We start from the raw sequence: 115,343 nt of genomic DNA on the forward strand, positions 1-115,343 counted from the left end.
ATTTTTTTGGGTTCTCTGCTTATTTCTCGGAGTTGGACACTTCTGTCACAACCTCTACAAAGCCACTTGACGGGCTTGAACCGTCGACCTCTTCCTTACCATGGAAGCGCTCTACCAGCTGAGCTAAAGCGGCATTTTTACTACGTAAATAGGATAACTAATTTATAGTCATTTGTCAATAACTTTTCTCTATGAACAGACGACCTTTAAAAGAAATTGAGTTGTTTTTCACAAATATAAAATAACGATGGTTAATTAGTGATTATTTGAAAAATTGAAAAAAAGTATTGCGTTATATGTTGAAAATTGATATTATATTTATGTAATTTGATTCCGGCATAGCTCAGTTGGTAGTAGCGCATGACTGTTAATCATGATGTCGTAGGTTCGAGTCCTACTGCCGGAGTAATACAAAAAGTCTAGGAGAGTTCTCCTAGACTTTTTTTGTTTTTCAATGGAAATACGCAGATTGAATCGCATGATTGTTCTGAATTTTCAGAATAGCACGTTGTAATTCAAAGGGTTAAAGAGTAAAATGGAGATATATTTTCAATCGGGAAGGATGATTAAATGAACGCAATTACACCAGATATGACAAAAAAATTTGCCGATCAATTTCAAACGAATAAAAAGCAACAAGCCTTACAAAATGCTGTTGTAAAGAATGGGATCACAGCTTCAGCAGAAAATATTGCTTCACATACAAAAAACACCCCGGTATTTTCTGTAGATCTAGCGACTGGAAAAGTCTCAAACCAAAAACAATCTGGCCGTTGCTGGATGTTTGCGGCGTTGAATACATTCCGTCACAAATTGTTGAATCAATTCCACTTAAAGGAATTTGAATTATCACAAAATTATACTTTCTTTTGGGATAAATACGAGAAAGCAAACTATTTTTATGAAAATATTCTTGCAACTGGTAATGAAGCATTAGACAGTCGTAAAGTCGCTTTTTTACTGGCTGTTCCCCAACAAGATGGTGGACAATGGGATATGATCGTATCATTATTCCAAAAATATGGTGTCGTACCAAAATCAGTGATGCCAGAAAGCGCGAATAGCTCAAATTCTCGTGATTTGAATAACTACTTAAATAAATTATTGCGTAAAGACGCCGTTAAACTACGTCAATTAGTGGCAGAAGGAAAAACAAATGAAGAGATCCAAGTAGAAAAAGAAAAGATGTTAGCTGGGATCTATCAATTTCTAACAACTTCTTTAGGTACGCCACCAACTGAATTTGATTTTGAGTATCGAGATGAAGAAAAAAATTACCATATCGATCAACAATTGACTCCACAAATGTTTTACGATAAATATATAGGTGTAAATTTGGATGATTATGTAAGTATCATCAATGCACCGACCGCAGACAAACCGTATGATCGCTCTTATACGGTTGAAATGTTAGGGAATGTTGTGGGAGGAAAAGAAGTCAAATATCTTAATGTCGATATGACAACGTTCAAAAATTTAGCGATTGCTCAATTGGAACAAGGAGAATCTGTGTGGTTTGGGTGTGATGTTGGTCAATCTTCTACAAGAGATAGCGGCATCATGGCAACAGACGTTTATGAGATGGATGAATTATTTGATTTAGATTTTTCTATGACGAAAGCGGAGCGTTTGGATCATGGCGAAAGTTTGATGACTCACGCGATGGTCTTGACTGGTGTCGATTTAGTTGATGGAAAATCAACGAAATGGAAAGTCGAAAATAGCTGGGGAGAAAAAGTCGGAGATAAAGGATTCTTTGTGATGAGTGACGAGTGGATGGATGAATATACGTATCAAATCGTTGTCCGCAAAGATTTATTGACGGAAGAACAGCTAGCCGCATTTAATGCTGAACCAATTTTATTAGCTCCTTGGGACCCAATGGGGGCATTAGCTTAATTTCAATATCAATCAAAACAGATACAGAGACTTGATAGTTTTCTGTATCTGTTTTTTGTTGATTTCTTGATTTCAGGATTTTATAAATACCTGTGTTATACTTTAAAATGATATAGGAGTTGTTGCGGGCGTACTTGATCGATTAATCATCGATCTTGTGAAATAGCAAGGAGGAGTGAAAATGGATATCCAAGAAGTGTTAACAGAGATTCGTTTGAGTGGTAAAGTGATACCGATTACTGGGGGAGATGTGAATCAAAACTATCGAATTGATGAACAGCAAAAATCCTATTTTCTAAAAATCCATCCTCATGTGACCAAACGCTTTTTTGAAGCAGAAGTGGATGGTCTGAAAGAGCTTGCACCACATGTACGAGTACCTGAAACTTATATGTTAGGCGAAACAAATGAAGGTGCCTATCTATTGATGGAATGGATCGAACCAGGGAAAGGTGATCCTCGAGAACTGGCAAAAGACTTAGTAAAAATCCATCGTTCAACTGCACCACAGTTTGGTTTTCGCAAGGACAATTATCTAGGGAGTTTATCACAGCTCAATACATTTGAAGAAGATTGGTGGACCTTCTTTTTCAAAAATCGCTTGGAGGCTCAAATCGACATAGCGGAGAAAAACAATCGATGGAATGAAACACGTGAAAAAGAGTATCAACGGTTAAAAAAAGAACTACTAAATCGTGACGATCATCGGAAGATTACGCCTAGCCTCTTGCATGGAGATTTATGGAGTGGTAATGTTTTCTATGATAAGCAAGGAAGACCAGTGTTTATCGATCCAGCAGTTTCTTATGGGAATCGCGAGCAAGATATTGCGATGAGTCAGTTGTTCGGTGGCTTTCGTCCTGAATTCCTGGAAGCTTACCAAGAAAGCTGGCCATTGGAAGAGGGCTGGGAGAGTCGTTTGCCACTCTATCAACTCTATTACTTGTTGGCGCATCTCAATATGTTTGGAGAGAGTTATGGGACACAGGTCGATCATATATTAATGAAGAAGTAATTGGAGGTTTTCTTTTGGCACAAAAATATACAAAAAAACATGAAGTATCTTATTATGAATGTGATATCAACAAAACAATGACTTTTCCGTCCATGCTGGGTGTGGTCATCAAGACTTCGGAAGAACAAAGTGATCATTTAGGCCGAGGAACCGACTTTGTCAGTAGCTTTGGCTTGACTTGGGTAATCACGAACTATTCGATGAACATCAATCGCTTGCCTCATGTCGGTGAAAAAATCGATGTTACCACACAAGCGATGCAGTATAATAAATTCTTTTGTTATCGTAATTTTTGGATTCATGATGAGGAAGGAAATGAATTAGTTGAAATCGAATCAGTATTTGTTTTGATGGATCTAGTGAACCGTAAGATGAGTAGTGTGAATGAAGAAATCATTGCACCTTTTGAAAGTGAAAAAATCAAGAAAATCAAACGACAAGAAAAAATCGAGCCAATCGAATCAGGCTTGATGTTGCCATATCGTGTGCGATTTTATGATATTGACAGCAATCAACATGTGAACAATGCGATGTACTTCAACTGGATCATTGATGTTTTAGGTTACGATTTTTTGACAACACATACACCTAAACATGTGTTGATCCGTTTTGATAAAGAAGTTGAATATGGCAATGAGATCGAGAGTCATTATGAACAAACGGTGTCTGGAACAGAGGTAAAAACGAGACATGAGATCAGAATGCAAGAGCAACTTTATTGTGCAGCGAATATCTTATGGGAGAAAAATGAAGAAACAAAATAAATCGAGTGAGATAAGATTGTGAGATATTTTGCTTCGATAAATAAGCGCGAAAAACCGAAAATTGTTCTTCCAATTTTTGGTTTTTTCGCGCTTATTTCCAAAGGAGTTTCATTTGGAACTCCGTTTAACAATGATGTGATTGTAGCGTCTATTGAGTTTTCCATATGAAGAGGCGAGCAAGCCCTGTATTACTCAATTTGATTTCTATTGTGTCATAAATTTGATCAACTGTTCTTCTGACAAGCCACCGTTAATGGCAATCAAAAGTTTTATTCTAGCTTTTTGGCTATTGATACTATTACAAAAAATAACGCCCATACTTGCGAGTTCTTTTCCGCCACCTTCGTAATCATAGACGGGTTCAGCGATTCCGTTGAAACAACGAGAAACCAAGACTACTGGTATTTTTTGTATCAAGAGTTTCTTTAATGCTGTTAATGCCTGCGGAGGCAGGTTCCCAGCGCCTAAAGCTTCAATGACCAGACCGTCGACTTTCGAATGGGCAAGTGCTTCTAATAAATCACCTTGCATACCCGCATAGGCTTTGACGATTGGGATCGTTCCTTTGACTGATGCGATATCTAGTCTTTGCGCTTCAAGTAATTCTTGCATAAACAATATACGATTTTTAGTGATCAAACCGATTGGTCCTAACGTAGGAGTACGAAAAGTAGCAACATTAGTCGTGTGGGTTTTAGTGACATAGCGTGCTGAGTGGATCTCATCGTTCATCACGACCAAAACACCTTTGTCTTTTGCTTCATCACAACTTGCTACCCGAATCGCACTTTCAAAATTATATAGACCATCGCTACCTAACTCATTACTTGAACGCATCGCTCCTGTTAAGACGATCGGTAATTTATCACCAATCGTTGAGTCTAGAAAAAATGCTGTTTCTTCCAACGTATCTGTCCCATGCGTGATCACGACACCTTGGATGTCAGAAAGAACGGCTTGATTGATTCTTTCTTTAAGTTGTAACATATGTTTAGGCATGATGTGCGGGGAAGGAAGATTAAAGATATCTTCCATGATCAAATCAACATTTTCTGGAATCGTTACTTCTGCATCTAATAGTGGGTTAGCCACATCTGGACTCACACCACCTGTTAAAGAATTTTCTTTCATGGCGATTGTGCCGCCTGTGTGTAAGATAAGAATTTTTTTCATTTTCAGAACTTCCTCACGAATAATTTTGCATAGGGTTTCTAGCTTATTGTATACTATATAAAAGAGTTTTGCTATGAATGAATCAAACAGAACAATTTGGGAACAAAGATAAAATGAATTTAAACGAATGGAAGTGATTCGTCGTGATCAAAATTGGCTTGACTTCATTTAAAGAACATGAAAAATTAACAGGAAAAAAGAATAATACTCTTTACGATTATGCGAGTGTCCTTTCATTAGTCGAATTAGATACCGCCTATTATGGTATACCAAGAAAGTCATCTGTGGAGAAGTGGGTGAATGAAGTACCAGCATCTTTTCGCTTCGTGATGAAAGCTTACCAAGGAATCAGTGGTCAAGGCGACTGGCAGAAGTATTATCAATCCGAAGAAGAGATGATTGAACGCTTTTTAGATGTGATGGCACCGATGAGCGAGTCAGGTAAACTCTTTTGTTTTTTAGTTCAATTCCCTGCTTCATTTAAATGCACCAAAGAAAATGTTGCCTATTTAAGAAAACTAAGAAAATGGTTCAATGGCTATCCGGTAGCTATTGAGTTACGTGACTATTCTTGGTACAGCGACCAATTTCTGTCACGCACGAGACAGTTTATGACTCGTGCAATGTTTTCCTTAGCAATCATTGATGAACCACAATTATTGAATACGACGATTCCTTTCGATCCTTATGTGACAAATACGGATTTTACCCTTTTCCGTTTTCATGGAAGAAATGAGCAAGGTTGGCAAGCAAATGATCAGGATTGGCGTAAAAAAAGAACGTTGTATCGCTATTCTGAAGAAGAATTACAGGAATTAGCAGCAGCCATCAAAAAAGTAGACGGTGCAACAAAACATGTTGGGGTGATCTTCAATAATAACTCTGGTGGAGATGCGGCTGAAAATGCTTTGGCATTACAAAAAATCTTAGGGATCGAACCAGATGAGCTTAACCCAAAACAAATCGATTTGTTTTGAAGACCTGGCTTTTGTAACCACTCTATATAAAAAGTAGCAAGCACGCCTTACCAATAAGAAATGAAACTGTTCAACTAGAAATTTTTACTAAATAATAATCGGAAGAGGTGATGGAACGACATGATCAAAGCAGTTTTTTTTGATATCGATGGCACATTAGTCAACAACCAAGCAAAAGCGTTGGCTTCAACTAAATATGCGATTGATCAACTACAAAAAAAGGGCATATTATGCGGTGTTGCCACTGGGCGCAGCCCTGTAAGAATCAAAGAAGTGATCGATGAACTTGAACTAGACATGTTCGTCGTCTATAATGGTCAATTAGTCTTTGACCGTGATCAAACGATCGTCGACCATCCTTTTGATAAAACAGTATTAGCGGATATCGTCCACTTTTCGGATGCCCATCACCGACAAATCATTTTTGGTGGGCGAGATCAACTAGATGGTTCAACGACAATGATGCTAGGACAATCGATCATCATCAAAAAAATCGTCAATCACTTACCCAAAAAATTCCCTGTACGTCTATTGAAAAAAATCTTGCAAGTGTTCAGTCCCCATCGGCAACGAAAACGATATGAAACATTAGCAATCTTAAACGAGCCGATTTATCAATGTATTTTATTGAGCCAAACATCTGAGCAAGAAAAGCTTGACCAACGATTCCCAGAGTGTTCGTTCCAACGTTCCAATCCTTATACGGTCGATATTATTCCTAAAGGAGGGTCCAAATTGTTAGGAATCCAACAATTTGCGACAAATAAAGGAATTGCATTGTCCGAAATCATGGCGTTTGGCGATCATTACAATGATGTTGAAATGCTAAAAGGAGTTGGAATTGGTGTTGCAATGGGCAATGCGCCAACTGGTGTGAAGCAGCAAGCTGATTTTGTCACGGCTTCGAATGAAGCGGATGGTATTTATATAGGTTTGAAGCATTTTGGGATAGTTGATTGAATGTGTGTCAGTTAGGAGGACTAAAATCGTTATGGAGCCAGAAACACCTTATCAAAAAGTAGAACGATTCCATCGGACGTTCGATCCAAGAATACCAGAGCGACCCACTGCATTTACAAAAAAACATGCCGATGACCGAGCGGGTTTTAAAATCGAAGAGTTAGTTGAATTTGTGGCAGCAGCCAGTGACGGTGATGCAAAAAAATTGCATGATTCCGTCCAATATTTGCATGATGCACTTGATCAAGCAGAAAAAAAGATTCTCACAAAACAAAATTGGGGAGAGGAAAGTCTCGTTGAGCAAGTAGATGCGCTGACTGATTTGCTTTATTTTACGTATGGCTCTTTTTCTTTGCTGGGCGTTGATCCTACGAGGATTTTTGATATTGTCCATCAAGCGAATATGGGAAAACTGTTTCCAGATGGAAAACCTCACTACGATCCTGTTACAAACAAAGTATTGAAGCCAAACAATTGGCAAAAGGATTATGCACCTGAAGAAAGGATCGCAAAGGAAATCAATGAACAAATGAAGAAGGCAGAGCGAGTAAAGTTTGCCGAAGAAAATTCTTCAACGAGTCTTTGATAAGGTCTTCTCATTTTAGTTGGTAGAAAGATAGCAAAAAAGATTTTTTATGTAGGTAGTGTATGACTGAACATAGTATGTTATAATATAAAATAGATGTCTTTTTGCACGAAAGACGTATTTACAATGTTATGCAAATCAGATTCGTCTGATCACAAACAAATAGAGACAGTAGATGCATATTGAAAACGGAGGAACCTTAAATGGGAAATAATGTTATCATCGGGATCGTCATTGCAATCATTATAGTCGCCATTCTGGCTTTTTTGGTTAGTTACGTAATGAAGAAAAAAAACCAAGATCGATTGGACGTCTTAGAAAAACGCAAGGAAGAATTATTCGACTTGCCTGTGATTGAAGAAGTTGACGATGTCAAAAAAATGCATCTAGTGGGGCAAAGCCAAAATACCTTTCGTGAATGGAGTCAAAAATGGAATGACATCTCTACCTCATCATTTGCCGAGTTAGAAAGTCAGATCTTTGAAGTTGAAAATCTCAACGAGAGCTTTAGATTCTTAAAAGGGAAAAAAGCAGTAGAAGAAGCCGAAGCAACCATGAACCAAATGGAAAAAGAAGTTGCGGAGATTCGTGACGGCTTAAAAGAATTGCGTGAAACAGAAGAACGTAATTCCTTAGCTGTTCAACAAGCTTTAGACGTTTATGAGGAACTAAAAGCAACGATCCGAGAAGAAGAACAGCAATACGGTCCAGCTTTACCTGAGTTACAAAAGCAAGTGAAAACGATTGAAAATGAGTTTACACAATTTGTTACGTTAAATACTTCAGGTGATCCAGTTGAAGCCCGTGAAGTGCTGGATAAAGCGGAAAAACACACGTATGAAGTGGATGCGTTAATGAAAAAAATCCCGCCATTATTTGAAGATTTGAATACGACTTTCCCGGCGCAAGTGGAAGAGATTCAAGAGACCTATGACCGCTTAATCAAAGAGGAGTATGTTTTTCCAGAAGAAAGCCTGTCTGGCGATATCGAAACGATCAATCGTCGAATCGAACGTTCGTTGATCAATATTGAGAAAACGGAAGTTGAAACTGTTGAATTTGAAAATCGTGAAACGGCTAATCTGATCGATGCATTATACGATATTTTAGAACGTGAGATGGAAGCACAAGTATTTGTGACTAAAAATCAAGCAACGATCGAACAATATATCAAACATGCGACGAAAAACAATCGTCAATTATTGATCGAATTAGATCATACCGCTCAAAGTTATACATTGAACCATAACGAAATCGGGCGTGTACGTGGTTTCCAAACAGAAGTGGAAGAAATCGAACGTCAAAACGAACAAATCAAACCACAGTTACAACAACATGAAGTGCCTTACTCAGAAGTAAGAACGTTCTATAAGAAAGTCTTCAAAGTATTAGAAGATATTGAAAACCAACAGGTTGAAATCAGCGATTCTTTACACGAACTAAGAAAAGGTGAAAAAGAAGCGCAAGAAAAAATCGACACATTCGAATTTAAATTGCGCAGTCTTAAACGGTTTGTTGAAAAACAACGTTTACCAGGTTTGCCAAATGATTATCTAGAGTTTTTCTTTGTGGCAACAGAACGTATCGAAGAATTGAGTACTGTGTTGAATAAAATCAGAGTCAACATGGATGAGGTCGAACGTCTTGTAGCATTATGTGAAGAAGATCTAGAGTTACTCGATAAGAAAACCCACGATCTAGTCGATGCAGCAGCATTAACCGAACAAATGTTGCAATATGCGAACCGTTACCGTCACACACATGAAGAAGTGAAAGAAGCCATTGAAAAGAGTTATTACTTATTCAATAAAGAATATCACTATCAAGAGGCTTTGGATGAGATCGGCACAGCATTAGAGCGCACAGAACCAGGTGCATTCAAACGAATCGAAGATTTTTACTTCAATCATCCTGATTTAGTATAATCCTGCGATCAAAAAAGACAACACAGGCAAGTGCCGAGTGTTGTCTTTTTTTGGAAGTCATTGATGAGTAACTGTTGGGCAGGGAATACATTGATTCGAGCGATTTTTTATAGAGTCCAACTCGGAGAAAACGCCACTTGAAAGCACAAGGGACAACCGTTATAATAGGTAAGAATTTCAAAAAAAGAAGGTTTAAATATGATATATTTCGATAATAGTGCGACAACACCGATCTATCCGCAAAGTTTGGATACGTATGTCAAAACAAGTCAACGGATCATCGGGAATCCATCAAGTCTACACGATTTAGGCAATCAGGCGAACCGTCTGCTACAACAAGCGAGAAAACAAATCGCTGAACTGATTGCTGTGTCTCCGGAAGAAGTGTATTTCACGTCAGGTGGAACAGAAGGAAATAACTGGGTGCTTAAAGGAACGATGCTTGAAAAACTAGGCTACGGTAACCACATGATCATATCAGGCGTTGAACATCCTGCTGTCAGTGAAACAGCTGAGCAGTTAAAAAAACTCGGTATCGAAGTGAGTATTGCTCCTGTCGATAAAAGAGGGATCGTCCGCGTAGATGAGTTGAAAAAATTAGTACGTAAAGAAACGATTTTGGTTTCCGTTATGGCAGTGAATAATGAAGTAGGTGCGATTCAACCAATCAAAGAAATCAGTAGTTTTTTAAATGATTTTCCTAAAATCCATTTCCATGTGGATGCGGTACAAGCGATTGGTAAAGTTCCTTTAGAGGAATGGTTGACAGAACGTGTGGATTTTGCCACTTTTTCTGCCCATAAATTCCATGGGCCTCGTGGTGTTGGTTTTGTTTATTGGAAAAAAGGCCGACGTTTAGCACCGCTGTTCACTGGAGGCGGACAAGAGAAAAATCAACGGAGTGGAACAGAGAATGTGCCGGGGATCGTCGCGATGGCAAAAGCGCTGCGTTTATCTCTAGATATTAAAGCACAAAAACCAAACCAAACTGCCTATCTTAAACAAGCATTGATTGAAGCTTTACATACGTATGATAAAGTAACGATTTTTTCTGAAGGTGAAGATTACGCACCCCATATTTTGTGCTTTTCATTAAAAGGTATTCGTGGTGAGGTATTGGTCCATGCATTAGAAGAAAAACAAATATTTGTCTCTACGACAAGCGCTTGTTCTTCTAGAAAGCACATGGCAAGTAGTACGCTGCATGCGATGCAAGTACCCAATGATTTAGCTACTTCAGCGATTCGCGTCAGCTTAGATGAAAGCAATACGATGGCAGAAGTCGAACAATTCATGATCATCTTTAAACAGTTGTACAAGAAATTTTCAGTCATCAATTAAGAAACAGAGGAGTGTTTTTGTGAAGTACAGTGAAATCATGGTTCGCTATGGTGAACTTTCAACAAAAGGAAAAAATCGTCGAAGTTTTATTATGCAGTTGGCACAAAATGTCAGACAGGCATTGAGCGATTTTCCTGAAATCAAGATCCACGCAGAGCGTGATCGGATGCATCTACTGTTGAATGGTGTAGACGGAGACATAGTTATCCCTAAGTTAGCGAAGATATTTGGGATCCAAAACTTTTCACCTAGCGTACGAGTAGAAAAAGAAGTACAAAGTTTAAAACAAGCGGTTCAGGAAATCATGCAAGAAATCTATACAGGAAAAGAAACATTCAAGATCATTGCAAAACGTAGTGATCATAGCTTTGAATTGGACAGCAATGAACTAAACCAAGCATTAGGAAATGCAGTCATCGATGTTTTTCCGGATATCCAAGTACAAATGAGAAAGCCAGATATTGCGTTGCGTGTGGAAATCCGCCGCGATGGGGCTTATCTTTCCTATGAAACGATCAAAGGAGCTGGCGGTCTGCCTGTCGGTACAAGCGGAAAAGGTATGTTGATGCTTTCTGGAGGGATCGATTCTCCAGTTGCCGGTTATTATGCCATGAAACGTGGGGTAGAAATTGAAGCTGTCCACTTTGCTAGTCCACCTTACACGAGTGAACAAGCCTTGCAAAAAGCGAAAGACTTAACAGTGAAGCTGACACCCTATGTTGGTAAAATCGAATTTATCGAAGTACCGTTTACAGAAGTGCAAGAAGAGATCAAACGAGTGGTGCCCCAAGGCTACTGGATGACGATCACACGTCGGATGATGCTTCGTTTGACAGATGAGATCCGCCGTATTCGTCATGGACTAGTGATTTTAAATGGTGAATCATTAGGACAGGTGGCTTCCCAAACACTCCAAAGTATGGTGGCAATCAATGAGGTCACGAATACACCGATCATTCGTCCTGTAGCGACGATGGATAAATTAGAGATCATCGAAGTGGCTGAACAAATCGATACGTTTGATTTGTCCATTCAACCATTTGAAGACTGCTGCACGATTTTTGCACCGCCACAGCCTAAGACTCGTCCACGACTAGAAAAAGTGCATCAATACGAAGAACGTTTGGATATCGATGGGATGATCGAACGTGCTTTGGCAGGCTTAAAGATCGAAACGATCCACACAGAAACAGCAAAAGAACAAGTAGAAGAATTTTCTGATTTACTTTAAACGAAGGAACTTGTACTTCTTGTACGAGTCGATCATTCGTAATAAAAGATCCAGACTCAAGAAGTAGACACGTGAAAGAGGACGAGACAATTGTTTAGCCTCGAGAAATAAGGCGCCATCCACGAAAATTGTATGTTAAATTTTGTGGATGGTACCTTATTTTTCTTGTTTTTCATGGAGTTAAGTTTCCTCCTATTGCGAGGTTCCTTGTTCCATGCTAAACTAAAATTATGTGAAATGATTAACAAGGAGAAACGATATGCGAGAAAAATCAGAAACGTTACCCAAAGCAACAGCGAAACGGTTGCCTTTATATTTGCGCTATTTAAATATGTTGAATGATTCTGGTGTTCAACGAATCAAATCAAATGAATTTAGTGAGATCACACAAGTACCTTCTGCCACGATCCGCAGAGATTTTTCTCATTTAGGAGAATTAGGACGAAGCGGTTATGGGTACGATGTTCCCTATTTGATTGAAGTATTTGATCGAATTTTGAACACAGAGGAAGAAAAAAGAATCGCTTTAGTTGGTTTTGGGAATTTAGGAAAAGCATTGAAACACAACAATTTCAGAAGAAATGCAAATTTGAATATTGTTTGTGTATTTGACAATGATCCAGCCATCGTCGGAAAAGAAATCGAAGGTGTGATGGTTTATCCTATGGATCGCTTTAGTGAAATCGTTGAAAAAGAAGGAATCAAAGTGGCGATATCAACTGTGCCAAGTAAGTATTCACAAGCAGCCATCGACGAAATCGTCAAAGGAGGCATTACTGCGATCTTGAACTTTGCACCAGATCGTGTCAACGTTCCGCCACATGTCCATATGCAATACATCGATCTGACAACTGAACTACAGACGTTGATCTATTTTGATGAAAATTATTCGCAAGTCTTTCCTTCCAAGTAAAAACTAAGTGGGAAGATCGTGCAAAAGTGGCGTTTTTATGTGAATCGAACAGCGATTCATCAAGAGCTTTTATTGACTTTGGCTACTAACCATTGTAAAATGAGTCAAGATGTTGATCAAGAGGAGTAACTAGTCCGACGTTTAGAGAGAGAGAACGAATGGTGGAACGTTCTTAACGAAAGCTAGTGAAGGTAGCTTGGGAGTTTTTGTCTTGAATCGAGTAGAGATGAACGAGTAGTGATCGTTAACTCACTTTGAGAGGTAATAGGCAACTATTACAAATTAGGTGGTACCGCGTAATTTATACGTCCTAAATACGAAAGTATTTAGGGCGTTTTTTTTATTTCAAAGGAGGAAGACAGTATGACGGAAGAAAAGAATCTATCGACAAAGTATAATCCGCAAGAAGTTGAAGCGGGGCGTTATCAAAACTGGTTAGACGAAGATTTGTTCAAACCTAGTGGCGACAAAAAAGCAAAACCTTATTCAATCGTTATCCCACCTCCCAATGTGACTGGTAAACTCCATTTAGGTCATGCTTGGGATACAACATTGCAAGATATGTTGATTCGTCAAAAAAGAATGCAAGGCTATGATACGTTATGGTTACCAGGGATGGATCATGCAGGGATCGCAACACAAGCAAAAGTAGAAGAAAAATTACGTGAGCAAGGTGTTTCTCGTTATGATCTAGGTCGCGAAAAATTTATTGATCAAGTATGGGAATGGAAAGAAGAATATGCCGGTCATATCCGTGAACAATGGGCAAAAATGGGTTTATCTTTGGATTATAGCCGTGAACGCTTCACCTTAGATGATGGCTTGTCTGAAGCTGTTCGTAAAGTATTCGTTAGCCTATACGAAAAAGAGTTGATCTATCGTGGCGAATACATCATCAATTGGGACCCACAAGCACGCACAGCTCTTTCTGATATCGAAGTGATCCACAAAGAAATCGAAGGTGCCTTTTATCATATGAGCTATGAATTGGCTGATGGTTCAGGTGTGGTGGAAATCGCAACGACCCGTCCAGAAACGATGCTTGGTGATACGGCAATCGCTGTTCACCCAGAAGATGAGCGTTACCAAGCATTGATTGGTAAGAAAGTCATTTTACCACTAGTGAATAAAGAAATACCGATCATAGCAGATGAATATGTCGACATGGAATTTGGAACAGGGGTTGTAAAAATCACGCCCGCACATGACCCAAATGACTTTGAAGTCGGTAACCGTCATGACCTCCCACGAGTGAATGTCATGAATGAAGATGGCACGATGAATGAATTAGCAGGTAAGTATCAAGGAATGGACCGTTTTGCAGCACGTAAAGCGATCGTTGCGGATCTAAAAGAACTTGGTCGTCTGATCAAGATCGAAACGATGATCCACAATGTAGGCCATTCTGAGCGTACAGGGGTAGTTGTTGAACCTCGTTTATCAACACAATGGTTTGTAAAAATGGCACCTTTAGCTGAAAAGGCGATCCAAAATCAAGAAACTGATGATGCAGTTGAGTTTTTCCCACCACGTTTCAACCAAACCTTCTTACGCTGGATGGAAAATGTTCATGACTGGGTAATCTCACGTCAACTATGGTGGGGACATCAGATCCCTGCGTGGTATCATAAGGAAACTGGTGAAATGTACGTGGGCATGGAAGCACCAGCAGACAGTGAAAACTGGTTACAAGATCCCGATGTGTTGGATACTTGGTTCAGTTCAGCGCTATGGCCTTTTTCAACAATGGGCTGGCCTGACGAAGACAATGAAGATTACCAACGTTACTTCCCAACAAGTACATTAGTAACAGGCTATGATATCATCTTTTTCTGGGTAAGCCGAATGATTTTCCAAAGCTTGGAATTTACAGAACGTCGTCCATTTGAGAATGTACTGATCCATGGATTGATTCGTGATGAACAAGGACGCAAGATGAGTAAATCTCTTGGAAATGGGATCGACCCAATGGAAGTCATTGAAAAATATGGTGCTGATGCGTTACGCTGGTTCTTATCTAATGGTTCAGCACCAGGACAAGACGTACGTTTTAGTTACGAAAAAATGGATGCTTCTTGGAACTTCATCAATAAAATCTGGAACGCATCTCGTTTCGTTATCATGAATGTTGAAGGGATGACCGTAGAAGATATTGATCTTTCAGGTGAGAAGACTGTAGCCGATCGTTGGATTTTGACACGTTTGAATGAAACAATCGCTAAAGTGACTGACTTATTTGAACAATTTGAATTTGGTGAGGCTGGTCGCCAATTGTATAACTTTATCTGGGATGATTTCTGTGACTGGTACATCGAGATGAGTAAAGAAACACTTTACGGTGAGGACGAAGTAGCGAAACAAACGAACCGTAGTATTCTTGTCCATACGTTGGATCAGATCTTACGCTTATTGCATCCGATCATGCCATTTGTTACAGAAGAAATCTGGCAACACATCCCTCATAAAGGAACATCTTTAGTAGTGGCTGATTATCCAGTCGTGCAACCGGAATACGATGATGAAGCTGCTTCAAAAGGGATGGAAGTACTGAAAGAATTGATTCGTTCTGTACGTAATATCCGTTCTGAAGTGAATACACCATTATCAAAACCAATCACGTTACTGATCAAAACAAATGATCCGAAGATCGATCAATTCTTAAATGAAAACACTAGCTATATCGAGCGCTTCTGTAATCCAGAAGAGTTGACGATCTCAAGTGACGTAACTGCACCGGATCTAGCAATGTCAGCGGTCTTGACTGGCGCGGAAATCTTCTTACCTTTAGAAGGGCTGATCAACATTGAAGAAGAAATCCAACGTTTAGAAAAAGAACTAGCAAAATGGACAGGCGAAGTGAAACGTGTACAAGGAAAATTAAGTAATGAGCGTTTTGTATCGAATGCACCGGATGATGTAGTTGAAGCAGAGCGTGCAAAAGAAAAAGATTATTCAGAAAAACAAGCAGCTGTCAATGAACGTATTGCGCAATTAAAATCAATCAAATAAAACGAAAGGGAGAGGTGACGGAAGTTGCCTCTCTTTTTTAAGTAAAAAGAGCTCTTCTGGATTTCATTGTTTCCTACGTAAGCTTTTTTGTTATAATGAAGAGGAATGGGGGGATAGTAACGTGAAAATCGAAGAAGCAATCAATTGGATCCATAGCCGATTACCATTTGGCTCACGTCCTGGATTAGACAGAGTAGAGGCCTTATTAGAGGTAGTCGGACACCCAGAAGAAAAAGTCAAAACGATCCATATTGCAGGGACGAATGGCAAAGGTTCAACAGTGACTTATTTAAGATATTTATTAGAAGAAGCCGGCTTGACAGTCGGAACATTTACTTCCCCATATATCGAATCCTTCAATGAGCGCATTTCGATCAATGGACAAGGCATTCCTGATGAATCATTGATTCGACTAGTAAAGAAATATCAACCGCTAGTTGAGCAGATGGATCAATTTGAAGCAGTAGCTGGTATTACCGAATTTGAAACGTTGACTGCTATGGCATTTGATTATTTCTTGGAAGAACAAGTGGACGTCGCGATCATTGAAGTGGGATTAGGTGGTTTACTCGACTCAACAAACGTAGCGAAACCTTTGTTGACGGGTATCACAACGATTGGTATGGATCATACAGATATTTTGGGCGACACGATCGAAGAAATCGCTGCTCAAAAAGCAGGGATCATCAAGCAAAATGTGCCACTGGTCACTGGAAATATCGTACCTGAAGCCTTGGCAGTGATCGAAAAACAAGCAAAATTAAAAAATGCTACACAACACGCATGGGGAGAGGCTTACACAGTCAGTTACAAACATCCGGCAGAAGAGTGGGGCGAAATTTTTTCATTCCAAAATGAATTTGGCAAAATCCCTAAGTTGACGATCCATATGATCGGGAAACATCAAGTTGAAAATGCTGGTATGGCGATTGAAATGTATCAAATCTATTGTGGAATGATGAATCTTCCATTCCGTGAAAAAGACGTGATCAATGGCTTGAAAAAGGCGCAATGGCCAGGACGTATGGAACGATTAAGTGAAGAACCCTTAGTGATTTTAGATGGGGCGCATAATACCCATGCGATGGCACGTTTAGTCCAAAATCTTAAACAAGAATTCAAAGGCTATCATATCCATCTTTTGTTCTCTGCTTTACGAACAAAAGAGGTTGATAAAATGTTACACCAATTACAAGAAGTACCAGATGCAACAATCTACGTCACTACTTTTGATTATCCTAAAGCCATTGAGCTGTCGGATATCCAAGCAACGAGTGATGAGAAAGTTACGATTGTTTCAATGTGGCAATTTGGGCTTGCAGAGATCTTGGAGAAGATGACGGCTGAGGATGTTCTTGTAGTGACAGGTTCACTCTATTTTATTTCGGAAGTGCGACGTTTGCTTGTACAGTTGGGAGGAAAAAATGAAAGTTAATGCAGTGATTTTTGATATGGATGGCTTATTATTTGATACAGAGATCGTTTATTATGAGGCATCCCAAACAGTAGCCGATCGGATGGGGTTTCCCTATGACAAAGATCTTTACTTGCGATTTTTAGGCGTTTCTGATGAAGAAGTTTGGGCGAACTACCATACTATTTTTGCAAACTTTGGTCGAGAAACTGTCCAAAAATTTATCGACGATTCCTATCAAGAAACGCTTGATCGTTTTGCTTTAGGTCAAGTTAAATTAAAATCAGGTGTTTTAGAATTCTTGAACTTTTTGGAAGAAAAAGATATCCCAAAAGTAGTCGCATCAAGTAATCAGCGACATGTCATTGAACTGTTGCTAGAAAAAAATAATCTACGTCATCGTTTTGATATGATCGTCTCAGCTGAAAATGTCAAACGTGCAAAACCAGATCCAGAAATCTTTTTACATGCCCAGGCGTTATTAGGTACTGAAAAAGCGGAGACATTGATATTAGAAGATTCACAAAATGGGGTACTAGCGGCGTATGGTGCAGGAATCCCAGTAATCATGGTGCCAGATTTACTAGCGCCTTCTGATGAATTAGCCGCTAAGACAACAGCGATTGTTTCTTCACTTCATGAAGTTCCGGCATTGATCAAATAAAAATAAAATAAATATCCTCCTTTTTCGTATCTTATTTTGAGCGCACGGGAAAGGAGGTTTTTTATGGAAAAAAATTTGCTTCAAACAGTACCCGCCACGTCTCTACCAAGGGAGAGGATGGAGACTTATGGAGAGGATGCGTTATCAGATCAAGAGCTTTTAGCCATTTTGCTTCGGACTGGTCAGCATCCATATAACGTATTAGAAGTTGCGGGTACGTTATTGAAGAAATTTGGTGGTTTAGCGCTCTTGAGACAAGCAACACTAGCAGAATTAGAAGCGGTTCGTGGGATTGGTCGGGTCAAAGCCTTAGAGATCAAAGCATTGATCGAGCTGGGGCGACGGATACAAGTCGATCAGTTGCGTCAAACAACGACTGTCCATGCGAGTTATGAATTGGCAAAATAATTGATCCTAGAACTAAAAGATCAAAAACAAGAACATTTAGTTTGCATCTATCTCGATACCAAAAATCAAATCTTACTAAAGAAAACCTTATTCATCGGGTCATTGGATCAGACAGTAAGTAATAGCAAATACTAAAAAATAAAATTGATAATTACGTCTTCATTTTTAAGCGTAACATCATTAATAAGTCTACGGATAAGATCTATTTTTAATTCGGTACCTGTGTTTTCCCAGTCGAAGTTTTTAGCTTCTTCTAAAAGCAAGATTTTCTCATTTTTATCATCTTTGATTTTTAGAGAGTTTAGATCATTCTTCAATTCATCTAAAACAATATTTATAGAATCAATTCGATTATTTAAAGTTTCAACTTCAATGTTTCCAAATTGATAAAGATCAATTAGTTTACTTTTTTCTACTTGCTTTTTTTTGATTGCTTTTTTTAGTTCGTTTATTTGATCAACAGTATCTACCTTCTTATTTTCAATATCCATTTTGATTTTTTTAAAATCTAAATTCTTAACTGCAGCGATTACCTTGTTTTCGACATCCTTACAGCGAAGTCGTTTTTGATTACAGTCCCAGTCTTTAACAAGGGACGGCATCATTTTCTTTACTGATCGGCACGTATAATAAGCATAGTTATATCTCTTACCTTTGTAACTACCGCCGCCACCAACTTCTCGAAATACTTTTGCCCCACATTTTCCACAATGAATAAATCCTGCTAAAAGAGATTTTTGATTATGATTTGTACTACCTAATTTTGCTTTTTCTTTGAATATTAATTGCGCTTGATTGAACAAGTCTTGGGAGATAAGCGGGGTGTGATTTCCTTGGTAGACATTACCATCCCAACTAATTTTTCCGATATAAAGCGGGTTTCGAAGTGCATACTTGATGATCGTTAGTGTTTTTACCTTATCTGGATATTTCTTAACCATCTTTTTGGTAATGTATTGTTGACCTTTTCCGTGGTTTACATAAAGATCAAATATTTCGCGAACAATAGTTGCCTCGTACTCGTTGATTATTAGCTCACCATTTATATAGTCATAGCCTAAGGGTACAACTCCTGATCCGTGGTAATAGCCTTGCTTTGCCCTTTCAGTACGACCCATGTGCATTCTTTCAGTGATTGTATCTCTTTCTAACTGTGCAAAAACTGATAGCATACCAATCGTTGCACGACCGAATGGGGTAGAGGTGTCAAAACTTTCTAACATAGAAATAAAATCGACACTATGCTTTTGAAAGACATCTTCAATTAAATACAGGGTATTTTTTTGAGATCGAGAAAGCCGATCCAGTTTATAAACGATGACAATATCAATTTTTTTAGCCTTGACATCAGAAATTAATTGATTAAGTCCGGGACGATCAAGTTTTGCACCAGAATAGCCTGGATCAGTATATGTGTTTACAACATAGTAGTCTTTTGCTTCCGCATAAGCTTTAAGCTTGCTTGTCTGCGCAGGGATTGAGTATCCTTCTTTTGCTTGTTCCATAGTAGAAACTCTTATATAGAGTGCCGCTCTTTTCATATAGTAATCGCTCCCAATTTTTGATACAATAGGCATAGCAAATAAGCCTTTTGTTTTATTTGTATTGCACGCTCTTACTTTAGTCGGTTGGGCGTGCTTTTTTAATGCTAATAGATGGCAGATGAATATTCAATAAACAGTGGGTATTCTGCGCTACCTGGTTTTGTTGATTCTTTGATGTTGAGATCACTCACAGAACTGAGGATGTAGTTACTAATCAGATAAGCGTCCGAGCTGTTAAACACGTCTTCGGAGTCTTCTATCGTAAGATTCTTGAAGGTTGACGATTTATACAGGGTAATCACTCCTGGAAATAACGTATCGCCAGAATTTTCAGTTCGTCTCTGAATCAAAATTTCCGAAAAAACTATCTCTGACAAAGCTTCTTGTATAGATTGTACACTCTTCGCATAATCCTTGATCAAGGAGTTTTCACTCAAGGGGGCGTCGGTTTTCAATTGGATGATGATGTTGTCGTTCACCACATCTAATTTCTTATAGCTGATCTTATTGTCTTTAAGAATGCCTGACACCTCTTGACGTTTATACCAATCGTTTTTCATGGGTTCACCTCTCAAAAGCATGTAGTCGAGATTCGCCTTATACTTCTCATCAACAATTATAGGACTAAGATCGTTAATTATCGCCACTGATTGTGCCATGCTGTTGTATTTTTTAGAAATTTCTTCTTTATACCTATCGGATTTTAAATACGGATTCATTTGACTTTTGACATCATACTCCATCGCTTTCAACCACATGTGGTAAGTTCCGAAGGAAGCTTGAAGCGCATGGCTTTCAAACTTTCCACTTCCGTCAGGACCCCATAGGTGCTCGTAATCACTTAAAAAGTCTAACTCCGCTTCTATACTTTGGTGGAGAAGCTCCCAGTCCTCCTGATCCTCTATCCCGTAAGACCATCTGGTTTCGAGTGATTGCTTCATAATAGATGAGACTTCTTCGGCAGATGTCTTTGAACAGCCCCCTAATAAAAATGCCATCGTTATTAATCCAAAAAACATGAATTTCTTCATTCCATTCCCTCTTTCTGGTAAAATTATAGTTGTAAGCGTATAACAGTGCCCCAACCAAAGCCGCAAACTTTGAAGGGGTGTTTTTTTTGTCAAAATCCATTTTGTATTGTTCCGTAATCTACGTTTTGCTATACTAGAAAAGGCAACTTGCCCCGAAAGCGGGGTGATTCCATTGTCAGAATTCGTATCATTAGTTATCGCACCACTTTTAGTGGGACTAGTATTGTTGCTGGTTGATCGTTGGTTAGATGATTAGACGATAGCTGCGCAAGTTGTCGCTAACCCACACGCTTGTTGTCGCATCAAGCGCAAAAAGAAACCCCAACCTGTGGAGTAGGTTGGGGTTTTGTGATTCCATAAAAGAATCCGTATCATATCGCACCCCAATTGTAGCATGACGCTATTCTTATGTCAAAACTTGACCAATCATATGAATATTGTCTTTCTCATCAGCATAAAAATCAGGATAAAGCCGATTGCCATTTTTATCTTTTTCACAATTGAGAGAGACTAGCCTAATTCTGTTTTCCTCTATATATAGCTTCTTTATAAAAGCTTCATCGTTGATTTCTACTGCCGCCAACATTCCGTTATGAATGTTTTTTGTTTCCTTAACAAAAATCACTTCGCCATCTTGAAATGTCGGGTGCATACTATCACCTGATACCTCGAAAGCTATGTCATAACTTGGTGGTGCATAATCTAGAGTAATTGTTTTAATTGGATGCTCTTTGTCGAAATTAATTGATCCGTAACCAGCCGTCATTTTACCATATATATTCACGTTATAATTAGTGGGATAGTCGACTATTTTGTTTTGTTCTTTCAATTGCTGTTCAGCAAAACTATATACTTTTTGTTGCCGTTTTTGATCTAACTGATTGTAAATTGTTTCTATAGAAGATGATAGTCTATTTTCCTTAAACGTAGTATCAATATCACTTTTCATGACGCCGAAATAATCGGCTATTTTTTGGATTACTCCGTGTGACGGGTTTGATCTTAAATTCATATAGTCACTCATTGTTGAAGGGGAGATTCCTATTGATTCAGCCAACTTTTTTTGAGTGATTTTTTTTTCGGTGATGTATTTTTTTATATTTGCAGCGATTAAAGCATTTCTTTTCCTTTCGTCCAACTCTACACCTCCCAACATATTCACATTATACGAAAGTTTATTGAAAATGTAAACAAATAAATACGAAATTTTCGCATTTTATTGTTGACAGTACGAAAATTTCGTATTATTATTGTTTTATCGAAAGGCGGTGATATAATGCAGACCTTGAAAGAATTGAGAATTTCTAGCGGTTTAACTCAGGGGGAGCTAGCAAAATTATTTGGGGTAACTCCTAGAACGATTCAGAACATGGAGAAAGATTCTTCTAACATAAAAGACAGCCTCTTAAAGAAATATATTGACGCTTTTGGCATCAGTTACGATAATATTTTTTTAGGTAACGAATACGAAAATTTCGTACATCTGGAAAATAAGAAAAAATCAGTCATTTTAACTTTTGAGAGTAAACAACATAAACAGCTGACAAGCTAATAACATAAAACCACTTGATTTGAGACTTATTATAGAAAAACGAGTCAGTGGAATTTAAGGAGGTGAAAAGGATGGAGAAAGAAGCAAATGAAGTAAAAGTAAAACTGCTAGGGATGGATGAAGCAATAGAAAAAGTAGAGAGATATTTCGAGATACTCAAAGAAGCCAAGAAATTGGCGAATGAATTGGCTTCAATGGAGTTTGATATCGTTTTTAACGAAGATAAAAAGAAGGAGATTTGAAAATGGAAAAGAAATTGTTTTGCTTTGGGGATTCCAAGGAAAATGTAAAAAAAATGCCAAGCCACGTTGTAGTTGAAACGCAAGACGGGCTCATAATCGATGGTTTTGAACTCGACTATGTCCTAGCTGGTGGAGTAACAGCGCAACAACTCAGCGAGGATGTAGTAAAGATTAATGTGTCTTTCCTCGCTAAGTCGTACGATTACAAATTTAAAGAACAACATGACGTTACCAAAATTTTAGATTCGGTGGATGTAAACTTCGCCCAAAAGATGGACTAATTGTTATCTTCAAGAGCTTTGATTGCGGTTAATGATGCAATTTTTGCTGTCGCGATGATTAAGTTTCGAATATCATCTTTTTGGGTGTCTGATAACTCCGTCCTAACTGCCGCATCTATGATTGTATCCCAGTTGATTTCAGAATTATTTAGTATTTTGTCGATGCTTTTAGAATATTTATCCATCTAAGTTCTCCTTTCAATGTATTTCGGTATTCCAGTACCGATATCTAATTATAGCAAAAGAGAAACTATATGGTCACAACAATAAATAACTACCTGCATAGGATTTGCATTAATAGTTGAGGAGGAAAGAACAAAATGACTGTGATCTATTTATTGATTTTAATCCTTCAAGTGATCAATTTATCCATGCTGATAAAAATGTACAGAGACTAATTTGTACCAATACAAAGTCAAAGGTGAGAAAGAAAAACGAGGTGAAATAAATGCCAAGAAAACAAAAAGAACTAAACCTTATTTGCTACTCGGCAGATGGCACACGGTTAAAAATGAATCCTGAAACAGGTAAATTTGATCCACCTTTTGGTCCGCCTGAGGAGTTACAGATAGAGCTGTTACAAATAATTAACTGGCACCAATATGGTGTACGAGTAGTAAAAAAAGAAACTAAAGCATAAATGATTAGTATTGATTGTTTGAATGTTTAATAGTAACTAATCAACTTGTTCAATATTTTTTAGAATAAGGAGGGCTGAATAATGCCAATACGAAAGTCATTTACAAAACGATCCAATGACAAAATACTCTTAGCCGCACTAACTGAAAAAAAGCATCCAGTCCATCGAGTACGTCAATTACAAGCACTTTGCTATATCAGTTTATTTTTAAATGTCATTTTGTTGTCAGTTGTTTTTGCCATTTTATAGAAGAGAGGAAGAGATTCATGAGCGAGTTAGTAATTAAAAAAAATAAAGAAGCTGTTACTACGAGTTTGCAAGTTGCAGAAAGCTTCGAGAAAAAACACAGACATGTTTTAACAGCAATTGATGAACTAAAAGAGGGGGTTGCCGAAAATTGGGCAGACCTATTTTGGGAAGATACTTATGTTCATCCTCAAAACAAACAATCATATCGAATCATTTATATGAATAGAGACGGTTTTTCATTGTTGGCGATGGGGTTCACCGGTAAGAAGGCTTTAAATTTCAAACTTCAATATATTGAGGCCTTCAATAAGATGGAAAAAGAAATAAAAGATCCCTTAACATTACTCCCAAAAACTAAACGAGAAATGGCTCTGCTTGCTTTAGCTGCAAATGAAGAAACGAACGAAAGAGTGGATGCTATTGAGTCCGATTTAAATGACTTGAAGAACAATCAACTTCTAGCTGAACCAGACTATCGAACAATTTCTAATATGGTCCGTAATAAGATCAGAATTCTCTGCGATCAGCAGCATTTAAATAGCGAAGCAAGAACTGAGTTGTTCAAAGATCTGAATGGTGGAATTAAACGCATCACTGGAGCAGTTGCTAGAAATCGCATCAAAGCAAAGCAGTTTGATGATGTAATCGAGTTCATTAATAACTGGATGCCTTCTACAGCGACGATGACCATTATTAAACAAACGGAGTTGTTAGAGGATGAATCGCAGAGAAGATTTGAAAAAAGGGAAAGTGATTGCTGATCAATGGTGGCATGACAATAAGTCAACTATCTTAAGTCAACAGGTAATCAATAAACAAAAGAAATGGCAGGAAATTAAATGGAACTAAGACAAAAAATAAAAGAGTATCTATTTTACAGACATGTTTTTTATTGTCCGGATTGTCGCTATACATTACGCCTTAGTAATAAGTTGCTACAACAGTGTCATCCATGGGATGGACCGTATTGTCCAAAGTGTGGAGAAAAAATACAAAAAAAGTGACTCCGCCTGCAAGCATAGAGTCACTAAAGAAAACGCATCTAAGGAGATGTTAACACATGGAAAAAGAACTTTCCACTCTAGATCAATATTTGACTGACCCTGATTGGGGAAAAATGAATATTAAAGGAACAAATAACCGAAAAATTAGACGAAATCTTTTGACGGATGAAGAACTAGCATGTGATCAAGATGATCTGGGGAATTTTGTGAGTATCTATGACCATGTCTATCTTATCCATCTATCAAAACATTCAAATAAACCAGAATATATCTACGTCATCGAAGATGGCTTGATTGATGCGCTTGAAGAGTACGAGAGGGGAAATTTGATCGATATCTCATACTACGGACAAGGGAAAAAATACATTGCTGAAATGGAGGCGGTATTCGATGAGCGAAACGAATGAAACTACAAATTTTGAAAAGCTATTTAGTAGAAAACTTAGTAAGTCTCTAAAGAAGAAGGGTAAGTTCGATTATCTGTCATGGGCACGAGCGTGGGAGATGATGAAAAAGGACGATCCAGAGGCAAGAGTATCCATAAATGAGTATAAACATTATAGAGTAATTTCAGGAACGCACCAAGACTTTCTGGTTGAAGAGTACAAACCTTATTTGACAGATGAAACAGGAACTTATGTATCTGTGTCTGTCACGCTAAGAGGTAGGACTGAGACAGAACTTTTCCCGGTGACAGATTACAACAATAAGCCAATTGCTAAACCGGATGCAAGTCAGATTAATAACTCGGTTAAGCGTTGTTTTGTTAAAGCTTTAGCTCTCCATGGGTTAGGATTACACGTTTATCAAGGGGAAGATATTCCAGCTCCACCAAAAATTGATACAAAAAAATTGAATATGCTTGAAGAAATAATTAATAACTTCAATGGAGAAATGGGCGAAGATATGGTGCCTACATTAATCGAATTTGTTAACGAACAGACTGTTAAACGGAATCTAATTGCTGAGAAAGTAAATGCTCTTGAAGATTTAACTTATGAACAATGCGGATTGATGGAAAGAGCAATTGCTAAAAAACGAAATGAATTAAACAAGAAGAAGTGATGTAAGTGTTTAATTCATTAATTGATTCCTATTCAGCAGTTCTTAGAAAGTTCAAAGGAAAAGACATTGTCGCAACAATCAACGAAGAAGTAAACATCGAACGACTTAAAACGATGTACGAAGGCTATGAAGGTGATCGGATCATTGAAATTCGCTTTATTGATCCACGTCGCTTCACAGCCCAACAAAGAAATTTCATCTATGCGCTCATAGGGGATATATTCATCGATACAGGTACACCAACGGACTTCTGGAAAGAATTCTTCTACGTTCGTTTTGAAGGTGTCACAGGGCGAAAAATAAGCCTCAAGGACGAATCGGATACAACTGTAAGTGACGTAAACATCCTAGCAAATATCATCTTAGATTTCATCTTTGAACATCATATTCCATTCAAAGAAGGCTATGAAATCTTACCAGCGAATCAAGAATACTATTTCTACAAGTGTATTACGAAAAGAGTCTGTTGTATCTGTGGAAGAACAGGAGCTGACATTGATCATTTCGATAAAGCGTTGGGTAGACGGAAACGTAAGAAAATTGATCATTCAGAATACACTTACGCAGGACTTTGTAGAATACACCACACAGAAAAACATCAATTAGGTGTAACTAATTTTAAGAACAAGTATCAAATAAAAGGGATTAAGTTAAATCAAGAGACAATCAAAAAACTTAATATAGGTGGTTAAAGTGAGCAGACGTTACGATATTGAATCTCATTTGGAAGAATTAAACAAAACCGAAAGACGGTTGCATGAAGAGATAAATACGCTAGAGAGTGAAATAGATTCTCTAGAAGAAGAATTAGAAGATTTAGAGTCAGATTATTGGGATATCCAAAAAGAAATCGATGTTCTTAAATTTGAATTAAATAACTTATCAGATGAAGAAGATGATGAAGAATATATAGCTGAAAAGTGGTTAAACCAGGAAGAAAGTTTGTTTGATAATTTTGAATTAATTAAGGAGGAATAGTCTTGGCAGAAAGAAGAATGTTCGCAAAGACGATTATTGATTCTGATGCGTTCCTAGATATGCCTTTATCAACACAGGCATTATATTTTCATCTATCAATGCGCGCAGATGACGACGGATTTATCAATAATCCTAAAAAAATACAACGTATGGTTGGTTGTGGCGATGATGATTTAAAACTGCTTATGGCAAAAAGATTTATCTTAGTTTTCGAGAGTGGTGTGATTGTAATTAAGCATTGGAAAATACACAACTATATTCGTAATGATCGCTATAAACCTACGTTATATCAGGATGAGAAAGCTTTACTAGCGGATAAAGATAACAAAGCATACACCTTTGCAGAAGAGCTTCCTAATCGAGATGAAAATCTTGGTATACCAGATGACAACCAAACGGTATACCAAATGGATACACAGGTTAGGTTAGGTAAGGATAGGTTAGGTAAGGATAGTAAAGAGATAAGAGATGTAACGCCTCCGAAAAAATCGAAGGCTAAGCCCATCCGTCATAAATACGGAGAGTATAAAAATGTTCTCTTGTCAGATGACCAAATGGAGAAACTCAAAACAGAATTCCCAAATGATTATCAAGAACGGATTGAACGGTTATCCGAGTATTGTGAATCAGCTGGTAAAACTTATAAAAACTACTTGGCCACTATTCGAAGCTGGGCAAGGAAAGAAAAAAGTGAGCCTAAGAAGATGAATAGTATCTACAATCGCACAGGAAGACGAGAGGCACTTCCTGAATGGGCAATCGACCAAGAAGCCTATCAAAAGAAAAAAGCCCTTGAAAGAGCTAATAGGCAATCTAAAGCACCATTTTAAGAGGTGAAAAATTGAAAATTGATTATTTAGAACTAATTAATGAAATCGCAAAGTATAAAGCTGGGGAGGAAATTGAAATTCTGAGAGACGTGTATGAACAACTTGAAGAAGCTGGAATCGATGGAATTAAGAAAGATCGTTCAAATTGGAGTAAACTCAGATACTATTTCGCACTCTATATCGATGGATCGCAATTAAGAAATTCAGCATATACCAAATTACTATTTATTGATTGTGTTAAAGGATTGCAAAAACATCTTGATGAACTAGAGAAGGTGTAATCAGATGGACCTAAAGACATTTACAGCACAAATTGAATTAATGCATCAAGAAGCATTGAGAAAAAGCTCTGAGTATGAAGATAAGTGGCTCAACACGTTCCATGGGGGACGTGAGAGTGCACTTGCTAGTGTACTAAAAATAATAAAGGAGGCGCAGGATGAATGTTAGATATGCGAATAGAGGACTATCGGATCGCAACTACAAGTGATTGCAAAAATATCGTTCTCTCACGTGCCGTACGTGATGAGTATGGAAAGATCCAATATACCGAAAATGCTAAAGGCGAGCAGGAAGAATCGACTTCCTTTATTGGTTACTATCAAACTCTGACTATGTGTTTAAGAGCCATACAGCGTGACTACGCGCTGAGAGAAGGTCACGTGATAAAAAGTATTATCGAGTATAAAAAGGTGCTTGAGCGTATCACTAGACACTTTGAGAGTGAATGTGAGATTGAAGGTGTAAAAAATGAATAAGAAAGCAAAAATCAAACGAATTGCTGCGCTGACGTGTTCGGAGAAGTGGCAAGAAAATGAGAAGACAGTCGCAGAAGTTCAGAGAATCGCTAAAACGATTTGGCCCAAGGAAAAGTCTGGACGAAAACGACCAGGTCGAAAAATAGCGATTTGGCATGACGACAGAATTCTAGTTACAGGCACAGCTGAACAGTTAACAGAAATTACTGGGCTGTCAAAAAATATCATATGGAGCAGAGCGAAGCATATGGATATTGATTCTAAAGGTCGTCAATTTAAATACATGGAGGAAGAAAAATGAACGAACTGACAATGAATATTGAGAAATGGGCTAAAAATAAAGGATTGGATCAGGCTCAACCAGAGAAGCAGATGTTGAAGGTAATTGAGGAACTTGGAGAGGTCGGCGCTGGCATGGCTCGTGGCAATTTAGAAGCGGTAAAAGACGGTATCGGAGATACGATTGTTACCCTCATCATTTTAGCTATGCAACATGGGTTGACTGCTGATGAGTGCTTAGAACAGGCTTGGAACGAAATCAAAGGCCGCACAGGCAAAATGGTAGATGGTGTATTCGTGAAGTCTAGTGACATGGAGGACAGCAAATGATACCAAAAAATTATAGAGCTTGGGACAATAAAACAAAATCAATAAGAGGCGTCTTGGTAATTGATTGGCTGAACGGGTTAATTGATTTAGAGGGCGGGATTATTGAGCGAGATTTTAAAGAAATACAACTCATGCAATCCACAGGACTGAAAGATAAGAATGATGTAGTGATTTTTGAAGGAGATATTGTAAAAAACTCAAATGGATCAACCGGCTATGTAATTTATCTACAACAAGAAGCTGGGTTTGTAGTTGTATTAAAGAAAAGTGATTACAGATTAGGTCATAGAAATACTGGGGAATCATATGCAGAAGCAACTAACCACGAAGTTATCGGAAATGTATACGAGAATCCAGAGTTATTAGATAGCGATTTAGTGGAGGTAGAGCGATGAAAGCAAAAGAATTAATACCAATCTTACAATTTAATCCAGAAGCGGAAGTCTTAATCTCAACCGTGGATTATTACGAAAAGAGTTATCAAGATGCTGGCTACGAAAGAGGTTCTAATCAAGAAATCAGATGCGTAAGCCTTAATAAGAAATCTGGGATCATTTATTTAGAAGGCGGAGAAGAGAGAAGCATTTAAAAGGAAGTGGAATGAATGCCGAAAATATTAGATGCATGCTGTGGTAGTCGTTTGTTCTGGTTCGATAAAGATTGTAGTTTTGCAACGTATATGGATATACGAGAAGAAGAGTACGAGATCCACGGAAAGAAAATAAATGTGAAACCAGATGTTGTAGCTGATTTTAGGGACATGCCTTTTGAAAATAATGTTTACGATTTAGTTGTATTTGATCCGCCCCATTTAAAATGGGCTGGCCAGAATTCGATTATGAAAGGTCAATACGGACAGTTAGATAAAGAGAACTGGCCAGAAGATATAAAACAAGGTATGTCAGAGTGTATGCGAGTCTTGAAACCTAGTGGAACATTGATTTTCAAATGGAATGAGAACCAAATAAAACTCAAAGACGTGTTGAAAGCAGTTGAACCATATAGCCCTTTGTTTGGAAATAAAAGGAGTCAAACTCACTGGTTAGTTTTTATGAAGGAGGAACAGCGATGAATTTAAAAATACTACAGAAGAAAAGTCTCGGCTGCGAGACTGAGGCAATGTTGTTATCTGTCGAAGATGGCGAAGCCTATCAAGTGAGCATTTGTATTACTAGACTTGAAAAGCCATACTACGCAAATCAGCTATATCGAATATTCGCTAAGCTAGATGAAGCGCAAGAGTTTTACGAAGAGTTATGCGAAATGAGGGAGCAAGATGAGTAAACAAGAAGTATTGCAAAAGATTGAAAAGTTGAGGACAGAACTTTTCAATCTAGCAACTGATCCGAAACAGACAATAGATGTCAGAAATATGGGGTATTGGATTTCCATAGGAGCGGCAGGTGCTATATCAATTGTCGAAGAACTAGATGAACCGCCGATTACAGATGAACAAGCTTGGAATAAGATCGCAGAGGCTTATCCGGATTTGCCTCAGAGTTTGAGAAATACTCTAGATAATGCTGTGTTTGGCAAAGCTGATAAAACACATAAGCCAGTTGTTCCACAGTTTGTAGCAGATTGGTTTGAAGAGAACTTTATTGCACTAGACTGGGGAAACGGCGGCGCCCTAGTAGGGGCATACAGAAATAAAAGAGAATATAGAGATGACTTTCAAGATTGGATTGCTGATACCACGAATTATCCAATTGAAACTATTATCCGCATGATAGACGGCTACGAGGTCGAGAAAGAGCCGTTGTATTATGTGAAGTTTCCAGTTGTGGATTTTAATCAGTGGGATTTAGAGGCGTATCTAATGAAAGATGATCACGGAAATATATTGATTGCAGACAACAATGACTTCGATGATATGAAGTTCACGGAACAAGAAATCAAAACAATCGACGAAAGATACTGGGCGTTTGCTGTGCCAGTGGAAGAGGTGATGGAAGGATGAATATAGAAAATACAGCGTTACCTGAAAGTGGGTATTTGGAAAAAATGATTAATGTCGAGAGATTGCAAAATGGTAATTTTCAAGTGATGGTAAGAGCATTTCCAACTAGAAAAAGAAAAGTCCAAACTATTAAAATGGAATTTTCTCAAAACGGATTTAATGCATTAGTAGGATCACTAATGGCGATGGCGCAAGCGGAAGAGGTGGCAGAAGGATGAGTAAGCTTAAAGTTGGAGATAATGTTTTTTACAAAGGCGACGAAGGCTTCATCCGAGAAGTTATGATAGATGGAAAAGAAGATTTTTATAGGGTAGATGTTAGCAAAAAATCTATACACTACCTATATGAAGACGAATTAGATTTAATTACTCAAAAACTCAACGACAACCAGAAAGTCGTGTTGGAATGGTTGAAACTAACTGCACCAACAGGCAAGCCAATGCAAGTTGTATTTTGGATGATGAACAATGTAGCATGGGGTCATCTTGATGAATTACGGGATCCTTTGCTGGAGTTAACAGACGATCAGCAATTCGAAGTCCTAGCAGCATTCGCAGCATGGGGATTAGAACAGGAGGAAACGGAATGAATAAAAAAGCAGATTATGTGATTTGCTCAATTCCTGACCATGTTAACGTAACTTGCCCTTATTGCGAGTGGGAAGATGATTACGATTGGGATGAGATCTACTCAAAAATGGGGAGCGGATTATATTATGGAAATTGCGGAAGTGTTGAGTGTGAATATTGTAAACAAGAGATTCAGCTAGGCGAATGTGAATACGATTAATTCTCCAATCGACAGATTTAGCAAATTAAAGCGAGGTGATAAGGTTTGATCGTTTCAGTTGTTTTAAGAGACATGGGCGCTTATTCAGATAGAGAGGTTTCTATCGAAAAAGTATTTAAAACGAAGGCTCAAGCAGTTGAATATATCGCAAACAAGGGATTTACAACAGAAAAATATGGGGGATATGTGAGACCGTTTGCAAAACAGCGAGGATATAGCGAAGCAGATATCTATCTAGTCGAAGAATGGGAAGTCAGTAATCCACCAAAACGACAAACTGAAAGGAATGATATCGATGGAATATCACAAAGATACAATTGAAAAACTAAAAGAGAAAGTTTTGATGAAAAGAATCAATGAATTATCCAACAATAGTCTAGTTTTAGTTGATGGTACAACAATCAATTTTGAATGTACTGATGCAGATTGTTGCGCTTCTGCAGATGGTACTTGGGAATCAGCTACAGCAGATGGTCTTATAACAGATGTGCAGTTGGTTGACGTGAAAGAAGATGAAGAAGCGTGGGGAGGAACTCAAATGATCGCTAAATTAGTAGTAATGCATGATCAAAATCCTATCGCTCAAGCGCGACTGAGAGCTGATAACGGAAATGGAGATTATTATTTTAGCGTTTTAAGTGTTTTTGTTAATGGAGAAGAGGTAGGGAAGATTTTGGAGAGCTATTACGACTAGTCAGCTATCCGACGAGATAGCAGAATATAAAAAAGAGGTGAATAGAAATGATTATTTTAAAATTGCTCCAGGCTATTTTCATTAACCCGAAGCAACATTGTGTTTTGTGTGATTCAATTGCGGATCTTGAATTAGAAGATGGTAGGTATATTTGCGACAACTGTGCTCAAATACAAGGTGAGTTGTCTCAGAATGAATCTTAAATGCGTTCCCAAGTGTTTATGAAATTTTGCGCATCTACTTCTAATTCAAGAACATCCTCACTTTTTAGTGGTCCTGCTTCAATGATTTTTCCGTTTTGTAAATTTAATACCGCAAAATTTGAGTCAGGTTCCATTTGAAAGTCACGATCGGCTAGTTGCATAAGTGTTAGAGTTGATTGGATATTTCTTTTTGTAACTTTGGCATCAGTAGATTTTTTCTTGTAGTAATTCTTCACATAAAGTTTCTTATCATTAACGATAAGACCCAACTCTGGTGAGCTACCTACAAACAGCTCATCAGATAATTTCCAAAAAGATTTACCTACTTGGAAATAAGAAACATCATTCTTGTTTACAAACCGAATATACGTGTTAATGGCATTCGTATAGTTTTTCGTTTTCTTCTCGTCGATGGTTAGCAAAAGATTTGAAAGATTCTCAATCGGCAAATTGTTCTCATGTAATCTTTTGATTTCATCACGAAGAGGTTTCCAGTAATCAAGTGCAGGGTGATAGTCAGCTGAATGTTTCATATCTCGCACGGCTTTAATTTTTGCACTAGTACTAACTTTTGATGAGTAAGTTAAAAACTGTGTTAAAGAAATATTGATAGTCATAGTGAATCTCCTTTTCTAATTATTTCAATGAAGTAAATACATTGATACCAAAATTATATCAAATAAAACAATAAAAATTTTTATATCTGAATAATTTTAGCAGTTAGATTGGAGGGTACACTGATAGACAATGTTCAATATCGTCAGTGATAGCAAACTAAAGGAGTAAACAAAATGGAAAAAGATAAAAGTTTAATCATATGGAATAAAGACGGATCAACAATGAAATTTGAGAAAGTAACAAATTTTAGAGATGAATGGCAAAAAGAACAAATTTCGTTTGAATATTTTGGGGTTAGCACCAAAGTCCGTCGGAAGGCAGTATTCTACACTAATAATATTGCTGGCTATGCGTTAGAACAGGAGGAAGCGTGATGATCAAAGGAAAAAGTAAATTTGATTCAGAAATGTTTTACGGAGATTACGATAATTGGATGGGATTTAATAAGCAAAAATACACAAAAGAACAAGCGATTGAAGCTTGGAAAGAAGAAATGTCTGAACTTGATGAAGTTATCCCGTTCGTTGTCGAAGATGCTTTTGTCCGCTATCGTGTAGGACAAAATGAAGATCACGAGCCTTGCGCTGGGTGGTGGTTAGAGTGGAAAGATTATGGAAACAAATCTGTGCCTGCATGGTCAATTAGACAAGCTTAACCTTAGGAGGAATCGGAATGATACTAAAAGACGAATTTTATACTGATGCTTATGGAATTGGTGGTTTGATGATGGATCTACCAACCAAAAATCCTATTAAGCAAGTGGAATCAGAAATTAAAGTCGGTGATATGGTTCGTTGCACAGCGGAAGAGTTCATTCATCCAATCAGAGGGTATGTAGAACGTGTGTACAATCATTCAGCAGTTATTCGTATTGAGAATACGATGGACTGTGACAAGGAACTAGCGAAGAGCAAAGCGAATATTGCAGTTGCTCGATTAGTGGATATGGAAATTCTATGATAAATACAATATATAGTATGCGAAAATATGTTCCTACAATATATTGTGGATAAACCTGTGGATACTGTGGATAACAAAAAAAGCCAACACTTTCGGTTGGCAAATTACTTTCTTCTATAAATGATTAAAAGAACAATTATGTAGAAGATAGATGTGATTATTAAACCTATTAAATAGAAATTGAACAAGTAAATAGGATCTGATAATGAATGATATACAATTTTTAAGATAAAGAAAATCGAAGGTAAAGAAGATAGAAGAAGTATGATGTCATATTTTTTCCAATTATGGAAGAATAGGAAAACAACAATAAAAATAAAAAAAGGAATCAAAAACAAAAACATACTCAAATTTATCAAACAACTCACTCCTGTTCCCCCACGATAACGATAATAGCATTTTCTTTTTTTAGAAGAATGAAATTATAAGGATAAAACAGGAAAATATTTCAAATAAAACTTTGAGAAGAGTTGCAAGCAAAAAAAGCCGGATCGCTCCGACTGATTTAATAAATTCGCCAAGTTTATTATATCACAAAAAGGAGCGGTTTGACTTAATGCAATTACTAAGAGATGTAGACTTTAAGCAGACAAGATGTAATGCGAGAGATGTGTTGAAAAACTTCCGACGGTTGGAACGAATGGCAGGTCGTTCATTGATAGACATTAAGTCGCCGATTATAACCGACATGCCTAGATCACCAAAACACGGTAACAAAACAGAAGATGTGCTTATTCAAATGATGGACCTAGAAGCAGAAAGAGATGCGATTTTAGTAGCATTGATGAGCTTGAGTCTTATCAGTCGTCAAATACTCTATTATAGTTTTTGCGATGTTAACAAGCACTCTAATTATGAAATAGGACAACTAATTCAGGGGTATGGAGAGAAAAACGTAGAAAAGCTAAAATCCAATGCATTGATCGAATTTGCCGAAGCATATAAAAAAGGTTCATTAATCAAGTATCGGTAATTTTTGTAGGGTTTTTGTAGGGATATTGTAGGGTTCTTGGACGAAAAAGCGTGTTAATATGATATTGTCGATAGATTAGGAAACAGGACTTCGACAAAATAAAAAAATAGAAACATCGTTTGTTATTGTTCCACAATTAAGCTTCGATAGACAGCAGCAAATAAACTAAAGGATGTGGGGTTCAGCTCCTGCAGTTAGTTCATATGTTGCTGTCTATTCTTATTATGTCGTTGTGGCGGAATGGGTAATCCCAAGCTACCAGTTAGCAAAACCCTAAAGAGTTATAACTACATCTCATTATTGAGATGTAGTTTTTACATAGGAGATCACTCGTTGAGTGGTCTTTTTGTTTGGAGAGAAGGTGATTAACATGAAATTAACTGAGAAGCAGAAGAGATTTTGTGATTACTATGTTGAGTTAGGAAATGCAACACAGGCAGCAATCAAGGCAGGATACAGCAAAAAGACAGCCAATAAAATAGGTTCTGAAAACCTCGCAAAACCAGACTTAAGAACTTATATAGATAAAAGGCTTGAAGAAATGGAAAACAAACGAACTGCGGATGCTCAAGAGGTTTTAGAGTATTTAACAGCGGTAATGCGGGGCGAAGAAACAGAAGAGATACTCATTGGAATTGGAGAAGGAGCACAGGCTAAGATAGATATTTATGTTGGTGCTAAAGACCGCTTGAAAGCTGCTGAATTACTTGGTAAACGGCATGCGCTGTTTACCGATAAAGTTGATTTACAGACAGGTGATATTGTGATCAATGTCGGAGCGTGGGATGACAATGAGGCAGACTAAGAAAACAAACATCATTTTACGTTTTGATAAGCCTGCAAAAATTTTTAATAAGCATATTTATGCCACTTTATTCGATTATTCTAAATTCACCGAGATTCATTATGGCGGGGCTAGTAGCGGAAAATCACACGGTGTTGTGCAAAAAGTTGTTGCAAAAGCTTGTCAGAAATGGGCGAAACCAAGAAAAGTGCTGTTTCTTCGTAAAGTTAGCCGATCCATTAAAGATTCCATTTTTGCAGATGTGCTAGCTTGTTTGGCAGACTGGAAGCTGTTAGATTACTGTAAAGTCAACATGACAGACTTTCGAATCACACTACCGAACGGAGCAGAATTTCTGTTTAAAGGTATGGATGATCCAGAAAAGATCAAGTCAATCAAAGGCATTTCAGACGTTGTCATGGAGGAAGCTACCGAGTTCACGCTTGATGATTATACCCAGCTGACGTTGCGCTTGAGAGATAGAAAGCACAAGCAGCGGCAAATATTCTTGATGTTTAACCCAGTTAGCAAGCTTAATTGGGTTTTTAAGCATTTCTTTGGAGAAGAGGCAGAAGTTGACCCAAAACGTGTGGGAATTCATCACACGACCTATCAAAACAATAAGTTTTTGGATGATGAGAATAGGCAGACAATTGAGGAATTAGAACAAAGGAATCCTGCTTACTATCGAATATATGCACTGGGCGAGTTTGCCACATTGGACAAGCTGATTTTTCCGAAATACGAAAAGCAACTAGTGGACAAAGAAGCGCTTAAGACATTACCTAGCTTTTTTGGCTTGGATTTTGGGTTTACGAATGATCCATCCGCATTTGTACACGTAAAAATCGATGAGAAAAACAAAACTTTATATGTTGTCGAGGAGTACGTGAAAAAACATATGCTGAATAACGAGATTGCTGAAGTAGTTAAAAGTCTCGGTTATGCAAAAGAACGGATATACGCAGATTCAGCAGAGATGAAGTCAATAGCGGAAATTGCAAACAAAGGAATCTCTCGTATTCAAGCAGTGAAAAAAGGCAAAGGATCTATCATGCAAGGGATTCAATTCATCCAGCAATATCGGATAGTGATTGATGAGCGCTGCTTTAAAACCATCGAGGAATTTGAAAATTATACGTGGAAGAAAGATAAAAAAACAAGCGAATACAAAAACGAACCTGTCGACACTTATAATCATTGCATCGATGCCATTCGGTATGCGTTGAACGATGCAATTTTCAGGCTTAAGAAGAAACCAAATACAGATAAAAAAATACAAATAGCCAAGAGATTTTTTGGATAGGAGTTGATACAGTTGGAAGAAGAAATCGAAAACGATATTAATCAGATCAATAAAGTAAATGAATTCGAATACGGTATAGGGACTAGAACAGCCGTAGGAGTTACTACAAATTACGTAGATTTTAGCGTTGATTCAAACGTACACTATCGCTATAAAAGTGCAGACGATTTACTTAGTAATCTCGATGTTTTAGCTGCTATGATTAGACATCACCAAGAACATCAAGTACCTCGCTTAGAAACACTGGATGCCTATTACAAAGCAAAGAACAGTAATATCTTGCGAAATAGACGACGAAAAGAAAAAGATAAGGCTGATCATCGAAGTTCTCACAATTTTGGGAAAGTACTTGCCACTTTTGATGTTGGGTATAACACAGGTAATCCGATTAAGATACAAGTAAACGAAGGAAAACCACAGGATGCTGTTGATGAGTTTAATTTAAATAACGATATTGATGGTCATAACACTGAGATATGGCTCGATATGGTTAAATACGGGAGAGCCTATGAAATTATTCATCGAGGAAAAGATGATGAAGATCACATAGATCTTTCGAATGTTTTTGAGACGTTCGTTGTATATGACACAAATGTCAGACGCGAGCCAATTGCCGCAGTAAGATATCCAAAGACTCGTTTTGGAGATCATGGTGATCAGATGTTTTTCCAGCCAATCGTATATACAGCGGATAAGGTTGTGACTTTTGATGAGACGAATTTAGCAACATTAGAATTAAAAAATCCAGATGAACAGCCCCACGAGTACAAGGAAGTACAAATCACTGAGTTTGCACCGAATCGTTTTAGAATGGGGATCTATGAAGATGTGTTATCACTAATTGATTTATACGATGCTGGGCAATCTGATACTGCCAACTATATGACAGATCTTAACGACGCACTTTTAGTAATAAACGGGGATCTTGACTCAGATAAGTACTCGACGGAAGACGTACTAAAGCAAAGAGATGCCAATATACTTATGCTGGAATCCGGCACCGACATTAACGGAAATAAGACGAGTGTAACAGCTGGTTATATTTACAAGCAGTATGACGTTGCAGGTGTGGAAGCATATAAAGACCGTATTAGGGCAGATATACACGAGATGTCAATGGTCCCAGATCTAACAGATCAGAACTTTTCGAGTAACCAGTCAGGAGAAGCGATGAAGCATAAGCTTTTCGGATTCGAACAGATGACCTCAGTGAAGCAACGATTATTTAAAAAAGGGCTTATTCGTCGTTATCGTCTATTGTTTAATTTGCGTGCAGGAATCAATGAGTTGTCTAATACGGAACTTAATGACATCAAAGTGACGTTCGTACCTAACATGCCAAAAGCAATCTTAGAAGAGCTTAAAGCGTTAGTTGAAGCAGGAGCTGAAATTAGCCAAGAAACAATGTTAGGACTCGCATCTTTCATCGACAGCGTCAAAGACGAGATGGAAAGGGTGGCAGAAGAGCGCCCAAGCACTCCGAAGGCTCCAGACTATCCTGAGCAGTTCGGAGGTGGGGACGATGACATATTGGAAGAAGAGGGAACAGGAGTGGATCCAGCAACAGATCAAGAGTGAAGGAGCAATAAATCGTCAGATTGCTACAAAGTATCAGGAAGCACTCGATCAGATTGAAAAAGAGATCAAGGCAAACTGGGGCAATTTTGCTGGTAAGAACGGAATAACAATCGCTGAAGCTAAAAAGGCTACGTCTGAGATGGATGTAAAAGCATACCAGCGTAAAGCAAAGCGGTACGTTCGAGAAAAGAATTTCTCCAACACTGCTAACACAGAGATGAAGCTACACAATCTGACAATGCGGGTCAATCGCTTAGAGCTTCTTAAGTCTCAAATAGGACTTGAGTTGATTGCCTTATCTGACGATATGCAAAAATTTACTGCAGACATTCTGACTAAAGCTGGGCTTGCAGAGGCTCGCCGCCGAGCTGGTATTATGAATGAAAATATCTTTTCCGGTTACACAAAGTTTGTGAGACAGCTAGCTAGAGCCTCGTTTCACGGTGCGACTTTCTCACAACGTATTTGGTCGAACATGACCGTGCTGAAAGCTGAACTAGATCGCCTGTTAACTATGTCAATCATCCAAGGGAAACATCCTAACATGATGGCTAGACAGCTTCGGGATTTATTCAACGTTAAAAGGTACGAAGCAGAAAGGCTTATGCGCACCGAAACAGCGAGGATACAGTTAGGTGTGCAGCTAGAAAGCTACAAGCAATACGGCGTAAAACATTATATCTACATCGCCGAACCATCTGCATGCAGTGTTTGTGCAGAGCTTGCTGACAAAGTCTTTGCTGTTGCGGACTTTGAGATTGGCACGAATGCGCCGCCAATTCATCCAAACTGCCAATGCAGCACAGCACCATATGTCAAAAAAGACGGAGGTTAATATGCGAAATAAAGTCACATGTCCCGCTTGCCAAGGCTTTACATCTGTAAATTACCAAACAGAACGGGTAAGCGGCGACATTAAACACACCTATGCGCAATGCGAGAATTGCGACCATAAAGTGACAGTGCACTACACGAATTCTCAGATCAGAAAACTTTTGAAACGTCAGCAAAGTACTGTTGGTATGGAGAAAAAGCGAAAGCTCGCTGATAAGATTCAACAGTTGATCTCAAAATTAAATGAAGAGATAAGGTCTAGTTGATGCTGGACTTTTTATTTTGCCTTTTCACTTTTAGGCGTAAAAGAAAAAGCAGTCTCGATTGATTGGCGTAACTGATCACTTTATTTCGGCCAGTGGGCGTAACTCACTAAAATTATCGGGTAGCGGACGTAACCGTGGGAGGACAAACATGAAGAGTAAGAAATTTTTATTGCCGATGAAACTGCAGTTTTTCTCAGAGGATCCAGAAGGCGGCACACCTCCAGAGGGTGGACAAGGTGAAACACCACCTGATCCAGAAAAGCCAGAGGGTGGAAAAACCTTTTCTCGCGATGAAGTATCCAAAATGCTGAATGCCGAACGTGACAAAATCAAAAAAGAGCTTGAAGACAAACAGGCCGAAGCAGAAAAACTCGCTAAAATGAACGCCGAAGAAAAAGCGAAGCATGAGAAGCAACAGCTCGAAGAGAAAGTCGCTAAGCTTGAGCGAGAAGCAGCTTTGAAAGAAATGGCGTCAGAAGCATCTAAAATGCTGTCAGAAGCTGAGTTGCCGCACGATGAGGATTTGATCGAATTGGTTACTAGAGAAGATGCAGAAGAAACAAAACAGGCGATAGAAGTGATTACCTCGTTTGTCTCTAAGATCAAGAAAGAAAATGCACGCCAAACACCACCTGCTGCAGGAGGACAGTTTTCTAGCAGCGACAAAAACAGGAACACCACCAAAGCTGAAATGGCTAAGGAAGTAAGAATTATCAAATAGGAGGATTTGCACATGAAAAACAAACGCTTAATGAACATGAATCTCCAGTATTTCGCACAAACTTGGAACCCGGATCACGTCTTAGTCCACGAAATGAAGGACGGGACAATCCCAGATGAATACAACACATTAATCTTAAAAGAAACGATGGAAAACTCGAAGGTGATGCAGCTAGCACGATTTGAGGAAATGCAGGGCCGAGAAAAGAAATTTGAATTCTTTGCCGAAGGACCAGGCGCATACTGGGTCGGCGAGGGTGAAAAAATCAAAACCAGCACAGCTAAATGGCTACAAGTCACAATGGAGACACGGAAACTCGGGGTCATCCTACCCGTATCCCGAGAATATTTGAACTACAAGATGTCGGACTTTTTTGCACAGATGCATCCGCGGATTGCCGAAGCATTTTATAAAAAGTTTGACGAAGCGGTGTTGTTAGACATTAATAACCCGTTCAATCAATCCATGCAAGAATCGGTGTCAGAAGCAGGAAATATTGTCACTGGACCTTTAGACTTTGATACGATTTTAGATTTAGAAGACACGCTAGAAGAGCACGAAATCGAAGCGAACGCCTATATCTCTAACCGTAAAAATCGACGCGAATTGCGAGAAGCGTCTAAGGTAATCGGCGGCAATACAGAATTAGCATATGATCGAAGCAACAATACGATCAACGGTTTGCCCGTTGTTGATTTTGCTTCGCTACCAAAAGGTGAGCTATTTGCAGGCGATTTTGATTACATGCGCTACGGTATTCCGTATAACATCAATTTTAAAATCTCAGAGGAAGCTCAGCTATCTACCATCAAGAATGAAGATGGATCTCCTGTTAACTTGTTTGAGCAAGAGCTATTTGCGTTGCGTGCTACGATGGATGTCGCATTTATGATCATTAAAGACGAGGCTTTTGCCAAAATTGAGCCTGACGAAGCCTCAGAGAAAACACGATCAGGCAAAGATCTTAATAAATCCGAAATCAAGATGATCTTAGATGAGCAAGGTATTGATTATACGGATAAGGACACAAAAGACGAGTTACTTGCAAAGCTAGGTGAGTAATATGTCGGTGAGTGAAGACGTTAAAACCTTATTATCTGGTACCGTAGAAGAAAGGCTCACTACAATTGAAAAAAGAACAAAAGAGCGTCTGACATCACTGTTGGGCGCTTCTGATTTGCCCAAAGAATTTGAGTCTATTCTTTATGAGGTAACCTTGAAACGATTCAATCGTATTGGACAAGAGGGAATGACCTCGTTTGACCAAGAAGGACTTAAAATGACCTTTCCAGAGTCAGATTTTGCCGAGTACGACCGTGAGATTGAAGCGTATAAGCGTAAAGAACTTGATGAGTTTTTTAAGCCACGCAGAGGAAGGATTGGATTCTTTTGAGATATAACGATGAAGTAGTGTTTGTAAAAAAACTGACTAAAGATGTTTATGACACCGATTCTTCATTGTGGATATCAGGGGAAGAAGAAAGAAAAAACATTCAAGCAAATGTAACGGATGTTGGAACAACTCAGTCTGTGGAGATATTCGGAGATATCCAGCAAGGTGCCAAAGTGATTCGACTAATGCCCTTGGAACAGGTACCAATTTTTGATCACATTGAATTTGAAAGTAAAGCTTATAAATTAATCAAACAAAAGCAACCCGCCAGTCGAAGCACGTTGATTGTAAAAGAGGTGACTCTAAATGGTTAAAGGGCTACAAATTAAAGGACTTCGAGCACTGGATCAAAAACTTGCTAGAAACATTCAGATGAAGGAAGTTCGTCAGATTATTAGAACAAACGGCGCAGAAATGAACGAAACCGCACAAAGAAAAGCCCCGGTTGACACTAGCTTCTTAAGACGCTCAATTAATTTTAGTATGTTGGATAGCGGTTTTACAGCTATGTCGATGGCAGGGGCTGACTATGCAGGGTATGTGGAATGGGGAACCCGATTTATGTCCGCCCAGCCATATATGAAACCGGCATTCATCAGTCAGAAGGTTCGTTTTCTAACTGATTTAAGGAGGCTTGTAGGATGATTAAAAAAATGCCCGATCAAGAGATTTTTGATGAAGTATACAAGCTCTGCCGAAGGTTCACAGAAAATGTTTTTGATCATCGCCCTGCCAACGAAACATCTTATCCTTTCGTTGATATAGGAGCCACCTATATTACTAACTTCCCTACCAAATCAGCAATAAAAGGGACGGTAACGATCGATCTAAATGTATGGGGTTTGGCGCAACAAAGAAAATCTGTTTCTGATTTAGCTAATCAAATATTTTTAGCATCCTTAGAAATGAGAGAAACACCGAACTATTTCATATCTACTGATATACAATCATCAACAATCACATTAAGAGAGGATAACAGCACTAATACCAGACTTTGGCGTGGGATGTTAAGCCTCTCTATAAATTTTTAGGGGGAATTAAAATGGTAAAAGACACACAACCTATTGGTAAAACAACAGCAAAGACCACTACAGCAACTGAATTGCAGGCCGTAAAGGGGATCGATGTTATCCTCCTGTTCCGTCTTCTAAAAGATGCAGAAAAAGAACCTGCTGGAAAGCTTGCTTTTCAAACAGATCATGAACATGGCAAGACAAAAGATAGTGAATCTACACCAACTAAAGATGGTCCTATTCGAGTTCCTGGAGTTTTGGATATCAGTTTTTCTTGTACGTCTATTTTATCGTTAGGTGATCCAATGGTAGATAAATTGGAAGAGGCTTTGGATAACGATGATATTGTCGAAATCTGGGAAATCAACAAAGCAGAATCAAACGGGAAGGGTAAATTTAAGGCTACTTATTACCAAGGCTATGTAACTGGGTTCAGTAAAAGCCCGGCAGCCGAAGGGAATGTTGAGTTGTCGTTAGATTTTGGTGTCAATGGGACTGGCGCAAAAGGATTCGCAACGCTGACAGATGACCAATCTACGATTGTTCAATACGCTTTCCGAGACACTATTGCAGGAAGCAAACCTGAGCCGGAGCCAGAAGAAAAATAAAATAATAATACAGAGGACCAAGCAAAATTTTGTTTGGTCTTTTTTTTGGAGGGAAATCATGGAAATCACAATTAAAGAAAAAGTATATAATTTCGTATTTGGATTTGGCTTCTTACAAGAAATCAACCGACGTAATCAAGTGTATTTGGATAACGGCGTCACAATGAATGCAGGTGTAGAAAATACCGTTTTTAATCTTTTAGGCGGAGATACAGAGACATTGATTACCGCATTACACATTGCTAATGCAACAGAAAAACCACAGATCAGTATCGATGATCTAGCGGAACATATCGCTGAACATGAAGACACAGATTTCTTCACCATGGTATTCGATGAGTTAAAAAAGTCGGTATTTACCAAGAAAAAAGCGACCGAAATAGAAAAGGAAATGCAGAAATTCGAGAAGCGAGCCAAAGTGAAGGCACGCAAGAACAAGTAGATTTTGAAACAATGTATGAGCAAATTAAGCTAAATTGTATTCGCTATTTAGATGTCTTTAGTTTCATAGAAATTGGGCGCATGACGATAGCCGAATATAAGCTACGCATGAAGGCTGCACGATTGAAAAAGCTTGATGAGGATAATTTTATCCATCGTCAAGCTTGGTTAGTTGCACAAGCGCAAGGATATGACAAAAAAGGAAAGCCTATTTTTAAGACATTCAAGGAATTCTTCGATTTCCAAAAGAATGAAAATATCATTTTGGGGATTGATGAAGAAGAAAACTTGAAACAAGAGATCTTAAAGGATGAGAATTTTGTGAATATGCTTATTCAATCAAATACAACGGAAGAAGGTGGTTAGCAATGGAACAGTATAGTGTTAAAGCGATTCTTTCTGCTATAGATAGCGGTTTTACCAGCACAATGGGCGGTGCAAAGAAATCTATGTCTGGTTTAGAAGACAATACACAAAAAACGAACATGTCAATCATGAAAATGGCTGCAGGAGCTGCTGTTTTTAAAGGATTAACAATTGCAACAAACGTGCTAACCGCCTCCGTTGGTAAAGCAGTCGATCGCTACGACACCTTAAACTCGTATCCACGTGTGTTGGAACAATTAGGTTACAGCACCATGGAAGCTGACAGCTCTACCCGTAAGCTATCAGAAGGAATTAACGGTCTGCCTACATCACTAGATGAGGTTGTTAGCACTGCACAGCGCTTAACGATCTTAACTGGGAATTTAGAGGATTCAACTGACTTGACTATTGCACTAAATAACGCTTTCCTTGCGAGCGGATCCTCATCAGCGCAAGCGTCACGAGGCACAGAACAATACATCACCATGCTTAGTCGTGGTGAGGTTAATCTGACATCGTGGCGAACACTGCAGGAAACGATGGGCTATGCCTTGAGTGAGACAGCGAAAAAAATGGGAATAGCTTCAGGAGACGCAAACGAACTTTATGATGCTCTTAATGATGGACTGTTCACTTTTGATGAATTTAGCGCAGCGCTGATTGAATGTTCGGAACAAGCAGGAGGTTTTGCAGAAGTCGCTTTGACAGCTTCTGAGGGTGTCCGTACATCGTTTGAGAATGTGAAGACCTCGGTTGTACGTAACCTAGCCAATATCATCGAAGCTTTTGACGACATGCTTGTCGATGTGACTGGGCTTAATATTGCTGGTCATTTGAACAAACTAAAAGATGTGGTGGACACCTCTATGGGTGCTATGACAAAGGTAATTAAGGTTTTTGGTTCAACTTTGTCTACACTTTTACCGATTGTAAAACCTTTGACACCTGCACTGGTAGGGATGGCTACTGCAATTGCGGTTAGTAAGGTCGTATCAAAAGCCAACAATGCAATTGCTGGGTATCGGATTACCCTAGCAGCATTTAACGCGACAACACTTTCAACGAGCAGTGCAGTTGCCGCAGCTACTGCCAAGAAAAAAGCTCATACGATTGCGACGCAACACGGGATTAGTGTGACAAAAGCAAGATTGGCAGCTGGAAAACTCGTAACCGCAGGGTACGCAAAAGAGACAGCGGGGATTAAGATGATCACTGCCGTTCAAAGCGCTTATAATGCCGTAAAATTCCGAGCACTTGCTGACAGCAGAGCAGGGGTCGCAATAAATGCGCTTGATATGGCTTCAGCAGCGGCAAAAATTGCAGTAGATAAAGCCAAGTTGGCTATCACAGTAGCCAATACTGCAGCTTCAGCAGCACATAGCAAGGCTATATTAGCGGGAACAGGTGCCACAATCGCATCTACAGCCGCTAACATTGCTTTCGGAAAATCTCTTTTGTTGGCCATGGGGCCAATTGGATGGGTGATTGGTGGAGTCGGGGCATTAGCCGGTGGGCTCTATACTTTGGTCAAACGGTTCGGATCGGGCACTGAGGAAGGTAAGAAATTCAAAAAAGAATTAAAAGACCTTTCGAAAGCCACTGATAAAGCCGTCAATTCGGCGCAAAGTAACGCAGAAGCGCATAAAGAAAACATTACGCAAATTAATGCGAGCGCCGGAGCAAGCCAAAAGCTGGCGAAAAGAGTGCAGGACCTAGCTAACAAAGAAAATAAGTCAGCCGGAGAAAAAGCGCAATTAAAAGCTTTAACAGAACAGTTAAACGATGCTGTTCCCGGACTGAATGCAGCATATGATGAACAAGCAGATAGCTTAAATCTGACCGAAGAAGCTATGAGCAACTACATTGAGACGATGAAAAAACAAGCAGAAGCCCAAGCCTATCAGGACCGATTGAAACAGGCCATTGAGGACGAACTTACCCTCAGAGAACAGCGAAACGCTTTGTTGGTTAAGCAGAAAGAAATTGAAGATGATGGAAACATCTCTCTACGTGAACGTAACAAGCTAGAGAAAGAAGTAGCCGAACAGCTTGGAGAAGTCGAGGGGGCTTTGACAGATGCTACTGCAGCCACAGAATATTATGGCGAAGTTGTCGCAGAAGCGCATGAAAAAGCAGCAAGCGCCGTTGAGAAATCGACAGAACAAGCCAGAATCAGTTTTGAGGACTTGTCTGAATCCCAGCAAGCAGCAGTCTCTACGCTTATTGATCGCTACGATGCCCTTGCTAAGGGAGCTCAGAATGCCTTCGAGAAAATGCGTCATGAAACAGAAGAAACTACACAATCCATGCTCGAAACATTGAATCACAATGCGACGCAAACAGAAAAGTACGGTGAAAACTTAGCAAAGCTTCATGAACGTGCAGGCAAAGGGAGCCATGAGAATTTTACAAAATGGCTTGACACCATGACCGAAGACAATGCGGCCGAGCTAGCAGTGCTAGTTCAGTTGACTGACGAGGAAATGAAGCAATACGAAGAGGCTCTTGAGCGCGGGGCTGCGGCTGGTGTGTCAGCGGCTTCTGCTGAAACCGGACTAGGGTTTGAAGAAATAGCTGAAAAAATAGGTGTGTTTGCCTCTGAAATGCCTAAAACTTTACGAGAAAAAATGGAAGCGGAAATGCCAGGTGTAGGAGCGGCAATTCCTGACGGAATGAAAATAGGAATTGAAGAAGGTAAAGAAGGTTGTGTAGATGCTGCACGAGAAATGATGAATCAGCTTATTCAGGCGTCAAAAGACGAAGCAGGTGTCAATAGTCCTTCACGAGTATACAAAGAAATGGGTGGTCACTTAATCGATGGCCTTGTTCTTGGCATTGATGGTAAGCAATCAAACGGTGTAACTGCTATGCAAAAAGTACTACAAGCTATGCAAAAAGCTGTTGATGCAGAAAGCAAGTCGATGGCAAAAAGTTTTGATCAGATTGTCACAGGAGCTGACAACTCACTTTCTAAGCTTGCAAATGTTGCCAGAAAATCAATGTCCGACATGGAAAGTCAATTTCAGTCGGGATCAAGGACTTCTCAAACTACAATGAGAAATCTGTCAAACCAACTTGTTCAGGCCTTTAATCGCACACCAAGTCAGATGCAGAACATTGGTAGAAACATTATGAATAGCTTAAACATAGGGTTACAATCGCAGCAAGGACGTGTCCAAACAACAGCTAGTCAGACACACACAAGAATCATACAAGCATTCAATCGTACACCAAGCCAAATGCAATCAATTGGTCGAAATAGCATGAGTAATTTAAATAATGGGATGCGATCGACTCAAGGCGGGGCAATCAGCACTGCTTCAAATACTAATAGTCGTATCGTAAGCACATTTAACGGCTTACCAAGTCAGCTTAATCAGTCAGGACGAAATGCCATGGCAGGACTAACTGCTGGTATTAATGCTGGTGCAGGTGGAGCAATTGCCGCTGCTAATCGTGTAGCAAATCAGGTATCAGCAACAATCAACAAAGCACTCGATATTAACAGTCCCTCAAGAGTAACTAAGGAAAGTGGGGCATTTGCATCGGAAGGGCTTGAAGTTGGTCTATTAAGTCGTATTAACAACGTTGCATCAGCTGCAAGACGTGTATCTGATACGCTACTTGATAACATAGTTTCTGGAGTAGACATAGCGGCTAATTTACGTGTGGCTTCGCCTGGAAAAGGACTGGCAGAAAGCAACATCGGAAAAAATCAAATGTTCCTAAATCCTATTCACATTGTAAATAAAATGATTCTTGATGGGGAAGAAATCGCTAGCTCAACTAATCATATTTTAGCTAACGATTATGACAGGTTAAACTATACTGCAGGAGGAGGCATCTATGATTAATTTAAGAGATAATACTAAGTTTTATATTGATGATATTTGCTTCAATGACTTTTTAACTGAAAGATCATTAGATCATTTTATTTTGAAATGTACCCCTCATTTTCCTGACATGAACCATGAATTTGAAACTTTTGCGGCTAGTGATGGACAGAGAATTATAAATAGTCGATTCAATAGCTACCCATTTGAATTAGTTTTTTATACAAAAACAGAAAATAAATATAATACCCAACTGATTATAAATGAGATAAAGGATTTACTGTTTCGTAGAAGTCCATTTTTTATAAGTTATTCATTGGAGCCAGGGAAAAGATTTAAAGTGATCACTGAAGAAATGAAAGAAGAAGTCCAGAATACACGCTTCTCTATTTTTACAGTTTTATTCAATGTATTTGAGGGCCGTTCTGAATCACTCGCAAGTACTCAGTCTAATTTTAACTTAGAAGAGGACTGGCAATTTTCGCAAGGTTTAGCGGCAGAAGAGTATCAATATACTCATGAAACGAGTCGGTTTATTATTTTTAACGGGGGAGATTTCACGATTGATCCCAGAGAACATGACTTAACGATTCGAATCGAAGGGGAATCAGACGGAGAGTTTATCTTGTTCAATCGAACCACCGGTGATCGTTTTATTTATTACCCACCACTGCATCGTCGCTACGGAGAATCTTTAGTGCTAGAAAGTGTCTATCCACGTAAAAATGGGGTCTCTTGCGGCATTGATACGAACCACGGAGTGATCACATTAGCACCCGGCGAAAATCACATGGAATTACAAAATATCAGTCGTGTGAAATCCGAATGGGATTTCCGATTTCTTTATAAGTAGGTGAACCAATGTTAACGATTCGAAATTATGAAGAAACACAAGAAGAACTCCTGACCGATTACGATCAGGGGTCTTTTTATGAAAACTGGCAAATGAACGAAACGTGGGAAGTCGGTTTTGTTATTCGAAAAACAATTCGAAACCGTGTTGTGTATGATTTAGTGACTTACGAGTCTTCTGTCATCTTTCAAGGCCAACAATTTGTCATCAAAGAAATGCAAGAGTCGGCAGTTGGAGAAGCGGTGTATAAAAAAGTTGTGGCCACACATGTCTATTACACGATTCAAGACGGGTATCAATACAATAAAATTACCGGTCGGCGAACCCCGATGCAACTCTTGATGCACATACTAGGAACAGGTGCTCGCGGTTTTACTTGGCAGTTAAGCGGTGGATTTCCAGCAACTGACAAGGAAAACTTTGGAGATGCGAATTATTTACGGTTGATCAATGAAGTCCTACAGGACTTTCGTTTAGTTGTTATTCCGGACAATAAACATTTACGCTTTATGTCCGCCGATGCGTTTGGCAAAAAAGTCCATGAGCCGATTCGATTTAAGCATAATACGGATGAAGTGATATTCGACATTGACACGTACAACTTAAAAACCCAGATTCGTGGATTTGGCGCGTTGAAAGAAGGTGTGGAAACAGATGATCCTCGGGAGAGTGATTATGTTTTCCCTCCAGTCACACTTACCAGTCAAGAATCGGCAAAATGGGGGATTCGAATTCAAGATCCTGTTCGAGATGAACGCTATCATCATCAGGAAAGTATGATGGAACGCTTGAGAAATGACCTACAAGATACACCGAATATTTCAGGTGTCGTTAAGTTGAAGTGGAAGACGCCAATACAAAAAGGCGATCACGTTCCCTTTATTTATGAGCCGATGGGAATTTCTACGTATATTCAAGTAGTTGGGCTTAAAACATTTCCCTTAGTACCGAACAAACCACCTGAAGTGGTTCTCTCGAACACTAAAAAAACAATGACGAAACTATTGGTTCAATTACGACAGAAAGGAGTGGTGTAATGAATTTAAAAGAATTAGTCAGTAATCGGATTTCAAGTGAATGGAAGAAACTATTTAACCATAATGTCCGTGAAACAAAACAAGAAGTCGACTCAATCCATACACAACAGCGTGCCACCAACCAACGAATTTCTAATCTAATCCTTAGTGCCGGAGGAAAATCACCAAATGAAGTGGTAGATGCACGAGTGGATCATGAGGGTACGCTACACCAAACCTTAAACGATCGATTATTAAGCGGCGAACAAGGCGTTGCTAGGCGTATGCGTGAGCTAAAACTTCAATTAGCCAATCAAGGGGCTTCAGTCGAACAGATTAACGAAGTCATTCAACAACTGTTTTCACCTAGTGCAGCCACATTAAACATCTACGTTTCTGCTACACGAGGGGATGATCGGACAGGTATTGGGTCAGAGGAACGACCTTTTCAAACCATCCAAATGGCCGTCAATACGATTCCACTTTTAAATCTTTCTTCGATTACGATCTGGGTAGAAGACGGGGTGTATTTAGAAGATGTCCGAGTAGCGAATATTCAGGGTAGTTCATTGGTTATTCGCACGATTCAAAGTCAAGAAACCTTAGCGCCAGCTACTCATGATTTGCCGGTAAAAGTCAGAAGTATTGGCTTCTTCTTCTGTAGTGGCTATTTTCAAATTTTAGGTATTCAAATAGTGGATACTGCAAATGCTCCTATTTTCCAAGGCAGAAGATATGGGATCATGAATGAGCAAGGCGGTTATATGGCGATCGCTTCTTGTAAATTTGGGGAGTCCACCCAACAAGCGGCTTATAATGCGCTCTATTGTGGCGGGGCATCGAAGATGAATGTTTATGGGCGAACTACTTTTGTGAATCAAGCGCTCGCGATTCATTCACGACTTATGGCAGAAATTAACGTGGGAGATATTTCGGGTTCTGGAAATACCGTAGGTTTTCGTTGTGACTCAGCGACTTTACGAGGAAACACGCCTTCCGGTTTTGCTAGTACAGCGACTCAAACTGCAGGTGTCGGATTGATTGTAACTAAAGGGACGGTGTTATAAATGGAAGAAAATCAGTTTTTTAAGGTGGCAAACAAACCCATTGTTATTGATACGGTCCAACAAGCTATCATCGACAATGGGACCACTTTTTATTCTCATGACCGTGGAACGGCAAAAATCGACTTCTTTTTAAAAAATGAAGGAGTGGCTTTTTCTATCCCGAAAGGAACACTTATTCCAATTCGATTAACGTTTCCTTTGGAGACGGCCGAGGATGGGCTAGCGAGACATGATTATTTAGCTGTGGTAGATGATCCGGTCAATGGTCATGTGCATGTTGTATTAGAAGAGAATATTTTAGGGTATCAGGGAGTTGTAGAGGGTTCTGTTTATGTAAACTTTCCAAATCAACAGTCCCTTGATACTGCTGGACGATTTAGGTTCAGGATCCATCGTAGTCCTTTGGAAGAAACGACAAATGAAATTGATGCCTATTACTTCAATGGGTTTAATTGGTTTGCCCAGCAAGTCGAAGAATTGACGGATTCAACCAAACAGGAGATTGAAAAACTATTTGCTCGAGCAAATGACCAATCGGTTAGTTTGGAAGAAAAGGTAAAAATGCTGGATGAAAAAATTAATCAAACTGAGCAACAAATCAACGAGCTAGGTAATCTAAAACGGATGTACTCAAACAGCATTGATTTAGGTAATTACGACTATTCAGGGAATGCCAATTTGTTACCAAAGATTACAGCTGCTCATTTTACATCGGGAAATGGAGCTACGGTTGAAGATGGACCAGATGGCGAGATCATTTTTACGTTAGATGGATCTGCACAACTAACTAAATTTAATACAAGCATGCGTTTACCCGCTCTTCAAAATGGCAAGAGATACACCATCAGCGCCGAGATTATGTTACATGAAGGTTTAGAGGGAGATGCCTCTAATATTCGATTAACTAATACCTACGTACCAGGTGGAAATATTATGTTATCTACAGTTAGACCTCTCCCGACAGCTACTAATATCTGGCATACGATTAGTGGTACGCAAATAGCAACTTATGCGACTACACTGCCTCAACAGTGGTATGTAGTCTTACAAGATGTTACAGCCTCGAGTCGAATTAAGGGGAAAATTTCTCTTCGAAATATAAAGATAGAAGAAGGAGCGGTTGTTACGCCTTATCAACCCAATCTATTAATTGCTCCTTACCAGATTTCGAAGATTTCCTTGAACAAAAACCTAGCAAATAAAGAACAAGCTTTCCCGATAAGTAGTCGACAGTATTTAGTATATTCTGCTGAAATGATTGAACCATTTATTGCTAATCAAACGTATACATTAACTTTGAAAGGAACCAAGCTAGGTACACAATCATTTAGGGTATACACAACTGGTCCCAATAGCACTTCTAATATTGGTGACATGGAAATAGTAGAAGGTTTAGCAGATACATGGAGACTCACTTTCACACCAACATCTGCTAATTTGAATGGGAGTGTTTCACCTAGCACGTTACAAATTTATCAATTTCCTCAAGCAACAATGGGGCAAGTAACGATTGACTCATTGAAAATAGAAAAAGGAGGGATAGCTACTCCCGATATTTCTGAGCACAAGTACTTTGGTGAAGGTATCAAAGATAGCAATAATCCATACGACTACAGCTGGGATGTCACACCTGAATACACTGAAAAAAGGTTGAATGACAAAGTAAGTCTGACAGATCCACAATCTATTGAAGGGACAAAGGATTTTCTTGAACAGCCTTATATTGAAGGTGAACGTATATCAACTGAAACCTTTGGAATCTCCTTAATTGGTGGAAGATTAACAGGAGTACCCGTTTCAGATGGGACTGTTTTAAATTGGGGTAATCCGTATGCTTATGATAATGAGCGATCAAAAACGAATGATTTATTTACACTATCTGAAGACAATAAAACTTTAACGATTCTAAAAAACTGTGCGCTCCAATTTGTCGGTAAATTTACCTGTCAAACGAACGATGCCAGTTACCATGCTTATCTTGGGATGCGTGTAAACGGAGCCAGCGATTGGCGTGTAGCTGGTATTGCTGGTTCATTGAATTGGCGCAATGATGTTGGCTGGTTTTGTGTAAGAAAGTTTAATGCTGGAGAACGTGTCACGCTTGTGACAGAAACTAATTTTACCACTGCTTCAGTGAATAATTGGGGTGTTGATCAAGTGTATATCAAAGAAGTTTTGGCAACATAAAAGGAGGAAAATATGAAATCAATTTGGCAGTATGGACGAACAGGCGGGAAGTATGTTGGGAAAGTCTTGGACGATAGTGTGATATCTGTTCCGTATACAGATGTCCCACCATTAAAAGGAATTGAATTAGCAGATCAGTTTTTTATTCCGACAGAAAACCGTTGGCAAGAATTAGAAAACGCAACACTTCGTGAAAAATTGGAAAATCTTGAATGTTTGTATGAAGAATTAAAAAAGCAAGATGAATGTAAAGGTGAACAGATTCAACAGATGGGACAACTGAATGCCACACTCATGATGAATGATATCCAACTTGCCAATCAGTTGGCCGAAGTAAGGGAGGCGCTCCAAGATGTTTAGCTATGAACAAATTGAACGAATGTACCGGCAAGGTTTTTTCACTGCCGAACAAGTCCGGGTATTTGTGCCGTTAGCAATTTCTGAAAAACAATTAAAAAAACTACTGACTGAAGTAGAATAGGCGGTGACTTATGGAGGGAATTACTATCGGGGAGTGGATCGCGATTATAACACTCGGTGGATCGTTGATAGTGGGTGTGGCGAAATTTTATGCGATGTTCACGAAACTTGATCACACGTTAGGAAAATTAGAAAAGACGATCATCCGTGTAGAAAAAAGTCAGATTGACTATGGCAATCGGCTTTCAATTATTGAAGAACAAATCAGATCTATTTTTAAGCAAATTGGAAAGGAGAGAAAATAACATGACAGAAATCTTAGCTGCTTCAAGTATTATTACACCACTAGTCGTAGGTGTCACAGGGTTAATCAAAACACAAATGAAGAATTACAAACTCTTACCCGTGATCAATGTGATTGCGGGTATTTTGTTAGGTGTGCTTTACGCAGTGAACTTAGCACCACAAGATTTAGCAATCTACGCATGGGCTGGGGCTGTTTCAGGGTTAGCCGCTGGCGGATTATTTGATTTAGGAAACAGTGTTATTCAGTCGGAAGAATGACAAATTAGCAAAGGAAAAACACAGCCAAAGGGCTGTTTTTTTATAAAAAAATTAGGAGGAATTGATTATGACAAAAATTGTAGATTTAAGAGGCGATTCAAGAATTTTAGGACCAACCAATGCCAAAAGAAATGTTTCTCAAGTAACTAAAATTGCTCGTCATCATTCTGCAACATCTACTGGAGACGTTTGGGCGTTTCAGAATCATTGGAATGGCACATTGGGCTGGGGGACAGGCGGGTATCATGAAATCATTTTACGAGATGGTACCGTTCAATGGTGTTACTTCGATAATGATGTGACAAATGGTGTGGGCGGGCATAATACACCAACTTACCATATTTGCCTTGTTGGAAATAGTTCATTTACAGCCGAACAAGAAAAAGCATTTGAAGAACGAGCAAAGGCGGCGATGCAACGTTTTGGTTTATCCGTCAATGATGTATTAGGGCATAACGAATTTAGCGGTCATACCTCGAATATCTGCCCAGGCATTAACATGAATACGGTTCGTGAACGATTACGAGCGGGGAATAACTTAACCCATGATCAAATTATCTTAGCGAGCCCCCCAAAAACGAGTGGGAATTATGTAGGGAAGTTAGAAGTGTTTAATGAGCTACAATTGGGAATCTTCCGGATTGCTGGGTGGTTAGTGCCAATCAATGGTGCAGCGTATTTAAATCAGGGATACGTCTTCTGGATGGATGCCGACAATCCAAATGTCGAAATTGGGCGTTGCAAATCAGCCGGTATTATCAGAGATGATGTGAATGCAGCCTATGGATTACCTAGTGGCCTGCGATTTGGTTTGGATGGCACACTAGATATCCGTAAATTTGCAGGGAAAAGAGTCTTTCCGATGTTGCGACGAACAAACGATCCGAACGGAAATACGATCAATGGACAAACAATCGACATTCGATTTCCTGAGTATGTTTTGACGATTCCTAAGCGATAAAAAATAGCCCTCGCCTGATGTGCACACCTTAAAACTAGATTTTAATTCTAACTTTTTGGGGTGTATATCGAGTTAGGGGCAGTACATATAACATTAACTTCTTATTAATAATTTATACTCTGGTTTGACTTCATACAGATCTAAAGGTATGATTTGTTTAATTGGTAATTTCAAGGAGAACTTGTGTGGGTAAAAATGAGAACTATGCCAAATCGATAAAAAATTGGCTAACGGTTATATCTTCTGTAACATTTATAGTGAATACATTTCAAGTATCAGAAATCGAATCAGTTTTTTTGTATTCCTTTACTTATTTATCATCTATTGGGTTAGCGTTTTACAATTTATCCCCAAAGGGTGGCCAAGCTAAAACCAGGCGTGTGAGAATGGTACAAAGCGCAATAGCCTGCGTAGCCTTTAACATTATAGGAAATATAGTTGGGGGTCTTCATCCAATAGTGAAATTAATTATGTTATACATAATAAAAGCAGCATATCTGATATTTGCTTCTTTAGCGATCATTTATACTTTTAAAGACGATTCTGATTTGGATACGGTTGAAGAAAAAAATGTTAGAATAAATGTAAGAAGAAAATTGCAAGAAAAAGAAGAAGCAAAGCCGTTTGAGGTTAGAGAGAAAAAGAAAGATGAGAAGAAGCGATTTCGGAAATTCATCTCGAATAAAAAGGTTTCTAAGGAGGACATAAAATGAATACTATTATAATCGTCTTGGTTTCCATGTTGATTTATTATAGTGGGCTTATGTATCTATCTTATTCAGCCTTCAGAAAAAGTAAAATAAAAATAGGTTTTGTAACTATGCTTTTTATACCAATTTTTATTCTTAAGAATTACATTATGATCGCATATAAACATAAAGACAATTCAAAAATTAGAAATCATGCTATTTTAGAGTTTTTCTTCGGATATAATACAGGACTAGCTATATTAGTTGAAGTAGTGCGCTTTGGATTTGAGAAAAAATACATTACATCTGAGAAAAAAGAACGTAACGGTATTTCAACTTTGATTACAAAAGTAAAAGATATTTTTTCTAATACTTTAGACGAGTATTTAGTTTATTAAAAAGTTATTACCAGAAAAAATTCGACAATATAGCAGATATTGGTTTTTATTAGAATAAAGCACATTACTTGAACGATAAATAAAATCATAGTAGTCTAAAGTTGTCCTAGATACTTATGATTTATTTTTCCAAGCCCACTCTCCGGAGTGGGTCTTTTTTATAGTTAAGACCCCAACATATAAAAAACAAAACGCTTGCAATAAACTTTGGTTAGACTTAAACTAGCGATAGGTGCAATTATACAAAGAGAGTATCGATAGCAAAAAACTTTTGGGGAAGTTCATAGCTGCGTATCGATACTCTCTTCTTTAATTATAACATACGTGTTTTATTAGGCAAAATGATCAGTTGAATGACAGATAAAAAGATAGTAATCTTATTGTATCACCCTAACAACATTGCTTTTTTTACATCCCGCTCTTTGGAGCGGGGTACATAAACGAACATATTATTTGAACATAACCTGAAATAGTAGTAAGCTTTACTTAGCCTCACTAATGCGGATTGAATCCTTTAGTGGCCCGCTCTTTTCGAGCGGGTATTTTTTTGTTTAAAATAAGATTCGATCAAAGTTTAAGAATTCTCAGATTAAGACAAGGTACTTGCAATAATCACTGGTTACCCATAAGGTGTGAATAGGCATCATTATAAAAAAGAGTACCAATGGACAAAGTTTTAAAAACTTGGGGAAGTTTTCAGCGTGCGCATTGGTACTCTTTTTATGATTCTATCACATGTGTTTTAAACAGCAAGGAAAGCGTATTACTTGAATGCGGGGTCAAACTCTAGTATTGTGAACTTGACCATATATATTCATATGTTAACGTCCGTGCCACTCTCCGGAGTGGTATACATAAAAGAACATATTGTTTGAATCTAAAACAAATTGATAGTAATATTTAAGTATCCACATCAGACATTCTTTATCCTAAGACAGCCCGCTCTATATGAGCGGGTGTTTTTTTTGTGTTAGTTACATTTATTGGTATTTACTATTGTTTATTACGATCGCGCATCCACGTGAAGTGTTCCATTACGCAGTCCGTTATTCAGCAGCACGGCTTGTCCTTGCTCATAATCATCCTAGCGGCAACGTTCTTCCATCCAAGCAAGACATGCGATTGACACGACGCATCCAGGAATGTGGAGAGATGATGGGGATCGAAGTTCTTGACCATCTGATTATTGGCAGCAAACAATACTTTAGTTTACGTGAAGAAGGATTAATGGAAAAAGAATGATGTAGCTTTCTTGCAAAAAAAAACAACCAAGTGTACAATTATAATGTAATTTTGTTTGGGAATAGAAGTTGAAACATCTGTTGCACCTCTATCGTACACGAGCAATGTTACAATCAAATAAGTGCTTTGGCACGAGGAGGGTATTATTAATGGAAAACGGAACAGTTAAATGGTTCAACGCTGAAAAAGGATTTGGTTTTATCTCACGTGAAGATGGAAGCGACGTATTCGTACATTTTTCAGCAATCCAAGGTGACGGATTCAAAACATTAGAAGAAGGTCAAGCAGTTACTTTTGACGTAGAAGATTCAGATCGTGGCCCACAAGCTACAAACGTTGAAAAAGCGTAATCTATACGAAAATATACTGTTATGAGGCTTGCTTTGTCATGGAGCGAACCAAATAATTGATGACAGAGGTCGAAACCAACGTGTTTCCCTCGAAAAATAAGACGAGACCCACAAAAATTGTTCTTTCATATTTTTGTGGGTCTCACTTTTTTTTTATAAAAAAACCGCGAGTAGGACATTAGTTCTCACCACCTAAAACCGAATAAACGGCGGTAACAGAAGAACCTCTTCAATAAACAAGGCGCCATCCACAAAAAATTGAAGAACAATTTTCGTGGATGGCGCCTTGTTTATCGAGGTTGAACACTTATGTCGCAACCTCGGTTTTAAGTTAGTTTTGATCCGGTGTCATCACCATAGGGATGATCATTGGATGTCTTTCTGTACGATCGAACAAGTAAGGTTGTAATGCACCGACCATCGCTTCTTTTAATTTATGCTCCGAACAGTCGGGGGCATTTAGCACATCACGCAATGCGTGGAACAAAATACGTTGTGCTTCATTGATCATATCCCCTGATTCACGCATATAGACGAAGCCACGAGAAAGGATATCTGGTCCAGCTAGAATCTCTTTTTTCTTGATATCGACAGTTGTCACTGCAAGAACGAGTCCTTCTTCTGAAAGTAAATGACGATCTCGTAAAACAACATTACCGATATCACCGATTCCACTGCCATCGATATAGACATCGCCAGCGACGAATTTTCCAGCTAAACGAGCAGAATCACTTGTTAATGCTAATACATCACCGTTTTCCATGATAAAACAATTCTCAGCTGGTACACCTGTGTCTTGTGCAAGAGAGGCATGGATCTTCAACATCCGAAACTCACCATGCACCGGTACAAAATATTTTGGCTTCATCAAGCGAAGCATCAATTTTTGTTCTTCTTGACCACCGTGGCCAGATGTATGGATATTATTGATTTTTCCATGGATCACTTCAGCGCCAGCTTCAGACAACAAGTTGATCAAATGGTTCACACTTGTTGTATTCCCTGGGATCGGTGAGCTAGAAAAAATCACTGTATCATCTGGTTGGATTTGGATTTGACGGTGGGTACCATTCGCAATGCGGCTCAATGCAGCCATTGGTTCACCTTGCGAACCTGTACATAGGATCATTGTTTCATTTGCAGGCAAACGATTGATTTCATGCGCATCGACAAAGGTACCGTCAGGCACTTTGATGTAGCCGAGACGTTGTCCGTTGACGATCGCATTTTCCATACTACGCCCGAAAACAGCAATTTTTCTACCCGTTGCTACAGCGGCTTCCGCTGCTTGTTGTAGACGGAAGATATTAGAAGCAAAGCTGGCAAAAATGATCCGACCTTCGATTTTCTCAAATATTTTCAAAATAGAAAGGCCAATCGTTTTTTCTGATTTCGTAAACGTTGGAATCTCTGCATTGGTACTATCTGAAAGGAGGCAAAGAACGCCTTCTTCTCCGATACGAGCCATTTTATGCAAATTTGCTGGTTCTCCTACAGGTGTAAAATCGAACTTGAAATCTCCAGTAGCCACGATGTTACCAGAAGGTGTTTTGACAACCACACCTAAAGCATCCGGAATACTATGGGTCGTTCGGAAAAAGCTGACGGATGTTTTTCTGAAACGGATCACAGTGTCTTCATTGATTTCATTTAGCACAGCGTCACGAAGTAAGCCATGTTCGTCCAGTTTATTTGTGATCAAAGCTAAAGCTAGAGGGCCAGCGTAGATCGGGATATTTGCTTGCTTTAATAAGTAAGGTATCCCACCAATATGGTCTTCGTGTCCATGAGTGATCACTAAAGCTTTGATTTTGTGTATGTTTTGTACGATATAGTTGTAATCAGGAATGACGTAGTCAATGCCAAGCAGTTCATCTTCTGGAAACTTGATTCCAGCGTCGATGATAATGATTTCATCTTGGAATTGTACCCCATACGTATTTTTCCCGATTTCACCTAATCCACCAATCGCAAAGACGCCTGTCTCATTATTTTTGATGGAAAGTTTCATCTTAAAACTCCACTAATGTGAATGCTGGGTTTTCTTTTTCGTATTCTAGATGATTACCTTCTAGAAGTTGTACGAATTCGATATTGTATGGGGTATTTTCTTCCACTCGTTGGCGTGCTTCAACATCGCTGTTTGCTTCGATGTATAGCGATTGTGTTTCTTCACGTTTTGGGTTACGGATTTTTGACTCTTGATAATAAACTTTGTAAATCATGGTTTATGTCTCCTTTATCTGCTTAAAGCAGTAATTTAGCGTATTTTTTGGACAACACAAAACGAGGGGACAAGCCACCTGTGTTTTTTTATACTTTAAGAAAAATACTTGATTCTCCTTAAAGAGACAAGCCTCGCATTTGCTTATCCAATTGGAATATTTTTTACTCGGATCCTCTGTATGAAACATACAATAGTTAATTGCTATTCTAGCATAAATCAAGAGATAAGTATAGAAAACGGTCACTGTAAAATGAAAAAACGTACGAAGAGAAAATATTTTTCAGAAAAATTTCTTTTTAAAAAATGTAGTGTTCTATAAAGTAGTAGATTGTGCTACTATTGAAAGTAATGGCAAGATAGAATATTTAAAGGAGATGATAAAGTGAAGTTAATGTGGCATTACACCATGCGCTACAAAAAATATTTGGTGTTGAATTTTATTTGTGTGTTCGGCTTTATTCTGATCGAACTAGGTCTACCAACTATTTTAGCACGCATGATCGATGTTGGAATCCTCAACGATGATTTTGACTATGTGAAACAACAAGGACTATTGATGATCGTGATCACTGTGATCGGGATCATAATGAATATATTTTTAGGTTATTTTGGGTCAAGGATCACGACGAATATCGTTGCAGACATTCGTGATGATCTGTTCAAACATATCCAAACGTATTCACATCAAGAGTATGAAACACTAGGCGTATCATCATTGATCACTCGTACGACCAATGATGCGTATCAAATCATGTTGTTTCTACAAAATATTTTAAGAATCGGTTTTATGGCACCGATGATGTTTGTTGTTAGTTTGTATATGGTTATGCGAACAAGTCCATCTCTTGGTTTATACGTGATTGGTGCATTACCATTCTTATTATTAGCTGTTGTTGGGATTGCTAAATTTTCTGAACCTTTATCAAAAATCCAACAAAAGAATTTAGACAGAATCAATAGTATCTTACGTGAAAACCTATCAGGTCTACGCGTTATCCGCGCGTTTGTAAATGAAAAATTCGAAGAAAAAAGATTTGAAAAAGTCAACGAGAACTATGCTTCAAGTTCTAAAAGTCTCTTTCGCTTAATGGCAGTTGCCCAACCTGGCTTTTTCTTTTTATTCAATATCGTGATGATTTTGATTATTTGGAGTGGCACGCTACAAATTGCAGATGGACAGTTGCAAGTAGGGAATCTAATTGCTTTTATTGAATATATTTTCCACGCGTTGTTTTCATTTATGTTGTTTGCGAGTGTGTTTATGATGTATCCGCGAGCAGCAGTCTCTGCTAGTCGTATCCAAGAAGCTTTAAATGCTACGCCTGCTATTGTTGAAGATCCAAATGGCATAGCGGAAACAAAAACGAAAGGCTACATTGAATTTAAAAATGTGACCTTCGCTTACCCTGGACATTCGCAAGAACCAGTGATCCGTAACGTCAGCTTTACTGCTTCACCTGGCGAAACAGTGGCATTTATTGGTAGTACAGGTAGTGGGAAGTCTACATTGATCCAATTGATTCCACGTTTTTATGATGTTACTCATGGTGAGATCCTGATTGACGGTGTAGATGTGCGTAAGTACAAGTTGAGTAAACTAAGACAAAAAATCGGGTTTATTCCACAGAAAGCACTATTGTTTACTGGGACGATCGCTGAAAACTTGAGATACGGAAAAGAAGATGCAACGCAAGAGGAAATGGAACGTGCGGCTGATATTGCGCAGGCGACTGATTTTATTTCTAAAAAAGCGGACGGTTATGATGAACATCTTTCTGAAGGTGGCGCAAACTTCTCAGGTGGGCAGAAACAAAGGTTAGCCATTGCTCGGGCAATCATCCGCCGACCAGAAATCTATATTTTCGATGATAGTTTTTCAGCACTTGATTATCAAACGGATGCAAAACTTCGTGCAAGATTGAAAAAAGAAACAACTGAATCAACCGTATTGATTGTTGCCCAACGTGTGGGTACTATCATGCACGCCGATAAGATCATCGTATTAAATGAAGGAGAAGTAGTAGGTATGGGCACGCATCGTGAACTACTAGAAAATTGTCCGATTTATTACGACATTGCCGCTTCTCAATTATCGAAGGAGGAACTAGCATGAAAAAAACCTTCGCTTCTTTTAAACGTTTAGCTCGCTATATCCGTCCTTACCGATTGACGTTTATCTTAGTGCTACTATTTACATTTTTAACGGTGGCTTTCAATGCGGCATTGCCTTATGTCGTCGGGCTTCCAACAACAGAAATCAGCAAAAATCTAGTGAATAATGAGGCAATCAATTTTTCTTATATCATCAACTGTTTGATTTGGATCGCGGTGGTTGGTACCGGTTATAGTATTTCTCAATTGCTTTCTGGGGTATTGATGACAAATGTTGTTCAGAGTGCCATGAAAGACTTGCGTAGAGATATTGAAGAAAAAATCAATCGTTTGCCGGTTTCTTATTTCGATAAAAATCAACAAGGAAATATTTTATCTCGTGTAACGAATGATGTAGATGCAGTTAGTGGCGCCTTGCAACAAGCCTTTATCGGTATTGTCAATGCTATTTTGGGCATCACGATGGCAGCAGCGATGATGTTTTATATCCAACCGGTCATGGCGTTGATTTCAATGATCATGATTCCAGCGTCAATTTGGATATCTAAACGAGTGATCAATGCTTCTCAAAAATATTTCCAAGAAATGCAAAATTCTTTAGGTGAATTAAATGGCTATGTTCAGGAAAACATGACTGGATTCAGTGTGTTAAAAGTATACGGTCGTGAGAAAGAAACATTTGAAGGATTTCATAAGGTCAACCATAGCTTGAAACATTTTGGGTTTCGAGCAGCCTTTATTTCTGGATTGATGATGCCGTTAGTACAATTAACTGCCTACGCTACGTATATCGGTATGGCAGTTTTAGGAAGCTTTTATGTAATTTCTGGAGTCATTGTGGTTGGGCAATTACAAGCCTTTATCCAATATATTTGGCAAATCAGCCAACCAATGGGTAATGTGACGCAATTATCCTCCGTATTGCAAAGTGCATCCGCAGCCACGAAACGGGTATTTGAGATTTTAGATGAACCTGAGGAAAAAGAAAACAAGACCGATGTTCCTTTGCCAGAAACGATCCATGGAAATGTTTCGTTTGAACATGTCGATTTTGCTTATGATCCGAAGAAACCTTTGATCCAAGACTTGAACTTTGAGGTGAAAGCTGGACAAATGGTGGCAGTTGTCGGACCGACGGGCGCTGGGAAAACAACATTGATCAACTTATTGATGCGTTTTTATGATGTGACGCATGGCGCGATCAAAATTGATGGTATTGATACGAAAGCGATGAGCCGAAGTGATGTTCGTTCCATGTTTGGGATGGTACTGCAAGATGCTTGGTTGTACGAGGGAACGATTGCCGACAACATTCGTTTTGGTAAATTAGATGCAACGGATTATGAGATCGTTGATGCAGCGAAAACAGCGAATGTCGATCATTTTATCCGAACGATGCCTGATGGTTATGAAATGGAGATCAATTCAGAAGGAGATAATGTCTCGTTGGGACAAAAACAATTGCTGACGATTGCTCGTGCGGTTGTTTCCGATCCGAAGATATTGATTCTGGATGAGGCGACTAGTTCCGTTGATACGAGACTTGAAGCGTTGATCCAAAAAGCAATGGATAAAGTGATGGAAGGACGAACGAGTTTTGTGATCGCTCACCGTCTATCAACGATCCGTGAAGCCGATCTGATCTTAGTGATGGATCAAGGTCAAATCATTGAAAAAGGAACACATGAAAGTTTATTAGCAAAAGGCGGTTTCTATGAGAAACTTTATAACAGCCAATTTGCTGAAGCAGCGGAATAATGACAAGAGGTTTCTAGGGGCGAACAGCCTTCTAGGACCTTTTTTCTTCAATAAATGAAAAGAGGGAAAAAGATGGCAAGGTTTATAGCAGATAATGCGACGGTTATCGGTGATGTAGAATTAGGAGAAGATGTCACAGTTTGGTACCAAGCAGTGGTTCGTGGCGACAGCAATTGGATCAAGATCGGCAAAGGAACCAATATACAAGACGGAACAGTCATACACGTTGATCATGATGCACCAGTTGAGATCGCTGAAAATGTCACAGTCGGACACCAATGTATGCTGCATGGTTGTAAAATCGAAAAGGGTGCGTTGATCGGTATGGGAGCGACTGTTTTGAACCATGCAGTCATCGGTGAGAATAGTTTGATCGGAGCAGGCTCACTTGTGACAGAAGGAAAAATCATCCCACCGAATGTTTTAGCTTTTGGTCGACCAGCCAAGGTAATCCGTCCGTTAACAGAAGAAGAAATCCAAAAAAATAAACAGAATATCACACATTATATCGAAATGGGACAAAAACATGCAGATGGATTCTTCAAAGAATGGCAACAATAGTTTTAACACATGTTTTTACAGCAAAAAAAGAAGGTCTGTCATCCAAGGATGAAGGCCTTCTTTTTTGATCTTGATAGGTTGATTAGCTTAATGAAGCACTGTTTTCCATGACTTCATCGATCAAGCCATATGCTTTGGCTTGTTCAGCAGTCATATAGTTGTCACGATCTGTGTCTTTTTCAATCACTTCGATTGGTTGACCAGTACGTTCCGCTAAGATTTTATTCAAACGTTCGCGGGTTTGTAAGATATGACGTGCAGCGATTTCGATTTCTGTTGCTTGTCCTTGTGCGCCACCAAGTGGTTGGTGGATCATGATTTCAGCATTTGGTAAAGCAAATCGTTTTCCTTTTGTTCCGGCAGTCAATAAGAAACTTCCCATTGAAGCAGCCATCCCCATAACGATTGTTTGGACATCTGCTTTGACAAAATTCATTGTGTCATAGATGGCCATTCCAGCAGTCACAGAACCACCAGGTGAGTTGATATAGATGTAAATGTCTTTTTCAGAATCTTGTGCATCTAGAAATAGCAATTGTGCGATGATTGAGTTTGCTAAATCATCTGTTACTTGTCCACTCAACATGATGATGCGGTCTTTCAATAAACGTGAGTAAATATCGTAGGCTCTTTCCCCACGTGAGGATTGTTCAATAACTGTAGGAATTAAATTCATAATAAGGTTCCTCCTTGATTTGTTTAGAAATAGTGTAACATAAATTGATTTTGATTACCTACAAAGTAGTATACATTTTTGGTCAATAAAGGTCAAATGAAAAAACTTTCCGAGAGCTAGTCTCATAAAGTGAGTTTATGTTATGATAAAAAAGAAATCAATAAGAAGGAGGAACCGTAATTGGTAATTGCTATCACAGGTTTTATCGGTGTATTAGTAGGAGCAATCTTAGTCTACTTAGGGATGGCGATCCAAATGCGTCATCTTGAGAATAAAGAGCAACGTAGACGCGAATTGGAACTGAAAGTCAAAGAAATCGAAACATTGAATCAATTAAATAAAAAAATCAATGAGATTCTCCAAAAGCGTGCGAGCTTGTTGGAAGAATATGTCAGCTTTGATGCTTTTGACGATTGTTATATCACAATCGATGACTTTGCGTATTTGCAATCATTTTCTGCACAAAATAATTTTTATTTACCAAATTACATTTTAGATGAATTATTCCAAAATATCGCTCATCGCAAAGTGATTCTTTCACCGGATGAAACGATGAAGATCGGCGGCTATGCTTACAAAGGTGGGCGTGTCATTTTGGAAAATTTCACAGATAATTTGACCGCAATGATCAATGAGAAAAAATCCCAGTTGAAAAATACAACGAGACAACCAATCGGCTTTTTCTCAAAAGATGATGTGTGGAGCTAAACAAAACATATTGTTTACTCAAGGATAAGAGAAACTAAACATTTTGATAAAGTAAAAGTTTGGGCACTTACAATGAGTCCAAGCTTTTTCTTTTTTGTTCCTGTGGTAAAATAGGGATGATCGGAGTGAGGACTATGGTACAGATTTATGCACATCGAGGAAGTAAAGGAACCCATCCGGAAAATACATTGCCCGCCTTTTCTGAAGCAGTAAGAGTGGGGGTGGATGGGATCGAGCTAGATGTCCATCTTAGTAAGGACGGTCAACTGATTGTTATCCATGATGAAACCGTTGATCGAACAACCAATGGAAAAGGCCTTGTTCGAGAAAAGACTCTCGAAGAGCTGAAAAAATTGAATGCAGGCAGTTGGTTTAGTAAAGATTTCCCAGCAGCGAAAATCCCTGCGCTAAAAGAAGTACTCTCGCTACTTCTCCAAAAAAATTATCGAGGAACATTGATGATCGAAATCAAAACGGACAAGTATGAGTATGAAGGGATCGAAGCACAAGTATCTGAACTTATGACAAAAAATGAGTGGCCGTTTCGTCATGCTTATTGTAGTTTCAACCTTCGTTCCTTAGAACGTTTATCCGTCATCGAACCAGACGCACAACTGGATCTTTTAATGAGTGATTCAATGAAAAAATTAGATCTAGCTAAGACCTTACCTTTTATTGAAGGTCTTCACCCTAAAGCAACTTGGGCATTTGCGCATCCTCAGGAAATACAGGAGTTTCCAAAGCGTATTCGTCTTTGGACAGTCAATACGACAGAAGAGCTTGAAAGAGGATTAAAGGAACCTGTGGATGCACTCATCACAGACTTTCCTGAACGTGCTTGGTATGTTAAACAATTAATGAAAAAGTAGGAGCCATATGGAAAAAGTATTAGTGATCGTAGGACCCACAGCAGTTGGTAAAACAGCGTTAAGTGTGACACTTGCCCAAAAATTCAACGGCGAGATCATCAGTGGAGATTCCTTACAAATTTATAAACATCTGGATATCGGTACGGCAAAAATCAAGCCAACTGAAATGATGGGGATTCCTCATCATTTGATTGATGTGATTGAGCCAGACCAGCAGTATTCGGCAGCGGATTTTCAACAGGCAGGTCGCAAGTTGATCAAGGAAATCACCGAAAGAGGACATTTGCCGATCATCGTTGGTGGCACCGGTTTATATATTCAATCGTTATTGTACGATTTTCAATTAGGAGCAAATGAAGAAACGGATGCTACTGTTCGAGAGAAATATGAAAAAATGGCTGAAGAACTAGGAAAAGAAAAACTTTGGGCTTATTTGAATGAACGCGATCCGCTTGCAGCGGGGAAAATCCATTGGAATAATCAGCGAAAAGTGATTCGCGCATTAGAAGTATTTGAGACAACAGGCTATAGTATCATGGCACCGAAAGATAGACCTGAGTGCTTGTATGATTATTATATGATCGGTCTGGATACGGAGCGTGAGTTCCTTTATAGTAGAATCAACCAACGAGTGGATCAAATGCTCACAGAGGGATTGATTGCAGAAGCAAGAAAGGTCTATGAATTAGGGGCGGTTCAAGCCAGTCAAGGGATCGGCTATAAAGAATTCTTTCCTTATTTTGAAGAAAACATCACTCTAGATGAGGCAGTCGAACAAATCAAATTGAACTCTCGGCGCTATGCCAAACGACAACTGACTTGGTTTCGTAATCGTTTGACGGCGCATTGGTTCGATCTCTTGAAAAAACCGACAGATCTAGCAGAGATCGAAAATGCCATCGAAGGTTGGCTGAAAGAGGTGGGAACATGAGAGAAGCAAAAGAAAAAGTAATCATTGTTGGTGTAGAAACGGAAGAAAATCAGCGATATTTTGCTGAATCAATGAAAGAATTGGAACAATTGATCGATACAGCAGCTGGTGAAGTCGTATATAGACTCACGCAAAAACGACCGCAAGTGGATCGTCAAACGTTGATCGGTAAAGGAAAGCTTCAAGAATTGACCCAATTAGCAGATGCTTATGAGGCAGATCTTGTCATATTCAACCACGAATTGACTCCGCGTCAAAGTCAGCTGATTACCGATGCGGTAGGGGCGCCGGTCATTGATCGAGTCCAATTGATCTTGGATATCTTTGCGATGCGTGCGCGATCTAAAGAAGGGAAACTGCAAGTCGAATTGGCGCAATTGCAATACCTACTACCTCGTCTCGCTGGACAAGGTGAGTCGCTTTCTCGTCTTGGTGGTGGGATCGGTACAAGGGGACCAGGAGAAACGAAACTGGAAACGGATCGTCGGCATATCCGCAACAAGATCTTAGGCGTAAAAAGAGAGCTAAAAGCAGTGGAGGCCCATCGAGAACGTAATCGGCAAAAAAGACAAAGTAGCGAAGTGTTTCAAATTGGTTTGATCGGTTACACAAATGCGGGTAAATCAACAATCCTTAATTTATTGACGCAAGCTGAATCATATGCGAAAGATCAACTATTTGCCACCCTTGATCCGCTGACGAAAAAATGGCGTTTTGCGGAAGGATTCGAATTGACTGTAACGGATACCGTTGGTTTTATCCAAGATCTGCCCACCCAGTTGATTGATGCGTTCCATTCAACCCTTGAAGAAAGTCAAGGGATGGATCTCTTGCTTCATGTTGTCGATGCAAGTTCTTCTGATCGAATCTTGCAAGAACAAACAGTTTTAAAGTTGATGGACGAGTTAGATATGAAAGAAATGCCTGTATTGACTGTCTATAATAAATCAGACCAGATCGACACAGCAGGATTTACACCGACTTTATTTCCGAATGTCTTGATTTCTGCTCAGACACAAGAGGGGAAAGAACGCTTGATCGAGGCCGTCAAACGGCAATTGATGGAGTTGATGCTTCCTTATACGAAAATTGTGCCAAGTGATCAAGGACAAACATTAAGTGAGTTGAGACGGCAGACACTTGTATTAGATGAACACTTCATTGAAGAACAAAATAGCTATGAAGTACGTGGGTTTGCGAATAAAAATTCAAAATGGCTAAAAAAAGATGAGTTATTTTAAAAATGAAATAATAAGAAAAAACGAGCTTGATCGACTTCATATAGAAGTGGATCAAGTTTTTTTATAAAAAAAACTGCTCCTTATGTAAGAAAACCTAACATGGGAGGTTGACAGTCTTTTTTGTGATTGGTATACTTTATTCAATTGATAGGACGAAAGGAGACGTCAGATGGGAGAAAAGGAATTACGTCGTTCAATGTCAGTATTTCCAATTGGTACAGTTATGAAACTAACAGACTTGACTGCTCGACAAATCAGGTATTATGAAGAACAGGAATTTGTTCATCCCGAGCGAAGTGAAGGAAATCGACGCATGTATTCATTGAATGATATCGATATTCTATTAGAAATCAAGGATTATCTTTCAGAAGGATTGAATATGGCTGGAATCAAACGGGTCTATGAAATGGCACAGGCGAAAAAACAAGAAGAAAAAAGTAAAAAACCGCTGACCGATCACGACGTTCGTCAAATTTTCCGTGATGAGATATTAGCTCAAGGTGGGTTAGCCAAAACAGGACATTATCAGTCACAAGGCTTGCAACAACGTCAATACTTTGACTGAATGAAATAAAAAAAAGAAAGAGGGATACCATGGTAAAGAAACAAATCACAGGCGAAGAAATTAAACGAATCATTGAGGATGAGAACGTACGCTTTTTACGTTTGATGTTTACAGATATATTAGGAACAATCAAAAATGTTGAAGTTCCAGTGAGTCAAATCGACAAAGTACTTGAGAATAAAATGATGTTTGATGGTTCTTCGATTGAAGGATTTGTCAGAATCGAAGAAAGTGATATGTACTTGTATCCTGATCTTTCTACTTGGATGATTTTCCCATGGGAAAGCGACCACGGCAAAGTGGCGCGCCTGATTTGTGACATTTATAATCCAGATGGTACTCCATTTGCTGGTGACCCTCGTGGCAATCTGAAACGTTCATTAAATGATATGAAAAAACTTGGCTTTACCTCATTCAACTTAGGGCCTGAACCAGAATTCTTCTTGTTCAAATTAGATGAAGATGGTGGCATCACTACGACGTTGAATGACAAAGGTGGTTACTTTGATTTTGCACCAACGGATCTAGGCGAAAATTGCCGTCGAGATATCGTATTGGAATTAGAAAGCTTAGGTTTTGAAGTGGAGGCTTCTCACCATGAAGTGGCTCCTGGACAACACGAGATCGACTTCAAATATGCAGATGTCGTGGATGCTTGTGACAATATCCAAACGTTTAAATTAGTCGTGAAAACCATTGCTCGTAAACATGGCTTGCATGCGACTTTCATGCCAAAACCATTATTCGGGATCAACGGTTCTGGAATGCACTGCAATATGTCTTTATTCAATGAAGATGGAAATGCCTTTTACGATAAAGACGGAGATTTAGAATTAAGTCAAACTGCGTATCATTTCTTAGGTGGCTTACTGAAACATGCGCGTGCGTATACAGCGGTCTGCAATCCAACGGTCAACTCTTATAAACGTTTAGTTCCAGGCTACGAAGCACCTGTTTACGTGGCATGGAGTGGACGTAATCGTTCGCCATTGGTACGTGTACCGGAATCTCGTGGTTTATCCACTCGTTTAGAATTACGTTCTGTCGATCCAGCAGCGAACCCATACCTAGCAATGGCTGTTTTACTACAAGCAGGTTTAGATGGTATCCGTAATGAATTGACACCACCACCGGCTGTTGATCGTAACATCTACGTGATGAACGAAGAAGAACGTGAAGAAGCGCAAATCCAAGATCTTCCATCAACGATCCACAATGCCATCAAAGAATTGCGCAAAGACAAAGTGATGATCGATGCGTTAGGCAATCATATCTTTGCAAACTTTGTGGAAGCAAAACGTCTGGAATGGGCTGCCTTTAGACAAACCGTTTCTGAATGGGAAAGAGAACAATATTTAGAGCTTTACTAATAAAATCCCGTTAAATCAAAGAAAAGTATAGAAGAGGTCGTGACAGAAGTGTTCAGCCTCGAGAAATAAGGCGCTATCCACGAAAATTGTTCTTCAAATTTTTGTGGATGGCGCCTTATTTCCAAAGAGGTTACTTCTGTTTCTGCCGTTTATTCGGTTTTAGGTGGTACAAGAGGACTAATGTCTCAGACGCTTTTTTTCTTCATCACTGGAGTGTGAATTTTTGGCCTTGTGGCTCGCTTGCAGTGGATCCTGAGAAAAGTTTCCTATTACCTGCTTTGATAGAGTATGGAAAGGAGTAAAAAGGGTGACATCCAAATAAAATTTTCCTATAAAGCGATTATTTGATCGTTTATGAGATTTTTTGTTCCAACTATTTCGATATATATAGTAATATTTTTTTCACTATTTTTATTCCGTTTCATAGGACTTAATGTATTGACGTCAGTGAAAGTGCTTTTATCCATCAAGTAGGTATAAACGTAATTGAATACTTGACTTTCGTTTAGATAGCTTGTAATATACACCTTGGGCACCCTTTTAGAGGGTCAGAAGTTTACAGAAATCAACGCTCCCTATTCTTTAGAAGGATAGGGAGCCTTATTTATTTTCTTAGACTTTTCCTGCAGATAAAACAAGAAGGAGTTTTTGAACATATGACAAAATACATTTTTGTGACAGGCGGCGTGGTTTCATCGATTGGTAAAGGGATCGTAGCAGCATCTTTAGGCCGTTTGTTGAAAAATCGTGGATTGAAAGTAACGATCCAAAAATTTGATCCATACATCAACGTGGACCCAGGAACAATGAGTCCATACCAACACGGAGAAGTTTTCGTTACAGATGATGGAGCAGAAACGGATTTGGACTTAGGCCACTACGAACGTTTTATTGACATCAACTTGAACAAATACTCCAATGTGACGACAGGAAAAATTTATTCAGAAGTCTTGCGTAAAGAACGTAAAGGGGAGTACTTAGGCGCAACTGTCCAAGTGATTCCGCATATTACGAATGAAATCAAAGAAAAAATCATGCGTGCAGCTAAAATGACTGACTCAGATATCATTATTACAGAGGTCGGCGGCACAGTTGGGGATATTGAATCACTGCCATTCTTAGAAGCATTGCGTCAAATGAAAGCTGATGTTGGCTCTGATAACGTGATGTATATCCATACAACGTTGATTCCTTATTTAAAAGCGGCTGGTGAAATGAAAACTAAACCAACACAACATAGCGTGAAAGAGTTACGTGGATTAGGTATCCAACCAAACATCTTAGTCGTGCGCACAGAGCAACCAGTATCTCAAGATGTCAAAAATAAATTGGCACAATTTTGTGACGTTGAACCAGAAGCAGTAATCGAATCACCAGACGTAGATACACTATATTCAATCCCGTTATTATTGCAATCACAAGGAATGGATCGGATCGTTTGTGATCATTTGAAGCTTTCAACACCAGAAGCAGATATGACCGAATGGAAAGCATTAGAAAATCGTGTCTTGAACTTGAAGAAAAAAGTTCGCATTGCTTTAGTAGGGAAATATGTTGAATTACCTGATGCGTATATCTCAGTTGTTGAAGCATTGAAACACTCAGGTTTTGCGTTTGATGCGGATATCGAATTGGATTGGGTAAAAGCCCATGAGTTAACGAGTGAAAATGTGGATGAACGATTGAAAGAGGCCGATGGGATCTTAGTACCAGGTGGTTTTGGTGATCGAGGAATCGAAGGGAAAATCGAAGCCATTCGTTATGCTCGTGAAAATGATGTCCCATTCTTAGGAATTTGTTTAGGGATGCAAATGGCGTGTGTTGAATTTGCACGTAACGTTGTAGGTCTAGAAGACGCTGCTTCAGCAGAAACGATTCCAGAAACTGCAAACAACATCATCGACTTGATGGCAGATCAAGAAAACATTGAAAATCTTGGTGGAACATTACGTTTAGGGCTTTACCCATGTAAAGTCAAAAAAGGCACGACTACTGCTACAGCTTATGATGGGGCAGAAGTGGTTCAAGAACGTCATCGTCATCGCTATGAATTCAACAATAAATACCGTCAACAATTTGAAGAACATGGCTTAGTCTTCTCAGGTGTATCTCCAGACAATCGTTTAGTTGAGATCGTTGAGATCACAGATAAGAAATTCTTTGTTGGTTGTCAATTCCATCCAGAATTGATTTCACGTCCAAACCGTCCGCAAAAATTGATCAAAGCATTTGTTGGTGCTTCGTTAACGGAACGCGAATCAAAATAAAAAATACTAGGAATTGATCCGTCAAAATCAGCGAGTGTCAAATTATTAGAATTGTTATTAATAAATATTTTAAATGTTTATAGAGAACCTTTTACCTACGATATTTCGGTGGATTTTATTTATTTAATGAAAAAAGCGTCTTGAAAATTTTCATTTTTATTGATTTTAGTAGAAAACTAGTGAAATGTTTGGTAAAATAGGTTCGTTGGTTAAGGATCATCTTAACAAATTTAGTTTTCACAAAATTTAGGAGGAATTTATTATGCCAGTAGTATCAGGAGCTGAATTTTTACAAGCTGCTCGTAAAGGCGGTTATGCTGTCGGCGGGTTCAACACAAACAACTTAGAATGGACTCAAGCGATCTTAGAAGCAGCTGAAGCTAAAAAAGCACCAGTACTTATCCAAACTTCAATGGGTGCAGCTAAATACATGGGTGGTTACAAAGTATGTAAAGACATGATCACTAATTTAGTTGAATCAATGAACATCACTGTTCCAGTGGCAATCCATTTAGACCACGGTGACTACGATGCTGCATTAGAATGTATCGAAGTTGGCTATACTTCAGTTATGTTCGATGGTTCTCATTTACCATTCGAAGAAAACTTGAAATTAGCTAGAGACGTTGTTGAAAAAGCTCACGCTAAAGGAATCTCAGTTGAGTGTGAAGTTGGTTCAATCGGTGGAGAAGAAGATGGAATCATCGGAACAGGTGAATTAGCAGACATCGAAGAATGTAAACAAATGGTAGCAACAGGTATTGACTACTTAGCATGTGGTATTGGTAACATCCACGGTCAATATCCAGAAAACTGGAGCGGATTAGCATTTGATCACTTACAAGCAATTGCTGATGCTGTAGGTTCAGATGTACCTTTAGTATTACACGGCGGATCTGGTATTCCTCAAGATCAAATCGAAAAAGCTATCTCAATGGGTATTTCTAAAGTAAATGTGAACACTGAATTCCAATTATCATTTGCTGCAGCAACTCGTGAATATATCGAAGCTGGTAAAGACCGCGAAGGTAAAGGATTTGACCCTCGTAAATTATTAGCACCAGGTAAAGCAGCAATCGTTAAAGATGCTGAATCTCATATCGACTGGTTCGGTTCTGCTAACAAAGCATAATCGATAAAAGTTAGATCGAACGAGATAACTGATAGAAGAGAACAATGTGCCGATCCGGCGATTGTTCTCTTTTTTTATTTAAATAAAAGGAACGATACTCGTTTCTTCGTTTCATCTATGATAAAATACAAGCATATGTATAAAATTTGAGGAATAAACAAGGTGGGGAACAAATGAAAAAAATAATCATCGAAGGAAATCGTCCATTGACTGGTGAAGTAACGATCAGTGGTGCTAAAAATAGTGCAGTTGCCTTGATACCAGCAGCGATTTTAGCAGATTCTCCTGTGATCTTGGAAGGTGTACCTGACATTCAAGATGTTCATTCATTGATAGAAATTTTAGAAATCATGGGCGCAACTGTCCGTTTTGAAAACAATGTATTAGAAATCGATCCACGTGGTGTCGTTTCAGTACCGATGCCAAGTGGGAAGATCAATAGCTTGCGTGCTTCTTACTATTTTATGGGCACCTTATTAGCTAAATTTGGCGAAGCAGTTGTTGGTCTACCAGGCGGCTGTTACCTTGGTCCGCGTCCAATCGACCTTCATATCAAAGGGTTTGAAGCGTTAGGAGCAAAAGTCACAAATGAACATGGTGCGATGTACTTACGAACAGAAAACAAAACGCTTAATGGAAATCGTGTGTTTATGGATGTGATTTCTGTTGGTGCAACGATCAATATCATGTTAGCAGCAGTGAAAGCAAATGGACAGACGACAATCGAAAATGCGGCGCGAGAACCTGAAATCATTGATGTTGCGACATTATTGAACAATATGGGTGCCAAGATACGTGGAGCAGGTACTGACGTGATTCGTATTGAAGGAGTAGAAGAACTGCATGGCTGCCGCCATTTCATGATTCCTGACCGTATCGAAGCAGGGACTTATTTGGCTGTAGCTGCTGCCGCAGGAAATGGCGTAAAAATCAAGAATGTGATCTATGAGCATCTTGAAAGTTTTATTGCTAAACTTCAAGAAATCGGTGTGAGCATGAAAATCAGTGAAGACGAGATCGAAGTTTATCCTTCAAAGAATTTAAAAGCCGCGAATGTGATGACTTATCCGTATCCAGGTTTTGCCACAGACTTACAACAACCGTTGACACCGTTATTATTGATGACTACTGGAACTGCTGAGATCGTGGATACGATCTATTCGAAGCGAGTGAATCATGTTCCTGAATTAGCACGAATGGGTGCTGATATCTCAGTAGAAGGTAATATGATCATCCTGAATGGGCCGAATAAACTCCATGGCGCTGAAGTTGTTGCTTCAGATCTACGCGCAGGGGCTTGTTTAGTGATTGCAGGATTGATGGCAGAAGGCACGACAACGATTTATAATGTCGAATATATTTTGCGTGGTTATGATCATATCATCGAGAAATTAACAGCAATCGGAGCAAGTATCAAAATGGTGGAGGAAGTGGAAGCCGAATGAGCGATTATTTGACAATGGCCGAACTGGAAAACAAAACACTAAAAGATGTTTACAGTTATGCAAAAGAATTCAAGATTCCTTATTACAGTAAGATGAACAAAAAGGAATTATCCCTAGCTGTTATTCGAGCTCAGGCTGAAAAACAAGGCTTTTACTATATGGAGGGGATTTTAGATATCGTTGGACAAGACGGCTATGGTTTTTTGCGTCCGATCAACTATGGTCCAAGTGTCGAAGATATTTATATCTCTGCCTCCCAAATTCGTCGCTTCAGTTTAAGAAACGGTGACAAAGTAGCTGGTAAAGCAAGACCGCCTAAAGAATCAGAACGATATTACGGATTGATGCACGTTGAAAGTGTCAATGGGAGAGATCCTGAAGATGCGAAAGAGCGCCCGCATTTCCCAGCATTGACGCCGCTTTATCCGGAGAAGCAACTTCGTTTAGAAACGACACCGCAACAAATTGCAACACGCATGATCGATATTTTCTCGCCGATTGGCTTTGGACAACGTGGGTTGATCGTTGCACCGCCGAAAGCAGGAAAAACATCCATCTTAAAAGAAATCGCTAATGGGATCACTGAAAATCATCCAGAAGTGGAGTTGATCGTTCTATTGATCGACGAAAGACCTGAAGAAGTAACCGATCTTGAGCGTAGTGTCAAAGGCGATGTGGTTTCTTCCACATTTGATCTGCAACCACAAAACCACACGCGGGTTTCTGAATTGGTTTTAGAGCGTGCCATGCGTTTAGTTGAAGATAAACGGGATGTCGTCATCTTGATGGACAGTATCACTCGCTTAGCTCGTGCTTATAATCTAGTGGTACCACCAAGTGGTCGTACATTGAGCGGAGGAATCGATCCTGCAGCATTGTACAAACCGAAAAAATTCTTTGGCGCTGCCAGAAATATTGAAGAAGGCGGTAGCTTAACGATTTTGGCTACGGCATTAGTTGATACTGGGAGTCGGATGGATGATGTCATCTACGAAGAATTCAAAGGAACAGGGAACTTAGAATTACAACTATCTCGTGAATTATCAGAACGCCGTATTTTCCCTGCCATCGACATCAAAAAATCAGGTACTCGTAAAGAAGAGTTATTGATGGATAGTGATCAGCTAGAAGAAATCTGGAAACTCCGTAAGCATATGATTGGCGACTCATTAGAATATACGGAACAATTGATCCGTTTCTTGCGAAAAACTAAAAATAACCAACAATTTTTTAAAGATTTCCAAGATGTTTCTTTTGGCAAAAAAAATCCCACAAGAAATTTAAAAAGATAATTGCAAGCTTATAGGAAACATGGTAAGATGTAAATGTTGTAAATCGACAAATCAACTCTGGTTCAGCAAATGAAGCAGGGCAAAGGAGCGAATAGCATGAAAGAAAATATCCATCCAGATTACCATCCAGTCGTATTTTTGGATTCTACAACTGGTTTCAAATTCTTGTCAGGTTCAACAAAAACTTCACAAGAAACAGTTGAATGGGAAGACGGTAATACATACCCAGTCATCCGTGTCGAAGTAACTTCTGACTCACATCCATTCTACACTGGACGTCAAAAATTCACACAAGCAGACGGACGTGTGGACCGTTTCAACAAAAAATACGGTCTCAAAGACGAAAACGCTGCAGAATAATCAAACCATTGTTAAGTCAAGGTTTAACAGACTATCCTATCAGGATAGTCTGTTTTTTGCTTTTGATCTTTTGTAAATACCAATGTACCACTCATGAAAACAGCAAAACGATTTACTGTTTCTTCTGATCACTGGTTGGCTGTTAACGAAGAATTCTAAACATTAGGTTTATTCGCTTGGTATACAGAAGTACGTGTTAATTTCCTACGTTTTCAAAAATAATAATAGGTTTATGAATTAAGTTTTTTAATGTGTAGATGTATGCTCAGAATCTTTTTCCAAATAAAGAATATTCTGCAAGTAACGATGATTCAGCATTCGACATCAGAAGAAAAGATACTTGCTGTCGAATGCATATCAGACGCGGACATTCCAGAGATAAGAAAAATCTATTTGCTTAAACATTCTAAAACTGTTTCTATCAGAGGCTAGGTCATTCAAGTAGTCTGTTTTTTTATTATATAGGCAAAATATACAAAACATGGTTATTCTTTCCTTATTTTTTTAAATCATTGTTTGATAAGGATAGTGATATAAACAGCAATTTTATAGGTAATTATCAGTTGAAGCATAAATAAAATAAATTTTTTTTCATTTTTTTTAGATGTGATGAAAAATTGGTAAATAACATATTCTTTCAGATGTTATAGTTATTTTGTAATAAAAATTAATTTTAGGGGAGTTATTTTAAAAATGAAGAAAAGTTTATTATTTAGCGCTGCACTGTTAGGGATAGTTATGTTTTCTGATATAACTACTGCAGATGAAGTTATTCATTCGAGGGATAATGAAAAAGCTACCATATCTGCAATCGTACAAACAAATCAAAATATTTCTACTAAACTGGAACTCAAACAGAGTGAGAATCTAAATACATATAGATCAACTATTTTAGATAATCCATTTGGTCCGAGTACTAATCAATCGACCGGAATATATAAGCGTGGGAATGATGTGATCGAGATATACGTAGATGAATCAACTGATCAAACACAACTGCCGACATATACAGTTACTACACCTGCTTTAACGAGTTTTTCGGAAGGGTCGGCAAATGGAACACAACTGGTTAAGGGACGTAATGTGATTTCTGGTTCGCAAGTCGGTCTGATCCACATTCGAAATGAATCTGGTCAAACAGCGCAAGGAAAACTAAGTATTGAAATCAAAGGTGGGATAAAGATTCCTCGGTTTATTCTTGGTAAAACAACCCAGCAGGAATGGACAAAAATGATTGCCGATAATCCGACAGCAGTAGGCTATGAACTAGTCAGTGACCGTGTGTTAGTGACAGGATCGAATCGAACACTCCAGGATGCAAAGGATCCTGAGACGATTCTTAATGCACATGAGAAAGTCATTACATTCCATAATCAAACGTCTGGTTTAGATGGTAGTTCTGCTGTCCATCGAAAGCCAGTTGGTTTGTTCCAGCATTTGCGAGAAACCATTCAGTCTGGCTATTATATGTATGCTTTTTATCAACATACAGCTTATAACAGCACCTCAGATGCAATGAGAGCAGTACTGAATCCTACGACTATCGGACAATGGGGAATTTGGCATGAACTTGGTCATACGTATCAATTATCACGAATGAATTGGAAAGACTTGACGGAGGTCACAGTAAATATTTATTCTCTGCGCGCAGAAAAAGGACTGAGCGAGCGTAGTCGTCTAGAAAGAGATAATCGTTATCCAACTATTTTCAACTATTTGAATGGAACAGGACAGAAACAATTTGATGACCAGGATATCTGGACAAAATTAGGAATGTTCTGGCAATTGGAATTAGCATTTGGTGAAGATTTCTATCCTAATTTACATAAAATGTATCGAAATGAACAACGCGCCCTTCCTACGGAACAAGATAAACGTCAGTATTTTGTCGTTGCGGCTTCAAAAATCAGTGGTCAGAACTTACAACCTTTCTTTGAAAAATGGGGTATTCAAGTAACTGCTGAAAGTCGACTTGAAATGGAAAAACTACCAAGCTTGACTAAAAAAATCTGGGAGTATCGAGATGAGATGACAGGTGAAGTAGGAGATATCGATGGTGGTACGAACAATAATGACAAAGAAGCACCGACGATTCCATCAGATCTTGCGGCGAATGAGGTAACAAGTCATTCTGTCAAATTAACATGGAATCCATCATCAGACAACACAAAAGTCAAAGGGTATAATGTTTATCGGAACAACGTAAAAGTGGGAACAACGGATAAGCCAGAGTATTTAGATGAAAATTTAAAGAGTAACGAAGTATATGTGTATCAGGTGAGTGCTTATGATGAAGCAGGTAATGAATCAGCAAAAACGGGCTTCTTGACGGTTGTTACACGACAAGAAGAAAAAGATGACGAAGCACCAAGCATCCCTACAGGTTTGACACAAGGCACTGTTACTACAAATACCGCACAGATCACTTGGACTGCTGCGACAGATAATTTACGTGTGGCTGGCTACAATATCTATCGTGATGGGGTGAAAATCAATTCAGTAACAGGCTTGAATTTCACCGATACAAATCTAGCAAGCAATACTAGCTATACTTATCAAGTCAGTGCTTATGATGGAGCAGGTAATGAGTCAGGAAAAAGTCCGGCAGTGATAATCAAGACCAATGAGCAAAATGTTATTCAAGATACTTGGCGCAGTGACCAAATTTACACAGCAGGAGATTTAGTGATTTATAACGGCATCCAATACCGTGCTAAATGGTGGGTCAGAGGTGAACGTCCTGATACATCTCAGGCATGGGAGAAAGTAGATAAAACACAAACAGAAGAATGGAGAACAATCAAAGCATATTCTGGTGGTGACCGAGTCGTCTACAAAGGAAAGACCTATGAAGCAAAATGGTGGAATACCAATAGCAATCCCGAAACAAGCAGTGTCTGGGTATTGAAATAATAAGTTACAACAAATCAGTTTCGCTAGAATGAAAAAACAGTAATGAAAAATAGCACCTACTTCTTTCTTTAAGGAAAGTAGGTGCTGTTTTTATGAAATAAAAGAAGTTGACTCAAACTTACTTTAAGTATTTCTCAAATTAGTTAGATAGTGGTGTCTATCTTGGTGTTCCAGTTTCTAAAGCCTGTTCTTTTGCTAATTCATTTTTATCATAAATCTTAACAAATGGATAATACATGAAAATGGAAAGAATGATCAATAAAATGTTCAATACGGCTGCCCGCCAGTCACCACCTGTAGCTAAGTAAGCACCAATAGGACCAGGGAGCGTCCATGGTGCGGTGATGGTAACAGCACTGACTAAACCTAGTTTAGTCGCAAACCAAGCGATGGTTGCGCAAACCATTGGAGCAAAGATAAACGGAATGATCAGTGTTGGATTCAATACGATCGGTACGCCAAAGATAACTGGCTCATTGATATTGAAAATAGAAGGAGTGATGATTGCTTTACCTAATTTTGAAGCATATTTTGATTTGGCTGTGAAGGCAAGCAGAATCGCTAAACCGATCGTACAACCTGCGCCACCGATCCAAACAAACCATTGATAAAAAGGTTCAGCTGCAATATTGGGTAAAGCCTCACCAGCTGCTGCTGCAGTTGTATTGGATTCTAAGATCTGCAACCATAAGGGGCGAGCAAGTGAACCAATGATGGATACGCCATGGATACCGAATGCCCAGAAAAAAGTGATTAGAAAAATCAGCAACAAGACACTCGGCAACGTATCGGTTGCGCTGATCAAAGGGCTGACAATTTTTGAAACGGCAGTGTGCCAATCAAAGCCGATGTAATAGCTGATCGATGCCATGACTAAAATCACGATCAAGGTTGGCGTTAATGCTTCGAAAGAACGAGCGACCGCAGGAGGTACTTGCTCAGGCATTGTGATTTTAAATTTCGATTTATCCGTCAAACGATACACTTCGACTGCAAAAATTGAAGTAATGATTCCGACAAACATCCCACCACCGCCAAGATTGGCCATAGGCAAAACAAAACCAGAAGTACCAGCAGCTTCCGCAGCCTCAAGAGGAATATTGACAGGGATAAAGGTCAACAAAAAAGCAATCGTAGCGAGTAACCCACCAGAAACAACATCTAGTTTATAGGTTTTGGCTAAACTGGCACCGATGCCAAATGTCGCATATAGAGACATGATATACATGGTCATGCGATAAGGTAATAAAATAGTTGCTGCATTTTCGGACAAGAACTGATAGATCCCCCAACTGGGCGGTAAGGGCGGAAAAGCAATGATCAAGAAAAACGAACCGACGATAATTAGTGGCAATGTAGCTATGATCCCATCACGTATGGCACGTAAATGTCTTTGGTTGGCAATTGTAGCCATTGGACCTGCCAAATAACGCTCAATGATTTCTGTAAACTTTGTTAACATATTGACACTCCTTTTTTATCGATAGAATTTAGAAGATGATGCCTTGATACAACCATAGATAAGCGACGAACATCAGACAGACTGTAGCGATAAGAAATGTTCGGATACATCCTTTAGTAAAACCTGTATTAGTTGAAATAAAATAATAATTGCCAGTGATGACAGCAGCTAAAGAGGGAGGAAGAAAGAGAAAGACACCCAGTCGAACTTCCCAGTGCAATAAATAGAATAAATAGGGAATGAAGATACCACTGACGATACAAGCAAGAAGCAAGTAACAAGCCGATTTCATCCCAAAATGAATGATTGATGGAACTGTTTCTTTATTATTCATGGTGAGACCTCCTTTTGTTCGTTTGAAACGCTTTCATAAATCAAGTATACATTTATGAAATTAAAAATCAATATATTTATCTATCTAACGTAATTTTATTTCTATACCTATGAAGTATGGACAAGTGTGTAAGTATTTGATGAAAGAATCAAAAAATATGGATCAGATAGAGGGAGTCCCTCATAATCTGATCCATGTTTTGGTTTGTGTTCTGTTTTCGTTTAATTAAAAACTTCGGCCGCCGCCGCCAAAGGTACCGCCACCACTCGAATGAGTCGTGCTGCCACCACCACCGCTTCCTGGGGGTGGCGCTTTAGGGATACGACGAGTCGTGACAAAGGAGTTCGTTAAACGATCTGTTTTGTCCGTCAATTTGATACTTGCCTTTTCACGAAATGGGTATTTATATGTCCCGGATTTCAATTGGTATCGTGAGGCGGTGATCATATAAAAAGCGATGCTTAAGATAGCTGCCAAAGCCACCGCAATCACTATTTCGACGGTAGTCAAAACTTTATACCGAGTGATTTTACCTGTGGCTTCATCTATACGATAATGACCGCCAGGCACTCCTTCATCTACATAAGTAGAAGCTTTGGTCAAATAGGCTTGGGCTGCTGCATAATAGTTTGCATTCGTCATCTGATCATAGACATCATCTAAAATCGAATCGATCCGGCGATCCGTCAAATAGTCAATCATATTTCCAGAAGTGGAGATATAGATTTCTCGTTGCCCCATATCTAAAAGTAAAACAGAACCATTTTGATCATTTCCTATTGCGGTTTTTAAATAGTTGTCAGCGAAGTCTCTAGGTTCTGCAGTATTTGAGGTAGTCGTGACAATAAATACTTGTCCTTTGATCTTGTCATTGATTTCTTTCGCTTGTTGGCTCAGTGTGTTGACTTGTTCGCTTGTAAATAAATTCGCCTCGTCATTGATTGTTGGGGTAGCGGCTCCTACGATCGGTGTCCACAGTAAACTAATGGCTAATAAAAAGAAAATGGAGAGACTTTTTTTACTCATCATATCAAATAGCCTCCAATCATAAAGAGGATCGCTAAAACAGTGAATATCCCGAAAGAGGTCAAAGCGAGTTTTTTATGACTGATCGGTAATACACCGCTAACTTTACCCGTTTGGCCATTCATTGCATAATAATAGACTTTCTTGTTAGAATCGTTGCTACGGTAAGTAACAAGCCAGACCGGTAACAAGACATATTCATTTTTTTCGCCAGTGATTTCTGCAGAAGCACGTACTCCGGTCAAAGTAGTATAGCCATTGGCTGTATCTCGCAACAATTTTTCGGAATAGTCACGTAACTCATTTTGGATATCTGCTTTGATTGCTTGGTACTCAATGTCACGTTTCTCTGCTTGGAATCCAGCGAGATATTGACTTTTGAATCCGATAGCTTTAGCTAAAGGAAATGGTTGGACAGCTTCCACCATTTTTTGTTGAGTATTTTTTGACAAAGCATTTTTTACTAATTCTTTGAAGAAAAGCTTTCCTTCACGGTGTACGGCATATTGTTTTGTTTCGGTATACTCGATATCACCGACACGCCAGATTCTGACAACTGTACCGTTGGCTTGTAAAGAACCATCTAGTTCAGCGTCGGTTGCCCAATATGGGAAATAAACGCCAGTTAATTTGTCGATTTGCTCCTGATTGAAAAATGCTTTTGGTACAAACCATTTTTTCTTCGTCCATGCGAGAAACTGTTTAATTGCTTCTTCTTTTTCTACAGAAAAAGGCAGAACTTTATTTGGTAAGAAGTCACCACTTAGTCGTCCGGATAGCACGACTGGATTATGACAGTAGTAACAATAGGTAGCAGCTGTAGTGGCTTCTGTGACGATTTCTGCACCGCAGTTTGGACATAAAAATAGTTCCATGTTGCTTTGTTCGTCAGTAGCCGTCTGTTCAGCTGTTGCCTCTGTATCAGTCATTCCACCAGCATCGGCAAATGCTTGACGTTCTGTTTCATCCATTTGATCGAGCTGTTCTTCTGCTGTAAAGGTGAACTCATCCGTTGCAACTGGTTGATCTTGAGTCCCATTGATGTCGCGGGCCGCTTTTTGTTCCTCTTCATATTGACTGACTTCTGCTTCTGTATAAATATTTAGGCAATAGTCGCAATGAAATTTTTGATCTTTTGGATCGAAGGTCAATGGTCCGCCACAATTGGGGCATTTATGTGTTAAAGCATCCATTCAGGCACCCCTTTCAACTAGTCGAGTGGGATACCTTTGAATGGTTTTCCACAATTTGGACAAAACTTAGGAATTCCATTTGAAAGATCCACTACTTCATGACATTCGCTACATTTCATTTCAAGCTTTGGTTGGCTATTTGCCACTGGTTTTGCAGCACCACAGTTTGAACAGAATTTCCCGGTGTTTTCGGTACCACAGACAGGGCAAGTCCATGTATCGTTAGTACCTTGAGCTGTTTGTTGGTTTTGTTTTTCTTGTTGTTGCTTGATTTGTTCTTGATTATTTTGTGCGGACTGAGCTAAGTAGGAGCCATTGGCATTCATGCCCATTCCCATACCCATAAAGCCAGTCATCGCACCGGCATCATTTTTACCTGCAGCTTCCATCCCACGAGCAATCGAACCTTGCACATAGCCCTCACGGACACTAGGATCACCTAACATGGCACCTTCATTGCGCATGTTGATGAGTTTGACCGAATCATCTGTGTAAGAGATGCTAGCAACTGCGACAGAAACAATCTCCATCCCACGAAGCTCACGCCAGGAATCGTCTAACGCTGTGCCCATATATTTGCTTAGTTCTAAACTTTTTGATGGGACATAGGAAATACGTTGCCCATCAGCAGACATTTGGTTGATCGCTGATTGAAGAGCAGTCAAGAATTCTGCTAAATATTGTTCATTGATATCTGCAATTTCAACTTGCGTCTTATTTTTAGGAATTGCATTTGTATAGAATAAGATTGGATCGGTGATATGGATAGAGTACGTTCCATGCGCACGTAAGAATAATTCTGCATTATAGAAATTATCAAAGTAATTTAATGGCGCGCTTGTGCCAAATTTGATTCCTTTGATCTCTTGTAGATTGATATAGAATACTTGTTGTTTTTGTGGAGTTACGCCACCAAATTTAAAGCGGTCAAAGGTTTCAGCGATTGCACCTTTCAATGAACCATTGAACATGGAAGGGGCAGCATCGTTTTTGATCGTATAATAGCCTTCTTCAGCTGTGTAATCGATGATTTTTCCACCATCTACCAAAAGCATCATCATGTTCGGATAGACATGAACGACTGTGCCATCTGTCAATACATCTTCTGTACCTTTTCGATTGGATCCTCTTTTATCGTCTTTACGTACCTTGACACCTTTTGTCATGACTGTGGTGTCGCTCATATTGTCTGGTTCAATGACTTCGATCCATTGATCTGCTAATCCGCCGCCGATCATGCTAGTTGCTGCTTTAATAAGTCCCATAAAAAGTCCTCCCTGTGAGCAAGTATTTTTTTACTACGTATATGTTTGTATTATACCATAGGAGACTGAAAATGCTCTCAGTCGAAAGATGTAGAAAACCAGAGCACCTATTTCCCACATTCAGCCATACGTTTTAGAACTGAACTTTTTTTCAGAATCTGGATAAATACTGTTCAAGGCGCAACTCTTTGGACACAGCTCAAAAAATCAACGATGAAATAGCTATTTTTGCTGTTTCTGTCTAATAGTCTAGAGTTTAAGGTTTCTTTCACAACCTAGACAAACGATGTTCGAAATTGGTATTTAGCCGAAACATCCCAAAATACGAGCAGCTTTTTTGAATGTTAAGGCTTATTTCTAAGTGTTGCTCACTTCTGTTACAACCGAATAAAGTATAGTAGTTTTTTTTGGCTAAATCACGTATAATAAAAGTTAGTGAATTTTTCAAAAGAAGGGGGATCCTTATGGCATATCAAGCACTTTATCGTGTGTGGCGTTCACAGCGATTTGAGGATATCGTTGGACAAAAAGCTGTGACACAAACATTGAAAAATGCGATTGTTTCCCATAAAACCTCACATGCCTATTTGTTTACAGGACCAAGAGGGACAGGGAAAACAAGTGCGGCAAAAATATTTGCCAAGGCGATCAATTGCCCAAACAGCAAAGATGGTGAACCTTGTAATCATTGTGAGATGTGTCAGTCGATCACGACTGGGACACAAGAAGATGTCATTGAAATCGATGCGGCAAGTAACAATGGTGTCGAGGAGATCCGTTTCATCAGAGATCGAGCAAATTATGCACCAACAAAAGCCGCTTACAAAATTTATATCATTGATGAAGTCCACATGCTTTCGACTGGAGCGTTCAATGCTTTACTGAAAACACTGGAAGAACCAAAAGAAAGTGTTATTTTTATTTTAGCAACCACTGAACCGCACAAAATCCCTGCAACGATCATCTCTCGAACACAACGTTTTGATTTCAAACGGATCAATGCAGCAGATATTACCGAACATTTAGAATATATCTTGGATCAAACAGAGATTGCTTACGAAGCGCCTGCGTTGACAGTCATCGCACGAGCAGCAGAAGGTGGGATGCGAGATGCGTTAAGTATTCTTGACCAAGCGATTTCTTTCAGTGATGGCACGATCACGTTGGATGATGCAATGCAAGTCACGGGGAGTTTGACGAATGAGATGATGGATGCGTATCTATCCGCTTGTTTTAGCAAAGAGATCCCACAAGCCTTACAAGAATTGAATCAAATTTTAGCGGCAGGAAAAGAATCACGGCGCTTTTTAGAAGATCTGTTGTCTTATTGCCGTGATCTATTGATGTTTCAGCAAGCACCAAATCTATTAGAGGAAACCTCACATGTCAAAACAGAAACATTCACGACATTGGCGAAAGAAATCCCGGCACAACGCTTGTTTCAAATGATCCAAATTTTGAGCGATACACAAAATGAGGTGCGTTTTACAAATAGTGCGACTATTTATTTAGAGGTTGCGACAGTGAAACTAGCTCAATCTTCAGCAAATGAAAGTCAGCAAGTGCCTAGTGAAATCGATCAGCAACAAGTAAAACAATTGCAACAAGAGATCCAAGAGCTGAAAAAGGAAATCAAAGAAATCAAAAATGGCACGGTGAAAGTCACTGCGAATCAGCAAACGCCGCAATCACCTGTTCAGAAAAAACAGCCAAGTACATACCGTATTCCTACGGAACGGGTGTATAATGTACTAAAAGAGGCGACAAGGAAACACTTGAATGAAGTAAAAGAAGTCTGGGATGATCTTTTGATGAGTTTGTCAGTGACCCAGCGAGCGATGCTCAAAGCAAGTGAACCAGTTGCGGCAGGACCTAATGGACTAGTGATTGCTTTTGATTATGAAATCGTCTGTCAGCGCGCAGCTAATGACGAAGAGCTTCAATTAGCGATCCACAACCAACTTAGTCGCATGATCAAAGATTATGCGCCAGAGCCTGTCTATATCACACGGGAAAGTTGGCCTGGTCTAAGAAAAAATTATCTCGTCCAAGCAAAGGATGGAGAAGCCGAAGAATCGTTTGCGTCTGATGATGAATCAGACGAGATCGAATTGCTTCCTCAAGAACAAACAAACCAAGAAAATGTAGTGACGAAAGCTGAAGAACTTTTCGGTTCAGCAGTCACAGTAATCGATGATTAGAAAAGGAGAGCGATATTAATGATGCGCGGAATGGGAAATATGCAAGGGATGATGAAGCAAGTCCAAAAAATGCAAAAAGAAATGGGCGAAGCCCAAGAAAAACTAAATGAAACAGAATTTACTGGTAGTTCTACGAATGATCTAGTCAAAGTCGTCTTTACTGGTAATCGTCGAATGAAAGATATCCAGATCAATGATGAAGTAGTTGACCCAGAAGATACAGAAATGCTACAAGATTTGATTGTGATGGCTGTAAATGACGTATTAGAAAAAATCGATACAGAATCAGAAAAAACAATGGGAAAATACACTAAGGGCTTACCCTTTTAAATTTTCCTGAAGGGGAAATGAACATGCAATATCCAGAACCAATTGCCAAACTGATCGACAGTTATATGAGACTTCCAGGTATTGGTCAAAAAACAGCGACAAGACTGGCTTTTTATACGATCGATATGAAAGATGAAGTGGTCAATGAATTTGCCAAAGCTTTATTGAGCGTCAAACGCGATCTACATTTTTGTAGTATTTGCGGAAATATCACAGAAGAAGATCCTTGTGAGATCTGTAAAGATCCATCGAGAGATCGTGGCATCATTTTAGTCGTTGAAGAACCAAAAGATGTCATGGCGATGGAGAAGATGCGTGAGTATCGTGGCTTGTACCATGTGCTACATGGTGTATTGTCACCAATGGAAGGTACGGGTCCAGAAGATATCAATATTCCTCCTCTCTTACAACGTTTGCATGATGCAGAGGTCCAAGAAGTGATCATCGCAACGAATGCGACCACTGAAGGAGAAGCAACAGCAATCTACCTTTCACGATTGATCAAGCCTGCTGGTATCAAAGTCACACGGTTAGCTCATGGCTTATCTGTTGGTTCCGATATCGAATATGCAGACGAAGTGACTTTAATGAAAGCGGTCGAAGGCAGACGTGAACTATGATTTTTTTCTACGAGTCAGATCGCGGTAGTTTGATCAACAAAGATTTTCAGATACAATAGAAAAGCAAGAGAAGAGATGGAGGAACAAGTGTGAACGGCTTATTTATTACGATCGAGGGACCTGATGGTGCAGGTAAAACGAGTATCATCAAAGAACTATATCCTCTTTTACAACAAGTAGCAAAAACAGAGATCATTCAAACTCGGGAACCAGGTGGGATACCAATTGCTGAACAGATTCGTGCAGTGATTCTTGATCCCAAAAATGATCGCATGGACGAGCGAACAGAAAGTTTATTATACGCAGCTGCTCGAAGACAGCACTTGGTCGAAAAAGTTTTACCTGCACTTTCGAGTGGGAAAATCGTTTTGTGTGATCGTTTTGTCGATAGTTCGTTAGCCTACCAAGGTGCGGGTCGTCGGATCGGCGTAAACGAGATTGCTGAACTGAATGAATTTGCTACAGAAGGAACGACTCCTGATTTTACTCTTTATCTTGATGTGGATTCTGACACAGGATTACGTCGCATCGCTAAAAATCGCCAGAATCAAATCGATCGCTTAGATTCAGAGGGATTAGAGTTCCACCAGCGTGTCCGTCATGCCTATTTGAAATTGGTAGAGGAGCATCCAGACCGCATCCATAAGATCGATGCAAGAAATAGTTTTGAAGAAGTGTTACAATTGAGTTACCACGCAATTATCAACCAATTTCCACAATATTTTGAAAGTCAGGAAGGTGAACGTAAATGAAAATCATTTTAGCAATCATTCAAGATAAAGATAGCAACCGTTTGTCCAATGAATTGATCGATGCAAACATTCGTGCGACTAAATTATCTTCTACTGGTGGTTTCCTTAAAGCGGGAAACAGCACATTTATCGTTGGTATTGAGGACGATCGTGTCGAAGAAGCATTAGAGATCATCAAAAAAACATGTGAGTCAAGAAAACAATTTGTTTCTACTCCAGTAACGTTAGATATTTCAATGGACGGTGGCGTTCCTTATCCTGTAGAAGTAGAAGTGGGCGGAGCAACAGTCTTTGTCTTACCAGTTGAAGGATTCCACCATTTCTAGGAGGAACTATGGCTCAAGAAAACATACTTGCGCAAATGCAACCTCTCGTGTATCAACAACTTCAACGAAGTTTTGAGCATGGGCGTCTCGCTCATGCTTATCTTTTTGAAGGTGAAAAAGGTACAGGAAAGCATGAGGTAGGCATTTGGTTAGCACAACATTTATATTGTACGAATATGAACAACCAACAACCTTGTGGCAGATGCAATAATTGTCAACGGATCAAAAATCAAGAACATCCGGATGTACTCGTTCTTGCACCCGATGGTCAGTCGATCAAGGTCGATCAGATCCGGCGCTTACAGACAGAGTTTAGTCGTAGTGGATATGAATCAAGGAAAAAAGTATTCTTGATCCAGGAAGCAGAAAAAATGAACGCGAGTGCGGCCAATAGTCTATTGAAATTTTTAGAAGAACCACCTGGTGATTTTCTAGCGATTTTAGAAACGGAAGCCATTGGTCGGATCTTACCTACGATCCAATCTCGTTGTCAAACCTTGCATTTCCAAGAATTGTCAAAGGATTCATTGATTCAAAAATTACAAGATCAGCAAATTTCTGCGGAAAAAGCAAAACTTTTGTCATTCTTGACAAACAGTTTAGGAAAAGCAGTTGAAATCTCAGAAGATGAATGGTTTAATGAGGCTAAGGACTTGATTTATCAATGGTTTGTCTACTTAGATAAAAGAGATACACAAGCCTTTATCTATGTCCAAAAACGATTGGTGAAAGTATTTAAAGAAAAAAAACAACAATTTACTGGTTTTTCAATTTTAATGTATTATTATCAGGAAGCTCAAAAACAGGCGATAACATCTGGGGAGTATGGTAAAGTCAAACGGCTGAATCAAACGATTGAACGTATTTTGTTAGCAGAACAAAAACTGCGTAGCAATGTGAGTTTTCAAGCCGTTGCTGAGCAATTTGTATTACAAACGATTTTTTGATTTGTCAATTTATATTTTGCGTAATCAAGGAGGCCACAAATGGTAGAAGTAGTAGGTGTCCGTTATAGAGATGCTGGTCATGTCTATTATTTTACACCCGGAGATTCAGAATATGCATACAATGATAAAGTGTTAGTCGAGTCTCAGCAAACTTTACATATCGCAACGGTTGCTATTCCCAAAAGAGATATTGATCTGGAAGATTTACCTGAAACCATCAATCCCATTTTGCATAAAGCAACAACTGCTGAGCTTAAAAAATGCAACAAAAATGAAGAAGATGCAAAAAAAGCTTTTTTGATTGCGAAAGAAAAAATTAGAGAGAGAAAACTAGAAATGAAGATCGTCCAAGTTGAATATACTTTTGATCGAAGCAAATTGACTTTTTATTTTGCGGCAGATGGACGTATTGATTTTCGTGAATTAGTGAAAGATTTGGCGGCCGTTTTTCGTACAAGGATCGAATTGAAACAAATCGGTGTTCGGGATGAGGCGAAGATGATCGGAAGTATCGGGCCTTGTGGGCGACCACTCTGCTGTTCTTCTTTCTTAGGAGATTTTGTCCCTGTTTCGATCAAAATGGCAAAAGAACAAGGATTATCACTGAACCCAACTAAAATTTCTGGCTTGTGCGGTCGCTTGATGTGCTGTCTACAGTATGAAAGTGAAGCATATGAAGCCGCAAAAAAAGAACTCCCTGACTTTGGGAAAACACTTGAAACTCCTGATGGTAAAGGGAAAGTCGTAGGATTGAACCTGCTTAGTTGCTTAGTTAGTGTGCGACTGAACGGACGGGAGAATCCTGTTGAATATGAATGGGATGAACTAAAAAATTTCATCCAAGTAGGTGAGATGAATGGATAAGAGATCATTATATGATGGGTTGAACCAATTGGAGTCAGAGTTACGAAATACATTGACTGAATTAGTAGAGATGAAACATGCACTGCATGAGATCGTTGAGAAAAATACCACCTTAGAGATGGAAAATCAACGATTACGTGAACATCTTCGTGAATTGAACCAAGTGGCGCAAGCTCCAGCTGAAAATGCCAAACAAGAACTATCAAAATCCCGAATGAATCTTGAAAAGATTTACGAAGAAGGATTTCATGTTTGTTATGATTTGTATGGTTCAAGACGTGAAAATGATGAACCTTGTGCGTTCTGTTTAGAAGTGATCTATCGTGAAAGTGGACGCTAAATCAAAGGATCTAGTGGCTTCTATCACAGTCAATGAATACCGCAAAGCATTCTTGTTTTGCGGTATTCGTCGTTGAACTACCAGGATAAATTTTTTAATTAGAGTAGCTTCCTTTACTCTGTTTGATAAGGAGAATCATATGTATAACCAAAAGAGCTTTAAAGGAAATCACGTGTTTGGCACACTTTACCTCGTTCCAACACCGATCGGAAACTTGGAGGATATGACTGTTCGCAGTGTGCGGACATTACAAGAAGCGGATTTGATCGCGAGTGAGGATACACGCAATACACAAAAGCTATTGAATCATTTCGAGATCCAAACTCCCCAAAAAAGTTTGCACGAACATAATTATAAAGAACGTATTCCTCAATTGATCGACTGGCTAAAAGAAGGAAAAACGATAGCACAAGTAAGCGATGCGGGCATGCCATCTATCAGTGATCCTGGACATGAGCTTGTTGTTGCTTGTATCAAAGAAGATATCCCAGTTGTAGCATTGCCAGGTCCTACAGCGGGTATAACCGCATTGATTGCCTCTGGGCTTGTTCCGCAACCATTTTTATTCTATGGTTTCTTACCTAGAAAGAAAAAGGAACAACAGGACATACTAGCATCTCTTGTCGCACAGAAAGCAACATTGATTTTTTACGAATCACCTTATCGCGTAGCCGCAACGTTGACTAACATGTTGGAAGTGTTCGGCAATCGTCAAGTGGTGCTTTGTCGAGAATTGACGAAGATCCATGAAGAATACCTACGCGGAGACATCGAAGAATTACTTGGTTATTTAGAAAAACAGCCGATCAAGGGAGAATGCTGTTTACTTGTTGAGGGAAGTAACGAAGAGGTCGTACCAAGTGAACAACTTCAAGGTACGTTAAAAGAACAGGTACAACAATTGATTGAGCAAGGAGAAAAAACTAACGTGGCAATCAAAACGATTGCAGTCAAAAACGGAATAAAAAAACAAGAAGTTTATCGTCAGTTCCATGAATTGGATAATTAACTTTTTATGAAAAAAATCGTTCAGAAGATTGCTGTGGTGAGCAGTCTTTTGAACGATTTTTTTCTTAGAATCAATTAAGCACGAGGTACAGCTTCTTTGAAAAACTAACCTCCTAACTTGAAAGGGAACAAAAGTTCGTGTATAATGAAGTGGGGTGAGTCTGATGGAATTACAGTTTCCTTTACATAATGATACGTCTAGAAAAATCATTCATATCGATATGGATGCTTTTTTCGCGTCCGTTGAAGAACGAGATCACCCTGAACTTCGTGGAAAACCCTTAGTGATCGCCAGACATCCCAGTGATACTGGCGGGCGTGGGGTAGTGACGACGGCTAACTATGAAGCACGTAAGTTCGGCATCCATTCAGCAATGAGTGCCCAAAAAGCCTATGAACTTTGTCCAGAAGCGATTTTCAAACCGGGAGACCACCAAAAATATAGTGCGATATCAAAAGAAGTCAGGGAGATTTTTTATCGCTATACAGACTTAGTCGAACCAGTTAGTATTGATGAAGCTTATTTAGATGTTACGAATAATAAAATCAATTGTAAATCAGCGATTAAGATCGCCCGAATGATCCAACTTGATATTTGGCAAACGGTGCATCTGACTTGTTCGGCTGGTGTCAGCTATAATAAATTTGTAGCGAAACTTGCATCAGATTTTCAAAAACCTAAAGGAATGACGGTCGTCACCCCCGAAGAAGCTGTCGATTTCTTAAAAGCATTACCAATCGAAAAATTTCATGGTGTCGGCAAGAAAACTGTTCCTAAAATGCATGAATTAGGTATTTTTACAGGAGAAGATCTGTATCAATGTACTGAAATGATGTTGATCCAACAGTTTGGTAAAATGGGGTATTCGTTGTATCGAAAAGTACGAGGTATCCATGATTCGCCGGTCAATGTCACCCGCGAGCGTAAGTCAGTCGGGAAAGAGCATACGTATGGACAACCACTAAGAACAGAAGAAGAAGTTCTTGGTCAGTTGCGTCAGCTGGCTGAGAAAGTGGAAGATTCTCTCCGACGTGTTCAGAAACATGGAAAAACAGTTGTCTTGAAGGTCCGTTATACCGATTATTCTACAGTAACGAAGCGAGTGACATTACCAGAATATGTCTATAAAAAAGAAACACTGTTTTATCAAGCAAGTTTGATATGGGAAGAGATTTTAGGGATAGAGAAGGGAATTCGTTTATTAGGTATCACACTAACGAATTTAGATCCGATGACTTATGAGAATATTGTGTTACCTTTGTGGGAAACGCAAACGATAGAATCAGAAATAGAATAAAGAATGCTCCATCTTAGACTTTGAGACAAAAGCGAAATTCACTTCTATCTTGGCCTTTTAGATGGAGCATTTTTTATTGTGTTCAATCAAAACTGAGTATAGTTAAATCAGTTCTTGTTTTTTTATTTGTTCATATGTTTGCGTAGCATCTGTACATTTTTCCCAGATGACGACTTGTTTTTCAGCAAGCGATCGTTGCACGTCAATGATACGCTGATTGCTGCTTCCGCGAAATTGTAATTTGAAATCTCTTTTTGACCATTCAAAACGGCCATCAACAAGAATATCGATTTTCGAGAGCAGTTCTAGTTTATCTTCTGAATCTTGTAATAATTCATCGAAGGTATAACCGGTCCAAGACCAGATGTCTTTGCTGTGACCAAATTCTTGCCGGATTTGATCGACTACACGTAGGCAAACATTCGTATTCAAAAAAGGTTCACCGCCTAAGAGTGTCAATCCTTGGACGTAATCGTTGCGTAGATCAAACATGATCTGTTCTTCCAGTTCTGGAGTGAATGGTTTGCCGTAACGGAAATTCTGAGCGGCTTTGTTAAAACAACCTTCACAGGCAAATAAACAGCCACTTACATATAAGCTATTACGAACACCTTCGCCATCCACAAAATTGAACGGTTTATAATCGGCGATATAGTCATGACTATAATCTTGAGCCAGCCATTCTTTAGGTTTAGGATTTCTCATAGTAAAACTTCTTTCATTATAAAATGGTATCCGTTATAAAAAATTCTTGAAGGTCGTAGGAGACATAAGAAAATAGCCAGAGGAAGGGGTGCTATCTCTCTTATGACTTGGAGTTGGAGGCTTTTCTTACAACCTTATTTACGTTGTTCAAGAAGCAACACTTCGGTAATAAGTCAAAAAAATCTAAAATGAAACAGCCATTTTTGATTTTTCTGTCTTATTCCTCAGTGCTAAACGCTTCTTTCACAACCTTACTTCATATGTTTCACGCGTGATGAGATTTCTTTGTGTCTGCCGTGGACCATTGGGCGGGCTTGTGGGTTTCCTAGATAGCCGCATGTTCGTTTGACTACGTCACATGATTTTGGATCGTGATTGCCGCATTCTGGGCATTCAAAGCCACGTTCAGTTGGTTGGAAATCTCCTTCAAAACCACATTGGTAGCAATGATCGATCGGCGTATTAGTTCCTAAATAGCCTACTTTGTCATAGGCAAAGTCCCAAACAGCTTCTAATGCTTTAGGGTTTTGTTGCAACACTGGATATTCACAGTAATGGATAAAGCCACCAGAACAGTATTTTGGATAGTCTTTTTCAAATTCAAGCTTTTCAAATGGCGTTGGATTTTTACGCACATCATAGTGGAAACTATTAGTGTAATATTCCTTATCTGTGATATTTTCAACAATACCGAATTTCTCTGTATCTAAACGACAAAAACGATCCGTCAAGCTTTCACTTGGTGTGGAGTATACGCTGAAGTGATAGCCATATTCATTTCCCCAAGCGTCTGCATTGGCTTTTAATTTTTTCACGATGTCTAGAGTGAAGTCTTTGGCTTCAGCATTATTTTCCCACTCACCGCCAAAGAAAGAAGCAGCGACTTCATAAAGTCCGATGTAGCCTAATGAAACAGTTGCTCGACGATTTTTAAATAATTCATCTACGGCGTCTGTACGAGATAGTCGTTTACCGAATGCACCATACATATAAAGGATCGGTGCATTTGCTGGGATCGCTTCTTTACAACGTTCGACACGATAAACTAAGGCATCTTTCATGATCGACAAGCGATCTGAAAGTAATTGCCAGAATTTTTCTTGGTCACCGTCTGCTTCTAAGGCGATCCGCGGTAAGTTCAACGTAACCACACCTAGATTCATTCTTCCGACATTCACTTCTTCACCGTTTTCGTCTTTCCAACCTTGTAAGAAGGAGCGACAGCCCATTGGTACTTTGAAGCTTCCTGTCAATTCAACGATCTTGTCATAATTTAGAATATCTGGGTACATTCTTTTTGTGGCACATTCTAAGGCTAATTGTTTAATGTCATAGTTTGGATCAGTTGGTTTCAGATTGATTCCGTCTTTTAGTGTAAATATCAATTTGGGGAAGATCGCTGTCCGTTTCTCACTTCCTAATCCATTGATTCGGATTTGTAAAATCGCTTTTTGGATTTCTCGTTCAAACCAATTTTTACCTAGACCGAAGCCGAGTGAAGTAAAAGGCGTTTGTCCGTTGGAAGTGAAAAGTGTATTGATCTCATATTCCAAACTTTGCATGGCATCAAAAATATCTTTTTTGGTTTTTGCTTTTGCATAGGCTTCTTGCCGTTCGGGTGTGTCAATCCATTCTTTGGCATCAATTAAATGCTTTTTGTAATTTAATTGTGCAAAAGGAGCAAGCAATTCATCTGTGCGATCGGCAGAGCATCCGCCATATTGGCTAGATGCAACATTGGCAATGATCTGTGAGATCTGTGCCGTTGCTGTTTGGATTGATTTTGGTGATTCGACTTCTGCATTTCCGATTTTAAACCCGTTGTTTAACATACCTTTGAAGTCAATCAAACAGCAATTTGTCATTGGAGTATACGGATGGTAATCGAGATCATGATAATGGATATCGCCTTTTTGATGTGCGTTGGCAATATGCGGTGGAAGTAATTTCAATCCGATCGATTTCCCAACGATGCCAGCAGTCAAGTCACGCTGTGTATTGAATACATTACTATCCTTGTTCGCATTTTCATTGACAACACTTTGGTCTTTATTGATCAGTTTCTCGATCGAAAAGTTGATGTCTGTTGCTTTACTACGAGCAAAATCACGTTTTGTTCGATAATGGATATACTCTTCTGCTAAGGAATATTCGTTTTTTTCTAACAAAATATGTTCAACGATGTTTTGGATCTCATAGATTTTTACGTTATCTGCGAAGCGATCTTTGATTTCTTTGATCACAAGTTCTGCGATTGATTGGATCTTTTCGTACGTAATAGGAGATAAGGAACCGTGAATTTTCTTTTCTGCTTTGATCAGTGCGGCATTTATTTTCTGTTCATCAAATGGTACCTCGCGTCCATCGCGTTTGATGACAGTCATTTTTTTGGTTTCAGGCTGTTTTTCTAGCACAGCCATTTCTTGATCTGTTCGTTTCATTTTCTTCAGCTCCTACAAAAAATAGTTCTTGTCTATCATAAAACAAATTGAAGAAAGGAGCAACTAATTATCTGCTACATATAGTGTTTTATCGCTGTATAATTGAATGAGTATACTATATATGGTGTATATTATCTTGTGAAAAAAAGTGAAAACGTGCAGTATCAGCTTTTGAAAAATACGAATTATTTTTTTTTGAATAAAAAAATTGAATAAAAAAATTTCCAGGATAATTTTCGTGAGTGATCAGGTGACAAAATCAAAAGGGAAAAAAATGAAAGGATGTGCTACTATTCAATTAAGGATAAAGGTGGAGGACTAGCATGAGTAAAATAATCGAAGTAAAACATTTAAGTAAAAGTTATGGAAGTAGTAAATCACCGGTCAAAGTATTAGACAATGTTTCTTTTTCAGTTGAAGAAGGAGAGTTTATTGGGATCATGGGGCCAAGTGGAGCGGGAAAGACTACTCTGATGAATATCTTATCAACGATCAATCTACCGACGATGGGTAGTGTGATGATCCAAGGAAATGAAATCACAAAAATGAAAAAACATGAATTGAGTGATTTCAGACGAAAAAAAATTGGCTTTATCTTTCAAACGTTCAATCTTATTGATACATTGAATGGTAAAGATAATATTTTACTTCCTTTGGCTGTTGAAAATATGGCGAAAGATGAAATGGACCGAAGAGTTTTACACGTTGCCCAGCTTTTGGGGATCGAAGAATTACTAAAACGTTATCCTGATGAAATGTCAGTTGGACAAAGACAACGGATTGCGGCAGCTAGAGCTTTAGTAGTAGAACCAGAGGTGATTTTCGCAGACGAACCAACCGGATCATTGGATTCAAAATCAGCAACAGAATTGTTGAATTATTTAAAAACAGTGAACGAAGTTGAAAAATCAACGATCTTATTAGTGACACATGATCCTTATACAGCTAGTTATTGCAACCGTATTTTATTTATCAAAGATGGGGTGATTTTTTCAGAAGTGATCCGCCGTGGGACGAGAAAAGAATTCTTTGAAAAAGTCATCGATATGCAGGCGACGATTGGAGGAGGCGGTAAAATCAATGCTTTATAAATTAGCCGCAAAAAGTTTTTTAAAACAATCAAGGGGCTATCTTGTCTATTTCTTCAGTTTGACCTTATCGACGATGATCTATTACTCTTTTAGCGCGATGACCTATGATCAATCACTGATTCGAAGGGCAAGTCAAGATGTTTCGATAGATACTATTTTAAAGCTTGGTAGTTGGATCATTACTGTTGTCTTACTCTTTTTCGTGCTCAGTGCTAATCGCTTTTTTCTCAATCGGAGACAAAAAGAGATTGGGATCTATCAATTATTCGGGATCAGCAAATTCCAGATTTCATCAATCTATGTGTTGGAAACGATGACCATTGGTTTTTTTGCTTGTATGTTAGGGATTTTATTGGGAAGTATTTTCTCAAAATTGTTTCAAATGATTTTAGTACGAATGATGAAGATGGACATTACTAGTCGTTTTTTTATTTCTATCCCGTCCATTTTTGAAACCGTTGTGGTATTTTTTGTTATTCTTTCGGCAGTTTCTCTTTATTCACTATGGAGGATTTGGAGTTATCCCATGAATCGTAGTTTTGGGGAAAGAGAACAAGTGGAAAGTTCAATGTTGCGTATTCGCACAAGGCATCGTTTATTGGGCGTGATCGGAGTATTGATGATTTCTAGCAGCTATTTCGCTGCATTGAACTTCAGAGAAACAATTAGCCAACTCTTTGAAAAAAAAGTAAATCTAGGATTGATGATCGCTTTTCCGTTTTCAATATTGTTTTTCTGCATATTAGGGACCTACCTGTTCTTTCGTTATTCTTTTCGTTTACTGCTCCATTTGTTGAGCGAATCGAGATTTAAGTACCGGGGAACCAATTTTTTGTTAATTGGGAATACACAAATCCATCTGTTAAAAGGCTGGCGAATGAATTCGTTGATCACATTAGTTATTGGCCTATCTTTGGCAATGATCGGCGGAATGATCGGAATCTCGACGCTCGTTGCTCATCGTGAGGAAATTGATACGCCTGTTTCTTATCAATTAGATACACAAACGGCAGACAAACTGCGACCGATCTTAACAGAAGAGAATCAGAAAATAAGCGACGAATTAGTGTTTCATTACAAAGTAGTAGGGAGCTATTATAACCTGAGTATTGGTTCGGTATCTGGTGGCAATGAAATCAAGCCAGTCAATTTGATTTCTGAAAAAGAATACCGCGCCTTTCGCAAAATCAAACCTAGTCTGCCAAACATCAAACTTACAGAGAAAAACCATGCAGTAATGTTAGATTCAATAAAAACGATGTTTCGTGATTTTTCCAGTAATGGGAAAAAGATCTATCTGCCGGATAAACAAGAACTTTTGATCCAACAGGTTCTTCCTGGATTTTTAGGATATGAGGGTATGACCTATTATGGGCCGTCCGCGATCTTTGTTCAAGGAATCTTTGACCATGTAACTGGATTGTATGGAACAACGTTGGTCGTTACTCAAGAAATCTTTGACCGTGTCACTGGATTAGAATATCAGATCATCAATTGGAATGTGACTGGCGGTAATCAAGAAAAAATGACCGAACGATTAAATAAAGAAGTACCTACTAATTGGACACACACGATTTATTATAGTTATGAGATTACTGACCAAGGAATAGTTGGGACGATCCATACGGATGCTTCTAAAGAAGAGGAGAGCGAATATTCAGAAAATAAATTGACAGGACAAACATCACGTTTGAATTATAATGCGCGCTATCCTAGGTTGCGTGCCATCGACCGCCAAATTGGGATCAATATCTTTGTTGCCCTTTTTGTTGGAATGATCGTGATCATCGCAACCGGCAGTATCTTGATGGTGCGACAATTATCCGAAGCTGAAATTGAACGAACCAATTATCAATTGCTGACAAAATTAGGGATTGCTCAACGCAAAACAAATCGGATGATCTATAAACAAAATGCGTTGATGTTTTTTCCACCGATGATTTTGGGCATCACTCATGCAGTATTTGCCATCAATGTGTTTTCTCAATATGTAGAAGGGGCAGACTATTGGTTCGCATACTTTGTCTGTGGCTTATTGATCGTCATTTACCTACTCTTTTACTTTATGACTAGTCGTTTATATTGTCGGATCATTGAGGAATAAGAAAAATAGAGCAAAAAGGGTATCTTTTCTAGCTGAACGAAAGACAGAATCGAGTTGTACGAATTTATTTTCGTACGGCTCTTTTTTTGTTCTCTTTAGTTAGTGACAAAACTGTTAGCTGTAAAGCGCATTCTGTTAGTAAAACAAATGTTTTTTTGTGGATAGAATGAGTAGAATTTGACTAAGGATCTAAATAGGAGGAAAAAGAGATGAAACAATGGTGGCAGCAACCACAGGTTCGATATTGGCGAACTTTTATGCTTCGAACCCTTGTTTATTCGACGATACTATTGTTACTCATTTATTTGTATCATTACAAAAATATTCAAGGTGGAACATTTATATATAACGAATTCTAGGAGGGAAACGATGAAGAAAAAAGGAATCGTGGCTGCGATCGATTTTTGGGGAATAGCAGAACCAGAGAGAATCGCATATCAGACAGCAGAGGAGCGACACACATATCAAGAACTGAAGCACTCCTCAGATGCATTAGGCTATTACTTAGAGAAGCGTTTGACTAAGAAGGGGCCAATCGTAGTGTTCGGCAATCTAGAGTTTGAGATGGTGGTATCATTCTTGGGTGCAGTGAAAGCAGGACATGCGTATCTACCGATTGATGCCCAAACACCGAAGGAACGGATCGAAGCGATTTTACGTGTCGCACAACCTAGTATGATCATTAGTTTAAGTGACTGGGAGATTGAGACAGATATACCAATCATCCAAAAAGATTGTTTACGCTCGATCATCGCCTCGATAGTTGGTTATCCATTTGAGCATACAGTGAAAGGTGATGAAAATTTTTATCTTATTTTTACTTCGGGTACCACAGGAGAACCCAAAGGCGTGCAAATCAGTCATGATAACTTGGTGAGCTTTGTCGATTGGGTCTTGCGCGACTTTCCAATCAAAGAGGGACAAGCTTTTTTAGCACAAGCACCTTTTTCTTTTGATTTATCTGTGTTCACTTTGTATCCAGCGTTAGTTTCCGGTGGGATCATCAAGCCTTTATTCAAGGAAAACGTCCAAGATTTTCAAAAATTATTTACTATTTTACCACAATTAAAACTGGACATCTGGGTGTCGACTCCTTCGTTTGTTGATATTTGCTTGATGGACACATCTTTTGACGAGGGACATTTACCAGAGCTAGCTACGTTCATTTTCTGTGGCGAGGAATTGACGAAGAAAACGGCGCAAGCGTTACTCGAACGGTTTCCTTCAGCCAAAATTTACAACACGTATGGGCCGACAGAAGCGACAGTAGCCATCTCCAGTATATTGATCACAAGAGAAGTATTGGCTACGTATGAACGTTTACCAATTGGCTATGTCAAGTCCGATACGACCGTATCCATTTTGAAAAATGGCGAAAGTGATCGCGGCGAGATTTTGATTACTGGTCCTAGCGTGTCAAAAGGCTATTTGAACAATCCTGAAAAAACGAAGGAAGTGTTCTTTCAAGTAACTGGGCATCAAAACTATCGAACAGGAGATGCAGGATATTTAGCAGAGGACGGTTTGCTTTTTATTGAGGGAAGAATCGATCAACAGGTGAAATTACATGGCTACCGCATTGAATTAGGTGATATTGAACATGCCTTGCTTAAAGATGAACGGATCAATCAAGCAATCGTTGTTCCCAAATATCAAGGGTCGAAAGTCCAACAATTAGTGGCGTTTGTTGTATTGAATCAAGCGATTCCGGATACTAATTATCAGTTGATACGTTCGATCAAACAAAGGTTGACCGATTTTCTGATGGACTATATGATCCCACAAAAAGTGGCGTTTATTGACCAATTGCCACAAACGAACAATGGGAAAATTGATCGAAAAGCATTGACAGTTGAGGTGAATAGGTGATGAGTCTCCCACATATGATTCCTTATGCGAAGCCGTATTATTTTCTATTACTGAGTTTCGCGTTAGCGCCAATCATTTTTTCTCTACTATTTTTCCATAAACGTTTAGGAACTTATCAAGTTCTTGTAACTTTCTTTTTCTTGTTCATCAGCTTTGGAGGAACGGATTGGCAACATGGACTTGCTTTGATTGGCTATGTGATCTGGCAAAGTATACTTGTTTGGTGTTATTTCACTTATCGAAAAAAAAGAAATCAGAGTGTATGGTTTTATCTAGCGGTAGTTCTAGCAATTCTACCTTTAGCGATTACGAAATTCACAACATTTCTAACATCTGGCAAGGGATCACTGTTTAGTTTTCTGGGAATTTCCTATTTAACATTCAAATCGGTACAAATGATCATGGAAATGAGAGACGGTATGATCAAAAACTATCATCCTTACCGTTATATTCAGTTCTTGTTGTTTTTTCCAACCATTTCTTCAGGACCAATCGATCGTTATCGAAGATTTGAAAAAGATCAGCTCCAACCACCAACAAAGGAACAATATCTGGAAATGTTAGAAAAAGGGGTCCATCATCTGTTTATGGGTTTTTTATACAACTTCATCATCGGTCATTATCTCGGACAGATACTGTTACCCATTGTATCAAAAGGTGCCTTGGCTCATGGCGGAATCTCATGGTGGCTATTGGGGTACATGTATGTCTATAGTTTGTATCTCTTTTTCGATTTTGCTGGCTATAGTTTGTTTGCAGTTGGTACGAGTTATTTGATGGGCTATGATACCCCGATCAATTTCAACAAACCATTTTTAGCTTGGAATATTAAAGAATTCTGGAATCGTTGGCATATGTCTTTGTCCTTCTGGTTCAGAGATTACGTTTATATGCGGTTGATGTTCTTCTTGATGAAGAAAAAATGGTTCAAGAGCAAGATCGTGACTTCAAATATCGGATACTTTGCATTGTTTCTATTGATGGGGATCTGGCACGGTTTGACATGGTTCTACATTTTGTATGGTATCTATCATGCAACGCTGATTTGTGTGACAGATGCATGGATTCGCTACAAGAAAAAACGGAAGAAAAAACTTCCTTCCAATCGCTTGACCCACGCATTTTCTGTTTTCATGACGTTTCAAGCAGTGTGTGCTAGCTTATTGATTTTTTCAGGATTTTTAGATCAACTATTTTTTAAATAAATGACGAGTTTAAAGGAGAGAATAGATATGGAAGAACAAGTTTTAACGATTTTAGCAGAGATTACAGGTACAGATGAAGTGAAAGAAAATAAAGAAATCGATTTGTTTGGTGAAGGTTTATTGGATTCACTAGGGTCTGTTCAATTATTAGTTGAGCTGGATGGACAGCTTGATGTACAAGTTCCTGTATCAGAATTTGATCGGGAAGAATGGGCAACACCAAACAAAATCATTGATCAAGTCAACGAATTGAAGGGATAACGATGAAGAAAAAGCTGTTTGCGATTTTTGGTCCAGTGATACTTGCGTTTATACTGATTGCGATTTTTTTCACTTCATCTTATCGCGTGAATGTAGCTGACCCAGAAATCATTCATAGAGCAGCCAGTTCGATGTCAGACAACGTCTTACGAGGGGATGTAATCAAAAATACAGCTTTTGCTGAAAAAAAGTATGTGCCTTTTATTGGTTCGAGTGAATTGAGTAGGATCAGTCCCTTTCATCCTTCTGTTTTAGCACAGAAATATCAACGGAGCTACGAACCATTTTTATTAGGTGCCCCTGGGACCCAATCGCTGAGCCAGTTCATGATGATGCGCTCAGCTAGTAAGGATCTCAGAAATAAAAAAGTAGTGGTCATCGTGTCTCCTCAGTGGTTCGTAAAAGACGGGGTGAAGGAAGACTATTTCAGTACCCACTATTCAGAGTTACAGACATTGGATTGGCTGTTTTCAATAAAAAAAGTGACCGCTTCAGATCGCTATTTCGCGCGACGTTTATTAAGTTTTTCAATCGTTTCGAAAGATGAGGACATCACGCGGATTTTAAGTACAGTACAAAAAGGAATCAAACCCAATGATAAAGAATTAGAGGGCTTGGAAGATAAATGGAACATCTTGAAGCGTGAGGATGAATTATTTAGTGGGATTGGTTTGACGGATAAACAAAAACAGATCGATCAAGCGACCAAACCATTACCGACTAGCTATGAAAAAGAACAACTAAATAAGCTCGCTACGCAGATTGGTGCTAGTAAAACTAAGAATAATCCTTTTGCTCTAAAAGATGATTTCTACAATACCCGAATCAAACACCATTTAGCTAAGTTGAAAGACTCACAGAAAGACTGGGATTATCGTTTTTCAAAGGAATATTCTGATTTTCAATTATTATTGCAGCAACTAGCAAATGAACATACTGAAGCATTATTCATTCTTCCACCAGTGAATGAAAAATGGAGTGATTATACCGGTTTGTCTCAAGAAATGTTGCAAGGATTTGCCAAAAAAATCAAGTATCAATTAAAGAAACAAGGATTTCAACACATCGCAGATTTAACCAAAATGGCTAGTGTTCCCTACTTTATGGAAGATACGATCCATCTTGGGTGGCAAGGCTGGTTGACTGCAGATCAGTATATCCAACCTTTCCTAGAAGAGAAGCAACCAGTGTCTGATTATCGGATGGATGATGCTTTCTATAGTAAGGATTGGCAATTGCAGACCCCAGATACAATACCAGAAAAATAAACGATGCATTGGAACCAAAATAAAAGACGAATGAAGAAATTCGAGGAATGACCTGTAACGTCCCAATAGAGTGGATGTTATAGGTTGTTTTTGAGATGTTAGCAGATTCAAAAGAAGACTGGCGTTATAATATGACTGCATAAATCAAACAAATATGCTGCCCAAAAATCAGTGAACAATGATATAATTCTACTATTAAGTATGGAAAAGAGGGAAAGCGTTTGAATAAAAATGAAGAACAATTATTGATTGATTTAACAACTGCGCGTGGCGTACCAGGAAATGAAGAAGAGGTACGAAAAGTCTATAAAAAATATGCAGAGCAGTTCACAGATGATATTTTTTACGATGGTTTAGGTAGTATCATCGCAAAACACGATTCTGGCAAGGGCCCTAAAGTATTTATTTCCGGACATATGGATGAAGTTGGCTTTATGGTTACAAAGATCACAGATAAAGGATTTATTGAATTTCAAACACTTGGTGGTTGGTGGGGCCAAGTCATGTTGGCACAACAAGTAGAAATCAAGACCCAAGATGGAAAAATCATCCATGGCGTGATTGGTTCAAAACCACCACATGTCTTGACTGCTGAAGTTCGTAACAAACCTTATGATATCAAAGATATGTTTATTGACATCGGGGCGACAAGCAAAGAAGAAGCGACGGAATGGGGCATTCGTCCTGGTGATATGGTCACTCCTTATATTGAATATCGTCGAATGAATGATGGAAAATTCTTGTTAGCAAAAGCATGGGACAATCGTATTGGGACAGCTGTTTCTTTACGTGTACTTGAAAATCTAGCAAAAGAAGGACATCCGAATGTCTTATTTGCTGGAAGTGATGTACAAGAAGAAGTTGGTTTAAGAGGTGCGCGCACAAGTACTCATTTGGTTGACCCTGACATTGCAATTGCTTTAGATACAGGTACTGCTGGAGATACACCAGGGATGACACCGAAAGAGGCAGATTCAGTTTTAGGTAAAGGACCACAAATCTTGATTTTCGATGCTTCGATGATCCCACATAAAAAATTATTGAATTTTGTGATCCAAGTGGCAGAAGAAATGGCTATTCCATTCCAATATACTGTCATCACCGGTGGGGGAACAGATGCGGGCCAAATGCATGTGTCACGTAATGGTGTGCCATCTATTGCAATCACTGTACCCGTTCGTTATCTGCATTCACATACATCGATCATCCATGAAGAAGATTACTTCAATACAGTGAAGTTAGTTACTGAAGTAGTCAAACGTTTGGATAGTGAAAAAGTAGCAGAAATCAGGAGTTATGAGTAATGAAGAATGTTTCTGAATATCGAAAAAAAGCCCGGGCATCTTTAGAAGGACAGTGGGGGATCAATGCTTGGATCATTTTCCTTTCAGTCTTTATTGGGTTGATCATCCAGCAGCTTTTTGTAGGCATCTTCCCAACAGATAGCACACAGGCAAACATACTCAATTTTTTGCTCCAACACGTATTGATCTTTGCGTTTACTTATGGGGTCTATTATATCTCGTTAGTTGTGGTCAGAGGTGGGCGAGCAAAATCCAATCTGTTGTTTGCTGTTTTTCAAAAAGAATATTTTGTACCGATTCTGCTTATCAATCTTTTAAATACCGTATTTAATTGGTTAATCAACGGTATTATACTTTTGCCTAGTTTTTTGATTGGCGGATTCAATACGTATATCAATCTACTTTTTAATGGAAATGCATCACCACAAGGGATGATGAATGATTTTACAATTGATCTGAGTTTTGCAGTCTTTACAACTTTACTATTCTTCGTGTCGCTATTTGTGATGACGATCGTTGCAGGATTATTCCAATTTGCTGCTTGGACAAAGTTTGACTATCCGAAACTGACAGTTATCCAAAGTTTGAAATATGCCTGGTTTTTATTGAAAGATCGTATTGGGACCTATCTTCTTCTACAACTTTCATTTATTGGGTGGTATATTCTCGGATTTATTGCGCTGTTCTTTGGTTTACTTTGGGTAATTGCTTATGTCAATGTGTCGATTGCACAATTTTACGAACAAGCTCGTATTGAAAAAGGCAGCCCAATGGAATACTTTCACTTCGAATAAGCAGTTTTTCTTATGAAAATAAGAAATTGTGGTAGCATAAGTTTTTGAGGGGGAATCAGTCATGAAATTAACCGTTTTAGGTTGCTTAGGTGCGTATCCTTATAAAAAACAAGGAACGACGAGTTATCTGTTGCAAGCTGATCAATTTAATTTGTTGATTGATGCAGGGAGCGCAACGCTTGTGAAATTGGAAGACCATCTTGATCCGCTTGCTTTAGATGCTGTGATCATCAGCCATTATCATCATGACCATATCGCAGATCTAGGTGTTTTGCAATATGAATGGCAATTGCATCCAAACAGAGATCAGGAAAAGCTATTACCAATCTATGGACATACGAAAGATGCCAGTCATTTTGAACAATTGACGATGCCAGGAGTGTCCCAAGGAGTGTCATATGATCCAACCCAAGAACTTGAAGTCGGACCATTTTCGATCACGTTCTTGGAAACGATTCATCCAGTGGTTTGTTATGCCATGCGTATTGTCGAAAGAGCCACCGGAAAAGTACTTGTTTTTACAGGAGATTCTGGCTATTTAGAGAGTTTTATTCCCTTCGCTAAAGAGGCGGATCTCTTTTTGGCAGACACGTATCTTTTTGCAGGAAATGAGCGACACAAAGCGCATTTCACTTCAAAAGAATCCGGAGAGATCGCAAAAGCGGCAAAAGTCAAAAAACTGGTTTTGACACACTTGCCACAATTCGGTGACCTAACACAATTAGAGAATGAAGCAAAAGAAGCGGCTGGAGAAGAAATCGAAGTTGCTTTAGCTGAAGTCGATAAAGTGTTTGATATATAGGAGGACGAGCAGAATGATTTTTGTACCAAATGAAAACCATGATCCAAGAGTAAATTTAGCAATCGAGACCTTTTTACTGCAAGAGATGCCATTAGAAGAACCAATCTTGCTTTTTTACATCAATGAACCGTCAATCATTATTGGTCGAAATCAAAACACGATCGAAGAAATCAATCGTGAATATGTTGAAGAACATGGCATCCATGTGGTACGTCGTTTAAGCGGTGGTGGAGCAGTATATCATGATTTTGGTAACTTGAATTTCAGTTTCATCATGCCAGATGATGGGGATTCGTTCCGTGACTTTGCGAAGGTGACTAAACCAATCATCCAAGCGTTACACGAATTAGGTATTTCAGGTGCCGAATTAAAAGGACGTAATGACCTGGTAATCGATGGCTTGAAGTTTTCAGGGAATGCTATGTATGCTACAAATGGTCGAATGTTTGCACATGGAACGATCATGTTCGATTCAGACATTGATGAGGTAGTCAATGCGCTGAAAGTGAAAAAAGAAAAAATCGAATCCAAAGGAATCAAATCGATTCGTTCACGAGTTACAAATATCAAACCATTCTTACCTGAGGAAAAACAAGGGATGACAACCGAAGAATTTCGTGAAGACATTCTTTTGAAAATTTTCGGCGTATCTTCAGTAGAAGACGTAAAGACCTATGAATTGACAGAAAAAGATTGGGAAAAAATCAATCAAATTTCTGAGCAGTATTATCGAAATTGGGATTGGAATTATGGAAAATCACCAGATTTCAACTTTTCACGCCAAAAACGCTTTTCGATTGGGTCGATCGAGGTACATCTGAATGTCTCAGAAGGGATAATCGAGGATGTAAAAATCTTCGGCGATTTCTTTGGTCTAGGAGATATCAAAGATGTTGAACAAGTGTTGACAGGTATAAAGTATGACAAAGCTACTTTACAAGAAGCAGTGGAAACGATCGATATCAAGAAGTATTTTGGTGCAATCGAAGCACAAGATTTATTGGAGTTATTGTACTAAATAAGGTTGTGACAGAAGCGTCTTGACCTAGGAAGTAAGATAGAAAATTGAAAAATAGTTTTTCGTATTTTACAATTTTTTAGTTTAATGTTGAATGTCCGCTTCTGGAACATCATTTATTCGGTTGTAGGGTGATAAGCTGACGAATAGCCAATATCCCAGACCCGACAATCTGAAATAGATTATAAGACCTTCAAAAACAGCCTGTTGACTGCTTTTGAAGGTCTTTTTTAATTAGAGGGTATATTGATTTTTAGGCGATCGACCCACTTATCTTTTTCTTGGACCAAGGTGCTGCTGTATTTGTCGAGCGTGGTCTGAATCATCATCAAGTCATACTGTTCTTGTCGTATCAATTCTTCTGTCACATGTTTGGAAAAAATATTTTTCTCATAGTGTGTACTGTGCTCACAGTGGATCTGGATGTGAGAATTGATTTCTTGGATCGATAAATAGATTTCTCGATGCAAAGGATTTTCAATGGCTTGTGTTTCGCGAAACGAATGCTCTAAAATATGGATGAGTAATTGTGTGAAATCTTCATCATGGATCGGTAAAGAAGCTGGGATGTGGGTGTGAAAATCAACCTTGATATTCTTTTTAGCAGCGACTTCTTGATATCTAGCCAAAATCAAATTTGTTAGTTGGTGACCTGTCGGAAAAAGAGACAAATCCAATCGTCTTGTTTCGTCTACGATCCGTTTTAAGTAAGTTTTCACTTCGGCTTGTTCATTTGTATCAATCAATTGACTCAGTTCTTCCATTTGTACAACAAAGTCATTTTTTGCTTGATCGATTTGTTGGATCTGTGCTTGGATTTTTGCATAATGTGTTTCGATCAGATCTGTTTTAGTTTGTAAGAAAAGACGTTCTTTATGGTAACTATCGATTTTCATGATATTCTCCATGATATTGTATCCGACAATAACAATCAGGAGAATCGCAAATAAGAGCGTGGACCAGTTGATGATCGAATGCCCAATCCCTAAGGCAGTTTGAATATAAAACATACAATGAAAGATAGCGATCAAAACGATCCAAGGACTACATACAGTGAAAAAACGATTTTGTTTATATGCTTCACCGATACTTGCTATAGAAGTAACTAGAGTGCTTACAACACTAACAACACTAGCAAAGGGCATCAATTCAGGTAATTCAAAATCTGAAAATAATGCATAAAGTAAGATGTTGGCAAAAACAAATGTTTGGAAATAGCAGAAATAACCATACCATTTCTGATAGTTTGTCATTTTGGACTGATAGTAAAAAATAATCAGTATAGAAGTCAAGATTGCAAATAAGTGTGAAAAAATCGAATGTACGATTGGTTCAAAAAGAACACCACTCAAGATATCTTCCGAAATCGATTCAAATCCAAGCACGAAAGAAAATAGGCTCAAAATCAATAATGAACGATCTAATCTATTATGCCTGTAGAGAATATAGCTAGTCCAGATCAACAATCCGATGGCGATAACGAAAGCCAAGATCATCGCGATGACTTGTGGGATCGATTGTGAAAAAATGAAGCTGATCATTGGACTGGTGGTCCCCAAATAAACTTTGGGTGTTAGACCAGCATAATTTTGATAAGGCGAGGAAACAACGATTTTCAACGTCTTGCCTACATAGGGTTCTGGTAGATCGATGATCGATAAAGACAATCCAGGATTGTTTCGTGCGCTTTCTTTGGAGCGACTGTAGAGTAGCGCGTCATCTAATGAGACACTTAACCATTGATGATTGCCTTTGATCAAGAGATTGGCATCCGCCAATTCTTTATGTAGAGTAGTTTCCATTATAAATGGTTCATTCTTGTCGATGGACGGCATGTAGTCGATATGGTTACTGTCGAACTGAAAATAAGGATCGTGCTCGGAATAATAGACCCATGAATCATCAATCTGAGACATTTGTTTATTGTCGATTGGCGTGAAGAGGTAATGAAAAAAATAAGCGATACTTATTATAAATAACGATGCAAATATAATAAGTACGCTCCATTTGATTTTCATAGAGAATGGTATAATTTTATTACGTCCGTTATTAAAAATAACCATAGACAAATCTCCTTTAATAAATTATCTAATTCCAGAGTAAACTTTTTTCATTTAACAGTCAATTTTTAGCTATTTTTATCGTTTTTTTTGTTTGCTTGTTTATTTTTTTATAGAGAATCTTCAAACTGAGTATTAATATTGTCAAAAAAATTTCGTTATTATATTATAGATTTAATAAAATGTTTCTTAAGGAGGTTCAATGTGCCTATCTATAAAAAAATAACTTTTTTCAGTTCGATTTCGTTAGTGGTTCTTCTAGCAATCATTTTGTGTGTCGTGCTGCTCCCTCGAGTATTTGGGCTGACACCGCATATCATTGATGACCAAGCGATGGCATCGTCTTATGCAGAAGGAAGTCTGATCTATGTACAGAAAAGAAAGACAGATACGATTTTAGTTGGAGATGTGATCACCTACTATGAAAATTCAGGTAAACATATCGTGACAAGAAGGGTCGTTGCTATTGAAGATCAACACCAGTATTTTTACACGAAAGCTGATGGAAAAACGCAAATCGAAGTTGAAGCAGTACGAGATCGTAATATTATTGGCACGCCTATATTCAAGATCCCGTACATAGGGTTATTGTTCTCACGGCATGCGTTCAATTGGATGAAATGGGTATTCCTAGGAATCGCTGTGTGCTTGTCCTCCATTACAGCTTGGCATACTTACCTTGAACTGAAACAACGTCGAGAGAAAGAAACTGATTTTTTTTCTGACATGTAATAATCATATTTTTATTTACCAGCTTCTCCCTCTTGTCGAAAGATAGGTTTCTTCGTATAATGTTTGGAAGAGGAGGGGAAGTATGCGTAATGAAATGATGCATCGTCCCGTTGTAAAAGAAGAGTTATTGGATTTTATGCGGACAAAACAAAAACAGTTAACTGGAGAATTGGGGAAAGTTGAAGAGGAAGCACATGCGGCGGAAGTGCCGATCATTCCTCATGAGACGGTCGTCTTTTTGCAGTTTTTATTAGGACAGATCAAACCAAAAGAAGTACTTGAAATTGGAGCTGCGATTGGTTTTTCCTCTAGTCTGATGGCACAAGTCATTGGAAAAGAAGGTCATGTGACGACGATCGATCGCTTTGACGTGATGATCAGAAAAGCGAAAGCAACGTATGAGCGTTTAGAGATGACGGATCGAGTGACATTATTAGAAGGCCAAGCGGCTGATATTTTGCCAACATTGACAGGTCCGTATGACTTTATATTTATGGATAGTGCAAAATCAAAATATATCGAATTCTTGCCTGAATGCCTTCGTGTATTGAAAAAAGGCGGCGTCTTGATGGTTGATGATATTTTTCAAGGAGGGACGATTCTTCTGTCAGATGAAGAGATCCCAAGAGGAAAACGAGCGATCCATCGTAAATTGAATGAATTTCTACGCGTGGTTATGGAACATCCGGATTTGACCTCTACGTTGTTACCTTTGGGTGATGGTGTGATTTTGATCACGAAAGAGGCAGAAACAATCGACTTATAATTGCCAGATTTTTTAGTAAAGATTCAAAAGAATGCTAGCTAAGCTAAGCGAGTAGCTAAGTCAATTTCATTGATAGCAAGGCAGAAGTTGAAAGTAGGGAATCTATCCAATCAAGTTCTGCCTTACTATGTTGGACGAAACAGACTTTCATGTTCCATGATAAAATGACAAGTCGATCGTAGCAAAAAATTATAATATGAAAATCGTGGCTGTATTTTTACAGTAAAAACTGTAAGAAAAAAGTACGATAAAAATTTTTGTTTCATAAAATAACTATTTTGTATTGACATAAGCTTTCAATTTATCTATAATTATTTTTGTTCCGCTAAAGCTGTCATAGTAGCTCAGCTGGATAGAGCATCCGCCTTCTAAGCGGACGGTCGGGGGTTCGAATCCCTCCTGTGACGTAAAAAACCGTTAGAAACTTTTGTTTCTAGCGGTTTTTTTGTCTCTTGTGCTAAATAAGATTGATTCATCGCTGAACGTTGAAGGTGCTAGCTTGATCGGATAAAAAATCGATGGTTCAAATTCCAAAAAGTAAAATGATAAAAAGTAAAATCAAATCATATAAGATATGTGCAAGCATAGGGATCAATAAGTTTTGTGTTTTTAACCAGGCATAGAGAGAAGGGGCATGAGCCAAACCAATAACAAAAATACATTGATAGAGATTCCCATCGTATACGGCATAATGGCTGAGACCAAAAACCAATAGAGAAATCGTACTAGCGCCCCAAATAGAAAATTTAGTACGCATAAATGTAGAAAGTAAAAGAAAGATCAAAACAAAAATCGCAGCAATATAAAGTTCTTCTCCAATCAGGCTCACGCTAAGCTGTGATAAATATAGGATTATTTCACCAACGTTTAACCCTTCGTACTAATTATCTCCACCAGCATTTGCGGCCATGGTTTGATTCAGCAGCTTTCCAGTCAAGATAAAAATATCTGAAAGTAGTGAACCAAGAATAAGGATAAAAGCAATCCAACGCCAATCTTTCTTATTGATTTTTTTGAATAAAGTGTTTGTGTTGTTCCAACCAATCAGTATGATTAAAGCAAGCGCTCCCCCTATAGGTAAAAAGGTCCAATCTAACCTACCTGAGAAGATCGGATAAGATGTCATCATTCCCCAATCAGCAAAAATTAAAATAATGAGTGCTAAGAGTGACCGCCACAGATTGAGTTTGACAGTTTTAAACATTGCGAACATTAAATAACTCCTCCTATAAATAAAATCAACAAAGGGCGATTGTAACATTGAGATGGAATATCGAGAAATAATTTGCTGTCATTTTTAGCGTTTGATTAGAGACATCAATAAGTAGATAAAAATAGAATGAATACGAGTACTCAGTAAATTAGCCTTTTTTGACAATAGAATAATTTGCTTATCAAAAGGAAAAAAGGATCTTTTTAATCATTACCTATTTTTTTGAAGTTTTTTCATTTGGATCAATATAGGGAAAGTAGATATCTATGATAAAATAAAGTAACAACATCAACTGGACGATTAATAAGGACCGATGTTCCTTAGATCGAAAATCGAATGGGTTTATTTCAAGAGAGGATAAAGGGAAGCGCTTATGTTAATCACCAAAAAATGGATGGATCGTTTAACAGGTCCGTATCGATCATCAGGAATGTTTCGCTGTTTAGCGGAATCTCAGAGTTTGGACAGTATCAGTAGTAAAGTGATTTTATTGATCGATGAGACCAAAGTGACGATTTTATTTTTGAATTTTTTTAAAACGAAGGTTATTGATCATCTCACGTATGAGCGAACAGTGATCGAAGAGGAACAAGTAGCATTAGGTGGCGGATTATCCGTGGTCTGGCGTTTTTCCGCTGGCAGAAAGCACTGGCGGTTTCGTATTATGAAAAAAATCATCCCTTTAGGTGATGAACAAAGAGAATTTTTGATGCAACTTGAGTAATGATATCACTTACGAAAAAAAGAAGAACAAAAAAGAAGAACACTAGCAACGATATTGTCGTTGCATAGTCGTTCTTCTTTTTTATTAAAACCGTGTGATGATGTCATCTAAAATAGCAATCAATTCTTCTTTCTCCACGTTTAGATTTCCATTGATCCACTCAGTCAGGACACTAGTAGTGCCGGAAATAGAAAAAAGAATCTCTACTTTATTTTTGACATCTTTCATATCTAATTGTTCTTCGTCCATGACTCTTTTTATCAGGATCTGTGTAAGTTGGACAGAGAGTTCATCATCCATGAAATCATTAAAGAAAAAGTAAAAAACAGCTTTGTTCTCATCTACATGATTGACTAAAGTATGGACGAATCGGCGAAAGTCATATTGCTCTTTGTTGGGGTAAGTTTGATCGAAGATATCTGTCAGTGTACAAATCGATTCTTC

At 38.7% G+C, this 115,343-nt stretch carries 129 protein-coding genes, 3 tRNA genes, 2 pseudogenes and 1 other annotated feature (1 of these 135 running past the window's edge); of the genes and pseudogenes, 113 read left to right on the plus strand and 21 right to left on the minus strand.

Features of this window, described 5'->3' with window-relative positions:
- Window positions 1–60: 60 nt before the first annotated feature.
- Window positions 61–133 (minus strand) — tRNA-Thr (locus HZ311_RS11285).
- A gap of 199 nt (window positions 134–332) precedes the next feature.
- Here HZ311_RS11285 and HZ311_RS11290 point away from each other — a divergent pair.
- The 4 genes from HZ311_RS11290 to HZ311_RS11305 all read left to right on the plus strand — a co-directional run bounded on the left by HZ311_RS11290 (window position 333) and on the right by HZ311_RS11305 (window position 3,678).
- Window positions 333–406: transfer RNA gene (locus HZ311_RS11290), tRNA-Asn, on the plus strand.
- 164 nt (window positions 407–570) lie between these two features.
- Complete coding sequence (locus HZ311_RS11295) at window positions 571–1,899, plus strand: C1 family peptidase (RefSeq protein ID WP_023519252.1); 1,329 nt, start codon at window positions 571–573, stop codon at window positions 1,897–1,899.
- Between the two features lie 181 nt (window positions 1,900–2,080).
- Window positions 2,081–2,914: a fructosamine kinase family protein gene (locus HZ311_RS11300; RefSeq protein WP_023519253.1), complete on the plus strand. Its 834-nt coding sequence runs from the start codon at window positions 2,081–2,083 to the stop codon at window positions 2,912–2,914.
- A gap of 14 nt (window positions 2,915–2,928) precedes the next feature.
- Window positions 2,929–3,678 (plus strand): acyl-ACP thioesterase domain-containing protein, encoded by a 750-nt coding sequence (locus tag HZ311_RS11305; RefSeq protein WP_010736089.1) that lies wholly within the window; start codon window positions 2,929–2,931, stop codon window positions 3,676–3,678.
- A gap of 204 nt (window positions 3,679–3,882) precedes the next feature.
- Here HZ311_RS11305 and HZ311_RS11310 read toward each other — a convergent pair whose 3' ends face one another.
- On the minus strand, window positions 3,883–4,851 hold the full coding sequence (locus HZ311_RS11310; RefSeq protein WP_010736088.1) for an asparaginase: 969 nt from the start codon (window positions 4,849–4,851) through the stop codon (window positions 3,883–3,885).
- Window positions 4,852–4,994: 143 nt separating this feature from the next.
- Here HZ311_RS11310 and HZ311_RS11315 point away from each other — a divergent pair, with 143 nt between their 5' ends.
- The 11 genes and pseudogenes from HZ311_RS11315 to HZ311_RS11365 all read left to right on the plus strand — a co-directional run.
- Entirely contained in the window at window positions 4,995–5,828 is an 834-nt protein-coding gene (locus HZ311_RS11315; protein ID WP_023519255.1) for a DUF72 domain-containing protein, read from the plus strand.
- A gap of 120 nt (window positions 5,829–5,948) precedes the next feature.
- Window positions 5,949–6,788, plus strand: coding sequence for a Cof-type HAD-IIB family hydrolase (locus HZ311_RS11320; RefSeq protein WP_010736086.1), 840 nt, complete (start codon window positions 5,949–5,951; stop codon window positions 6,786–6,788).
- Window positions 6,789–6,819: 31 nt separating this feature from the next.
- Window positions 6,820–7,374, plus strand: coding sequence for a pyrophosphohydrolase domain-containing protein (locus tag HZ311_RS11325; RefSeq protein ID WP_023519256.1), 555 nt, complete (start codon window positions 6,820–6,822; stop codon window positions 7,372–7,374).
- A gap of 203 nt (window positions 7,375–7,577) precedes the next feature.
- A complete protein-coding gene (locus HZ311_RS11330) occupies window positions 7,578–9,299 on the plus strand; it encodes a septation ring formation regulator EzrA (protein ID WP_023519257.1) in 1,722 nt (573 codons plus the stop codon).
- 198 nt (window positions 9,300–9,497) lie between these two features.
- Window positions 9,498–10,640, plus strand: coding sequence for a cysteine desulfurase family protein (locus HZ311_RS11335; RefSeq protein WP_010736083.1), 1,143 nt, complete (start codon window positions 9,498–9,500; stop codon window positions 10,638–10,640).
- A gap of 19 nt (window positions 10,641–10,659) precedes the next feature.
- Complete coding sequence (gene thiI / locus HZ311_RS11340; protein ID WP_010736082.1) at window positions 10,660–11,871, plus strand: tRNA uracil 4-sulfurtransferase ThiI; 1,212 nt, start codon at window positions 10,660–10,662, stop codon at window positions 11,869–11,871.
- 259 nt (window positions 11,872–12,130) lie between these two features.
- On the plus strand, window positions 12,131–12,784 hold the full coding sequence (locus HZ311_RS11345; protein ID WP_010736081.1) for a redox-sensing transcriptional repressor Rex: 654 nt from the start codon (window positions 12,131–12,133) through the stop codon (window positions 12,782–12,784).
- Between the two features lie 103 nt (window positions 12,785–12,887).
- Window positions 12,888–13,100, plus strand: a binding site (T-box leader).
- 47 nt (window positions 13,101–13,147) lie between these two features.
- On the plus strand, window positions 13,148–15,793 hold the full coding sequence (locus tag HZ311_RS11350; protein ID WP_023519258.1) for a valine--tRNA ligase: 2,646 nt from the start codon (window positions 13,148–13,150) through the stop codon (window positions 15,791–15,793).
- A gap of 121 nt (window positions 15,794–15,914) precedes the next feature.
- Window positions 15,915–17,228, plus strand: a complete 1,314-nt coding sequence (locus HZ311_RS11355; protein WP_010736079.1) for a bifunctional folylpolyglutamate synthase/dihydrofolate synthase — start codon at window positions 15,915–15,917, stop codon at window positions 17,226–17,228.
- Entirely contained in the window at window positions 17,218–17,871 is a 654-nt protein-coding gene (locus HZ311_RS11360) for an HAD family hydrolase (RefSeq protein ID WP_010736078.1), read from the plus strand. Before HZ311_RS11355 ends, HZ311_RS11360 begins: the two co-directional genes overlap by 11 nt.
- Window positions 17,872–17,934: 63 nt before the next feature.
- Window positions 17,935–18,408, plus strand: a pseudogene (locus HZ311_RS11365) (UPF0758 domain-containing protein); the annotation flags it as partial.
- A gap of 2 nt (window positions 18,409–18,410) precedes the next feature.
- Here HZ311_RS11365 and HZ311_RS11370 read toward each other — a convergent pair.
- On the minus strand, window positions 18,411–19,856 hold the full coding sequence (locus tag HZ311_RS11370; RefSeq protein ID WP_331251498.1) for a recombinase family protein: 1,446 nt from the start codon (window positions 19,854–19,856) through the stop codon (window positions 18,411–18,413).
- Between the two features lie 71 nt (window positions 19,857–19,927).
- Window positions 19,928–20,854 (minus strand): hypothetical protein, encoded by a 927-nt coding sequence (locus tag HZ311_RS11375; RefSeq protein ID WP_178946669.1) that lies wholly within the window; start codon window positions 20,852–20,854, stop codon window positions 19,928–19,930.
- 163 nt (window positions 20,855–21,017) lie between these two features.
- Here HZ311_RS11375 and HZ311_RS15945 point away from each other — a divergent pair, with 163 nt between their 5' ends.
- The gene (locus HZ311_RS15945; protein WP_269153465.1) at window positions 21,018–21,110 is read left to right on the plus strand and encodes a type I toxin-antitoxin system Fst family toxin; all 93 of its coding nucleotides are present in this window, start codon (window positions 21,018–21,020) and stop codon (window positions 21,108–21,110) included.
- A 150-nt stretch (window positions 21,111–21,260) separates the two neighbouring features.
- Here HZ311_RS15945 and HZ311_RS11385 read toward each other — a convergent pair whose 3' ends face one another.
- On the minus strand, window positions 21,261–21,992 hold the full coding sequence (locus HZ311_RS11385; protein WP_232092485.1) for a helix-turn-helix domain-containing protein: 732 nt from the start codon (window positions 21,990–21,992) through the stop codon (window positions 21,261–21,263).
- 138 nt (window positions 21,993–22,130) lie between these two features.
- Here HZ311_RS11385 and HZ311_RS11395 point away from each other — a divergent pair, with 138 nt between their 5' ends.
- From HZ311_RS11395 to HZ311_RS11405, 3 genes are all read left to right on the plus strand, one after another.
- A complete protein-coding gene (locus HZ311_RS11395) occupies window positions 22,131–22,406 on the plus strand; it encodes a helix-turn-helix transcriptional regulator (protein ID WP_153830355.1) in 276 nt (91 codons plus the stop codon).
- 71 nt (window positions 22,407–22,477) lie between these two features.
- Window positions 22,478–22,648, plus strand: coding sequence for a hypothetical protein (locus HZ311_RS11400; protein WP_178946670.1), 171 nt, complete (start codon window positions 22,478–22,480; stop codon window positions 22,646–22,648).
- Window positions 22,649–22,650: 2 nt separating this feature from the next.
- On the plus strand, window positions 22,651–22,929 hold the full coding sequence (locus HZ311_RS11405) for a hypothetical protein (protein ID WP_178946671.1): 279 nt from the start codon (window positions 22,651–22,653) through the stop codon (window positions 22,927–22,929).
- Here the strand turns inward: HZ311_RS11405 and HZ311_RS11410 are convergent.
- Window positions 22,926–23,114, minus strand: a complete 189-nt coding sequence (locus HZ311_RS11410) for a hypothetical protein (protein ID WP_178946672.1) — start codon at window positions 23,112–23,114, stop codon at window positions 22,926–22,928. The genes HZ311_RS11405 and HZ311_RS11410 overlap by 4 nt on opposite strands.
- 263 nt (window positions 23,115–23,377) lie before the next feature.
- Here HZ311_RS11410 and HZ311_RS11415 point away from each other — a divergent pair, with 263 nt between their 5' ends.
- From HZ311_RS11415 to HZ311_RS11525, 23 genes are all read left to right on the plus strand, one after another.
- Complete coding sequence (locus tag HZ311_RS11415) at window positions 23,378–23,569, plus strand: hypothetical protein (protein WP_178946673.1); 192 nt, start codon at window positions 23,378–23,380, stop codon at window positions 23,567–23,569.
- 81 nt (window positions 23,570–23,650) lie between these two features.
- Window positions 23,651–23,818 (plus strand): hypothetical protein, encoded by a 168-nt coding sequence (locus HZ311_RS11420; RefSeq protein WP_178946674.1) that lies wholly within the window; start codon window positions 23,651–23,653, stop codon window positions 23,816–23,818.
- A 17-nt stretch (window positions 23,819–23,835) separates the two neighbouring features.
- Window positions 23,836–24,579: a Rha family transcriptional regulator gene (locus HZ311_RS11425; protein WP_178946675.1), complete on the plus strand. Its 744-nt coding sequence runs from the start codon at window positions 23,836–23,838 to the stop codon at window positions 24,577–24,579.
- 299 nt (window positions 24,580–24,878) lie between these two features.
- On the plus strand, window positions 24,879–25,229 hold the full coding sequence (locus tag HZ311_RS11430; RefSeq protein WP_034687979.1) for a hypothetical protein: 351 nt from the start codon (window positions 24,879–24,881) through the stop codon (window positions 25,227–25,229).
- A complete protein-coding gene (locus tag HZ311_RS11435; protein ID WP_178946676.1) occupies window positions 25,213–25,887 on the plus strand; it encodes a Sak single strand annealing protein in 675 nt (224 codons plus the stop codon). Before HZ311_RS11430 ends, HZ311_RS11435 begins: the two co-directional genes overlap by 17 nt.
- Window positions 25,888–25,892: 5 nt before the next feature.
- Complete coding sequence (locus HZ311_RS11440) at window positions 25,893–26,579, plus strand: putative HNHc nuclease (RefSeq protein WP_178946677.1); 687 nt, start codon at window positions 25,893–25,895, stop codon at window positions 26,577–26,579.
- Between the two features lies 1 nt (window position 26,580).
- Window positions 26,581–26,865: a hypothetical protein gene (locus HZ311_RS11445; protein WP_178946590.1), complete on the plus strand. Its 285-nt coding sequence runs from the start codon at window positions 26,581–26,583 to the stop codon at window positions 26,863–26,865.
- Between the two features lie 2 nt (window positions 26,866–26,867).
- Window positions 26,868–27,695, plus strand: a complete 828-nt coding sequence (locus tag HZ311_RS11450; RefSeq protein WP_178946678.1) for a replisome organizer — start codon at window positions 26,868–26,870, stop codon at window positions 27,693–27,695.
- Window positions 27,696–27,706: 11 nt separating this feature from the next.
- Window positions 27,707–27,976, plus strand: a complete 270-nt coding sequence (locus HZ311_RS11455; RefSeq protein ID WP_178946679.1) for a hypothetical protein — start codon at window positions 27,707–27,709, stop codon at window positions 27,974–27,976.
- A 4-nt stretch (window positions 27,977–27,980) separates the two neighbouring features.
- Window positions 27,981–28,145 carry a hypothetical protein gene (locus HZ311_RS11460; protein ID WP_178946680.1) on the plus strand — a complete coding sequence of 55 codons (165 nt, stop codon included), beginning with the start codon at window positions 27,981–27,983 and terminating at the stop codon, window positions 28,143–28,145.
- The gene (locus tag HZ311_RS11465) at window positions 28,139–28,453 is read left to right on the plus strand and encodes a hypothetical protein (protein WP_178946681.1); all 315 of its coding nucleotides are present in this window, start codon (window positions 28,139–28,141) and stop codon (window positions 28,451–28,453) included. Before HZ311_RS11460 ends, HZ311_RS11465 begins: the two co-directional genes overlap by 7 nt.
- Entirely contained in the window at window positions 28,446–28,754 is a 309-nt protein-coding gene (locus tag HZ311_RS11470; RefSeq protein ID WP_178946682.1) for a hypothetical protein, read from the plus strand. The genes HZ311_RS11465 and HZ311_RS11470 overlap by 8 nt, the downstream gene beginning before the upstream one ends.
- The gene (locus HZ311_RS11475; protein ID WP_178946683.1) at window positions 28,751–29,062 is read left to right on the plus strand and encodes a MazG-like family protein; all 312 of its coding nucleotides are present in this window, start codon (window positions 28,751–28,753) and stop codon (window positions 29,060–29,062) included. The genes HZ311_RS11470 and HZ311_RS11475 overlap by 4 nt, the downstream gene beginning before the upstream one ends.
- Window positions 29,059–29,457, plus strand: a complete 399-nt coding sequence (locus HZ311_RS11480) for a YopX family protein (protein ID WP_178946684.1) — start codon at window positions 29,059–29,061, stop codon at window positions 29,455–29,457. Before HZ311_RS11475 ends, HZ311_RS11480 begins: the two co-directional genes overlap by 4 nt.
- Window positions 29,454–29,651, plus strand: coding sequence for a hypothetical protein (locus HZ311_RS11485; protein ID WP_178946685.1), 198 nt, complete (start codon window positions 29,454–29,456; stop codon window positions 29,649–29,651). Before HZ311_RS11480 ends, HZ311_RS11485 begins: the two co-directional genes overlap by 4 nt.
- 15 nt (window positions 29,652–29,666) lie before the next feature.
- Window positions 29,667–30,134 carry a class I SAM-dependent methyltransferase gene (locus HZ311_RS11490; protein ID WP_178946686.1) on the plus strand — a complete coding sequence of 156 codons (468 nt, stop codon included), beginning with the start codon at window positions 29,667–29,669 and terminating at the stop codon, window positions 30,132–30,134.
- A complete protein-coding gene (locus tag HZ311_RS11495; RefSeq protein ID WP_178946381.1) occupies window positions 30,131–30,346 on the plus strand; it encodes a hypothetical protein in 216 nt (71 codons plus the stop codon). The genes HZ311_RS11490 and HZ311_RS11495 overlap by 4 nt, the downstream gene beginning before the upstream one ends.
- Before the next feature lie 88 nt (window positions 30,347–30,434).
- Window positions 30,435–31,022 carry a DUF1642 domain-containing protein gene (locus HZ311_RS11500; protein WP_178946816.1) on the plus strand — a complete coding sequence of 196 codons (588 nt, stop codon included), beginning with the start codon at window positions 30,435–30,437 and terminating at the stop codon, window positions 31,020–31,022.
- On the plus strand, window positions 31,019–31,240 hold the full coding sequence (locus HZ311_RS11505; RefSeq protein WP_178946687.1) for a hypothetical protein: 222 nt from the start codon (window positions 31,019–31,021) through the stop codon (window positions 31,238–31,240). Before HZ311_RS11500 ends, HZ311_RS11505 begins: the two co-directional genes overlap by 4 nt.
- Window positions 31,237–31,611: a hypothetical protein gene (locus tag HZ311_RS11510; RefSeq protein ID WP_178946688.1), complete on the plus strand. Its 375-nt coding sequence runs from the start codon at window positions 31,237–31,239 to the stop codon at window positions 31,609–31,611. The genes HZ311_RS11505 and HZ311_RS11510 overlap by 4 nt, the downstream gene beginning before the upstream one ends.
- The gene (locus tag HZ311_RS11515) at window positions 31,608–31,811 is read left to right on the plus strand and encodes a hypothetical protein (protein ID WP_178946689.1); all 204 of its coding nucleotides are present in this window, start codon (window positions 31,608–31,610) and stop codon (window positions 31,809–31,811) included. The genes HZ311_RS11510 and HZ311_RS11515 overlap by 4 nt, the downstream gene beginning before the upstream one ends.
- A 45-nt stretch (window positions 31,812–31,856) precedes the next feature.
- Window positions 31,857–32,132: a hypothetical protein gene (locus HZ311_RS11520; RefSeq protein ID WP_178946690.1), complete on the plus strand. Its 276-nt coding sequence runs from the start codon at window positions 31,857–31,859 to the stop codon at window positions 32,130–32,132.
- A complete protein-coding gene (locus HZ311_RS11525) occupies window positions 32,107–32,505 on the plus strand; it encodes a DUF7448 domain-containing protein (protein WP_178946691.1) in 399 nt (132 codons plus the stop codon). Before HZ311_RS11520 ends, HZ311_RS11525 begins: the two co-directional genes overlap by 26 nt.
- A gap of 199 nt (window positions 32,506–32,704) precedes the next feature.
- Here the strand turns inward: HZ311_RS11525 and HZ311_RS11530 are convergent, their stop codons facing one another.
- Complete coding sequence (locus HZ311_RS11530) at window positions 32,705–33,325, minus strand: hypothetical protein (protein WP_178946692.1); 621 nt, start codon at window positions 33,323–33,325, stop codon at window positions 32,705–32,707.
- Window positions 33,326–33,499: 174 nt separating this feature from the next.
- Between HZ311_RS11530 and HZ311_RS11535 the strand changes: the two genes are divergently transcribed.
- The 31 genes and pseudogenes from HZ311_RS11535 (at window position 33,500) to HZ311_RS11685 (ending at window position 58,149) form a co-directional block, all read left to right on the plus strand.
- A complete protein-coding gene (locus tag HZ311_RS11535) occupies window positions 33,500–33,700 on the plus strand; it encodes a hypothetical protein (protein ID WP_178946693.1) in 201 nt (66 codons plus the stop codon).
- Window positions 33,700–33,981, plus strand: coding sequence for a hypothetical protein (locus HZ311_RS11540; protein WP_455424149.1), 282 nt, complete (start codon window positions 33,700–33,702; stop codon window positions 33,979–33,981). The genes HZ311_RS11535 and HZ311_RS11540 overlap by 1 nt, the downstream gene beginning before the upstream one ends.
- A 17-nt stretch (window positions 33,982–33,998) precedes the next feature.
- Entirely contained in the window at window positions 33,999–34,286 is a 288-nt protein-coding gene (locus tag HZ311_RS11545; RefSeq protein WP_178946695.1) for a hypothetical protein, read from the plus strand.
- A gap of 556 nt (window positions 34,287–34,842) precedes the next feature.
- Window positions 34,843–35,259 carry an ArpU family phage packaging/lysis transcriptional regulator gene (locus HZ311_RS11550; protein WP_178946696.1) on the plus strand — a complete coding sequence of 139 codons (417 nt, stop codon included), beginning with the start codon at window positions 34,843–34,845 and terminating at the stop codon, window positions 35,257–35,259.
- A gap of 370 nt (window positions 35,260–35,629) precedes the next feature.
- Window positions 35,630–36,064, plus strand: coding sequence for a terminase small subunit (locus HZ311_RS11555; protein ID WP_178946697.1), 435 nt, complete (start codon window positions 35,630–35,632; stop codon window positions 36,062–36,064).
- Window positions 36,045–37,349: a PBSX family phage terminase large subunit gene (locus tag HZ311_RS11560; protein ID WP_178946698.1), complete on the plus strand. Its 1,305-nt coding sequence runs from the start codon at window positions 36,045–36,047 to the stop codon at window positions 37,347–37,349. Before HZ311_RS11555 ends, HZ311_RS11560 begins: the two co-directional genes overlap by 20 nt.
- 45 nt (window positions 37,350–37,394) lie before the next feature.
- The gene (locus tag HZ311_RS11565; protein ID WP_178946817.1) at window positions 37,395–38,927 is read left to right on the plus strand and encodes a phage portal protein; all 1,533 of its coding nucleotides are present in this window, start codon (window positions 37,395–37,397) and stop codon (window positions 38,925–38,927) included.
- Window positions 38,863–39,762 carry a minor capsid protein gene (locus tag HZ311_RS11570; RefSeq protein ID WP_178946699.1) on the plus strand — a complete coding sequence of 300 codons (900 nt, stop codon included), beginning with the start codon at window positions 38,863–38,865 and terminating at the stop codon, window positions 39,760–39,762. The genes HZ311_RS11565 and HZ311_RS11570 overlap by 65 nt, the downstream gene beginning before the upstream one ends.
- Before the next feature lie 413 nt (window positions 39,763–40,175).
- A complete protein-coding gene (locus tag HZ311_RS11575; protein ID WP_178946700.1) occupies window positions 40,176–40,748 on the plus strand; it encodes a DUF4355 domain-containing protein in 573 nt (190 codons plus the stop codon).
- A gap of 12 nt (window positions 40,749–40,760) precedes the next feature.
- Window positions 40,761–41,810 (plus strand): phage major capsid protein, encoded by a 1,050-nt coding sequence (locus HZ311_RS11580; protein WP_178946701.1) that lies wholly within the window; start codon window positions 40,761–40,763, stop codon window positions 41,808–41,810.
- Window position 41,811: 1 nt separating this feature from the next.
- Window positions 41,812–42,141: a phage head-tail connector protein gene (locus HZ311_RS11585; protein WP_178946702.1), complete on the plus strand. Its 330-nt coding sequence runs from the start codon at window positions 41,812–41,814 to the stop codon at window positions 42,139–42,141.
- A complete protein-coding gene (locus HZ311_RS11590; RefSeq protein ID WP_178946703.1) occupies window positions 42,138–42,455 on the plus strand; it encodes a hypothetical protein in 318 nt (105 codons plus the stop codon). The genes HZ311_RS11585 and HZ311_RS11590 overlap by 4 nt, the downstream gene beginning before the upstream one ends.
- Window positions 42,448–42,786 carry an HK97-gp10 family putative phage morphogenesis protein gene (locus HZ311_RS11595; RefSeq protein ID WP_178946704.1) on the plus strand — a complete coding sequence of 113 codons (339 nt, stop codon included), beginning with the start codon at window positions 42,448–42,450 and terminating at the stop codon, window positions 42,784–42,786. The genes HZ311_RS11590 and HZ311_RS11595 overlap by 8 nt, the downstream gene beginning before the upstream one ends.
- Window positions 42,783–43,172, plus strand: a complete 390-nt coding sequence (locus HZ311_RS11600; protein WP_153830317.1) for a DUF3168 domain-containing protein — start codon at window positions 42,783–42,785, stop codon at window positions 43,170–43,172. Before HZ311_RS11595 ends, HZ311_RS11600 begins: the two co-directional genes overlap by 4 nt.
- An 11-nt stretch (window positions 43,173–43,183) precedes the next feature.
- A complete protein-coding gene (locus tag HZ311_RS11605) occupies window positions 43,184–43,762 on the plus strand; it encodes a phage major tail protein, TP901-1 family (RefSeq protein ID WP_178946705.1) in 579 nt (192 codons plus the stop codon).
- A 58-nt stretch (window positions 43,763–43,820) separates the two neighbouring features.
- Window positions 43,821–44,204 (plus strand): tail assembly chaperone, encoded by a 384-nt coding sequence (locus tag HZ311_RS11610; RefSeq protein WP_178946706.1) that lies wholly within the window; start codon window positions 43,821–43,823, stop codon window positions 44,202–44,204.
- An 11-nt stretch (window positions 44,205–44,215) separates the two neighbouring features.
- Window positions 44,216–44,569: a hypothetical protein gene (locus HZ311_RS11615; protein WP_232092487.1), complete on the plus strand. Its 354-nt coding sequence runs from the start codon at window positions 44,216–44,218 to the stop codon at window positions 44,567–44,569.
- Window positions 44,570–44,571: 2 nt separating this feature from the next.
- Window positions 44,572–48,423 carry a tape measure protein gene (locus tag HZ311_RS11620; protein ID WP_178946707.1) on the plus strand — a complete coding sequence of 1,284 codons (3,852 nt, stop codon included), beginning with the start codon at window positions 44,572–44,574 and terminating at the stop codon, window positions 48,421–48,423.
- Entirely contained in the window at window positions 48,416–49,255 is an 840-nt protein-coding gene (locus HZ311_RS11625; RefSeq protein WP_178946708.1) for a phage tail domain-containing protein, read from the plus strand. The genes HZ311_RS11620 and HZ311_RS11625 overlap by 8 nt, the downstream gene beginning before the upstream one ends.
- A gap of 8 nt (window positions 49,256–49,263) precedes the next feature.
- On the plus strand, window positions 49,264–50,292 hold the full coding sequence (locus HZ311_RS11630) for a phage tail protein (protein ID WP_178946709.1): 1,029 nt from the start codon (window positions 49,264–49,266) through the stop codon (window positions 50,290–50,292).
- The gene (locus tag HZ311_RS11635) at window positions 50,292–51,338 is read left to right on the plus strand and encodes a pectinesterase (protein ID WP_178946710.1); all 1,047 of its coding nucleotides are present in this window, start codon (window positions 50,292–50,294) and stop codon (window positions 51,336–51,338) included. Before HZ311_RS11630 ends, HZ311_RS11635 begins: the two co-directional genes overlap by 1 nt.
- On the plus strand, window positions 51,339–53,525 hold the full coding sequence (locus HZ311_RS11640) for a BppU family phage baseplate upper protein (protein ID WP_232092488.1): 2,187 nt from the start codon (window positions 51,339–51,341) through the stop codon (window positions 53,523–53,525).
- A gap of 12 nt (window positions 53,526–53,537) precedes the next feature.
- Window positions 53,538–53,885 carry a hypothetical protein gene (locus tag HZ311_RS11645; RefSeq protein ID WP_178946711.1) on the plus strand — a complete coding sequence of 116 codons (348 nt, stop codon included), beginning with the start codon at window positions 53,538–53,540 and terminating at the stop codon, window positions 53,883–53,885.
- Complete coding sequence (locus tag HZ311_RS11650) at window positions 53,878–54,006, plus strand: XkdX family protein (RefSeq protein ID WP_178946712.1); 129 nt, start codon at window positions 53,878–53,880, stop codon at window positions 54,004–54,006. Before HZ311_RS11645 ends, HZ311_RS11650 begins: the two co-directional genes overlap by 8 nt.
- 10 nt (window positions 54,007–54,016) lie before the next feature.
- Window positions 54,017–54,250, plus strand: coding sequence for a hypothetical protein (locus HZ311_RS11655; RefSeq protein ID WP_178946713.1), 234 nt, complete (start codon window positions 54,017–54,019; stop codon window positions 54,248–54,250).
- A 1-nt stretch (window position 54,251) separates the two neighbouring features.
- Entirely contained in the window at window positions 54,252–54,509 is a 258-nt protein-coding gene (locus HZ311_RS11660; protein WP_178946714.1) for a holin, read from the plus strand.
- 67 nt (window positions 54,510–54,576) lie between these two features.
- Window positions 54,577–55,470, plus strand: a complete 894-nt coding sequence (locus HZ311_RS11665) for a peptidoglycan recognition protein family protein (RefSeq protein WP_178946715.1) — start codon at window positions 54,577–54,579, stop codon at window positions 55,468–55,470.
- A gap of 185 nt (window positions 55,471–55,655) precedes the next feature.
- A complete protein-coding gene (locus tag HZ311_RS11670; RefSeq protein ID WP_169058395.1) occupies window positions 55,656–56,183 on the plus strand; it encodes a hypothetical protein in 528 nt (175 codons plus the stop codon).
- On the plus strand, window positions 56,180–56,557 hold the full coding sequence (locus HZ311_RS11675; RefSeq protein ID WP_169058396.1) for a hypothetical protein: 378 nt from the start codon (window positions 56,180–56,182) through the stop codon (window positions 56,555–56,557). Before HZ311_RS11670 ends, HZ311_RS11675 begins: the two co-directional genes overlap by 4 nt.
- A gap of 1,005 nt (window positions 56,558–57,562) precedes the next feature.
- Window positions 57,563–57,799 (plus strand): annotated as a pseudogene (locus HZ311_RS11680) (JAB domain-containing protein); the annotation flags it as partial.
- A 149-nt stretch (window positions 57,800–57,948) separates the two neighbouring features.
- Complete coding sequence (locus HZ311_RS11685; RefSeq protein WP_010736076.1) at window positions 57,949–58,149, plus strand: cold-shock protein; 201 nt, start codon at window positions 57,949–57,951, stop codon at window positions 58,147–58,149.
- Between the two features lie 331 nt (window positions 58,150–58,480).
- Here the strand turns inward: HZ311_RS11685 and rnjA are convergent, their stop codons facing one another.
- Together rnjA and HZ311_RS11695 are read right to left on the minus strand one after the other, a co-directional pair.
- On the minus strand, window positions 58,481–60,160 hold the full coding sequence (rnjA, locus tag HZ311_RS11690) for a ribonuclease J1 (protein ID WP_010736075.1): 1,680 nt from the start codon (window positions 60,158–60,160) through the stop codon (window positions 58,481–58,483).
- Between the two features lies 1 nt (window position 60,161).
- Complete coding sequence (locus tag HZ311_RS11695) at window positions 60,162–60,374, minus strand: DNA-directed RNA polymerase subunit epsilon (protein WP_010736074.1); 213 nt, start codon at window positions 60,372–60,374, stop codon at window positions 60,162–60,164.
- A gap of 384 nt (window positions 60,375–60,758) precedes the next feature.
- On the opposite strand from HZ311_RS11695, the gene efrA reads away from it, so the two are divergent.
- The 3 genes from efrA to HZ311_RS11710 all read left to right on the plus strand — a co-directional run bounded on the left by efrA (window position 60,759) and on the right by HZ311_RS11710 (window position 64,807).
- Window positions 60,759–62,489: a multidrug efflux ABC transporter subunit EfrA gene (efrA, locus tag HZ311_RS11700; RefSeq protein WP_010736073.1), complete on the plus strand. Its 1,731-nt coding sequence runs from the start codon at window positions 60,759–60,761 to the stop codon at window positions 62,487–62,489.
- Window positions 62,486–64,246 carry a multidrug efflux ABC transporter subunit EfrB gene (gene efrB, locus HZ311_RS11705; protein WP_062805557.1) on the plus strand — a complete coding sequence of 587 codons (1,761 nt, stop codon included), beginning with the start codon at window positions 62,486–62,488 and terminating at the stop codon, window positions 64,244–64,246. The genes efrA and efrB overlap by 4 nt, the downstream gene beginning before the upstream one ends.
- Before the next feature lie 72 nt (window positions 64,247–64,318).
- Complete coding sequence (locus HZ311_RS11710; RefSeq protein ID WP_010736071.1) at window positions 64,319–64,807, plus strand: gamma carbonic anhydrase family protein; 489 nt, start codon at window positions 64,319–64,321, stop codon at window positions 64,805–64,807.
- An 82-nt stretch (window positions 64,808–64,889) separates the two neighbouring features.
- Here HZ311_RS11710 and clpP read toward each other — a convergent pair whose 3' ends face one another.
- Entirely contained in the window at window positions 64,890–65,483 is a 594-nt protein-coding gene (clpP, locus tag HZ311_RS11715; RefSeq protein ID WP_010736070.1) for an ATP-dependent Clp endopeptidase proteolytic subunit ClpP, read from the minus strand.
- Window positions 65,484–65,726: 243 nt separating this feature from the next.
- On the opposite strand from clpP, the gene HZ311_RS11720 reads away from it, so the two are divergent.
- From HZ311_RS11720 to HZ311_RS11775, 12 genes are all read left to right on the plus strand, one after another.
- On the plus strand, window positions 65,727–66,191 hold the full coding sequence (locus HZ311_RS11720) for a hypothetical protein (protein WP_371740687.1): 465 nt from the start codon (window positions 65,727–65,729) through the stop codon (window positions 66,189–66,191).
- A gap of 134 nt (window positions 66,192–66,325) precedes the next feature.
- Window positions 66,326–67,060 carry a glycerophosphodiester phosphodiesterase gene (locus tag HZ311_RS11725; RefSeq protein ID WP_010736068.1) on the plus strand — a complete coding sequence of 245 codons (735 nt, stop codon included), beginning with the start codon at window positions 66,326–66,328 and terminating at the stop codon, window positions 67,058–67,060.
- Between the two features lie 7 nt (window positions 67,061–67,067).
- Entirely contained in the window at window positions 67,068–67,991 is a 924-nt protein-coding gene (miaA, locus tag HZ311_RS11730) for a tRNA (adenosine(37)-N6)-dimethylallyltransferase MiaA (protein WP_010736067.1), read from the plus strand.
- Window positions 67,988–69,232 (plus strand): GTPase HflX, encoded by a 1,245-nt coding sequence (gene hflX, locus HZ311_RS11735; RefSeq protein ID WP_010736066.1) that lies wholly within the window; start codon window positions 67,988–67,990, stop codon window positions 69,230–69,232. The genes miaA and hflX overlap by 4 nt, the downstream gene beginning before the upstream one ends.
- A 169-nt stretch (window positions 69,233–69,401) precedes the next feature.
- Window positions 69,402–69,797, plus strand: coding sequence for a MerR family transcriptional regulator (locus tag HZ311_RS11740; RefSeq protein WP_010736065.1), 396 nt, complete (start codon window positions 69,402–69,404; stop codon window positions 69,795–69,797).
- Window positions 69,798–69,826: 29 nt separating this feature from the next.
- Complete coding sequence (gene glnA / locus HZ311_RS11745) at window positions 69,827–71,167, plus strand: type I glutamate--ammonia ligase (protein ID WP_010736064.1); 1,341 nt, start codon at window positions 69,827–69,829, stop codon at window positions 71,165–71,167.
- Window positions 71,168–71,823: 656 nt separating this feature from the next.
- On the plus strand, window positions 71,824–73,434 hold the full coding sequence (locus HZ311_RS11750) for a CTP synthase (protein ID WP_010736063.1): 1,611 nt from the start codon (window positions 71,824–71,826) through the stop codon (window positions 73,432–73,434).
- Window positions 73,435–73,696: 262 nt separating this feature from the next.
- The gene (locus tag HZ311_RS11755) at window positions 73,697–74,566 is read left to right on the plus strand and encodes a class II fructose-bisphosphate aldolase (RefSeq protein ID WP_010736062.1); all 870 of its coding nucleotides are present in this window, start codon (window positions 73,697–73,699) and stop codon (window positions 74,564–74,566) included.
- A gap of 173 nt (window positions 74,567–74,739) precedes the next feature.
- Window positions 74,740–76,011 (plus strand): UDP-N-acetylglucosamine 1-carboxyvinyltransferase, encoded by a 1,272-nt coding sequence (locus HZ311_RS11760; protein WP_137072045.1) that lies wholly within the window; start codon window positions 74,740–74,742, stop codon window positions 76,009–76,011.
- Window positions 76,008–77,303 (plus strand): transcription termination factor Rho, encoded by a 1,296-nt coding sequence (gene rho / locus HZ311_RS11765; protein WP_010736060.1) that lies wholly within the window; start codon window positions 76,008–76,010, stop codon window positions 77,301–77,303. The genes HZ311_RS11760 and rho overlap by 4 nt, the downstream gene beginning before the upstream one ends.
- A gap of 96 nt (window positions 77,304–77,399) precedes the next feature.
- Window positions 77,400–77,663, plus strand: coding sequence for a type B 50S ribosomal protein L31 (locus tag HZ311_RS11770; protein ID WP_010736059.1), 264 nt, complete (start codon window positions 77,400–77,402; stop codon window positions 77,661–77,663).
- Window positions 77,664–78,356: 693 nt separating this feature from the next.
- Entirely contained in the window at window positions 78,357–80,576 is a 2,220-nt protein-coding gene (locus HZ311_RS11775) for a M60 family metallopeptidase (protein ID WP_023519263.1), read from the plus strand.
- A gap of 157 nt (window positions 80,577–80,733) precedes the next feature.
- On the opposite strand, the gene HZ311_RS11780 is transcribed toward HZ311_RS11775, so the two are convergent.
- The 5 genes from HZ311_RS11780 to HZ311_RS11800 all read right to left on the minus strand — a co-directional run bounded on the left by HZ311_RS11780 (window position 80,734) and on the right by HZ311_RS11800 (window position 85,856).
- Window positions 80,734–82,038 carry a PTS sugar transporter subunit IIC gene (locus tag HZ311_RS11780; RefSeq protein ID WP_023519264.1) on the minus strand — a complete coding sequence of 435 codons (1,305 nt, stop codon included), beginning with the start codon at window positions 82,036–82,038 and terminating at the stop codon, window positions 80,734–80,736.
- A 28-nt stretch (window positions 82,039–82,066) separates the two neighbouring features.
- The gene (locus tag HZ311_RS11785; protein ID WP_010736056.1) at window positions 82,067–82,372 is read right to left on the minus strand and encodes a hypothetical protein; all 306 of its coding nucleotides are present in this window, start codon (window positions 82,370–82,372) and stop codon (window positions 82,067–82,069) included.
- A 225-nt stretch (window positions 82,373–82,597) separates the two neighbouring features.
- Entirely contained in the window at window positions 82,598–83,401 is an 804-nt protein-coding gene (locus HZ311_RS11790; RefSeq protein WP_023519265.1) for a TPM domain-containing protein, read from the minus strand.
- Window positions 83,398–84,591 (minus strand): TFIIB-type zinc ribbon-containing protein, encoded by a 1,194-nt coding sequence (locus HZ311_RS11795; protein ID WP_023519266.1) that lies wholly within the window; start codon window positions 84,589–84,591, stop codon window positions 83,398–83,400. Before HZ311_RS11795 ends, HZ311_RS11790 begins: the two co-directional genes overlap by 4 nt.
- Window positions 84,592–84,608: 17 nt before the next feature.
- The gene (locus HZ311_RS11800) at window positions 84,609–85,856 is read right to left on the minus strand and encodes an SPFH domain-containing protein (protein ID WP_010736053.1); all 1,248 of its coding nucleotides are present in this window, start codon (window positions 85,854–85,856) and stop codon (window positions 84,609–84,611) included.
- Between the two features lie 464 nt (window positions 85,857–86,320).
- Here HZ311_RS11800 and dnaX point away from each other — a divergent pair, with 464 nt between their 5' ends.
- The 10 genes from dnaX to dinB all read left to right on the plus strand — a co-directional run bounded on the left by dnaX (window position 86,321) and on the right by dinB (window position 94,542).
- Complete coding sequence (dnaX, locus tag HZ311_RS11805; protein ID WP_010736052.1) at window positions 86,321–88,057, plus strand: DNA polymerase III subunit gamma/tau; 1,737 nt, start codon at window positions 86,321–86,323, stop codon at window positions 88,055–88,057.
- Window positions 88,058–88,075: 18 nt separating this feature from the next.
- Complete coding sequence (locus tag HZ311_RS11810; protein WP_010736051.1) at window positions 88,076–88,387, plus strand: YbaB/EbfC family nucleoid-associated protein; 312 nt, start codon at window positions 88,076–88,078, stop codon at window positions 88,385–88,387.
- A gap of 23 nt (window positions 88,388–88,410) precedes the next feature.
- Window positions 88,411–89,007, plus strand: coding sequence for a recombination mediator RecR (recR, locus tag HZ311_RS11815; protein ID WP_019722633.1), 597 nt, complete (start codon window positions 88,411–88,413; stop codon window positions 89,005–89,007).
- 89 nt (window positions 89,008–89,096) lie between these two features.
- Window positions 89,097–89,759 (plus strand): dTMP kinase, encoded by a 663-nt coding sequence (gene tmk / locus HZ311_RS11820; protein ID WP_010736049.1) that lies wholly within the window; start codon window positions 89,097–89,099, stop codon window positions 89,757–89,759.
- Complete coding sequence (locus HZ311_RS11825; protein ID WP_010736048.1) at window positions 89,756–90,085, plus strand: cyclic-di-AMP receptor; 330 nt, start codon at window positions 89,756–89,758, stop codon at window positions 90,083–90,085. Before tmk ends, HZ311_RS11825 begins: the two co-directional genes overlap by 4 nt.
- Window positions 90,086–90,093: 8 nt before the next feature.
- Entirely contained in the window at window positions 90,094–91,032 is a 939-nt protein-coding gene (holB, locus tag HZ311_RS11830) for a DNA polymerase III subunit delta' (protein ID WP_010736047.1), read from the plus strand.
- Between the two features lie 39 nt (window positions 91,033–91,071).
- Entirely contained in the window at window positions 91,072–91,896 is an 825-nt protein-coding gene (locus HZ311_RS11835) for a PSP1 domain-containing protein (protein WP_010736046.1), read from the plus strand.
- Window positions 91,889–92,236: a DNA replication initiation control protein YabA gene (locus HZ311_RS11840; RefSeq protein ID WP_010736045.1), complete on the plus strand. Its 348-nt coding sequence runs from the start codon at window positions 91,889–91,891 to the stop codon at window positions 92,234–92,236. Before HZ311_RS11835 ends, HZ311_RS11840 begins: the two co-directional genes overlap by 8 nt.
- A 139-nt stretch (window positions 92,237–92,375) precedes the next feature.
- On the plus strand, window positions 92,376–93,245 hold the full coding sequence (gene rsmI / locus HZ311_RS11845) for a 16S rRNA (cytidine(1402)-2'-O)-methyltransferase (RefSeq protein ID WP_178946716.1): 870 nt from the start codon (window positions 92,376–92,378) through the stop codon (window positions 93,243–93,245).
- Between the two features lie 160 nt (window positions 93,246–93,405).
- Window positions 93,406–94,542, plus strand: coding sequence for a DNA polymerase IV (gene dinB, locus HZ311_RS11850; RefSeq protein ID WP_178946818.1), 1,137 nt, complete (start codon window positions 93,406–93,408; stop codon window positions 94,540–94,542).
- A gap of 102 nt (window positions 94,543–94,644) precedes the next feature.
- Here dinB and nrdG read toward each other — a convergent pair whose 3' ends face one another.
- Window positions 94,645–95,247 (minus strand): anaerobic ribonucleoside-triphosphate reductase activating protein, encoded by a 603-nt coding sequence (nrdG, locus tag HZ311_RS11855; protein WP_178946717.1) that lies wholly within the window; start codon window positions 95,245–95,247, stop codon window positions 94,645–94,647.
- A gap of 251 nt (window positions 95,248–95,498) precedes the next feature.
- On the minus strand, window positions 95,499–97,688 hold the full coding sequence (gene nrdD / locus HZ311_RS11860; protein WP_178946718.1) for an anaerobic ribonucleoside-triphosphate reductase: 2,190 nt from the start codon (window positions 97,686–97,688) through the stop codon (window positions 95,499–95,501).
- A 323-nt stretch (window positions 97,689–98,011) separates the two neighbouring features.
- Here nrdD and HZ311_RS11865 point away from each other — a divergent pair, with 323 nt between their 5' ends.
- The 11 genes from HZ311_RS11865 to HZ311_RS11915 all read left to right on the plus strand — a co-directional run bounded on the left by HZ311_RS11865 (window position 98,012) and on the right by HZ311_RS11915 (window position 109,404).
- Entirely contained in the window at window positions 98,012–98,779 is a 768-nt protein-coding gene (locus HZ311_RS11865) for an ABC transporter ATP-binding protein (RefSeq protein ID WP_019723768.1), read from the plus strand.
- A complete protein-coding gene (locus HZ311_RS11870) occupies window positions 98,769–100,883 on the plus strand; it encodes an ABC transporter permease (protein ID WP_023519275.1) in 2,115 nt (704 codons plus the stop codon). Before HZ311_RS11865 ends, HZ311_RS11870 begins: the two co-directional genes overlap by 11 nt.
- Before the next feature lie 209 nt (window positions 100,884–101,092).
- On the plus strand, window positions 101,093–101,242 hold the full coding sequence (locus tag HZ311_RS11875) for a teichoic acid D-Ala incorporation-associated protein DltX (protein WP_010736035.1): 150 nt from the start codon (window positions 101,093–101,095) through the stop codon (window positions 101,240–101,242).
- Window positions 101,243–101,252: 10 nt separating this feature from the next.
- Window positions 101,253–102,752 carry a D-alanine--poly(phosphoribitol) ligase subunit DltA gene (gene dltA / locus HZ311_RS11880; protein ID WP_178946719.1) on the plus strand — a complete coding sequence of 500 codons (1,500 nt, stop codon included), beginning with the start codon at window positions 101,253–101,255 and terminating at the stop codon, window positions 102,750–102,752.
- A complete protein-coding gene (gene dltB / locus HZ311_RS11885) occupies window positions 102,752–103,957 on the plus strand; it encodes a D-alanyl-lipoteichoic acid biosynthesis protein DltB (RefSeq protein WP_178946720.1) in 1,206 nt (401 codons plus the stop codon). The genes dltA and dltB overlap by 1 nt, the downstream gene beginning before the upstream one ends.
- Before the next feature lie 27 nt (window positions 103,958–103,984).
- Window positions 103,985–104,218, plus strand: coding sequence for a D-alanine--poly(phosphoribitol) ligase subunit DltC (gene dltC, locus HZ311_RS11890; protein WP_010736032.1), 234 nt, complete (start codon window positions 103,985–103,987; stop codon window positions 104,216–104,218).
- Window positions 104,219–104,220: 2 nt separating this feature from the next.
- Window positions 104,221–105,486 carry a D-alanyl-lipoteichoic acid biosynthesis protein DltD gene (dltD, locus tag HZ311_RS11895; RefSeq protein WP_178946721.1) on the plus strand — a complete coding sequence of 422 codons (1,266 nt, stop codon included), beginning with the start codon at window positions 104,221–104,223 and terminating at the stop codon, window positions 105,484–105,486.
- Window positions 105,487–105,707: 221 nt separating this feature from the next.
- Entirely contained in the window at window positions 105,708–106,790 is a 1,083-nt protein-coding gene (locus HZ311_RS11900) for a M42 family metallopeptidase (RefSeq protein ID WP_178946722.1), read from the plus strand.
- A complete protein-coding gene (locus tag HZ311_RS11905; protein ID WP_065096692.1) occupies window positions 106,790–107,584 on the plus strand; it encodes a DUF975 family protein in 795 nt (264 codons plus the stop codon). The genes HZ311_RS11900 and HZ311_RS11905 overlap by 1 nt, the downstream gene beginning before the upstream one ends.
- Window positions 107,585–107,645: 61 nt before the next feature.
- A complete protein-coding gene (locus HZ311_RS11910) occupies window positions 107,646–108,386 on the plus strand; it encodes an MBL fold metallo-hydrolase (RefSeq protein ID WP_010736028.1) in 741 nt (246 codons plus the stop codon).
- A gap of 13 nt (window positions 108,387–108,399) precedes the next feature.
- Window positions 108,400–109,404, plus strand: a complete 1,005-nt coding sequence (locus tag HZ311_RS11915) for a lipoate--protein ligase (protein ID WP_010736027.1) — start codon at window positions 108,400–108,402, stop codon at window positions 109,402–109,404.
- A 230-nt stretch (window positions 109,405–109,634) separates the two neighbouring features.
- On the opposite strand, the gene HZ311_RS11920 is transcribed toward HZ311_RS11915, so the two are convergent.
- Window positions 109,635–111,467 carry an ATP-binding protein gene (locus HZ311_RS11920; RefSeq protein WP_023519279.1) on the minus strand — a complete coding sequence of 611 codons (1,833 nt, stop codon included), beginning with the start codon at window positions 111,465–111,467 and terminating at the stop codon, window positions 109,635–109,637.
- Between the two features lie 201 nt (window positions 111,468–111,668).
- Here HZ311_RS11920 and HZ311_RS11925 point away from each other — a divergent pair, with 201 nt between their 5' ends.
- The 3 genes from HZ311_RS11925 to HZ311_RS11935 all read left to right on the plus strand — a co-directional run bounded on the left by HZ311_RS11925 (window position 111,669) and on the right by HZ311_RS11935 (window position 113,369).
- Window positions 111,669–112,196, plus strand: coding sequence for a signal peptidase I (locus tag HZ311_RS11925; RefSeq protein ID WP_023519280.1), 528 nt, complete (start codon window positions 111,669–111,671; stop codon window positions 112,194–112,196).
- A gap of 82 nt (window positions 112,197–112,278) precedes the next feature.
- The gene (locus HZ311_RS11930; protein ID WP_010736023.1) at window positions 112,279–112,962 is read left to right on the plus strand and encodes an O-methyltransferase; all 684 of its coding nucleotides are present in this window, start codon (window positions 112,279–112,281) and stop codon (window positions 112,960–112,962) included.
- A 333-nt stretch (window positions 112,963–113,295) separates the two neighbouring features.
- Window positions 113,296–113,369, plus strand: a tRNA-Arg gene (locus tag HZ311_RS11935).
- Between the two features lie 116 nt (window positions 113,370–113,485).
- On the opposite strand, the gene HZ311_RS11940 is transcribed toward HZ311_RS11935, so the two are convergent.
- On the minus strand, window positions 113,486–113,818 hold the full coding sequence (locus HZ311_RS11940) for a CPBP family glutamic-type intramembrane protease (RefSeq protein ID WP_080637939.1): 333 nt from the start codon (window positions 113,816–113,818) through the stop codon (window positions 113,486–113,488).
- A gap of 24 nt (window positions 113,819–113,842) precedes the next feature.
- The gene (locus HZ311_RS11945) at window positions 113,843–114,175 is read right to left on the minus strand and encodes a hypothetical protein (RefSeq protein ID WP_010736021.1); all 333 of its coding nucleotides are present in this window, start codon (window positions 114,173–114,175) and stop codon (window positions 113,843–113,845) included.
- Window positions 114,176–114,548: 373 nt separating this feature from the next.
- Here HZ311_RS11945 and HZ311_RS11950 point away from each other — a divergent pair, with 373 nt between their 5' ends.
- Window positions 114,549–114,899 carry a hypothetical protein gene (locus HZ311_RS11950; protein WP_010736020.1) on the plus strand — a complete coding sequence of 117 codons (351 nt, stop codon included), beginning with the start codon at window positions 114,549–114,551 and terminating at the stop codon, window positions 114,897–114,899.
- An 84-nt stretch (window positions 114,900–114,983) separates the two neighbouring features.
- Here the strand turns inward: HZ311_RS11950 and HZ311_RS11955 are convergent, their stop codons facing one another.
- Window positions 114,984–115,343, minus strand: the 3' portion of a protein-coding gene (locus tag HZ311_RS11955; RefSeq protein ID WP_023519342.1) for a TetR/AcrR family transcriptional regulator. Its footprint extends 177 nt past the window's final position; only the last 360 of its 537 coding nucleotides appear in the window; its start codon lies off the right edge, out of view; it ends in the stop codon at window positions 114,984–114,986.

The sequence above is a fragment of the Enterococcus mundtii genome (genome assembly GCF_013394305.1).
GTDB lineage: Bacteria > Bacillota > Bacilli > Lactobacillales > Enterococcaceae > Enterococcus_B > Enterococcus_B pernyi.

Coding starts and splice junctions, on each gene's coding strand:
- HZ311_RS11295 (WP_023519252.1), top strand. CDS start 571: ATGAACGCAATTACACCAGATATGACAAAAAAATTTGCCGATCAATTT.
- HZ311_RS11300 (WP_023519253.1), top strand. CDS start 2,081: ATGGATATCCAAGAAGTGTTAACAGAGATTCGTTTGAGTGGTAAAGTG.
- HZ311_RS11310 (WP_010736088.1), bottom strand. CDS start 4,851: ATGAAAAAAATTCTTATCTTACACACAGGCGGCACAATCGCCATGAAA.
- HZ311_RS11320 (WP_010736086.1), top strand. CDS start 5,949: ATGATCAAAGCAGTTTTTTTTGATATCGATGGCACATTAGTCAACAAC.
- HZ311_RS11325 (WP_023519256.1), top strand. CDS start 6,820: ATGGAGCCAGAAACACCTTATCAAAAAGTAGAACGATTCCATCGGACG.
- HZ311_RS11330 (WP_023519257.1), top strand. CDS start 7,578: ATGGGAAATAATGTTATCATCGGGATCGTCATTGCAATCATTATAGTC.
- HZ311_RS11335 (WP_010736083.1), top strand. CDS start 9,498: ATGATATATTTCGATAATAGTGCGACAACACCGATCTATCCGCAAAGT.
- HZ311_RS11345 (WP_010736081.1), top strand. CDS start 12,131: ATGCGAGAAAAATCAGAAACGTTACCCAAAGCAACAGCGAAACGGTTG.
- HZ311_RS11350 (WP_023519258.1), top strand. CDS start 13,148: ATGACGGAAGAAAAGAATCTATCGACAAAGTATAATCCGCAAGAAGTT.
- HZ311_RS11360 (WP_010736078.1), top strand. CDS start 17,218: ATGAAAGTTAATGCAGTGATTTTTGATATGGATGGCTTATTATTTGAT.
- HZ311_RS11370 (WP_331251498.1), bottom strand. CDS start 19,856: ATGCCTATTGTATCAAAAATTGGGAGCGATTACTATATGAAAAGAGCG.
- HZ311_RS11375 (WP_178946669.1), bottom strand. CDS start 20,854: ATGAAGAAATTCATGTTTTTTGGATTAATAACGATGGCATTTTTATTA.
- HZ311_RS11395 (WP_153830355.1), top strand. CDS start 22,131: ATGCAGACCTTGAAAGAATTGAGAATTTCTAGCGGTTTAACTCAGGGG.
- HZ311_RS11400 (WP_178946670.1), top strand. CDS start 22,478: ATGGAGAAAGAAGCAAATGAAGTAAAAGTAAAACTGCTAGGGATGGAT.
- HZ311_RS11405 (WP_178946671.1), top strand. CDS start 22,651: ATGGAAAAGAAATTGTTTTGCTTTGGGGATTCCAAGGAAAATGTAAAA.
- HZ311_RS11410 (WP_178946672.1), bottom strand. CDS start 23,114: ATGGATAAATATTCTAAAAGCATCGACAAAATACTAAATAATTCTGAA.
- HZ311_RS11415 (WP_178946673.1), top strand. CDS start 23,378: ATGCCAAGAAAACAAAAAGAACTAAACCTTATTTGCTACTCGGCAGAT.
- HZ311_RS11420 (WP_178946674.1), top strand. CDS start 23,651: ATGCCAATACGAAAGTCATTTACAAAACGATCCAATGACAAAATACTC.
- HZ311_RS11425 (WP_178946675.1), top strand. CDS start 23,836: ATGAGCGAGTTAGTAATTAAAAAAAATAAAGAAGCTGTTACTACGAGT.
- HZ311_RS11430 (WP_034687979.1), top strand. CDS start 24,879: ATGGAAAAAGAACTTTCCACTCTAGATCAATATTTGACTGACCCTGAT.
- HZ311_RS11435 (WP_178946676.1), top strand. CDS start 25,213: ATGAGCGAAACGAATGAAACTACAAATTTTGAAAAGCTATTTAGTAGA.
- HZ311_RS11460 (WP_178946680.1), top strand. CDS start 27,981: ATGGACCTAAAGACATTTACAGCACAAATTGAATTAATGCATCAAGAA.
- HZ311_RS11465 (WP_178946681.1), top strand. CDS start 28,139: ATGTTAGATATGCGAATAGAGGACTATCGGATCGCAACTACAAGTGAT.
- HZ311_RS11470 (WP_178946682.1), top strand. CDS start 28,446: ATGAATAAGAAAGCAAAAATCAAACGAATTGCTGCGCTGACGTGTTCG.
- HZ311_RS11475 (WP_178946683.1), top strand. CDS start 28,751: ATGAACGAACTGACAATGAATATTGAGAAATGGGCTAAAAATAAAGGA.
- HZ311_RS11480 (WP_178946684.1), top strand. CDS start 29,059: ATGATACCAAAAAATTATAGAGCTTGGGACAATAAAACAAAATCAATA.
- HZ311_RS11485 (WP_178946685.1), top strand. CDS start 29,454: ATGAAAGCAAAAGAATTAATACCAATCTTACAATTTAATCCAGAAGCG.
- HZ311_RS11490 (WP_178946686.1), top strand. CDS start 29,667: ATGCCGAAAATATTAGATGCATGCTGTGGTAGTCGTTTGTTCTGGTTC.
- HZ311_RS11495 (WP_178946381.1), top strand. CDS start 30,131: ATGAATTTAAAAATACTACAGAAGAAAAGTCTCGGCTGCGAGACTGAG.
- HZ311_RS11500 (WP_178946816.1), top strand. CDS start 30,435: ATGGGGTATTGGATTTCCATAGGAGCGGCAGGTGCTATATCAATTGTC.
- HZ311_RS11505 (WP_178946687.1), top strand. CDS start 31,019: ATGAATATAGAAAATACAGCGTTACCTGAAAGTGGGTATTTGGAAAAA.
- HZ311_RS11510 (WP_178946688.1), top strand. CDS start 31,237: ATGAGTAAGCTTAAAGTTGGAGATAATGTTTTTTACAAAGGCGACGAA.
- HZ311_RS11515 (WP_178946689.1), top strand. CDS start 31,608: ATGAATAAAAAAGCAGATTATGTGATTTGCTCAATTCCTGACCATGTT.
- HZ311_RS11525 (WP_178946691.1), top strand. CDS start 32,107: ATGGAATATCACAAAGATACAATTGAAAAACTAAAAGAGAAAGTTTTG.
- HZ311_RS11530 (WP_178946692.1), bottom strand. CDS start 33,325: ATGACTATCAATATTTCTTTAACACAGTTTTTAACTTACTCATCAAAA.
- HZ311_RS11535 (WP_178946693.1), top strand. CDS start 33,500: ATGGAAAAAGATAAAAGTTTAATCATATGGAATAAAGACGGATCAACA.
- HZ311_RS11540 (WP_455424149.1), top strand. CDS start 33,700: ATGATCAAAGGAAAAAGTAAATTTGATTCAGAAATGTTTTACGGAGAT.
- HZ311_RS11545 (WP_178946695.1), top strand. CDS start 33,999: ATGATACTAAAAGACGAATTTTATACTGATGCTTATGGAATTGGTGGT.
- HZ311_RS11550 (WP_178946696.1), top strand. CDS start 34,843: ATGCAATTACTAAGAGATGTAGACTTTAAGCAGACAAGATGTAATGCG.
- HZ311_RS11555 (WP_178946697.1), top strand. CDS start 35,630: ATGAAATTAACTGAGAAGCAGAAGAGATTTTGTGATTACTATGTTGAG.
- HZ311_RS11560 (WP_178946698.1), top strand. CDS start 36,045: ATGACAATGAGGCAGACTAAGAAAACAAACATCATTTTACGTTTTGAT.
- HZ311_RS11575 (WP_178946700.1), top strand. CDS start 40,176: ATGAAGAGTAAGAAATTTTTATTGCCGATGAAACTGCAGTTTTTCTCA.
- HZ311_RS11580 (WP_178946701.1), top strand. CDS start 40,761: ATGAAAAACAAACGCTTAATGAACATGAATCTCCAGTATTTCGCACAA.
- HZ311_RS11585 (WP_178946702.1), top strand. CDS start 41,812: ATGTCGGTGAGTGAAGACGTTAAAACCTTATTATCTGGTACCGTAGAA.
- HZ311_RS11595 (WP_178946704.1), top strand. CDS start 42,448: ATGGTTAAAGGGCTACAAATTAAAGGACTTCGAGCACTGGATCAAAAA.
- HZ311_RS11600 (WP_153830317.1), top strand. CDS start 42,783: ATGATTAAAAAAATGCCCGATCAAGAGATTTTTGATGAAGTATACAAG.
- HZ311_RS11605 (WP_178946705.1), top strand. CDS start 43,184: ATGGTAAAAGACACACAACCTATTGGTAAAACAACAGCAAAGACCACT.
- HZ311_RS11610 (WP_178946706.1), top strand. CDS start 43,821: ATGGAAATCACAATTAAAGAAAAAGTATATAATTTCGTATTTGGATTT.
- HZ311_RS11615 (WP_232092487.1), top strand. CDS start 44,216: ATGTATGAGCAAATTAAGCTAAATTGTATTCGCTATTTAGATGTCTTT.
- HZ311_RS11620 (WP_178946707.1), top strand. CDS start 44,572: ATGGAACAGTATAGTGTTAAAGCGATTCTTTCTGCTATAGATAGCGGT.
- HZ311_RS11625 (WP_178946708.1), top strand. CDS start 48,416: ATGATTAATTTAAGAGATAATACTAAGTTTTATATTGATGATATTTGC.
- HZ311_RS11630 (WP_178946709.1), top strand. CDS start 49,264: ATGTTAACGATTCGAAATTATGAAGAAACACAAGAAGAACTCCTGACC.
- HZ311_RS11635 (WP_178946710.1), top strand. CDS start 50,292: ATGAATTTAAAAGAATTAGTCAGTAATCGGATTTCAAGTGAATGGAAG.
- HZ311_RS11640 (WP_232092488.1), top strand. CDS start 51,339: ATGGAAGAAAATCAGTTTTTTAAGGTGGCAAACAAACCCATTGTTATT.
- HZ311_RS11645 (WP_178946711.1), top strand. CDS start 53,538: ATGAAATCAATTTGGCAGTATGGACGAACAGGCGGGAAGTATGTTGGG.
- HZ311_RS11650 (WP_178946712.1), top strand. CDS start 53,878: ATGTTTAGCTATGAACAAATTGAACGAATGTACCGGCAAGGTTTTTTC.
- HZ311_RS11655 (WP_178946713.1), top strand. CDS start 54,017: ATGGAGGGAATTACTATCGGGGAGTGGATCGCGATTATAACACTCGGT.
- HZ311_RS11660 (WP_178946714.1), top strand. CDS start 54,252: ATGACAGAAATCTTAGCTGCTTCAAGTATTATTACACCACTAGTCGTA.
- HZ311_RS11665 (WP_178946715.1), top strand. CDS start 54,577: ATGACAAAAATTGTAGATTTAAGAGGCGATTCAAGAATTTTAGGACCA.
- HZ311_RS11675 (WP_169058396.1), top strand. CDS start 56,180: ATGAATACTATTATAATCGTCTTGGTTTCCATGTTGATTTATTATAGT.
- HZ311_RS11685 (WP_010736076.1), top strand. CDS start 57,949: ATGGAAAACGGAACAGTTAAATGGTTCAACGCTGAAAAAGGATTTGGT.
- rnjA (WP_010736075.1), bottom strand. CDS start 60,160: ATGAAACTTTCCATCAAAAATAATGAGACAGGCGTCTTTGCGATTGGT.
- HZ311_RS11695 (WP_010736074.1), bottom strand. CDS start 60,374: ATGATTTACAAAGTTTATTATCAAGAGTCAAAAATCCGTAACCCAAAA.
- efrB (WP_062805557.1), top strand. CDS start 62,486: ATGAAAAAAACCTTCGCTTCTTTTAAACGTTTAGCTCGCTATATCCGT.
- HZ311_RS11710 (WP_010736071.1), top strand. CDS start 64,319: ATGGCAAGGTTTATAGCAGATAATGCGACGGTTATCGGTGATGTAGAA.
- clpP (WP_010736070.1), bottom strand. CDS start 65,483: ATGAATTTAATTCCTACAGTTATTGAACAATCCTCACGTGGGGAAAGA.
- HZ311_RS11720 (WP_371740687.1), top strand. CDS start 65,727: ATGGCGATCCAAATGCGTCATCTTGAGAATAAAGAGCAACGTAGACGC.
- HZ311_RS11725 (WP_010736068.1), top strand. CDS start 66,326: ATGGTACAGATTTATGCACATCGAGGAAGTAAAGGAACCCATCCGGAA.
- miaA (WP_010736067.1), top strand. CDS start 67,068: ATGGAAAAAGTATTAGTGATCGTAGGACCCACAGCAGTTGGTAAAACA.
- hflX (WP_010736066.1), top strand. CDS start 67,988: ATGAGAGAAGCAAAAGAAAAAGTAATCATTGTTGGTGTAGAAACGGAA.
- HZ311_RS11740 (WP_010736065.1), top strand. CDS start 69,402: ATGGGAGAAAAGGAATTACGTCGTTCAATGTCAGTATTTCCAATTGGT.
- glnA (WP_010736064.1), top strand. CDS start 69,827: ATGGTAAAGAAACAAATCACAGGCGAAGAAATTAAACGAATCATTGAG.
- HZ311_RS11750 (WP_010736063.1), top strand. CDS start 71,824: ATGACAAAATACATTTTTGTGACAGGCGGCGTGGTTTCATCGATTGGT.
- HZ311_RS11755 (WP_010736062.1), top strand. CDS start 73,697: ATGCCAGTAGTATCAGGAGCTGAATTTTTACAAGCTGCTCGTAAAGGC.
- HZ311_RS11760 (WP_137072045.1), top strand. CDS start 74,740: ATGAAAAAAATAATCATCGAAGGAAATCGTCCATTGACTGGTGAAGTA.
- rho (WP_010736060.1), top strand. CDS start 76,008: ATGAGCGATTATTTGACAATGGCCGAACTGGAAAACAAAACACTAAAA.
- HZ311_RS11770 (WP_010736059.1), top strand. CDS start 77,400: ATGAAAGAAAATATCCATCCAGATTACCATCCAGTCGTATTTTTGGAT.
- HZ311_RS11775 (WP_023519263.1), top strand. CDS start 78,357: ATGAAGAAAAGTTTATTATTTAGCGCTGCACTGTTAGGGATAGTTATG.
- HZ311_RS11780 (WP_023519264.1), bottom strand. CDS start 82,038: ATGTTAACAAAGTTTACAGAAATCATTGAGCGTTATTTGGCAGGTCCA.
- HZ311_RS11785 (WP_010736056.1), bottom strand. CDS start 82,372: ATGAATAATAAAGAAACAGTTCCATCAATCATTCATTTTGGGATGAAA.
- HZ311_RS11790 (WP_023519265.1), bottom strand. CDS start 83,401: ATGATGAGTAAAAAAAGTCTCTCCATTTTCTTTTTATTAGCCATTAGT.
- HZ311_RS11795 (WP_023519266.1), bottom strand. CDS start 84,591: ATGGATGCTTTAACACATAAATGCCCCAATTGTGGCGGACCATTGACC.
- HZ311_RS11800 (WP_010736053.1), bottom strand. CDS start 85,856: ATGGGACTTATTAAAGCAGCAACTAGCATGATCGGCGGCGGATTAGCA.
- dnaX (WP_010736052.1), top strand. CDS start 86,321: ATGGCATATCAAGCACTTTATCGTGTGTGGCGTTCACAGCGATTTGAG.
- HZ311_RS11810 (WP_010736051.1), top strand. CDS start 88,076: ATGATGCGCGGAATGGGAAATATGCAAGGGATGATGAAGCAAGTCCAA.
- recR (WP_019722633.1), top strand. CDS start 88,411: ATGCAATATCCAGAACCAATTGCCAAACTGATCGACAGTTATATGAGA.
- HZ311_RS11825 (WP_010736048.1), top strand. CDS start 89,756: ATGAAAATCATTTTAGCAATCATTCAAGATAAAGATAGCAACCGTTTG.
- holB (WP_010736047.1), top strand. CDS start 90,094: ATGGCTCAAGAAAACATACTTGCGCAAATGCAACCTCTCGTGTATCAA.
- HZ311_RS11835 (WP_010736046.1), top strand. CDS start 91,072: ATGGTAGAAGTAGTAGGTGTCCGTTATAGAGATGCTGGTCATGTCTAT.
- HZ311_RS11840 (WP_010736045.1), top strand. CDS start 91,889: ATGGATAAGAGATCATTATATGATGGGTTGAACCAATTGGAGTCAGAG.
- rsmI (WP_178946716.1), top strand. CDS start 92,376: ATGTATAACCAAAAGAGCTTTAAAGGAAATCACGTGTTTGGCACACTT.
- nrdG (WP_178946717.1), bottom strand. CDS start 95,247: ATGAGAAATCCTAAACCTAAAGAATGGCTGGCTCAAGATTATAGTCAT.
- nrdD (WP_178946718.1), bottom strand. CDS start 97,688: ATGAAACGAACAGATCAAGAAATGGCTGTGCTAGAAAAACAGCCTGAA.
- HZ311_RS11865 (WP_019723768.1), top strand. CDS start 98,012: ATGAGTAAAATAATCGAAGTAAAACATTTAAGTAAAAGTTATGGAAGT.
- HZ311_RS11870 (WP_023519275.1), top strand. CDS start 98,769: ATGCTTTATAAATTAGCCGCAAAAAGTTTTTTAAAACAATCAAGGGGC.
- HZ311_RS11875 (WP_010736035.1), top strand. CDS start 101,093: ATGAAACAATGGTGGCAGCAACCACAGGTTCGATATTGGCGAACTTTT.
- dltA (WP_178946719.1), top strand. CDS start 101,253: ATGAAGAAAAAAGGAATCGTGGCTGCGATCGATTTTTGGGGAATAGCA.
- dltB (WP_178946720.1), top strand. CDS start 102,752: ATGAGTCTCCCACATATGATTCCTTATGCGAAGCCGTATTATTTTCTA.
- dltC (WP_010736032.1), top strand. CDS start 103,985: ATGGAAGAACAAGTTTTAACGATTTTAGCAGAGATTACAGGTACAGAT.
- dltD (WP_178946721.1), top strand. CDS start 104,221: ATGAAGAAAAAGCTGTTTGCGATTTTTGGTCCAGTGATACTTGCGTTT.
- HZ311_RS11905 (WP_065096692.1), top strand. CDS start 106,790: ATGAAGAATGTTTCTGAATATCGAAAAAAAGCCCGGGCATCTTTAGAA.
- HZ311_RS11910 (WP_010736028.1), top strand. CDS start 107,646: ATGAAATTAACCGTTTTAGGTTGCTTAGGTGCGTATCCTTATAAAAAA.
- HZ311_RS11915 (WP_010736027.1), top strand. CDS start 108,400: ATGATTTTTGTACCAAATGAAAACCATGATCCAAGAGTAAATTTAGCA.
- HZ311_RS11920 (WP_023519279.1), bottom strand. CDS start 111,467: ATGGTTATTTTTAATAACGGACGTAATAAAATTATACCATTCTCTATG.
- HZ311_RS11930 (WP_010736023.1), top strand. CDS start 112,279: ATGCGTAATGAAATGATGCATCGTCCCGTTGTAAAAGAAGAGTTATTG.
- HZ311_RS11945 (WP_010736021.1), bottom strand. CDS start 114,175: ATGTTCGCAATGTTTAAAACTGTCAAACTCAATCTGTGGCGGTCACTC.
- HZ311_RS11950 (WP_010736020.1), top strand. CDS start 114,549: ATGTTAATCACCAAAAAATGGATGGATCGTTTAACAGGTCCGTATCGA.